We start from the raw sequence: 113,807 nt of genomic DNA, 5'->3' as shown, positions 1-113,807 counted from the left end.
TGCAGGTACGTTGAGTGATCCATAGACCTGTGTACGGCCAGGTTTGCCCGAGGGCTGCGTCACGTCAAGCTCGTTGCCCGTTCCGTGACCGGATGCGCATACCGTCTCCGCGAGTGCCGTCACGGCGAGACTACGGGGCGTCTCCCGCCCCAGCGCACAGGCCCCGTGCGGCCCTTGTTGCCGGGTCCGTGTACATGTCGTCGCTGTCTGCGAACTTGCGGCCCGGAGCCCCTAGCTTGTTGGATGGGCCCCTTCCGTCCCCATCCATGTACCCCCCGTCTGCCTGTAGCCTCCTTGGGGTGTACGCACCGCGTGAAATCCCGCGGATTCGATTCGACGGCGAGGACTGATGGCACAGACGCAAGCCGCCGGGGGCCCTCCGGACCCCGACGCGACAGGCGGCGGCTCCATGCCCGATTCGCCAGAGATGTGGGGCAACAACGGCCTCATCGGCGACGGGCGCTACCGCCTGACCCGTCGCCTCGGCCGCGGTGGTATGGCCGAGGTCTTCGGCGCCGAGGACCTGCGCCTCGGACGTACGGTCGCGGTCAAGCTGCTCCGCTCCGACCTCGCAGAGGACCCGGTTTCCAAGGCCCGCTTCACGCGTGAGGCGCAGTCCGTCGCGGGCCTCAACCACCACTCCGTCGTCGCGGTCTACGACTCGGGCGAAGAGATCATCGGCGGCAGTGTCACGCCGTACATCGTGATGGAGCTGGTCGAGGGCAGCACCATTCGCGAGCTGCTCATGACGGCCGAAGCACCGCCGGCCGACCAGGCGTTGATCATCGTCTCGGGTGTGCTGGAGGCGCTTGCCTACAGCCACCAGCACGGCATCGTGCACCGCGACATCAAGCCGGCGAACGTCAGCATCACCCACGGCGGTGCCGTCAAGGTGATGGACTTCGGCATCGCCCGCGCACTGCACGGCGCCTCCAACACCATGACCCAGACCGGCATGGTCATGGGCACGCCGCAGTACCTCTCGCCCGAGCAGGCGCTCGGCAAGACGGTCGACACCCGCTCCGACCTCTACGCCACCGGTTGCCTTCTCTACGAACTGCTGACGCTGCGCCCGCCGTTCACCGGCGAGACCCCGCTGTCGGTGGTCTACCAGCACGTCCAGGACGACCCGGTGCTGCCCTCGGAGATCTCCGAGGTGGTACCGCCCGAGCTGGACGGGCTCGTGATGCGGGCCCTGGCCAAGGACCCGGACGACCGGTTCCAGACGGCCGAGGAGATGCGCGGGCTCACGCAGTACGCCCTCCAGATGCTGCACGAGCAGGGTGGGCACACCGGCGGTGTGTGGAACACGGGGCCCGTGGCGCACGCCGGCGGCTCCACCCCGGCCATGGGCGTACCGGGCGCCGACGCGCGCCAGCACCCCGTGCACGGCGAGACCTCCCAGATGGGCGCCCCCATGCTGGCGTCCAACAGGGAGGACGACGGCGGCTTCGAAGGCGGTCCCCGCCGGGGCGGCAAGAGCGGCAAGGGTGGCAACGGCGTCAAGTACGCGCTGGTGGCCTTCCTCGCGGTGATCGCCATCGCGGGCGGCATCTTCTACGCGGCCTCCTTCGGCGACAACCACGACAACAAGCCCAAGAAGCCCGAGAAGTCGTCCTCGGAGCCCTCGGAGAAGAAGACCTCCAAGAAGCCTTCGCCCACGCCGACGGAGACCGAGGAGGAGCAGCCCGGCGCCACCACGGGTGACACCGGCGACTGGTCCCCGACCCAGGCCCCCACGCAGTCGGTGCCGCGCGACACGGGCCCCACCCCGACCCAGTCCCAGCCCAGCGACACCCCGACGGGCACCGGCCCCGGCGGCAGTGGCGGCGGCAACGAGGGCGGCCAGAACGGCGGCAACGACTCCCCGAAGCCCCCGACCGACCCGCCGGACGACGGCGATGACGGAGGGGCCAACACCGGCAACGAGGCCGGCGAGCCCGGCGGCAACGCCGGTGCCCCCGGCGGCAACGGCTGACGGTTCCCGAAGGCGCCCACGACCACCTGGTCGTGGGCGCCTTCGCCGTGTGGTCGACGGGGCGTGGGCACACTCTCCGTGTCCTCTACGATGCGCCTCGTGCAGCCCTCATCGCCCGCCCTCACCGAGGGCACGCTCCACTCCCTGCTGCGGTGGTACGGCGTGGGGGAGCCGCTGTCCTGCGAACCGGTCTCCCAGGGGCTGCTCAATCGCGGCTACCGGCTGGCGACCACACGGGGCCGCTACTTCCTCAAGCACCACCTCGACGGCGACCCCTCCGACCCCGCGGGGCTCGCCCGTATCGAGCGTCAGCACAGCGCCACGGCCCGGCTGGGCGCGCTCGGGCTTCCCGTGGTGCCCACCGTGCCGGACCCCGAGGGCCGTACGGTCGTGGTCGTCGGCGAGCGCTGCTACGCGCTGCACCCGTGGATCGAGGGCAGGCACCAGCACGGCTGCGAGCTGTCGGCGGCCCAGTCGCGCCGCCTGGGAGCGCTGCTGGGACAGGTGCATACGCGCCTCACCCAGGTGCTCCCCGAGCCGTCCCGCGAGGTCCACGAGAGCGCGGACCCGGCGGCGACGTACGAGGTGATCGGCGAACTCCTCATGTGCGTACGGGCGCAGCAGCGCAGGGACAGCTTCGACGAGCTGGCAGAGCACAGGTTGACGGAGCGGCGCGAGCTGCTGCGCCGGTACGCCGAGGCGCGTCCGCCCGCCGTTCCCCGCCCCCTCACCGGCTGGGTGCACGGGGACTTCCACCCCCTGAACCTGCTCTACGCGGCCACGGGGAGTGAGCCCCGGCCCCTGGCGATTCTCGACTGGGACAGGCTCGGCGTGCACCCACGCGCCGAGGAGGCGGTACGCGGTGCGGCGATCTTCTTCGTACGGCCCGACGGAACGCTCGACCTGCCGAAGGTACGTGCCTACGCGCGCGCGTACCGGCGCAGCGCGGGCGCCTCGCGGGGCGAGCTGGCCGCGGCCGTGCACCGGGTGTGGTGGGAACGGCTGAACGACTTCTGGATGCTGCGCTGGCGCTACCAGCTGCGCGATGTGCGCGCCGACCCCCAGTTCCCGGCCGCCGCCGCGCTGGTGGTGTGGTGGTGCGCGCGCTACGAGTCGGTGCGCTCCGCCTTCTGCGACTGACCGCCCTTCTGCGATGCCCTTCTGCGATGCCCTTCTGCGACTGACCGCCGATGGACGGGAGGCGGCCGGGCGGTCAGGTGTCAGGGGGCCTTGGGGACACCGCTGAGCCGGTGGATGTTCACGAACTCGGGGTCGATCCGCAGGTACACCGGTTCGAAGGTCTCGCCGTCGGCCAACTCCGTGCGGGGGCCGAAGCGTTCGAGCTGCGCTGCCGTCGGCTCGACCAGCCGGGCCTTGCCCACGAACTGCACGGACCACACCTCGGAGGCGCCCGACTCGATGTTGTCCGCCTCGTACGCCGCGACGTTGCCGTCCAGCGCCGAGTGGTAGCCGAAGCCGCGGTGGATGCGGATGAGGACGCTGCCGTCGTCCACGACATGGCGTGCGACGGTCACGAAAGGCAGGGCGTTCTTGCTCATCGCCACCCGTCCGTAGCGGATGGCTGGCAGCAGGGCCAGCGCCTCGTCGCGTTCCGACAACTCCTGGGGCATGGTCTTCACCCTGCCCGAGCCCCGCGGTTCCAGGCTAGTGCGATCAGACCCTCTCCCGAGGACCAACGACCCCTTGCGTCCCACGTGGTAGGGCGTTACCGCAGTACCGCAGTACCGCAGTACCGCAGTACCGCGTCCCCGTCACAGTCACCGGCGTACGCGCGCCGGTGCCGCCTCACTTCTCGTGTTCCGCCTGGAGGCGCGCGACGTAGGCGGCGGCCTGGGAGCGGCGTTCCATGCCGAGCTTCGAGAGGAGGCTGGAGACGTAGTTCTTGATGGTCTTCTCGGCCAGATGGAGCTGGGCACCGATGGCGCGGTTGGTGAGCCCTTCGCCGATCAGGTCCAGGATCTTCCGCTCCTGCTCGGTGAGCCCGGCGAGCCTGTCGTCCTGTCTGGGGGTGCCGCCGTCCCGCAGCCGTTCGAGCACGCGCTGGGTCGCGATCGGGTCCAGCAGGGACTTGCCGGCCGCCACATCCCGTACGGCGGTGAGGAGTTCGGTGCCGCGGATCGCCTTGAGCACGTAGCCGGAGGCGCCGGCCATGATCGAGTCGAAGAGCGCCTCGTCGTCGGAGTACGAGGTCAGCATCAGGCAGCGGATGTCCTCGTCGCGCGAGCGGACCTCCCGGCACACCTCGACGCCGCTGCCGTCGGGAAGGCGCACGTCCAGGACCGCCACGTCGGGACGGGTCGCCGTGATTCTGGCCGTCGCCTCGGCCGCTGTGCCCGCTTCTCCGACGACCTCGATGTCGGGCTCAACGGAGAGCATGTCGTGCACGCCCCTGCGGACGACCTCGTGATCATCGACCAGGAATACGCGGATTCTTCCGTTTTCAGGCACCTTCTCAGTCTCACATACTGATCCTCTCTCTACTCTTCCCGGGCTCCCGGACGCCGGGTTAACGTGCGAGTGTCCGCGGTCAGCGAGGCCGTGACCAGTGATGTCCCTGTTCCTCTGCTTACTGCTTGGACTTCCAGGTTCTTACTTGGATATCCGAACAAAGTTGCAGGTCAGGGGCGCCTCGTGCGTCTATGGAGATACTGGGCCATGGCTGGGGCGTCCCCGGCCGGAGGTCTGGGTGCGCGGGCCGCGACCGGGACAAGCAGTCACCACCCGGTTCCGACCGCGACGCTCCCACCCCGTGCGCCGCACGGGACCGGGCGAGCCTCCCCCCGCCATCGGGCGGGGGAGCCCCAGGTCACCGGCAACCCCGGGGGCCGGACAGACGGAGGAGCACACGTGACCGTGGAAAGCACTGCCGCGCGGAAAACCGCGCGCCGCAGCGGCACCGGAGGAAAGCGCGCCACCAAGCAGGCGGACGCGCCCGCCGAGGGCCAAGGAACCGCCGGTCCGGCGGCCGGGCGGCCCGAGGACGGGTCCGGACAGCCCGAGGCCGAGGCCGCGGGGAAGCAGGCGGCGAAGACCGCCAAGCCCGCGGCGAAGACCCCCGGAGCGAAGACCGCAGCCCAGGCAGCGCCCAAGAAGGCCGCGGCCAAGAAGGCGGCGCCCAAGGGCTCGGGCACGTCCAGGAACGCGGGCACGACCAGGGACGCGGGGACCAAGAACGCGTCGTCCAAGAAGACGGCGGCGAAGAAGACGGCGGCCAGGAAGCCGGCCGCCCCGGCCACGGCATCCCCGGCCGGCGCCGAGCCCGTTCAGCACGAGCTGATCCAGCTGCTGACCCCGGCGGGCGAGCGCGTCACCCATCCGGACTACGACGTCGACCTGTCGGCCGAAGAGCTGCGCGGTCTCTACCGCGACATGGTGCTCACCCGGCGCTTCGACGCCGAGGCCACCTCGCTCCAGCGCCAGGGCGAGCTGGGCCTGTGGGCCTCGCTGCTCGGCCAGGAGGCGGCCCAGATCGGCTCGGCGCGCGCTCTGCGGGACGACGACTACGTCTTCCCGACCTATCGCGAGCACGGTGTGGCCTGGTGCCGTGACGTGGACCCGACGATGCTGCTCGGCATGTTCCGGGGCGTCAACCACGGCGGCTGGGACCCGAACACCAACAACTTCCACCTGTACACGATCGTGATCGGCTCCCAGGTGCTGCACGCGACCGGTTACGCGATGGGCGTGGCCAAGGACGGCGCCGACTCCGCCGTGATCGGCTACTTCGGCGACGGCGCCTCCAGCCAGGGCGACGTGTCGGAGGCGTTCACGTTCGCCTCCGTCTACAACGCGCCGGTCGTCTTCTTCTGCCAGAACAACCAGTGGGCGATCTCCGAGCCGGCGGAGCGCCAGTCCCGCGTGCCGATCTACCAGCGTGCCCAGGGATTCGGCTTCCCCGGCGTCCGCGTGGACGGCAACGACGTACTGGCCTGCCTCGCCGTGACAAAGGCGGCACTGGAGCGGGCACGGTCGGGCCAGGGCCCGATGCTCATCGAGGCGTTCACCTACCGCATGGGCGCCCACACCACGGCCGACGACCCCACGCGCTACCGCGCCGACGAAGAGCGCGAGGCGTGGGAGGCCAAGGACCCGATCGAGCGGCTGCGCGTCTACCTGGAGAAGGAAGGGCTCGCCGACGACACGTTCTTCGCCTCGCTGGAGGCGGAGAACGAGGCGGTGGGCAAGCGCGTGCGCGAGGCCATCCGCACCATGCCCGACCCCGACACCATGGCGATCTTCGAGAACGTCTACGCCGACGGGCACGCGCTCGTCGACGAGGAGCGGGCGCAGTTCGCCGACTACCTCGCGTCGTTCGCCGACTCGGCCGAGGAGGGCCGCTGATGTCCAAGCTCCCCATCGCCAAGGCGATCAACGAGTCGCTGCGCCGCGCCATGGACAACGACCCCAAGGTCCTGATCATGGGTGAGGACGTCGGCAAGCTCGGCGGCGTCTTCCGCGTCACCGACGGCCTGCAGAAGGACTTCGGCGAGGACCGCGTCATCGATACGCCGCTCGCCGAGTCCGGCATCGTCGGCACCGCCATCGGCCTCGCGCTGCGCGGCTACCGTCCGGTGGTGGAGATCCAGTTCGACGGGTTCGTCTTCCCCGCCTACGACCAGATCGTCACGCAGCTCGCCAAGATGCACGCGCGGGCCCTGGGCAAGATCAAGCTGCCCGTCGTCATCCGTATCCCGTACGCGGGTGGCATCGGCGCCGTCGAGCACCACAGCGAGTCGCCGGAGACGCTGTTCGCACACGTGGCGGGGCTCAAGTGCGTCTCGCCCTCGAACGCTTCCGACGCCTACTGGATGATGCAGCAGGCCATCGAGGGTGACGACCCGGTCATCTTCTTCGAACCCAAGCGGCGCTACTGGGAGAAGGGCGAGGTCGACACCGGGTCCATCCCCGCGCCGCTGCACATCGCGCACATCGCGCGGCAGGGCACGGACCTGACGCTGGCGGCATACGGGCCCATGGTGAAGGTCTGTCTTGAGGCAGCGGCGGCGGCGGAGGAAGAGGGCAACTCGCTGGAGGTCGTTGACCTGCGCTCGATGTCCCCGATCGACTTCGACACCCTTCAGCGCTCCGTGGAGAAGACCCGCAGGCTCGTCGTCGTGCACGAGGCGCCGGTCTTCCTCGGCACCGGTGCCGAGATCGCCGCACGCATCACGGAAAGGTGCTTCTACCATCTGGAGGCACCGGTCCTGCGCGTCGGCGGATTCCACGCGCCGTATCCTCCTGCCCGGCTGGAGGACGAGTACCTGCCGAACCTGGACCGGGTGCTCGATTCCGTCGACCGCGCGCTGGCGTACTGAGGAGAGCCGTGACGATGACTGAAAGCGTCAGCAGCGCCAACAGCGCCGCTCGGATCCGTGAGTTCAAGATGCCCGACGTCGGCGAAGGGCTGACGGAGGCGGAGATCCTCAAGTGGTACGTCCAGCCCGGTGACACGGTCACCGACGGTCAGGTCGTCTGCGAGGTGGAAACGGCCAAGGCCGCGGTCGAACTGCCGATCCCGTTCAACGGGGCTGTGCACGAACTGCGCTTCGAGGAGGGCTCGACGGTCGACGTCGGCACGCCGATCATCACCGTCGACACCGCCCCGTCCTCGGACGAGCCCGCCGCCCCGGCCCCAGCTGCCGCCGATGCGGCATCCGGGGCCGCCTCAGCCGAGGCCGCCTCAGCCGGGAGTGAGGAGGCCGGGGAACCGGAACCGGAGGGCCGCCAGTCGGTGCTGGTCGGTTACGGCGTGGGCACAGCCTCGACCAAGCGCCGGCCCCGCAAGCGTCCCGAAGAGGAGGCCTCGGCCGCCGGGACCGCGTCGGAGACCGTGCAAGAGCAGCCCATGCAGGCGGAACCGGAACCGGAAGCCGCGCCCGGCCCCGCACCGGCCCCAGCGGTCAACGGGCACGGCGCCACCGCGCCCACAGGCGGCGAACGCCCGCTCGCCAAGCCGCCCGTACGCAAGCTCGCCAAGGACCTCGGCGTCGACCTGAACAGCGTCGCGCCCACCGGACCTGACGGCGTCGTCACCCGCGAGGACGTGCACGCCGCTGCCACCGCGACCACGGAGGCCGAGGCGCCGGCCGAGGCGCCCGCGGCAACCGGTGTACCGGTGCGGCCGACGGCGCCCGAGCCTGTGGCGTCCACGGCGCGCGAGACCCGTATCCCCATCAAGGGCGTACGCAAGGCCACGGCCCAGGCCATGATCACCAGCGCCTTCACGGCGCCGCACGTCACGGAGTTCGTGACCGTCGACGTCACCCGCACGATGAAGCTCGTACGGGAGTTGAAGCAGGACCCGGACATGGAAGGCGTCCGCGTCAACCCGCTGCTGCTCGTGGCCAAGGCGTTCCTGCTCGCGATCCGCCGCCACCCGGAGGTCAACTCCGCGTGGGACGAGGAGCGTCAGGAGATCGTCCGCAAGCACTACGTGAACCTCGGCATCGCGGCTGCGACACCGCGCGGCCTGGTCGTCCCGAACATCAAGGACGCCCAGGACATGACGCTGACCGAACTGGCATCCGGGCTCAGCGAATTGGTGAGCACGGCCCGCGAGGGGCGTACCAGCCCGGCCGCGATGAGCGGTGGCACGGTGACGATCACCAACGTCGGCGTCTTCGGCGTCGACACCGGTACGCCGATCCTCAACCCGGGCGAGTCCGCGATCCTGGCCTTCGGCCAGGTCAAGGAGCAGCCCTGGGTCCACAAGGGCAAGGTCAAGCCGCGCCACGTCACCACCCTCGCGCTCTCCTTCGACCACCGCCTGGTCGACGGCGAACTCGGTTCCCGCGTGCTCGCGGATGTCGCCGCGGTCCTGGAACACCCCAAGCGGTTGGTTACTTGGGGTTAGCGAGCGTTTTTGTTCGGGCCCTCGCGGGTGCGGCCGGGCCCTCGCCGTCGTGGTCGCTCACCGTTGCGGCGGCAAGGGTTTCGGGGGCTTCGCTCCCGAAACCCCGAGCACCCGAAACCCCGAGCGCCCGGTCCGCCGATCTACTGGTCCGCCGGTCCACCGCGCTGCCACGCGAACACGCGGGCCGGTGGCCGCCCTCCCGCCCCAGCGGCGAAACCACGCGCGGGGCCCGGGCCCCTGACCCCCCTCGCGGTGACGGCGCGGGGGGCCTCAGGGGCAAGGTCCCGAGGTCCCTGAACGTTCCTTGGGCCTCGGGGTGAAGCCCCCAGCCCTTCTCCCCGCGACCGCTGGCGGCCACGACGGCGGGGTCCCGGCGGACAACAGGCGGTCCCGGCAACGTCGTTCGCATGCCCCCGCGACAGCGGGGTCCGCATGGTGGACGCGGGGTTCGTCTGGATCTTTGTTGTATCTATGGTGTGCACATGCCCCCCACCGCCCCCGTCAGACAGCCCCCGGCCGCCGAACGCGTCTACACCCACGTCAAGCAAGCCGTGCTGGAAAGACGTTACGAGGGCGGCATGCTGCTCACGGAGGGTGAGCTGGCGGAGGCTGTCGGAGTGTCCCGTACGCCCGTGCGCGAGGGGCTGCTGCGGCTGGAGGTCGAGGGCCTCATCCGGCTCTACCCGAAGAAGGGCGCTCTCGTGCTGCCGGTCTCGGCGCAGGAGATCGAGGACGTGGTCGAGACCCGTCTGCTGGTCGAGGCGCATGCGGTTCGGCGGGCGGTTCCGGTGTCGGCCTCGCTGGTGGCGCGGCTGGAGGAGTTGCTGGAAGAGCAGCGTGAGCACACCGCTTCCGGCGATCTGGCGGCCGTTTCGGCGGCCGACCGCTCCTTCCACGCCGCGATCGTCAAAGCGACGGGCAACCAGATCCTCACCCGCCTCTACGACCAACTCCGCGACCGCCAGCTCCGGATGGGCGTCGCGCTCATGCACGCGCACCCCGACCGGATCGCCAAGAACATCGCCGAGCACGCCGGCATCCTCCGCGCCCTGCGCGAGGGAGACGTGGAGGCCGCGGCGCACGCGGTGCACCAGCACGTCACCCGCGTACGCCATCTCGTACGCGGTGACGACGTGCGCGGTGACGACGTGCGCGGTGACGACGTGCGCGACGAGCGAGGCCACGCTGCCGACGCCGCGGGTGATGCCCGGTGAGTTCCGCGTCCTCGTCCTCCTCGTCGTCCTCTTCCTCGTCGTCGTCCTCAGGGATACGTCTGCCCGGTGATCCGCCGGGCGGCGCACGCGCGATGTGGATCTGGGGCATCGGTGTCGCGGTCTACTTCGTCGCCGTCACCTACCGCACCAGCCTGGGCGTCGCCGGCATCGACGCGGCCGACAGGTTCGGCATCAACGCCTCGGCGCTCTCCAGCTTCTCCATCCTGCAACTGCTGGTCTACGCGGGCATGCAGATCCCCGTCGGTCTGCTCGTCGACCGCTGGGGCACCAAGCGCATCCTGCTGCTGGGCGTCGTGCTGTTCACGGCCGGCCAGTTCGGCTTCGCCTTCTCCGACTCGTACGCCATGGCGCTGGCCTCCCGTGCGCTGCTGGGCTGCGGCGACGCGATGACCTTCATCGCCGTACTGCGCCTGGGCGCACGCTGGTTCCCGGCCCGCAGGGGGCCCGTGATCGCGCAGATCGCCGCGCTGATGGGGATGGCGGGCAACCTCGTCACCACGCTCGTTCTCGCCCGCGTCCTCGACGTGTTCGGCTGGACGCCCACCTTCGCGGGGAGCGCGGCGGGCGGCATCGCCATCCTGCTGCTGGTGATCTTCTTCCTCAAGGATCACCCCGAGGGGCACGAGATGCCCCCGCACTCCCACAACACCGAGGGGGGCGGCCCGAATTCGGGGTACATACGGCGCCAGATCACGGAAGCCTGGCGCGAGCCCGGCACCCGTGTGGGGATGTGGGTGCACTTCACCTGCCAGTTCCCCGGCATGGTGTTCCTGCTGCTGTGGGGCATGCCGTATCTCGTCGAGGCACAGGGCCTCGGCCGCGACACGGCGGGTGAACTCCTCACCCTTGTCGTTGTCTCCAACATGACCTGCGGCCTGGTCTACGGCCAGGTCATCGCGCGCCATCACACGGCACGTACGCCGCTGGTCCTCGGCACGGTGGTGGCGACGGCCCTCGCGTGGGCCTCGGTCCTCGCCTGGCCGGGGCACTCCCCGATGTGGCTGCTGGTCGTCCTGTGCGTGGTGCTCGGTGCCTGCGGCCCCGGCTCGATGATCGGCTTCGACTTCTCCCGCCCGGCGAACCCGCCGGAGCGGCAGGGCACCGCCTCCGGCATCGTCAACATGGGAGGCTTCACCGCCTCCATGACCACCCTGCTCGCTGTCGGCGTCCTGCTGGACATGACAGGCGACAACTTCCGTATCGCCTTCGCCAGCGTGTTCGTCCTCCAGGCACTCGGCCTGACCCAGATAGCCCGGCTGCGGGGACGCGCCGTCCGCCGCGAGCGCGAACGGATCGTGGCCAGCCGCGTGGAGGCCGTCCACGTGCCCGTATGACGGCTCCTGGGCTCGGGGTCCCAGGGGCTCCAGGACTCCAGGGCTTCAGGGCTGGGGGTTCGGCTCTCCGGCGCCTTCGGCGCTCTCGCGGAACGCTGGGGCCCTCAGGGTGTGACGGCGAAGGCGTCCAGAATCGCGGCGGCGAGATCGGTGTCGCCCTCGGTCTTGATGCGGTCGGCGACCGCGTCAGCGCGTACGCGGCCACACGCGAGCCGGGAGTACGTTTCCCAGTCCAGCGCCAGCGCCGCCGTGGGGCCCAGCGAGGGGCTGCCGTCGACGGTGCCCCTGCCGTCCTTGTCCACCCGTACGGTCCGCATGAACTCCACGGGGCCGCCGATGTCGAAGACCACGGCGGAATTCGGCGGAGCCCCCGCCTTCTTGGCGACCACCTTCGGCAGCCCGGAGGACAGCACGTCCCGCGCGACGTGCGCGCCGGCCGAGTCGAGGTTGCCCGGCTTGCCCAGGGCCCGGCGCACGTCCTGTTCATGCACCCATACGTCGAACGCGCGGAGCATCAACTGGCGCTCCAGAGGAACCGTCTTCGGCTCCCACGGCACCACGCTCGCCACCTCGTCCTCCGGCCCCCGCTTCTCGTTCCTGAGCTGCCGGGAGCGGCGGATGAGCGTGTACTCGAACTCGCTGGTCATCTCAGGACCGGTGTGGTGCCGCCTGACGTCCACCTGGACTTCCATGTGGCGGCTCTGCTCGTCCCGTACGTGGTAGATGTCGCGCGGCAACGAGTGGATCGGGCGCGGGTCACCGAGCAACTCGCACTCAAGCCCGATGATGTGGGACACCACGTCACGGACCGACCAGCCCGGGCACTCGGTCGCGCGGTTCCACTCCCCCTCGGCGAGCGGGGTGATCAGCTCGGATATCGCTTCCATGGACTGGGTCCAGGCGTCAACGTAGGGCTGAAGGCTTGGATGGTCGATCACGGGACCCCTCGGCGTTACGGATCGTTCGCGGGCTGGGTGCTCTCAAGTTACGCTGCGCAAGGGCACCCCGGCAGTGCTTTTGGGACGATGCTAGGCCCAATCGCCCCCCTCGATCGCATGGACGGTGGTACGGTGCGCGCTTCTCTGCTTCAGATCCAGGTGGACCCGGATGAGTCGGTCAATTCGCGCCGTGAGCGGGTCGCTTCGCTCGTACGCGAACAGTCCGGAGCCGACCTCGTCGTTCTTCCCGAACTGTGGCCCGTAGGCGCCTTCGCCTTCGAGCGCTTCGCCGCCGAGGCGGAGTACGCCGATCCCGCCTCCGGTGCCACCGCGCTGGCCATGTCGGCCGCCGCCCGGGATGCGGGAGTGTGGTTGCACGCTGGTTCCATTGTCGAGAAGAGTCCCACGGGCGGCGACCTCTACAACACCTCGCTGGTCTTCTCCCCTGAGGGCCAACTCGTGCGTACCTACCGCAAAATCCACCGTTTCGGCTTCGACCGCGGCGAGGCCACGCTGATGTCCGCCGGTACGGAACCGGTCACCGTTCCCCATCCGCTGGCCACTCTCGGCCTTGCCACCTGCTACGACCTGCGCTTCCCCGAGCTTTTCCGCGCACTGATCGACGCCGAGCCCCAGGGAGCGCGCGTGCTTGTGGTCCCGGCCGGGTGGCCCGCCAAGCGCGCCGAGCACTGGACGCTGTTCGCGCGTACCCGCGCCGTCGAGAACCAGGTGTTCGTCCTCGCCTGCGGCACGGCCGGTACCCACGCCGGCGTCCCCCAGGCCGGACGCAGCGCGATCATCGACCCGTGGGGCGACGTACTGGCCGAGACCACCGGCACGGAGGAGACGGTGATCACAGCGGACCTGGACCTGTCCCAGGTGGACAAGGTGCGTGACTCCTTCCCCGTGCTGAAGGACCGGGTGGTCTGACCCGCTTCTCCGTGCCGAAGGCCCGGGTGCTTCTGACCAGCGCCTTCGGCTGACCGCAGGCTCCGGCCGACCGGTCGTTCCGGCCGGCAGGTCGGCCCGCCCGGCCAGCGGTCTCCGGCCGGCCGGCCACTTCGGTGCCTCTTTGCGGGCCGCTTCGTCGACCGTTTCGCCGACCGCTTCGTCGGCCTTCTCATGACCTCTCCTGACCGGCGTGCTGACCTGCCTCTCTGTCCGCGTTCCGGAGTGGCAACCTTGAAGGATGAACCGTTCCGCTGCCTCCAGCCGCCGTGCCCGCGTCCGCGCCCCCGAGCTGACCGGCGCGGGTGGCTGGCTGAACACGGGGGGTGAATCCCTCGACCTCGCCGCGCTGCGAGGAAAGTGCGTGATCGTCGATTTCTGGACGTTCTGCTGCGTCAACTGCCTTCACGTGCTCGATGAACTGCGCGAGCTGGAGGAACAGCACCAGGACACGACCGTTGTTGTCGGGGTGCACTCGCCCAAGTTCGTCCATGAGGCCGAGCACAGCGCGGTCGTGGACGCGGTGGAGCGCTACGGGGTCGCACACCCCGTACTGGACGATCCCGACCTGGCGACCTGGAAGCAGTACGCCGTACGCGCGTGGCCCACGCTCGTCGTGATCGACCCCGAGGGATATGTCGTCGCACAGCACGCGGGCGAGGGGCACGTCCACGCCATCGAGAAGCTGATCACGGAGCTGGAAGCCGAGCATGAGGCCAAGGGGACGCTGCGGCGCGGAGGGAGCCTGGGAGCCTCCCCGGCAGCGGGCGGAACCCAGCCCGAACCGGCCGCGACCGACCTCCGCTTCCCCGGCAAGGCGCTCGCCCTGCCGGGCGGCGGCTACCTCGTCTCCGACACCACCCGCCACCAGCTCGTGGAACTGGCGGCCGACGGCGAGACGGCCGTACGGCGCATCGGCACCGGAGAGCGCGGGCTGACGGACGGTACGCCTGAGGAAGCCGCGTTCAACGAACCGCAGGGCCTCACCTTCCTCCCCGACGGCGACATCCTGATCGCCGACACGGTCAACCACGCGCTGCGGCGCCTGGACCCCGACAGCGGCACCGTCGTCACCGTCGCGGGAACCGGCGCACAGTGGTGGCAGGGGGCGCCGACGGAGGGGCCCGCACGCGAGGTCTCGCTGTCCTCGCCCTGGGACGTGGCCTGGTTCGCGGGGCGCGTGTGGATCGCGATGGCCGGCGTGCACCAGCTGTGGACGTACGACCCGGAGGACGGCACCGTACGCGTGGCCGCGGGAACCACCAACGAGGGCCTGGCCGACGGCCCCGCCGCAGAGGCATGGTTCGCCCAGCCGTCCGGCCTCGCCACCACCCCCGACGGGACCCGCCTGTGGGTCGCCGACTCCGAGACGAGCGCGCTGCGATACGTGGAACCCGCGGGGGCGTCCGGGGACGGGGCCTCAGCGGAACCCAGGGGAGCGCAGGCCACGCCGGAGACGGGACGTGGCCTCACCGGTCCGGAGAGTGAGGGTCTGGAGGGCCAGGTCACAGACCCGGAGGACGAGGCCACACACGTGAAGGGCGAGGTCAGAGACCCGGAGGGCGGCTTCACCGTCCGTACCGCCGTAGGCACCGGCCTCTTCGACTTCGGCCACCGGGACGGCCCGGCCGAACAGGCGCTCTTCCAGCACCCGTTGGGCGTCACGGCGCTTCCCGACGGCTCGGTCGCCGTCTCCGACACGTACAACCACGCGCTGCGCCGCTACGACCCCGCCACCGGCGAGGTCACCACGCTCGCGACGGACCTGCGTGAACCGTCGGGAGCCGTCCTGGCCCCGGACGGCACGGGCGAGATCGTGGTCGTCGAGTCAGCCCGACACCGGCTGACCCGGCTGCGGCTGCCCGAGGACGCCGTACGGGTCGAGGCGGTCGCCCACCGTACGCAGCGCGCGGCCACCGAGGTCGCCGCCGGGGCTCTCCGTCTGGACGTGGTCTTCCAGGCCCCGCCAGGACAGAAGCTGGACACCCGCTATGGGCCCTCGACACGGCTGATCGTCAGCTCCACCCCGCCCGGGCTCCTTGCCGAAGGCGAGGGGCAGGGAACGGAGTTGAGCCGCGAACTGCTGCTCACCGGCGACGAGGGAACCGAAGGGGTCCTGCACGTCTCCGCAATGGCCGCCTCCTGTGACGAGGAGGGCGAGTACCCCGCCTGCCATATGCACCAGCAGGACTGGGGCGTTCCCGTCCGCCTCACGGCAACCGGTGCCGACCGGCTGCCGCTGGTGCTGGCGGGGATGGACGAGGGGTGAAGGTGAGCGGCGTACGCACTCCGGTGTGAGGGCGCCGGCGGTCCGGAGCGCCGACGCCGACCGCCGGATGGCGGACGCCGGACACGGGTCGTTCCCGAGTCCCTTCCGCAGGGGCCGGGTTCACTCCCACTGGTGCTTGTTGATCTCCTCGACCACTGGAGCGCCGGGGGACGGCGGCTGAACGCGCCGCCGTTTGAGGATGCTGACGTAGGCGCACAGACCGATGGTGCCGACGAGCAGCAGGATGAGTCCCATCACATCGAGGTTGAGCCCGCTGATGTCCCAGTCGACGGCCAGGGTCAGTATCGCGCCCACGGCCATCATGCCGATGCAGACGACGATGCCCATGAAGGGTGCCTCCAAGCTGGGTTGAGCCGGGCCGGCCGGATGAGCGCCGGTCCGCTTGCCGCACGCGGGTACCCGCGTGCGGCAACCCGCAATCAGCTGAAGCCCCCCTCCACGCTGCGCCCGGCTCCCCAACTCCGCCCACACGCCGATCCCTTGCCGGACCACACACGCCCATCGCCTGCCGGACAGGGGCGCCAACTCCGACTGCGGGCCCCGGCCCTGGCCCGGCCTTGGCTCTGACTCCGGGCATGGCCCCGGCCCCGGGCCGGCCCCGGGCACCGACCGCCGGTATACGTGCTAATCCACCGGCACCCCGAACCATCGCAGTGCGACGGGTCGCGACCCGGGTGACGCCTCCTCGGGGCCGCGCGCGAACCGTCTCAGCAGCTGTAGATACGCGTCATGGAACTCCTCCAATTCCTCCTTGGTCAGATGGCTGAGGCTCCGTGAGCCCTGCATCCATCCCTCCGAGTCCGGCTCCTCCACCGTGAAGCGCCGGGCCAGGCCCATGTCCTCCTCCATGCGCAGCCGGTCCAGCTCCCCCACGACGGCGCGCTCTGCCGTCGTCAACTCCTGCTGGGGCGGCCGTCGTACGTCGATGCCCCGCACGGCCCGCCACCACCGCTCGCGCCCGCCCGTCTGCGCATGGTCGGGGTCGTCCTCAAGGAAGCCGCCGCGCTCCAGCTGGCGCAGGTGGTAGCTGAGCGTCCCGGTGTTCTCGCCGAGGGCAGCGGCGAGGGTCGTCGAGGTCGCGGGGCCCGAAACCCCCAGCTGGCGCAGGATCTTGAGGCGCAGGGGATGAGCGAGCGCCTTGAGGGATCCGGGGTCGGAGATGGTGCGCTGCGGCTCGTTGTGGCGCCCGTCCTGGCGCCCGTCGAGGTGCTCGTTCGGCGGCCGATCATGCGGCTCGTCCTGCTCGGTCATGAGACCAGACTAGCGCAGAATTTTCTCTGCAGACCTTCCTCTGCAGAGAAAATTCTGTAATCCTGGACAGGCACGAGCGAGAGGCACTCGCTCAACTGCCCTGGGGGAGAACCATGTTCACGTCCCGCACATCCCGTATGCCCCGATCACTCCGCGCACCCGGCTCGTTCCGCGCACCCCGTCGCGCCACCGTCGCTCTGCTGGGCGCGCTGGGCCTGGCGATGGCCGCGACAGCGGCGACGGCCGGCCCAGCGGCGGCAGCGGCAACCTCCCCCGCCATCTCACAGCCGACATCACAGCCGACGTCACAGTTGACATCCCTGGCGGCCTCGCGCTCGGCGCCCGCCTCCGGGGGCGGCACCTTCGCCTCGTGCCCCACCCGGGCCCAACTGCCCGAGGGAGCTGACCCGTCGGCATGGCGCTGCGAGGTGATGACCGCGACGGGCCGTCTCACGGTGGGAGCGCTCAGCGTGCCGCTGGAGAAGCCGATCACGGTGACCCACGCGGAGGGCAGGATCGACGGCGTGTTCCACCAGGTCTTCGGTGGGCTGAAGTCCGAGCCCGTACGGATTCCGGGCAGCCCGCTGCGCCTCACGATGCGCTATGGAGGCTCCTTCGACTTCCACAGCAACGACGAGCGGCTCGGCGAGCTGTCCGTAAGGTTCCTCCTCGCGGACCGGGGCGGCCTGTTGCCCCGGAACTGCGCGATAGGCAGCACGGCGAAGCCGGTTCAGCTCACGCTCAAGGTTGTGGGGGAGCCGCAGCCTGGCCAGATGCCGGACGCGCAGGACAAGACGTTCACCGCACCGCGCACCTCGGGCTGCGGCCCTCTCGGCCGCCTGCTGGACCGAGGGCTGGACCTCCCCGCGCCGGCGGGGCAGAACGAGATATTCCTCGACGGCGACCGCGCCATACGCGCCTACACCGACCTGCCCTGACCGCCTCGTCCTGCCCGGCCAACTGGCTTTGCCCGGTCAACTGGCCCTGTCTCACCAAAGGCCCTGCCCGCCCTGACTGACTGGTCCGCCTGCTCAGTCCATGAGGAAGGCGGTGAGGGAGTTGGCCAGCAGGTGGGGGTCCTCTGCGCCGCACAGCTCGCGTGCGGAGTGCATCGAGAGGATCGCGACGCCGATGTCGACGGTCGTGATGCCGTGGCGTGCCGCCGTAATGGGGCCGATGGTGGTCCCGCACGGCATGTCGTTGTTGGACACGAAGTGCTGCCAGGGCACGTCCGCCGCCTCGCAGACCTTGGTGAACAGTGCGCGCCCGGTGCCGTCGGTGGAGTAGCGCTGGTTGACGTTGACCTTGAGGATCGGGCCCCCGTTGGGCATCGGGTGGTGGCCGGGTTCGTGCCGCTCGGCGTAGTTGGGGTGCACGGCATGGCCGGTGTCCGAGGAGAGGCAGACGGTGCCCGCGTAGGCCCTGGCCCGGTCTTCGTATGAGCCGCCGCGTGCGAAGACCGAGCGCTCCAGCACGGTGCCGAGCAGCGGGCCCTGAGCCCCGGTGTCCGACTGGCTCCCGTTCTCCTCGTGGTCGAACGCCGCGAGCACGGGGATCACCGAGGGCTCGCTCCCGCTCTCGGCGACGGCGGCGAGTGCGGCGGCGCCCGCGTGCACCGACAGCAGATTGTCCATCCGCGGACCGGCGACGAGTTCGTGGTCACGCCCGAGGTAGGAGGGAGGCTCCACACTGTGCGCCATCAGGTCCCACCCGGTGATGTCGTCCGCTGCGATGCCGGCCTCGCCGGCCAGGAACCGCAGCAGATCGCCCTCGCGCGGCTCGCCCAGCCCCCAGACAGGGGTCATATGACGCTGCCTGTCCAGCTTGAGCCCATCGTTGGCCTGCCGGTCCAGGTGGATGGCGAGCTGCGGTACCCGCAGGAGCGCGCGGTCCACGTTCACGAGGTGGGCCGTACCGTCCCGCAGCGTGAGTCTGCCGCTCATGCCCAGGTCGCGGTCGAGCCACGTGTTGAGCAGGGTGCCGCCATAGATCTCCACGGCGACCTGCCGCCACCCCTGCGTCCCGGTGTCGGGAACGGGCTTCACGCGCAGGTTCGGGGAGTCGGTGTGCGCACCGATGATCCGGAACGGCGTGGCCGCCGTCGCCCCCTCGGGCACATACCAGGCGATCAGCGCACCCCCGCGCAGCACGTACTTGCCACCCGCTCCGGCGTTCCACGCCTCGGTCTCCCACACGCGCTGGAAGCCCGCCTTCTCCAGTCGCGCCGCGGTGTTCGCCACCGCGTGGTACGGCGACGGGCTGGCGGCGAGAAAGGACATCAAGTCATCGGTGTGACCACGGTCGAAGCGTGTGGGTGTGCTCATGCACCTACGATACGAGGAGGTCACGTGCCGCGATGAGGCCGGAGCCCAGCAGCGTGAGTACGGCCGAGCGTGCCCTCTCCGAGGGGACCCCGACGCGCTCTCCCCGCGGCTCCCCGCAGACCCCCGCATACGCCACCGGCCGGGGCGGCGTATGCCACTCCCGGCCGGTCAACGCGGCGCTTCCAGGTGGCCCCGTGCCCTCGGTGGTCCCACTGCGAGGACCGACCGGCGGAGACCCGGGACCGCCGGGGCCCGGGACCGCCGGGGCCCGTGAACCCGTCCCGTCAGAACGCGTTCTCGTCCAGCTCCATGATGGAGAGGTCGACGGCGTCGGCCAGCTCGCGCTGGGAGGTGATGCCGGGCAGCACGTTCGCGGCGAAGAACTTCGCTGCCGCGATCTTGCCCTGGTAGAACGGCACGTCCTTCGGGGAGGCGGTGGCCAGCTTCTCCGTGGCGACGGCGGCGCCGCGCAGCAGCAGGTAGCCGACGACGACGTCACCGGAGGACATCAGGAAGCGGGTCGTGTTGAGGCCGACCTTGTAGATGGACTTGATGTCCTTCTCGGTGGCGGCCAGGTCCGTCAGCATGGTGCCGACGATCGCCTCCAGCTCGACCGCCGCCTTGGCGAGGTGGTCGCGCGAGGTCGCCAGTTCCTCGCCGCCGCGTGCCTCGGCCAGGAACTTCTTGATCTCCTCGGAGAGCGAGGTGAGGGCCTGGCCCTGGTCGCGGACGACCTTGCGGAAGAAGAAGTCCTGGCCCTGGATCGCGGTGGTGCCCTCGTAAAGGGTGTCGATCTTGCTGTCCCGGATGTACTGCTCGATCGGGTACTCCTGGAGGTAGCCGGAGCCGCCCAGGGTCTGCAGGGACTGCGCGAGCTGTTCGTAGGACTTCTCGGAGCCGTAGCCCTTCACGATCGGCAGCAGCAGATCGTTGAGGCGGCGTGCGGCGTCGGCGTCCTCGCCGTTGTACTCCTTGACGAGGATCTCGTCCTGGACGGCCGCGGTGTAGAGCACGAGGGCGCGCATGCCCTCGGCGTACGCCTTCTGCGTCAGCAGCGAGCGGCGGACGTCGGGGTGGTGCGTGATGGTGACGCGAGGCGCTGTCTTGTCGGTGAACTGCGCCAGGTCGGCGCCCTGGACGCGCTCCTTGGCGTACTCAAGGGCGTTGAGGTAGCCGGTCGAGAGCGTCGCGATGGCCTTCGTGCCGACCATCATCCGCGCGAACTCGATGATCTTGAACATCTGGCGGATGCCGTCGTGCTTCTCGCCGAGGAGCCAGCCCTTGGCGGGCCGGTTGGCGCCGAAGGTCATCTCGCAGGTGTTGGAGACCTTCAGGCCCATCTTGTGCTCGACGTTGGTGGCGTAGGCGCCGTTGCGCTCGCCCAGCTCGCCGGTCTCCCAGTCGAAGTCGTACTTCGGTACGACGAAGAGCGAGAGCCCCTTGGTACCGGGACCGTGGCCCTCGGGGCGGGCGAGGACGAAGTGCACGATGTTCTCGGACATGTCGTGCTCACCGGAGGTGATGAAGCGCTTCACGCCCTCGATGTGCCAGGAGCCGTCCTCCTGCTTGGTCGCCTTGGTGCGGCCGGCGCCGACGTCCGAACCGGCGTCCGGCTCGGTGAGGACCATCGTGGAGCCCCACTGCTTCTCGGCCATCAGCTCAGCGATCTTGTGCTGCTCCTCGGTGCCTTCCTCGTGCAGCACACCGGCGAACGCCGGGCCGGAGGCGTACATCCACACGGCCGGGTTCGAGCCCAGGATCGTTTCGGCGAAGCCCCACAGCAGCGAGCGCGGCGCGGTGGTGCCGCCGATCTCCTCCGGGATGCCCAGCCGCCACCACTCGGCGTCCATGTACGCCTGGTAGCTCTTCTTGAAAGAAGCCGGCACCGGAGCGGTGTTGGTCTCGGGGTCGAAGACCGGCGGAGTGCGGTCGCTCTCCTCGTAGGACTCGGCCAGCTCGTTCTCGGCCAGCCGCGCGATCTCGCTCAGGACGCTCTTGGCGGTCTCGACATCCATCTCCGCGAACGGTCCGGTGCCGTACACCGTGTCGCGTTCGAGCACCTCGAAGAGGTTGAACTCGATGTCGCGGAGATTCGACTTGTAATGCCCCATGGCGACGGCTCCGTATTGGCTCGCTCGTACTTGTCAGTAGTCTTGGTGATGATGCTACCCGCCGGTAATAAGAAGCAACCCCTCGCCGCCCATCTGTGACTGGTTACTCTCTCCGTATGTACGGCTACGACCAGACCGGTGCCTCAGCAGGTCAGGGCTACCCGCATGCCGGGCCCCACGGCCAGCCCGGCCAGCACGGGCAACAGGGCCATCATCAGCAGGCTCCGCCGCCGCCCTATGGTGCCCAGCAGACGCCGTACGGTCAGCCCGGGGCGCAGCAACCGCTCTATCCCGAGCCGTCGCCGCCCTCGCTCCAGGAGGCGGTGCGGGCCTTCACCACCGGGTCGATGTCGGCCGAGGACTTCCAGGGGGTCTTCTCCACGTCCAAGGTGTACTGCCCGCGCGGTGACAACCCCGGCTTCCTCGCGCTGCACAACACGCAGCAGCCGGTGATCCCGATGTTCACCACGCTCAAGGAGCTGCGCGTCTACGCGGGCAAGGAGTCGAAGTACTTCGTCATCACGGGCGCCGAGGTCCTCGACCTGCTGCCCTCCGGGTACGGGTTCGTGCTCGACATGGAGGGTGAGCACCGGGTCGTCTTCGACGCGAAGGCGGTCGAGGAAATGGTCGACTTCGCCATGAGGCGCATGTACGGCTGACGCCGCCACGCCCGCCTGACCCCGACTGTCTGGCCCCGCCCGCCGGACCCTGTGGCCTGCCTCGCCCGGCGGCCCGCCTGTCCCCGTGGCGCGCCTGTCCCGTCTGGCCTGCCTGATTCTCCCGGCCTGCCTTCCCGGCCCGTCCGGTCCTCGTCCGTCCACCCTCCCAGGAGGAATGGGCTCGACTCGCGGGACGTTCATCCTTCAACTAAGTTGAACGGTGAACTACCTGGAGGACCCCATGCCCGCGATCACCGTCGAGAACCCCCTCACGCTCCCCCGCGTGACCGCCCCCGCACCGCTGAGCACCGCACCGCTGAGCACCGCACCGGAGGGAACCCAGCCGGAAGGTGCCGCAGAGGCAGGTGTCGTGCCGCGTCCGGTGCTCGCCGTGGCCACGGCGCCGAGTGGTTTCGAGGGCGAGGGCTTCCCCGTGCGCAGGGCGTTCGCGGGGATCGACTACAGGCACCTGGACCCGTTCATCATGATGGATCAGATGGGCGAGGTGGAGTACGCGCCTGGCGAGCCCAAGGGGACGCCCTGGCATCCCCACCGCGGGTTCGAGACCGTCACATATCTGCTCGACGGCAGCTTCGTGCACCAGGACTCCGAGGGCGGTGGCGGTGTCCTCAACGACGGTGACACCCAGTGGATGACAGCGGGTTCGGGGCTGCTGCACATCGAGGCCCCGCCGGAGGCTCTGGTGATGAGCGGCGGGCTCTTCCACGGGCTCCAGCTGTGGGTCAACCTCCCGGCCGCCGACAAGATGAGGGCGCCGCGCTACCAGGACATCGGTGGCGGCAACGTCAAGCTGCTGACCACGCCCGACGGTGGCGCACTGCTGCGGCTCATCGCGGGGGAGATCGACGGGTACGAGGGGCCCGGCATCACGCACACCCCCATCAGGATGATCCACGCCACCGTCTCCCCCGGCGCCGAGGTCACCCTGCCCTGGCGCGACGACTTCAACGCGTTGGCGTACGTGCTGGCGGGCCGGGGCTCAGCGGGCACGGACCGGCGTCCCGTGGGGATGGGACAGACGGTGGTCTTCGGGCCCGGCGCCGGTGCCGGGGCCGGTGTCGGAGCCGGGAGCACCGCGCTTCCGGGTGGGGCCGGGCGCGAAGCGGGTTCGCTGACGCTGCGGGCCGACGTGGCGCAGGACTCGCACACCCCCGACATGGAGGTCGTACTGCTGGGCGGCCGTCCGATCCGGGAGCCGATGGCGCACTACGGGCCGTTCGTGATGAACAGCCACGTCGAACTGGCCCAGGCGTTCGACGACTTCAAGGCGGGCCGCCTCGGCCGCGTCCCCGCCACACCCCGCGCGCCCAAGGCGTGAGCCCGAGCGCCCGGCACGCGGCGCACCACCGATGACGCGCTGGCCGGCCCCACCGGCCGGGCCAGTGATCAGGCGGGTCAGTCCTTCTCGGACGGGCCCGCCTCCTGCATCTCGAACCAGATGCACTTGCCCTCGCCCTTCGGGTCCACGCCCCAGCGGTCGGCGAGCATGCCCAGCAGCATCAGGCCGCGGCCCGAGGACGCCAGCTCGCCCGGGTCGCGGCGGTGTGGCAGTTCGTCGCTGGGGTCCGAGACATGGACGCGCAGGGTACGGCCCTCGTCGCCCTCGTGCGGGCCTGTGATCTGCGCGACGAGCAGCGCGTCGCCGTCCGTGTGGACGAGGACGTTCGTCAGCATCTCGGACAGCATCAGCACCGCGCCGTCCACCTGGTCCTCGTCGGCCCAGTCGTGCAGCAGGTCCTTCAACTGGTGGCGGGCCTCGGCGATGCGGTCGGGTTCGGCCTGCGCGATGGTCAGGACCGTGCGCCGCGAGGAGACCGAGGTGCCGTCCCGCGCCTCGGCGCTGCCGGGGTCCCCGAGCGCGAGCAGCAGCAGCGCGATGTCGTCCTCGTGCCGGTCGGCCAGCGGCCCCGGGTGGCGGCGCCTGGGCGGCCCGACCGGGCCGTGCACGGCCCGGAGGAGCGCCTCGGCGAGCTGGTCCAGGTCCGTGTTGGGCCCGGCGTGGTCCTCGACCACCTCGCGGATACGGGCCCAGCCGGTCTCCAGGTCGTGCCCGCCGGTCTCGATGAGCCCGTCGGTGCACATGAGCAGCCGCTGGCCCGGCTCCAGCACGAGCCGGGTCGTGGGGTAGTCGGAGTCGGGGTCGATGCCCAGCGGGAGGCCGCCCGCCGTGGGGCGTACGAGCATCGGTCCGTCGGGCATCTGCACGGCCGGGTCGGGGTGTCCGGCGCGGGCGATGTCGAGCGTGCCGGTCGCGGGGTCGACCTCGATGTAGAGGCAGGTGGCGAAGCGGGGGTCGGTGGGCTCAAGCCCCTCGTCGCCCGGCTCGTAGGGGTCGGGCTCGGCAGCGGGTACGGCAGGCGGAACGGTGGCCGGCACGGCCGAGGCCCCCGCGGAACCGTCGACCGGCTCGGAGGGCAGGGCCGAGGCGTCGCCACCGCTCATTCCGTACAGGAACCGGGAGGCGCGGGCGAGTACGGCGTCGGGGTGGTGGCCCTCGGACGCGTAAGCGCGTAGCGCGACGCGGAGTTGACCCATGATCCCCGCGGCGCGTACGTCGTGGCCCTGCACGTCGCCGATCACCAGGGCCGTACGGCCTGAGGGCAGCGGGATCACGTCGTACCAGTCGCCGCCGATCTGGAGGCCGCCGCCGGTCGGTACGTAGCGCGCGGCCAGTTCCATGCCGGGGATGGCGGGCTTGCGCGCGGGGCGCATCGTGTTCTGGAGGCGGGTGGAGAGCTCGCGCTCCGACTCGTTGAGCATCGCCCGCGAGAGCGACTGCGCGAGCATGCGCGCGACGGTGGTGAGGACCGCGCGCTCGTCGGGGGTGAAGGTGACCTGCCGTTTGAAGGCGGCCATCCACGCGCCGATGGTGCGCCCCGCGACGGTCAGCGGCAGAAAGGCCCACGCGTTCCTGCCCGGCTGGGTCTCGACGGGCCGCGCGGTGGGGAAGCGTGTCTCGTACTCCTCGGCGCTCAGCAGATACAGGGCGCGTCCCGTGCGCACCGCCTCGGCAGCGGGATCGTCGGCGGCCAGCCGCAGCCGGGCCCCGCCCGTGCCGACCCCCGAGGCGTGCCCGAGACCGGCTGCGGCGGCGTCCTGTGCGGCGCCGTAGACGGTGAGCTGGTCGCCGTAGAGGCAGAAGACGGCGAGCGCGTCGGGGGAGAAGCCGGGCATGGCCAGGGAGGAGGCGACGCGCAGCACATCGGCCGTGGTGTACGCCTCGGCCAGCGCGCGCCCCGTATCGAGGAGGAACGCCTCGCGGTTGCGCCGCCAGTCCCACTGCTGGGCCTCGTCGGCGCTCTCGTCGTACTCGGCGTCGCGCGGGTGCCGCTCGGTGCGCTGGCGCGCGCGTTCGGCCTCGGCTTCCGGTACCTCGTAGGCCATGCCGACGATCCGCGCCGCCGGCTCGGCGGCCTCCGGGTCCTCGGGAGGGCAGGGGCAGACGAGGTTCCGCACGGTTCTGATGACGGAACCCGCCTCATCCACCACCCGCAAGAGTGCCTCGGCAGAGGTCTGCTCGGCCAGAGCGAGGGTGATGATCCCCTGGAAGCCGACATAGTCGACAGCGTGAAGATGTGAACGGACAGCGTTACCCGGCAGAGTGAGGGGCGTTGGGGATGATGCGGTGAACGCATCTTCCTCCAGGCCGAGAAGACGCGCTGCCCCCGCGTCGAGAGTGACGAGACCTGTGGCGTTTTCCCAGGTCCAGAGCCCAGCGCCAAGGGCAGACAGGACGTCTTCGGTGCGCATTGCACCACTTTATGCAGAGTTAAGGGACGAGTGGAAACGCGGGCGAGAGGGATCGGTCCAGGACGGTAGTCTGAGAAGTACCTCTCTCTGACTCCTGAGCCGAACGACTTGGATGAATGATGCATCGGTACCGGTCCCACACCTGCGGCGAGCTTCGCGCCTCGGACGTCGGCGCTGACGTCCGCCTGAGCGGCTGGCTGCACAATCGCCGGAACCTGGGCGGCATCCTTTTCCTTGATCTTCGCGACCACTACGGCATCGTCCAGCTGGTCGTGCGCGACGAGTCCAGCGAGATCAATGAGAAGCTCAGCTCACTGTCCAAAGAATCCGTCGTACGAGTGGACGGCAAGGTGACGGCGCGCGGCGAGGAGAACGTCAACGCCGACCTGCCGACCGGTGAGATCGAGGTCGAGGTCGGCGCCGTCGAGGTGCTGGGCGCCGCCGACCAGATCCCGTTCACCATCAATGCGGAGGACGGGGTGAACGAGGAGCGGAGGCTGGAGTACCGCTTCCTCGACCTGCGCCGTGAGCGCATGCACAGGAACGTCATGCTGCGCTCGAAGGTCATCGCCTCCATCCGCGAGAAGATGGTCGCGCAGGGCTTCAACGAGATGGCGACGCCGATCCTCTCGGCCACCTCCCCCGAGGGCGCACGCGACTTCCTCGTGCCCTCCCGCCTGCACGCCGGGAAGTTCTACGCGCTGCCGCAGGCCCCGCAGCAGTTCAAGCAGCTGCTGATGATCGCGGGCTTCGACCGCTACTTCCAGATCGCGCCCTGCTTCCGCGACGAGGACGCGCGCGCCGACCGCTCGCCCGGCGAGTTCTACCAGCTCGACATGGAGATGAGCTTCGTCGAGCAGGAGGACGTCTTCGAGGTCATCGAGACGCTGATGACCGAGCTGTTCCGGGAGCTGGGCGACGGCCGTGAGGTCACCTCGCCGTTCCCGCGTATCCCGTTCCGCGAGGCCATGGTCAAGTACGGCTCGGACAAGCCCGACCTGCGCGCGCAGCTCGAACTCACGGACGTCTCCGACCTGTTCAAGGGCTCCGGCTTCAAGGCGTTCGCCGACAAGCACGTACGCGCGCTGCCCGTGCCTGACACCGCGGCGCAGCCGCGCAAGTTCTTCGACCAGCTCGGCGACTTCGCCGTCGAGCAGGGCGCCAAGGGCCTCGCCTGGGTGCGCGTCGGCGACGACGGCGCGCTCAGTGGCCCCATCGCCAAGTTCCTCACCGAGGACGACGTCCGCTCCCTCACCGAGGCGCTCGGGCTGAAGCCGGGGCACGCGGTGTTCTTCGGCGCCGGCGAGTTCGACGAGGTCTCCAGGATCATGGGCGCCGTCCGGGTCGAGGTGGCCAAGCGCGCCGGGCACTTCGAGGAGAACGTCTTCCGGTTCTGCTGGATCGTCGACTTCCCGATGTTCGAGAAGGACGAGGAGACCGGGAAGATCGAGTTCTCGCACAACCCGTTCTCCATGCCGCAGGGCGGACTTGAGGCGCTGCGCACCAAGGACCCGCTGGACATCCTCGCGTTCCAGTACGACATCGTCTGCAACGGCACCGAGCTGTCCTCCGGCGCGATCAGGAACCATGAACCCGAGGTCATGTTCGAGGCGTTCGGCCTCGCCGGGTACTCGGAGGACGACGTGCGCCGTGACTTCGGCGGCATGCTCCGCGCGTTCGAGTACGGTGCGCCGCCGCACGGCGGCATCGCGCCCGGCATCGACCGCATCGTGATGCTGCTTGCCGACGAGCCCAACATCCGCGAGACCATCGCGTTCCCGCTCAACGGCAACGCGCAGGACCTGCTCATGGGTGCCCCGAGCGAGGTGGACGACACCCGTCTGCGCGAGCTGCACCTGTCACTGCGTAAGCCGCAGCAGCAGGTGAAGCCCTCCAAGTAAGGCTCAGCTCGGCCCTGCTGGGGCCATGAAGCACACGACGATCCCGTCGCAACGCCAGGTTGCGGCGGGATTGTCGTTCTTGGGGTTCGAACACGTATCAGCTCGTGCCGGAACTGGGATCGGGTCGTCACATGCGTCTCTTTACACTCCCCTTACCCACGCGTTACCGGAGTTGGGGGATCTCTCCTGCCGGGCCAGGCCGCGTGGGAACTTCACGGATTGGTGCTCACGTATGTCCCATGGCAGGAAGGCGCTCATCCGCGCCGTTGCCCCCGCTGCTGTTCTCGCACTCGCCCTCACCGGGTGCGGATCCGACGACTCGTCGGACAGCAAGGCGGAGGGGAAGACGGACGGGAAGAAGTCCTCGTCCGAGAAGACAGAACAGGGCGGTGCGGAGGAGGAAGCACCCGCGGGCCCCCTGAAGTTGGGCCAGACGGCGCCGGGTCAGCACAAGTACGACATGTCCGACGGCAAGGCCAAGCTGGAGATCACCGCCAAGACGGTGAAGACCGGCGCGAACAAGGACCTCCTCGCCGCCGGTCTCAAGGGCGAGGACGTCAAGGGCATGCAGCCGGTCTTCGTCACGTTCCAGTACACGGTGAAGGAGGGGTCGAAGCTCGACGACCCCGGCTTCAACCGCAAGGTCCGCGTACTCGGCGAGGACAAGAAGCCCGGCAAGAGCCTCATCGCCATCGGTGCCGACCCCATCCCCGGCGGCTGCCCCGACGTGGACGAGGTCAAGTGGAAGGCCGGCGACACCAAGACCCTCTGCTCCACCTTCCTCCTCCCCGAGGGCACAGCAGCCGAACAGGTCGCCTGGGCCGGCGACCTCCGCGACCCCCTCATCTGGAACGTGAAGTAGCCCTCTCAGCGGTACGCACCACACGCACAGCCGGGCCCGGCCCGTCCCACAGGACGGGCCGGGCCCTCGGCGACAGCGGGACCGCCGAGGACCCGGCCGGTAACGTGGGGACCGTGCGAAGTCCTGCCTGGCCGCCGAGTGGGGGCGAACGGTCGTGACCGTGCCTGCCGCTGTACGGGGACGCGAAGAGCCCCGCCCACCGCGAGGAACGGTAGACGGGGCTCTCAACGCGCCTGTTACCAAGGGCTACTTGGGCTCTTTCAGCCTCGGGCTGTGTTTTCTGGGGGGCGACCCCCAAGCCCCCGGCCGGAGAGGCGGTCGGTCCGGCTGTACCGGCTACTTCGGCTCTTCCAGCCGCGGGCTGTGTTTTCTGGGGGGCGACCCCCAGACCCCCAGCCCGAAAGGCGGTCGGTCCGGCCGTATCCGCTACTTCGGCTCTTCCAGCCGCGGGAACAGATTGGCGCCCTTGGTGACGGTTGCGCCCGGGGGGAGTTGGGCCCAGCGGGCGGTGTCGGGGATGTGTTGGTCGGTGAGGGGGCCGAGGGCCGGTTCGGCGCCGAGGGAGTCCCAGAGCTTCTGGGAGGTCTGCGGCATCACGGGGTTGAGCAGGACCGCGCAGGCGCGCAGGGACTCGGCCGCCGTGTAGAGGATGGTGGCCAGGCGGGCCTGGGCCTCCGGCGACTCGTCCTTGGCGACCTTCCACGGGGCCTGCTCCGTGAGATAGCCGTTGACCTGCTTGATGAAGTCGAAGACAGCCGCGATGCCGCCGGCGAAGTCGAGCTCCTCGCCGATCTTCTTGTCGGCCTCGGCCGTCGCCTTCGTCAGCCCGTCGGCGATGGCACGCTCGGCCGCACCGTGGGCGGGGGCCTCGGGCAGCGCGCCGTCGAAGTACTTGTTGACCATGGCGGTGACGCGGGAGGCGAGGTTGCCGTAGTCGTTGGCCAGTTCGCTGGTGTAGCGCGCGGAGAAGTCCTCCCAGGAGAAGGAGCCGTCCTGGCCGAAGGCGATGGCGCGCAGGAAGTACCAGCGGTAGGCGTCCACGCCGAAGTGCTGGGTGAGCTGCTGGGGCGAGATGCCCGTCAGGTTCGACTTGGACATCTTCTCGCCGCCGACCATCAGCCATCCGTTGGCGACGACCCGCTTGGGCAGGGGCAGTCCGTTGGCCATCAGCATCGCGGGCCAGATCACCGCGTGGAAGCGCAGGATGTCCTTGCCGACGAGGTGCACATCGGCGGGGAAGGTGCCGTCGAACTTCTTCTGGTCGGCGCCGTAGCCCACGGCCGTCGCGTAGTTGAGGAGCGCGTCGACCCACACGTAGATGACGTGCTTGTCGTCCCACGGGATCTTGACGCCCCAGTCGAACGTCGAGCGGGAGATGGAGAGGTCCTCCAGGCCCTGGCGCACGAACTGCATGACCTCGTTGCGCGCCGACTCGGGCTGGATGAACTCCGGGTGTGCCTCGTAGTGCTCCAGGAGCTTCGGGCCGTACGCGGAGAGCTTGAAGAAGTAGTTCTCCTCCTGGAGCATCTCCACGGGCTTCTTGTGGATGGGACAGAGCCGCAGGCCCGCGAACTCTCCCTCGCCTTCGAGGAGTTCGGCGTACGTCTTGTACTCCTCGCACGCGACGCAGTACGGGCCCTCGTATCCGCCCTGGTAGATCTCGCCCTTGTCGTACAGGTCCTGCACGAACTCCTGGACGCGGTCCATGTGCCGCTTCTCCGTCGTGCGGATGAAATCGTCGTTCGCGATGTCCAGGTGCTCCCAGAGGGGCTTCCACGCCTCCTCGACGAGCTTGTCGCACCACTCCTGAGGAGAGACCCCGTTCGCCTCAGCGGTGCGCATGATCTTCTGACCGTGCTCGTCCGTGCCGGTGAGGTACCACACCTTCTCGCCGCGCTGACGGTGCCAGCGCGTGAGCACGTCGCCTGCGACGGTCGTATAGGCGTGGCCCAGGTGGGGAGCGTCGTTCACGTAGTAAATGGGGGTCGAGACGTAGTACGCCGTCGGCCCCGCCTGCTCTGATCCAGTGGCCGCCATACACGAATCCTAACGGCCAGCGGTTGGCGGCCTCGCCGGGTTTTCGACCGGCCCCGGCACCCTCACGGCACCCCCTGGCCGTTGGCCGGCGGTGACCCTGGCCGCCGCTCCGTGCACGCGCTACTTCGGCGGGAGCAGCGCAGGTGACTCTCGCGGTGGGACGTGGCCGCCGCGCTCCGAGCGGAGCATCGGTGTCATGCGGATCACACAGAATCAAGCGGTCATGGTGCTCGCGGTCTCCTTACTGGTGGCGGCCGGAGGGGTGTTCGTCCAGGTGTGGGCGGGAGCCGAGGACTACCCGCTCGTGCCGCCGGGCGGCCTGCTGCTGCTCGCCGCGGGCGCCCTCGTGGCCTGGCGGCCCCGGTTGTGGGCCGTCGCCATCGGTACGGTCCTGAACCTCGGGCTCTCGGTCGGCGCCGTCCTCACCCCGAACGTCGGCGACCACTTCGCGCACGGCAACGCCGGGATCGTCGGCGGCACCGTCGTCCAACTCGCCGCCATGGCTTGCGCACTGGGCGCGGGAACGTTCGCGCTGACCCGGTCGCGTCCTGGTCGTTCCGGTGGTTCCGGTCGCCCCGGTGGTTCCGGTCGGTCGGGTCGGTCGGGGCGTTCCGGCCCACGGGCCCGTCCCGGTACGACGGCCACCGGGTCGCGGCCCTGACGGTGGCGGGCGCCACCGGGCCCCTGAACCCGCCGGTCCGCCCCTATGCACCGGCCGGCGCCGCACCCTCGCGGGCGGGGCGCAGGGTGAGGGTCGCGGTGAGGGCGCCCAGGAGGGCGCAGGCCGCGGCGGCCAGGAAGGTGGCGGACTGGGCGTGGGTGAAGGCCGTGTGCGCCGCGTCCTTCAGGGCCGGGGTCCGGGCGAGGGTCTCGCCGAGCGAGCCGGAGCCCGCCTCGGGGAGCGCGCCGCGGTAGGTGGCCGAGAGGAGCGCGCCCAGGCCAGCGACACCGAGGGCGATACCGAGCTGCTGGTGGGTGTCGTTGAGTGCCGAGCCCATGCCCGCTCGGGCGCGGGGGACGGCGCCGAGAACGGTGCTGGTCGTCGAGGGCCCGGCGAAGCCCGTACCGAGCCCTGAGAGCAGGAGACCCGTAGCCGTCACCCCGTAGGAACTGGTCGGGCCGAGCGCGGCGAGGACACAGAACCCGGCCGCCGTCACGGTGAAGCCGAGCGCGATCGCATGGCGTGCGCCCAGGCGCGCGTGTGCGCGCCCGCCCGCCGCCGAGCCGAGGACGACACCGGCGGCGAGCGGCACCAGCGCGAGCCCGGCCTCCGGCGCCGAGTACCCCCGCACGAGCTGGAGGTACTGCGCGAGCACGAACAGGGAGCTGCCGGTGCCCACCGTCAGCAGTGTCGCGGCGGCGCTGGCACCCGCGAACCGCCGGTCGCGGTAGAGCGAGAGGTCCACGAGGGGCGCGGCGACGCGGCGCTGCCGCCGCGCGAAGGCGGCGAGCGCTCCCGCGGCGACGGCGGCGGCGACCGGGACGACGGGCGTGCCGAAGCCGTGTTCGCCCGCCTTGATGACCGCGGTCGTCAGCGCGACCATCCCGAGCGTGACCAGCCCGGCCCCCGCCCCGTCGACGGGCCGCGCCGCGGGGTCGCGGGACTCGGGTACGAGCCGCCCGACGGCGAGGGCCGCGAACCCGACCACCGGCACGTTGAGCAGGAAGACCCCGGCCCAGCTCCACTGCGCGACCAGCGCCCCGCCCAGTACGGGCCCCGCCGCCATCGCGCCGGAAGCCACGGCGGCCCAGACGGCGAACGCACGGGGCCGCTCCCGCTCGGGGAACACCTGCACGAGTATCGCGAGGGTCGCGGGCATCACCAGCGCGGCGCCCACCCCCATGAGCGCGCGCATCGCGATCAGCCACCACACGGACCAGGCGGCGGCAGCGGCAGCCGAGGAGACGGCCAGCACGGCCATGCCTGCGAGCATCGCGCGGCGCCGCCCGTAGCGGTCGGAGGCGGCACCGGCGGGGAGCAGCAGCCCAGCGAACACGACGACGTACGCGTCCAGTACGGCCTGCTGCTCCGCGGTGGAGGCGGCGAAGTCGGCGGCGAGGGAGGGCAGCGCGACGTTGAGGACGGTGTTGTCCAGAACGATCACCAGGAGCGCCGCGCAGACCGCGGCGAGGATCGTCCACCGGCGGGGGTGGCCTTCGTCTTCCGTACCCATGCGCGCTCCTCGGCTCTCCTGCCCGGCCGGTACGCCGGTTCGGGCTGGTCCTGTGGCAGGCCCTGCTGGCCCTGCTGGCCCTACAGTGTGGGACTTCATCCAACACTGTAGGGCAAGGCGGGAACAGGCCCGTGGGTAGGGTTGAGCGCCATGAGCCCCAAACGCGCGTACAGCGGCGAAGCCGCGCCCGCGACGCCGGGAGCGGTGTGGCTACGCGCCGGCGACCGGCGACCGGCCTCCCGCGCCCCGGCTCTCACCCGCGAGCGGATCGTCACGGCGACCGTCGCGCTCCTGGACGGACAGGGCGCGCAGGGCGTCCAGGGGCTCAGCATGCGCAAGCTCGCCGAGTCCCTCGACGTGCACGCGACGAGCCTCTACTGGCACGTCTCCCACCGCGACGACCTCCTCGACCTCGCCCTCGACGCGGTCTTCGCCGAGGTCACGCTCCCCGAGCCGAACCCGGACACCCGGGATGCGGACAACTCCCGTACGGCCGGCGCATGGCGCGAGGACGTCGGCCTGTTCATGGACGAGCTGCGTACGGCGCTGCTGCGGCACCCCTGGTCGGCGCCGCTCGCCAGCAGCCGGCCGCTGCTGGGCCCGCAGGCGCTCGCGCGCTCCGAGTTCGTCTACGCGGCGCTCGTCGCGGGCGGCTTCGAGGGCGACGACCTGACGGCGGCGGCTGCCGCCGTCTCCAACTACGTGATCGGCACCGTGTCGGCCGAGACCGCCTGGCAGTACGAGAACCCCGGCGAAGAGGCGGCCGGGCGCAGGGCGCTCGTGGCGCACCTGCGCGCCGCCGGGGAGGAGCACCCCACCCTGGCAGCGCACCCGCCCTCCCTCAGCACCGACTGGGAGGGCCACTTCGCGCGCGGGCGCGACTTCCTGCTGGACGGCCTCGCGCACGCGGTGGCTCCCTCCGGCTGAACCCCACGCGCCGGGGGTGGTGCTGCGTACACCCCCGGACGCCGCATAGGGCCATAGGAGCGGCGCCGGACCTTCTCTAGCGTCAGGTACGTCACCAAACGCCGTGACGGAGCGGCGCCGAGGGAGAGCTGGGAGCGAGTCCGATGGGCAGGCGCACGGAACGCAGGACCCGGAGACGGGCCGGACGCGCGGAGCGTTCGACACCACGGGGCCCGTACGACGCGATGGGCTTCCCCCTCGACGCGGGCGAGCCCGCGACGGTGCGCCTGGAGGGCGTACGCAAGGTCTACGGGGAGGGCGACGCCGCTGTCACCGCGCTCGACGGGGTCACGGCGCACTTCGCCCCGGGCACCTTCACCGCCGTCATGGGCCTCTCCGGCTCCGGGAAGTCGACCTTCCTGCGGTGCGCGGCCGGGCTCGACCGCGCGAGCGCGGGCACCGTCAGCCTGGAGGGCCGCGATCTGGGTGCCATGAACGAGACGGCGCTCACCAAGCTCCGCCGCGACCGCGTCGGCTTCCTCTCCGAGCGCTTCACCCTCCCGCCCGCGCTCACCGTCGAGCGGATCACAGAGCGGATCACAGAGCGGACCACCGCCCAGGATCCTGACCGGAACGCCGAGCGGGGCGCCGACCGGAACGTCGAGCGGGCAGGGCTCACCGCTCGCGTCTGGCATCTCCCCGTACAGCTGTTGGGTGGCCGGCAGCCGACGGGGGCAAGCGCTGCCGGTGGTGGCGGCGCTGGTGCGGATCTCGCCCGTGCGCTCGCCGCACGGCCCGCCGTCCTCTTCGCGGACGAGCCCACCGGCACGCTGGACACGCGGGCGGGGGCCGAGCTGCTCGCACTGCTGCGGCAGGCCGTCGACGAGGAGGGGCAGACCGTGATCATCGCGACGCGTGAGCCGGACGCTGCCTCCTGCGCCGACCGCGTCCTCTTCCTCGTCGACGGCAGGATCGCCGACGAGATGAAGGCCCCCACGAGCGAGAAGATCGCCGACCGCATGACCCGCCCGTGGCACCCGGCTCCACACGCCGGTCCCCGGCGCGGAGGGAGCGGCCGTAAGGGGCAGGCCGGCCAGGGCGGCGAGGGCGTACAGGATGCCGCCGGCCGGGCGGTGGCCTGACGGACCGCGGGAGCGCCGTCCTCTCCGGCGTGCGCCGGGCGGCCGGGTGGGTGCGTGTAGTGCGGAGTGCCACGGGGGTGCGCTCCGCACTGCCCGCACCGAGGCACGCGCCTTGCCATCTCGGTTAAGAGGAAGCCCCTATTCCCTCCAGGTGGGGACGCCGTACCAGAAGGAAGCAACAAAATATGTGGTGTGAGCGGAACAGAAATGGGCGGAGGGGTGGGGAAGATATATCGGGTCACCCAGTGCACCCAAAGAAGCCCTGATCACATGCCCTGTTCACCGGGCGCCCCCCGTGCTACCGTTGTTTTCAGTTGCAGTTGTGGTTCCCAAAGACTTCAAGGGCCTCATAAGAGCTTCGGTTCTCGTGGGTAACCCGGCGCATTTCGATACTCCGGCGTATTTCGGTATTTCGGACGGGGTAATCATCGCGGCAACTCCGGGGCTTGCACAGTGCAGGCTTCGGGTACCGCCTTGAAGGAGATTATTTTGGCTACTGGCACCGTGAAGTGGTTCAACGCGGAAAAGGGCTTCGGCTTCATCGAGCAGGACGGCGGCGGCGCAGACGTCTTCGCCCACTACTCGAACATCAACGCCACCGGCTTCCGTGAGCTGCTCGAAGGCCAGAAGGTGAACTTCGACGTCACCCAGGGCCAGAAGGGCCCGCAGGCGGAGAACATCACTCCCGCCTGACGCTGACGCGTACTAGTGAGCTGTGGCCCGCACCGAAAGGTGCGGGCCACAGCTCTTTTTTCTGTCCTTTGTGCGTTCCTGTGCGCCGACGGCGCCGGTTGCTGCCTGATCGGCGGCTGCCCTGCGACTCTCGATCGGCGGTAAGGGCAATGGCAGAGGGAGGACGGGGATGCGGCTGCCCGTCCCTGCTGGGCCCGACCGGTCCAGGAGCGCTGCTGCGGCGGGCGCCCCTCAGCTCTGCTGTCCGGCCCGCATTTCCGCGTTGATACGCAGCGCGTCTTCCAGCTGGTCTTCGAGAATGATGATGCGGCACGCGGCGTCCAGCGGTGTGCCGGCGTCGATGAGTTCCCGTACGCGGGCGGCGACCCGCAACTGGTAGCGCGAGTAGCGGCGGTGGCCGCCTGCTGAGCGCAGCGGTGTGATCAGCCGCGCCTTGTCCAGGCTGCGCAGGAAGCCGGGGGTGACGCCCAGCATCTCGGCCGCGCGGCCCATGGTGTACGCGGGGTAGTCCTCATCGTCGAACTTGTTGTCGATGGATTGTGATTCTGGGGCCATTGCACCTTCCGCGGATCGAGGGCCCCGGTGCACAAGCACCGGGGCCCTGGGTTTTGGGTTTCAACACCATCTGCCGGCAGAAGCGCCGGCTCCTTGTGTCCGCATGGCCTCTATGAGAAGAGGGACATGCGGGGATCGCGGATACGTGACCGAAGACCACCTCTTTCATCGTGGGACTGCGGCACCCGCCGAGTGCGTCGCTGCGCTCCCGTGGCGGGCGATCCGATGGCGTCTGGCCCTTCCCTTCTCTCGGTAACTCGTCCTGCCTTGCGTGCGCGGCCACCACCGGGCCGGACCCTTGCAACCACCTGGGCCCCGCTCGCCTGACAACCGCTCGCCTCGCGTCGGGCCGCACCGTGTCCGGTCCGACGTATGGCGTTGTGTACTGCACTTTTCCCGGCAGTTCGTCATCTGCCGGGCCACTGAGATGTCCTCTCAACTGGCTATGGCAGAGACCCTAAACGAGGCATCCAGAGATGTCTACCGCAGCCACGACAGGTTTTCTCCGGCGGAGGTGACAGGGCGGACGGGTGCGTGCGTGGGCTCGGGCGGCCGGGCCGTCAGCCCTCGTTGGAGGAGGGCGGGCAGTTGTACCGCTCCCGCAGCGTCGTATGGATCAGGTCCCGGCTCTCCTCGGCAGGCAGGGACTTGACGAGCAGGTGGTCGTAGCACACGTCGTAGTGGGCGACGGCGGGAGCGTCATGCAGGAGGGTGCCGGTGCCGGGGCCGCCGAGGAAGGCGGCCGGTGGCTCCTCGGGGAAGGTGAGCAGCGAGCACGAGCCGTCCATGAGGCCGTGGGAGCCGGACTCCAGGGGCAGCACCTGAAGCTCGACATGGGGGCGGCCCGACATGACCAGGAGATGGCCCAGCTGGTCCCGCATGATCGCGGGGTCGTCGCCGAAGGGGCGCATGAGGAGGGTCTCGTCGAGGATCACCCACAGGTGTGGCGGCGAGGACCCTTCCAGCACCCCGCGCCTGCTCATCCGCGCGTCCACACGCCGCCGCAGCGTCTCCTCCGTCGCCGCCGGGTCGGCGTACCGCAGCAGCGTGTACGCGTAGTCGGGGGTCTGGAGGATGCCGGGCACGAGCTGCGCCGCGTACTTGCGTACGCGCGTCGCGCGGCGTTCCAGGTCGAGGTAGGGGAGGGCCCAGGCGGGGTGGTTGTGGCGGTTCATGCGCAGCCACGCCGTCTCGACCTCGCCGTCAGCTTCGAGCGTCCGGTCGAGGTCCTGGGCCAGTGCCTCATTGGGGGGATCGGTCGCCAGCTCGATCTGGATGATCCGGGTGGTCGATACGTACAGCCGGTCCGCGAGTTCTTCGCGGGTCCAGTCCCGCAGTTCCCTGAGGCTGCGGACCGTGGCGCCCAGAGCCGCTGCGAGGGATGCGTGGGGATCGAGCTGTGGGGGACGGGCCATGCGGTGCCCTCCGTTTCGCCGCTGCGTCAATCCTGGAGAAGGTCGGGATTACTCCTAGTGAGCGTATCGACACATAAGCAGCCTCGGAGGGGACAGACCTCAACTGGCCACGAAGGAGGGCGAGATGAACGAGCCCGGGAAGTGGATTGTCAGGAACGATCAGCACGGTGCGTGAGGTGTGCACGAACCGGCGTGGGCGCGGCCATGGGCGGGAAACGGAGCCCCTGGCCAGGGAGGCTGCCGGGCGTCGGGACGCTCCGGTGCTGAGCCGCGTGTCGTGTCCAATGTGGCCGTACGGAACGACAGCGAACGCTAAGGAGGCGGCGGCGTGGACCCCGGAGGACCGAACCCCGGAATGTGTTGCCGCTGCGATCTGTGGGTCACACACCGGGCGTTGATCGCGATCATCGAGACGGGCTCGGGACCTGGCGGCTCCGCGTACGCCTGTCTGCCATGTGCGCGCGACTACGCGAAGACCCCGCTCGCCCCCGCCTGGTTGCCCGAGGCCATCGCCCACGCTGAATCGGTTCGGGCCGCCTGGCGGGTGCGTGGGGGCGATGAGGGGGAAGGCGGCGGGGCGGGGGCCGGAAGCGGGGTTACATCGTGTTGACGATGAGGCCGATGTGCGTGAAGTAGTTGAGCGCGCCGAACACCAGGAAGCAGAGCCCCGCGATGCCCCAGGTGACGCCGACGAGACCGAGCAGCGGCTTGCTCGTGGGCTTGCGCAGGACGAGGGGCAGCAGCACGGCGCCGATCCCGACCAGCACGTACAGGCCGGACATGAAGCTGGCCTCCAGCATCGGGTGGTCGGCGAACTCGCCCGAGATCGGCTCCTCCGGAGGGGCGGCGAACAGCGTGTACTTCCAGCCGGCGGCAGCGATGCCGAAGCAGGCCAGGCCCATGCCGAGGATGAAGACCGAGAGCGGCCCCGCCAGTTGGCCCACGCGTGCGAGCCGGTCGGGTGCCGCTGCGGCCAGTTCGCCGCCGCGCTTCCACAGGTAGAGCGCGGCGCTGGAGAGGAAGACGCCGAAGGCGAGGGCGGGTTCGCCGAAGATGACGTTGTCGAACGGGAAGCCCTGGCCCGCGAGCGGCCAGGTGAGCGTCATGTGCAGGCCGGTCAGCGTCAGCGTGAAGCCGAGCGCGCCGAAGGCGAGCGCCCAGCTCTCCGGCACGATTCTGCGGTCGGGGCTCAGGAGCTGCCCGGCCAGCGCCAGCACGAGCAGGAGGCCGGCTCCGGCGGCGACCGACATGATCGTGTTGTAGGTCGGCATCTTCGTCCAGTCGATCTTGAGACCGGACGCGGCGAGAGCTGTGAGAGCGAGGGGCATACGGAAGGCGGCCTTCCTGGAAGGGGGCTGATAGCGGCGTCAGCCGGAGGCTGACAAGGGCGGATTACCGGATACGCCGCCAGCCGCCTGGGCATGCCGGACCGACACGCGGGGGGATTCACCCGCAGTTCACCCCGGGGATGCCCTGCGGCGTATCCATGCCCATAGCGTCACGGCGGCGTACGAACGGACATCCGGAGGGACCACCCATGCGCAAACCGCTGCCGCTGCTCAGCTCTCACCCCGGTGGAAGATCAGCGATGACGTGCCGTTATCGGTGCGGGGACGCCTGCTTCCACGAGGTGCCGAACACCAGCGACAACGAGTACGTGGGCGAGGTCGTCGCGCGAGCGCTGTCCCGCCGTTCCGTGCTGCGCGCGGGTGCGGTCGTCGGTGCGGCCACCGCCGTGAGCGCCGGGCTCGGTGGCGCCGGCGCCGCTCCCGCAGCCGCGGCGCCCTCGGATGCTGAGCAGTCGGCGCGGCACCGGGGCAAGCCCGCCAAGGGGCTCCGCTTCACGCCCGTGGAGCCCAACACGGACGACAAGGTGACCGTGCCCGAGGGGTACGGACAGAACGTCGTGATCCGCTGGGGCGAGCCCATCCTGCGCGGGGCGCCGGACTTCGACCCGGTCCGGCAGAGCGCGAAGGCGCAGGCGGGGCAGTTCGGCTACAACAACGACTTCCTCACGCTGCTGCCGCTGCGCTCCGAGCGCGGCCGTCAGCTGCTCGTGGCCAACCACGAGTACACGAACGAGAACCTGATGTTCGCGGGCTACGACCCCAAGAAGCCGACCCGCGAACAGGTCGAGATCGCCTGGGCCGCGCACGGTCTGTCCGTCGTCGCCGTCGCCGAGGACGCGGGCAGGCACGGCAGGCAGGGCACCGGTGCGCTGCGGCCCGTACCGCGCCACCACCTCAACCGCCGTATCACCGCGACCACGCCGTTCCAGGTCACGGGCCCCGCGGCGGGCAGCGCGCTGCTGCGGACCAGCGCGGATCCGGACGGGCGCCGGGTGCTCGGCACGCTCAACAACTGTGCGGGCGGTACCACTCCGTGGGGCACCGTGCTGTCGGGCGAGGAGAACTTCAACCAGTACTTCGCCCACGCCGATCAGGTCACCGACCCCGAGCGCGCCAGGACGCTGAAGCGGTACGGGATGTCGGGCGGGGCCAGTGAGCGGCAGTGGGAGCGCTTCGATCCGCGCTTCGACCTCACCAAGGAGCCCAACGAGGTGCACCGGTTCGGGTGGGTCGTCGAGATCGACCCGTACGACCCGCACTCCACCCCGCGCAAGCACACCGCGCTCGGCCGCTTCAAGCACGAGGCGGCGCAGCCGAGGCTGACGCGGGACGGGCGTGCCGTCGTCTACATGGGCGACGACGAACGCTTCGACTACTTCTACAAGTTCGTCTCCGCCAAGCGGATGCGGCGCGGCAACAGCGCCGACGCGCGCCGGCACAACCTCTCCCTCCTGGACGAGGGCACCCTGTACGTCGCCAGGCTCAGCGGTGACAGCCCGGACGACGAGTTCGACGGCTCGGGCAAGCTGCCCGACGACGGTGAGTTCGACGGGACGGGGCGCTGGATTCCGCTGGTCAGCGGTGACCGCTCCCATGTGCCTGGCATGACGGCCGAAGAGGTCTATGTCTTCACGCGGCTGGCGGCCGACAAGGTGGGTGCCACCAAGATGGACAGGCCCGAGGACGTCGAGCCGAGCCCCCGCACGGGCCGGGTGTACGTGGCGCTGACCAACAACGGCGACCGGGGCAAGGCGGGCAAGGGCGCGGCCGACGAGGCGAATCCGCGCAACGCCAACAAGCACGGACAGGTGCTGGAGTTCGCCGAGCGCGGCGACGGCGCTCCCCCGGCCTCCGGCCGGGGGGTGCCCCCGTCCCCGCACTTCTCGTGGCGCCTCTTCCTGGTGTGCGGTGACCCGGACGACCCCGCGACGTACTACGGGGGCTTCCCGAAGGACCAGGTCAGCGCCATCTCCTGCCCCGACAACATCACCTTTGACGACTACGGCAACCTCTGGCTGTCCACCGACGGCAACGCGCTCGGCACCCACGACGGCCTCTTCGGCGTCGCCACGGCGGGCCAGCGCCGGGGGCAGGTCCGCCAGTTCCTCACGGTTCCCAAGGGCGCGGAGACCTGCGGTCCGGTTGTCCAGGACAGGCGTGTCCTGGTCGCGGTCCAGCACCCGGGGGAGCTGGACGGCGCTACCGCCGAGAAGCCGGCTTCCGCCTGGCCCGACGGCCCCGGCCAGTACGTACGGCCTGCCGTCGTCGCCGCCTGGCCGAGGAACGGGTCCCGCGTCGGTATGTGAGCTCCGCCGGGCGGGCTGAGGGGGCCCGCCCGGCGGGAATGTGTGACTTTGTGGCTTATGCCTAGAGTGGTGGCATGGTCACCCAGCGTCCCGCCCGTCGCCGGTCGCACCGGCGCGCGCGGTGCTGGAGCGTGTGGTGCCGGAGCAGCGCGCGGTGCCGGAGCGTGCGGTGAAGGGGGCGGGGCTCCGGCGCCGGGTCCGGGAGACGGGGACGCTCGCGAAGCAGGCCGCGGGCCTCGCCAAGGAGGCGGGGCCCGCGCGCCGGCGCCGGGGGCACGCGCTGACCTTCCGCGTCCCCTGGACCCGGCGCGGCAGGCAGCGTGGCACCATCACCGTTCCTCCGGCGGACGAGGACGAGCAGCGCCAGTGGACCCGTGAACTGGCCGCCGTACTGTGCGCCGTCGGCGGCGAGATGCTCCGCGCGGGGCGGCGCACCACCGAGGTCGAGGACAACCTCCGTGACATCGCCACCCGTTACGGGGTGCGTGCCCGCTGCTTCATCGTCCCCACCGGACTGTTCGTGCGCGCGGGTGGCGGCGCCGACGGCATCGGGGGCGAGCTGGACTTCGCGCCGGTCGGCGGGCCCGACATGCGGCTCGACCAGGTGCAGGCCGTGGACGCGCTGGTGGCCAGGATGCGCGCGACGGCACTCCCGTTCGACGAGGTGCGGGGCGCGCTGGAGGGCGAGCGCGCGCTGCCCGTGCGGTTCAGCCCGTACGCCACCGTGTTCGGCTATGTCCTGCTCACCGTGGGCCTCGGCGCGCTGCAGCACGCGACGCTGGCGGCGCTGGCGGGGTACGCGGTGCTCGGGCTCGTCGTGGGTGTGCTCCGGCTGCTGGCCAAGCGCTTCCCCGTGCTTCAGACCGCGCTGCCCGTGGTCGCCGCCGCGCTGGTCACCGTGCTCGCGCTGCGCTGGTCGGGGCCGCTCCTGCATGAACCGGCAGCGCGGCTGTTCGTGCCACCGCTGATCGCGTTCCTGCCGGGGTCCGCGCTCACCATGGGCTCCGTCGAGGTCGCCACCGGGGCCGTGCTCTCCGGTGTGTCGCGGCTGGCCGGAGGGCTCAACGTGCTGCTCCTGCTCGCCTTCGGCATCCTCATCGGTACGGATGTCGTCCCCGAACGCCCGCTCGGCGGCCCGGTTCCCGAGGCGCTGGGCGCATGGGCGCCCTGGTGCGGCGTCCTGCTGCTCGGCTGCGGCTTCATGCTGCACCACTCGGCCCCGCGCGGGGCACTCCTGTGGCTGCTGGGCGCACTGCTCGTGGAGCGTGCCGTGCAGGTGGCGGGCTCCGTGGCGCTCAGCAACGCGCTCGGGGTCTTCGCCGCCGGGGCGATGCTGCCGCTGATCGCCTCCTGGATCGGCCGCCGTTCCGGCACTCCCGACCAGGTCATCTTCCTGCCCTGCTTCTGGCTGCTCGTCCCCGGCTCCACCGGCCTGCGTGGCTTCTCCGAGCTGCTGGTCAGTCACGATCCCAGCAGCCTGACGATCCTCGTCAACACGGTCATCACCGTCATCGCCATCGCGCTCGGCGTACTGGTCGGCGCCGGTTTCCTGCACCGTACGAGGCTGGAACTGGCCGCGCCCTCCCCCGGGGCCGGAGGCGCCTCCGGGGCCGCGAGCACCTCCGGCGAGACCGCGTCGGACACGGGCGAGGCGGGCAAGGCAGGCGAGGCGGGTGAGGCGCAGAGGGGCGTGGCCGGGACGGGGGCCGCTGAGGGGGAGGCGGGAGAGGCCGCGAACGGTGAGGCGCTGGGCGAGGCATCGGGGCAGGGGGCCGCGGGGGAGGCGTCGGCCGGTCCGGCGGCCGACGCGGGACGTGAAGCCGGGCGTGAACCGGGACGTGGGTGACCGGTGGCGACGCTCTCTGCCCCATGCGAGGCTTTTTGTGCGACAGGTCGGATAGGTCAGCTCTGTGATGTCTACCGGTGCGGGTGCAGCCATGGAACGTACGAAGATCCTGATCATCGGCGGCGGCTTCGCCGGAGTCGAGTGCGCACGGGGCCTGGAACGGGGGCTGCGGAACGGAGAGGCCGAGATCGGCCTGGTCACGCCCGCCAGCTACCAGCTGTACCTGCCGCTGCTCCCCCAGGTCGCCTCCGGCGTTCTGACCCCGCAGTCCGTCGCGCCGCCGCTGCGGCGCATGCTGCACAGGACCGCGATCATCCCCGGGATGGTCGTCGGCATCGACCCCAAGGACCGCGTCTGCGTCGTACGGCTGATCAGCGGTGAGCTGGTCAACCGGCGCTACGACCACCTCGTACTGACTCCGGGCAGCGTCACCCGCAGCCTCGACATCCCCGGTCTGAACGAGCAGGCGCGCGGCATGAAGACGCTCGCCGAGGCCGCGTACGTACGTGACCACGTCATCGCGCAGCTGGACCTGGCCGCCGCCAGCTCGGACGAGGACGAGCGGGCCGAACGGCTCCAGTTCGTCGTGGTCGGCGGCGGCTACGCGGGCACCGAGACGGTCGCGGGCCTCCAGCGGCTCACCAACGCCGCAGCCAAGCGCTACCCCCGGCTCGACCCCGGGCTCATCAGGTGGCATCTGCTCGATGTGGCACCGAAGTTGATGCCCGAACTGGGCGACAGGCTCGGTCGGCGTGCCCAGCAGATCCTGCGGGCCCGCGGTACCGAGGTCTCCCTCGGGGTCTCCGTCGCCAAGGCGGAGGAGCGCCGCATCACGCTCACGGACAACCGCGTGCTGCCGTCCCGCACCCTCATCTGGACGGCGGGCGTCGCGGCCAGCCCGCTCATCGGCACCCTGGAGGCCGAGACCGTCAAGGGGCGTCTGATCGTCAACGCCGATATGACGGTGCCGGGGCACGACGGCGTCTACGCGCTCGGCGACGCAGCCGCCGTACCCGATCTGACCAAGGTCGACGCGACCTGCCCGCCCACGGCGCAGCACGCGACGCGGCAGGGCCAGCACATGGCGCGCAATCTGCTGGCGAAGTTGCGCGGCGAGGCGATGACGCCGTACCGGCACAAGGACCTCGGGCTCGTCGTCGACCTCGGCGGTACCGACGCCGTCGCCAGGCCGCTCGGCTACGAACTCTCCGGGCTCACCGCGCAGGCCGTCACCCGCGGGTACCACCTGATGGCGCTCAGGACATCGACGGCGAAGGCCCGCACGGTCGCCAACTGGGTGCTCAATGCGACCACGGGCGACGACTTCGTGCGTACGGGGTTCCTCTCGCGGCGGCCCGCCACGCTCCAGGACATGGAGGCGACCGACGCCTATCTCACCCCGGAGAGGGCTCGGGAACTGGCGCGTTGAGCCTCCGGCGGGCGCGCTCGCCGGGAGGGGGCGCCCCGGTACCGGGTACGTGGATCACAGCCAGCCGTTGCGGCGGAACGCGCGGTGCATCAGCAGGCAGACCACGACGATCACGATCAGGACGAGCGGATAGGCGAACTCCGCGTGCAGTTCGGGCATGTGCGTGAAGTTCATGCCGTAGATGCCGCACACCATCGTCGGCACCGCGACGATGGCCACCCAGGCGCTGATCTTCCGCATGCCGTCGTTCTGGGCCGCGGAGACCTGCGCGAGGTGGGCCTGGAGGATCGAGTCGAGCAGCGCCTCGAACGCGCCGATCTGCTCGGTGACTCGTTCCAGATGGTCCGCGACGTCCCGGAAGTACTTGCGTATTTCGGCGTCGATCAGCTTGTTGGGCTGTGACGACAGCAGGCCCAGCGGGCGTGCCAGGGGGCCCGTCGCGCGCTTCAGCTCCAGCAGTTCTCGCTTGAGCTGGTAGATCCTGCCGGTTCCCTCGGCGCCCGAGCCGCGCTCCTGGCGGGGGGCGAAGACCTCACCCTCCAGCGTGTCGATGTCGTTCTGCACCTCGTCTGCGACGGCGAGATAGTCGTCGACCACCTGGTCGGCGATGGCGTGCAGCACGGCGGCCGGGCCCTGCGCGAGCCGCTCGGGCTCCGCCTCCAGGCTCTCGCGCAACGGGCCCAGCGAGCCGTGCGCGCCGTGCCGCACGGTGATCACGAAGTCGGTGCCCGTGAACACGGTGATCTCGCCCGTGTCGACGACCTCGCTGTTCGTGGCCAGCTCTTCGTGCGGGACGTAGCTCACCGTCTTGAAGACGGCGAACATCATCTCGTCGCCGAACCACTCCGCCTTGGGGCGCTGCTGCGCTGTCACCGCGTTCTCCACGGCCAGCGGGTGCAGCCCGAACAGCTCCGTGATGTCCGCGAACTCCTCCTCGGCCGGCCTGTGCAGCCCGATCCAGACGAAGCCGCCGCCCTCGTGCTTGCGCACCGACTCCAGCGCGTCACGGGGCGGGCAGCTGCCCACGAGCCTGTGCCCTTCGGCGTCGTACGCCACGCACCCCACGACGGAGGTCCCCAGCGGCGACCGTACGGGGTGCGCGAGGTCCACCCCTTTGGGCGCCCGCCGCGGGCGCACCACCCGCCGCAACCCCCGCACCACCGGCACCGCCTGCATTCGCGTGCCCCTCCGTGTCATCGACCTCCCCCTACTGTGCCCTGTTTCTCCTGCGGAATGCGGCTACTCCTGGCGGTGTACGGACGGGAGCCGTGCGGTGCGCTCGGGGGAGTAACGCGGCTTCGTCCTCCCGCCCGACGCGCGGGCGCCGCGCAGGCCGCACGCTGGGGGCGCTGACCCACTCCCCACAAGAGCTGACCAACTCCCCCTGAGAGGTGGCGAGATGGACGAGTACAGCGGTGCCGGTGAACTGGTCGCGTTCGGCGGCGTATGGGCGGGAGCCGAGCTGCGCTGTGACACGGAGGCGCTGGAAGGACTGCTCACGGACGACTTCCACGCGGTGGGTCCCCGCGGCTTTCCGCTCGACAAGAAGCAGTGGCTGGAGCGCTACGACTCCGGCGCCCTCGTACACGACTCGTTCGACTGGGACGACGTGGAGATCCGCCGTTACGGGGACGGCGCCGTGGCACTGGGCATCCAGAGCCAGCAGTCCGTCTACGAGGGCCGGGACATGGACGGCATCTTCCGCGTCACCCAGTACCTCACCTCGGTCCCCGACGGCACCTGGCGCCTCGCGGCACTCCACCTGAGCCCCATAGCGGAACGGCCGACGGGCTGACCCGCTCCGCGGGGTGAGCCGCACCCCGCGTCAAGGTTCCGGGGGCATGTCCCCAGCGGCCTGCCCCCGAGGCGCACCGGCGCAGGACCCCGCGGTGAGTGCCTGTACGAGCAGGCCGAGTCCCGCGCCGATCTGGGCCTCGGTCATGCCCAGTTCCCTGGTCTGGTGGCGCACGAGGGGTGCGGCGAGCGGTGCCAGGAGCGCGTCGGCGAGCCAGCCGGGGTCGTCGCCTTCCGGCCGCAACTCGGCGAGCAGCGTGGCCAGGTGGGCTCGGTGCGTGCTGTAGGCGCCGGTGTGCCGCCCGTTGGGTGCCGCCGTCTCGGCCGCGAGCATCAGGTCCAGTTCGCCGAGGAGGCGGTGGAGGTAGGCGTGCAGGAACGCGAGGATCCGCTCGGCCGGCGGGGCGCCGGGCCCGAGCGGCGGGCCGCCCCGCAGGAAGGACTCCTGGAGCGCCCGTTCGCTCTCGTCCAGCAGCGCGTACGCCAGCCCTGAACGGTCGCCGAAGCGCCGGTAGACCGTACCCACACCGACCCCGGCGGCCTCGGCCACCTCGTCCAGCGAGATGCGTTCCAGGGGGCGCCGCGCGATCAGACCGCGCGTCGCGGCGAGGATCTTCCGGCGGTTGCGCGCGGCGTCGGCGCGCTCGGCCGGTTCGGCGTCCAGCAGGGGGAGGGGGCCGGGGCGGCCCCGTCGCGTGCGCGGCATGCGTACTCCCTGGCTCCCTGTTCCGCTCGTCCCGCTGTCCCGTTCCGTGCGGTTCCGTTCCGTGCGGTTCCGTCCCGTCCCGTGCGCTGTTCCGGTCCGTACGCGTCGGTATGCGTCCCGTGCGCGTCGGTATGTGCCGACTTGTTGTCGGCGTCCGTTCGTCCGTCGGCGGAGTCTACCGACGTTCATGTAGGTGGCCGCTGCATTGGTGCTTGTGAAGCGGAGAGTTCTCCGTTTACGTTGGGCCGGCCCCTCGGCGCTGCTGAGGCGGAGGGCCAACTCTCCCAGGGAAAGGGCTTGTTGACATGCCGGAGTTCCCGAACGGCGGCCAGGAGGCGACGCTCCTCGGCGTCCGTTCCGCCTTGACGGCTGCCATGAACCAGAGTGACGCGCCCGCACGGACGGAGGCCGCAGCGTGAACATGGCCGACCTCATCCCCTGGGCCCGCGAACTCTCGCGGGAGACGGCCGGCTCCGTCCTCACCCATGGCGACCCGGAGTTCGATGCCGCGCTCCGTCTCTGCACGGCGTGCCTGCCAGGCCACCCGGCCGCCGTGCTGCGTGCCCTCTCCGTCACCGACATATCCACAGCCGTGCTCGCCGCCTCGCACGCCGGGGTGCCCCTCTCCGTGCGCGGGGGCGGGCACAGCGGTGCCGGGCACTCCGTGGCGCCGGGCGGACTGATGCTCGACCTCAGCGCGCTGCGTGCCGTACGTGTCGATCCCGCGCGTGCCACCGCGACCGCCGAACCCGGCGCCACCTGGGGCGACTACGACGCGGCCACCCAGCGACACGGGCTCGCGAGTACCGGCGGCATCGTCTCCACCACCGGAGTCGCCGGGCTCACCCTGGGCGGCGGCATCGGCGCACTGCGCGGTCTCCACGGCCTCGCGGCCGACCAATTGACCGCGGCCGACGTCGTACTCGCCGACGGCTCCGTCGTACGGGCCGACGCCACCCGTGAGAGCGAACTCTTCTGGGCGCTGCGGGGCGGAGGCGGCAACTTCGGCGTCGTCTTCAACTTCCACTTCGCGCTCCACCCCGTCACCCGCATGGTCACCGGCGCCCTCACCTGGCCCCTCGACCGCGCGCAGCCGCTGGCCGCCGCCTACCGTTCGCTCGCGGGCGCGCTCGCCGGCCACACCGTGGCCGAGTTCGTCTTCGGGCACGCGCCGGAAGACGGTACCCCTACGGTCACCGTCACTCCCCGTGTCATCGGCGGGCCCGACGAGGCCGCGCCCGTGCTCACCGCGCTGCGGAACGGCGGCGGCGCCCCGCTCGCCGACACCGTTCGGGAACGTTCGTACGTCGACGGGCAGCGCTTCATGGACGCCCTGGCCGGATGGGGCGACCGGCACTACTGGACCACCTGCACCCTGCGGCACTTCGACGACGAGGTGGTGGAGGTACTCGCGGCGCACGCGGCCCGCGCGCCCTCCCGGCGCAGCGCCGTCATCGTCGAGCACCTCCACGGTGCCGTCTCGCGCGTTCCCCAGGCCGATACGGCCGTCGGCTTCCGGCACGCCCCGTACAACGTGTTCGTCGAGGCCAAGTGGGACCCCGCGGCCGACCTCGCCGAGGCCACGGCCAACCGGGCGTGGGCGCGTGAACTGATCGCCGCGTTACGCCCGTTCAGCGCGGGCGGTGCCTACGTCAACTACCTTCCACGGGACGCGACACCCGACGATGTACGGGCCGCCTACGGAGTGGCCAGGTTCGGCCGCCTGCGCCGGGCCAAGTCCGGCTACGACCCCGCGAACCTGTTCCGTGCCAACCAGAACATTCCACCGGCCACCGAGTGAACGCCCCGGCGGCGTAAGGCCGGGGGTTACGCCAGAGCCTTACGGGCTCGTTCGCCGGGCCGTCACGGCGTCGATGCCGATGCCGATGCCGACGCTGAGGCGGAAGCGGGGGCCGAGGTCGAGGCGGGCGCAGCGGTGTCGTCGGCGAGCCACTCGTGGGCCAGCACGGACCACACCTCGGTGTCCTGGCGCGCTCCGCGGTAGGACGTGTGGGAGCGCAGAACACCGTCGCGGCTCATGCCGAGGCGCTTGGCGACGTTGATGCTCGGGGCGTTGGCCGACGAGACCTGCCACTCCACGCGGTGCATCCCCCGCTCCCGGAACGCCCAGTCGATGATGATCCGGGAGGCGCGTGTGACCAGCCCCCGCCCGGCGGCGGCCGGTTCGAGCCAGCAGCCGGCCTCGCACGTGCCCTTCTCCGTGTCGAAGACCCGGAACAGGACGCCGCCGACGAGTACGCCGTCCAGCCAGATGCCGTAGAGCCGACCGGCGTCCGCCGCTGTCTTCTCCGCGTACGAACGCAACCAGCCGCGTGCGGACTCCAGATCGGCCGCGGCGTCCGCCAGCCCGATGTGCTGTCCGATGAACTCGCGGCCCCGGTCCATGTGGGCGAGGAATTCCTCTGCCTGCCACGGCTCCAGCGGGCGCAGTTCCGCGTTGTCGGCCCCCAGCGGTATCGCGAACATCTTTGTCCTCCCAGTGCGCTTCCTTCCTGGGATCCTCGCACGCCACTCCCGTACGCCCCACCCCGCACATTGGCATGCGCCGACCGGGAAACGAACGGGGAAACGGAGGGATGGGGAGGGGCAGGGAGGAGGGCAGGGGCGAACGGGCGGGGAGGCACTTGTGGAGGGTTCGCGCGGACCGCACGGGCCCCACGAACGCGCCGCTACCGGTTCTTCCGGGTGCGTTCGGCGCTGTCGCGTCCGGCGCTGGTGCGCTCTGTGGTGCGTCCGGTGCTGGTGCGCTCGGCGGCGGCGTGCTCGGTGGCGCGTTCGGCGGCCTGCTGCGCGGCGCGTTCGGCGGCGTGCTCCGCGATGTGCTCGGCCGTGGGAAGGCCGGTCACCTGGAGCTCCGGCAGCACCATCGCCGGGTCACGGCGCGCGGCGGCCGGGTCAGGCGGCAGGGTGCCGGCGAAGGGGGCGACCGGCTCCGCCGCGCCGGTGCGGGACTCCCCGGCCATGGGCCGGAACGTAGGGGCGATCTCCTCCTCCGTCCCGGACCGCGCGTCCCGTCCGCTCCTGCTCGGCTCCCTGCTCGGCTCCTTGCCCGGCTGCTTCTTCGCCGCGGTGGCCGCGCGTCCACTCGCGGCCATGGAGGCTGCCGGTGAGGGGGAGCCGGTGTCCTCGTCCTCGGTCGGCTCGGCGCGTTCCAGGAAGCGCAGAAGCTCGACGGGGAAAGGAAGTACGAGTGTGGAGTTCTTCTCGGCCGCGACGGCGGTGATGGTCTGGAGCAGCCGGAGTTGCAGGGCCGCCGGCTGCACGGACATCTGCTCGGCCGCTTCCGCCAGCCGCTTGGACGCCTGGAGTTCGGCGTCCGCGTTGATGACGCGTGCCCGGCGTTCACGGTGGGCCTCGGCCTGGCGGGCCATGGACCGTTTCATGGTGTCCGGCAGCGACACGTCCTTGATCTCCACCCGGTCGATCTGCACGCCCCAGTCGACGGCGGGACTGTCGATCATCAACTCCAGGCCCTGGTTGAGCTTTTCCCGGTTGGAGAGCAGATCGTCCAGGTCGCTCTTTCCGATGATCGACCGCAGCGAGGTCTGTGCCATCTGGGCCACGGCGAACTCGTAGTCCTCGACCCGGATGACCGCGTCGGTCGGCTTCACCACCTTGAAGTAGACGACCGCGTCCACGCGCACTGTCACGTTGTCCCGCGTGATGCCTTCCTGCGCCGGGACGGGCATGGTGATGATCTGCATGTTCACTTTACGTAGTCGATCGGCCACGGGGACGATCAGTGTCAGCCCCGGTCGCCGTACGTCCCGGTGCAGGCGGCCGAGCCGCAGCACGACGCCCCGTTCGTACTGCTTGATGACGCGGACCGCTGACAGGAGGCCCACGGCCGCCAGTGCGGCCAGGACGACGATGACAGTTATCAGTGCTTCCGGCATATCGGAACCTACCGTTCGATATCTACCGTCCTAAGCGGTTGATATCAGGGTAAATCCGGCCGGTAGGTGCGGTCGAGCGGCGCCGTCTTCCCCCCCCCTCGCCTCCCCTCGTATCTGGGCTCACCAGGTGGGACGTATGCCGGGGGCGGCCCGGTGGCGCGCTGTCGGCGGCTACGGAGAGATGCGGAAAGGGTGGATGCGGACGGGTCGGTGCGGGCGGGTCGGTGTGGGCGGGTCGGTGTGGGCGGAGGGGGACGCGTCGGTGCGGGCGGGCCGGGTGGGTGCCCGGGGGTCAGCGTGTGCTCGTGCGGACTGCTGTGCGCGCACGGAGTGCTGCCCTGGCGCTTCGGCGTGCTGCCCTGGCGCGGTGTGCCGCGGAGGCGGCGGCGCGGCGGAGGGCGCGGAGCGCGGGGTGCGGGGGGAGGGCGGCCAGGAGGCGGGCATAGTGCGCGACGATGCGGCCGGGATCGTAGCGGCGTGCGCTCACCTGTGCCGCGTCGGCCATGAGGCGGCGGCGCGGCTCGTTCCCGATGAGGCCGAGCATGGCGTCGGTGAGGGCGCGCGGGTCGCCCTTGGGCACGAGGCAGCCGTCGATGCCGTCATGGATGATCTCGGCGGGGCCGAGCGGGCAGTCGGTGCTGATGACGGGTACCCGGCAGCGCATCGCCTCGACGAGGGTCATACCGAAGGACTCGGCGTCCGAGGAGCTGACGACGAGCGCGGCGCGCGCGAACTCCTCCTCGATGGGGGAGCGGGTCCCCATGAGGCGTACGCGGCCGACCAGTTCGAGGTCCTGGATCAACTGGCGCAGGCGTGCCTTCTCAGGCCCTCCGCCGTAGATCCGCAGCGTCCACGCGGGGTGCTTGGCCGCGACGGGTGCGAAGGCGCCGATGAGGAGGTCGAACCGCTTGCCGGGTACGAGGCGTCCGGCGGCGGCGATGACGGGTTCCGGCTGGTCGGGGGCCGCGAGTCCCCGGCAAGGAACGATGTTGGGGACGGCGGCGATCCGTACACCGGGCAGCCGCATACGCGCCCGGTACGCCGCCGCGTCGGCCTCCGTGGTGGTGATGACGGCGTCGAGGCCCCGGTAGTGGCGGGCCAGCACGGCGCGCAGCTTCGCCGAGTGCGCCTCCAGCCGAAGGTGTTCCTGTGCGAGGCGCAGGGCACCACGGCGGCCGAAGAGCGCGACATACACGTTCAGTCCCGGGCGGGTACCGATGACGACATCGGAACGGGACGCGATGAGGTGCTCCCGTACCCGCAGATCGTGCAGCCGCGTGTACTGCGCGTGGCGGCGGTCGGCAGCGGGGAAGTCCCGTGCGGGCTCAGCGAATTGAGGGCTCCCCCTGTCGGCGGCACCGTCCCGCAGGTCCACCAGCGGCACGAGGCGCACCCGTGGGTCGGTCGCGAACCGGGGTGTTTCCCGGTGCCTGTTGAGCGAGGCGATCTCGACGCTGTGGCCGGCGTCGGCGAGCGCGCTGGCCAGGTTGAGCGTGGTGCGTACGGTGCCGCCCACGGCGTAGGCGTTGTGCAGCAGGAACGTGAACTTCTTACGTCGCATACGGTGGTTCCCCCATACGGTCCTCCCCCGTCCTCCTCTTTCCGGATCGTTCTCGGTGCGGCGGTGCGGCGGTGCGGCGGTGCGGCGGTGCGGCGGTGCGGCGGTGCGGCGGTTCTCCCGGTTGGTCGGCCGGTTGGTCTGGCGGGTGTCTCGGGCCGGTGGATCGGGCCGGCTGGTCGGGCCGGTTGATCGTCGCGGTGTGCCCGATGTTGGGCGAGTTGGCGGGTCGGGCGTTGGCGGGTCGGGCGTTGGCGGGTCGGGTCGGTGTCCTTGGGGCATCGGTGGGTGCCGGGGCCGATCGCGGACTCTGTCCCCTCTCACTTCCCACCGTTACGGGCCCGATTCGTGCGGGGCGCCACGGATACTTCTTCCGCTTCCGGACGCGCCGGGCGGCTCCGGCATACGCGGGGGTTCGGAAAACCGAACCTCCGATCAGGGTGGCAGCACGATCGCGCCGGTGACCTGCGCTTTCGTACCGTTGTTGGCATGCGGAACGGAACGGGGAACGAGATGGGGCTACGCAGGCCGTACGAGGACGAGGGCGCGTACGGGCCCGTGGATGTGCGCGAGCCCGTGGACGGACTCGAACTGCGGGGTGGACGGGCGAAACGGGGGCACTCGGCAGGGAGAGGGGGAAGGTGGTCCCGGCGCCCGGGGACACGGCGGGACCACCTTCCGGGACGGCGGTGCGGACCTTGGCACTCCGCCCGTGTCCCGGCTCTCCACTCACGCGCCACCCCAGGGAACCCATGAACAAAAGAACCCTCGACCTCATGGGCATCCCCGTGTCACGCGCGGAGCGCGGTGCCTTCGGATACGCGCTGGCTGCCGTTGTTCCGGCGCTTCTGGGCGTGCCGGCGCTGGCTCTGCTCGCGCTGGGCGGAGCCCTGAGCGTGACCCGGGTCGGCATCCCGTTCCTCTCGCTCGTCCTCACCGCGACGAGGGGACTGGCGGCGCTGGAGCGCACGCTCGTACGACGGTTGCTGGGCGAGCACATCGAGCCGCCCCACCCGGCACGGGGCGGCATCAGGCGGGCCGCGTACGACACCGCGTCCTGGCGCTGTGCGGCGTTCGCGGTGATCAACGCGCCGCTCGGCCTCGTGCTGCTGTGCTTCCAGCTCGCGATACGGGTGTACGCGCTGGCCGCGCTGACGTACCCGCTATGGTTCGGCGCCGTGCGCCAGGACGGCCACACCGGCATCGCGCTGCCCGACGGCACCCCGCTCGACACGCTGCCGCGCGCGCTGGCCCTCGCCGCGTGCGGTCTCGCGCTGCTGGCGCTGACAGGCTGGGTGAGCCGCCAACTGGCCCAGCTCGTAAGGGTGTTGGCCCGCGCACTGCTCGGCCCGGGCCGCCTCACCGACCGTATCCACGATCTGGAGGAGACCCGCGCGCTGGCCGTACGGGACTCGGCGGCGACGCTGCGCCGTATCGAACGCGACCTGCACGACGGTGCGCAGGCCCGTCTCATCGCCGTCGCCATGTCGCTGACCCGCGCCCGTGCCGCGCTCGCCCCCGAACGCGCGCTCTCGGACAGGGGCACGGCCACAGGCACGGACACGGATGGGGACACGGACACGGACACGGGCACGGCCACACGCACGGACACGGACACGGACAAGGCGCGGGCTCTCGTCGACCAGTCGCTGACCCATGCCCGTACGGCCCTCACGGAGCTGCGCGACCTCGTACGCGGTATCCATCCGCCCGTGCTCGACAGCGGCCTCGGGCCCGCCCTGGCCTCCCTGTGTTCGGACATCGAGTCCCCCGCCACGCGCGTACGGTTGCACGCCGAGGGCCTGGCCGGCAGCCCGCGCCCGCCCGAAGCGGTCGAGACCATCGCCTACTTCTGCGCGGCCGAACTCCTCGCGAACGCGGCACGGCACGCGCGGGCCGCTGCCATCGATGTGACCGCCGCTGTACGCGATGGCGCCCTCGAACTCACCGTCGAGGACGACGGCCAGGGCGGCGCGCTGCCCTCGCCCGCCTCCTCAGGACTGCGGGGCCTGCGCGAACGTGTCCGCACCGTCGATGGAGCCCTCACCCTCACCAGCCCTCCGGGCGGGCCCACCCGCGCGGTGGTCCACCTGCCCCTGACGGGAGAATCCTCCGCATGCGCATCGTGATCGCCGAGGACGCCGTCGTCGTACGCGAAGGGCTCGCGGGGCTGTTGACGGACCGCGGCCTGGAGGTGGTCGCCGCCGTGGGCGACGGGGACGCGCTGCTCGCCGCCGTCGAGGAGACCCGTCCCGACGCCGTCGTCGCCGACATCCGTATGCCGCCCACCCATCGCGACGAGGGCCTGCGCGCCGCCGCCCAACTCCGCAGCCGCCACCCCGAGCTGGGCATCCTCCTGTTCTCCCAGTACATCGAGACGTCCTACGCGCACACCCTCCTCACCAACGGTCCAGCGGGCATCGGCTACCTCCTCAAGGACCGTGTGCTGGACGTCGACGAGTTCGTGGACGCGCTCCACCGCGTCGTGGCGGGCGGCACGGCGCTCGACCCCGAGGTCATCACCCGTCTCCTGCGTGCCCGCCCCACCCTCGGCACTCTCACACCGCGCGAACGCGAAACGCTGCACCTCATGGCCACGGGCCTTACCAACGCCGCCATCGCCACCCGCCTGGGCATCTCCCAACGGGCCGTCGAGAAGCACACGGCCACGCTCTTCGACAAGCTCGACATCCCCCGCACCACCGCCACCCACCGCCGGGTCCAGGCGGTACTGCGGTACCTGGAGGGCTGACCGGGCCGACGCCGACCGCAGGGACTGTTCCGGACACCTGGAGGGGCCGACCGTAACGGGCTGTCCCACGGGAGCCTGCCGTGTGGCCGAGCCCACGTGGCCGAGCCCACGTGGCAGACCCCCTCTCGCCGTGGCGGGCGCGTGGCAGGATGGCGCGCGGCCGGGCACGCCAACGCCATCCGAGAGGCGGAGTCGGTCAGATGCGTTCCGTGACGATCACAGGCAGCCGTACGACGGAGCACCACGCGCCGGACCACTACGCCGCTCTGTTCGCGGCGTACCTCATGCCGTTCGCGCACGACGGGCACTTCTATCTCGGCGGCGCACGCGGTATCGACAGCCTCGCGCTGGAGTGGCTGGCGCGCTGGACGCCCGCCGCGCTCACGGTCGTCGTACCGGGCACGCTCGACCAGCAGCCCCAGGAGGCCAGGCAGGCCGTGGCCCGCGCCTGGGACCGCGTCACCCACCTCGTCGAACTGCGCGCCGACGCGCTGGACGCGGAAGCCTACGAGGCCCGCAACCGCTGGATGGTCGACCGTACGACCCTCACCATCGGCTTCCCTGTCGGCACCAGCCGCGGCTCCGGCACCCGCCGGACCCTCGACTACACGGCGGAGCAGGGCAAGGCCCACCTCATCGTCCCGGTGTGAACCCGAATCGTTCCGGTGTGAGCCCGGTTTCCACCGTCACCGTCACCGTCACCGTCACCGTCACCGCCACCACGCCCCTGCTTCCCGTCCGCCCCTGACGCGCCGTCAGGGGCGTACGCGCGTAGTGACGCGGTGGTGCGGGTGGTCGAGCCAGATGTGGGTGTGCCCTGCTCCGGTGGTGACCCCGTAGCGGGTGCGGGCGGGGCAACCGGCGTCGAGCCACCACGTGTGGGCGGCGGTGACCTCGTCCCACAGGGCGCGTGGGCCGTGCTGCTGGAGGTCGAACGCGTGGGCCCCGGGCACGTAGTCGACCGAGGCCCAGGACCTGGTCGCCGCGTCGGCCAGCCACAGGGTGAACTCCCCGCGGGAGCCGTGTCCGACGCTGTAACGGGCCCCGGGGACGAGGACACCGGCGGTGAAGGCCATGTCGTTGTCACCGAGCACGGCACGCGGGTCCAGTTCCGTACGGGAGGCGACAGCGCCGGCCTCGTCATGAACGGCGGCCATGACATCCCGTTCGGGCATCTGCGCCCGGTCCCACATGAAGGCGGTGTCGTCGACCACGTGCCCCGTGGCCACCGGGCCATGGGGTCCTTCGTGGACGGTGAGCCGTAGCAGGACCCCGTTGTACAGGCCGGTGCCCCAGGGCAGAACGACGACTCCGCCCGGCCGGGTCTGACGCACCCACGCATAGGGAATGTCGTGCACCGCGTACGTCGCGACGACCCGGTCGTACGGAGCGCCCGCCGTGTACCCGCGGTCCGCGTCACCGGTCACCACCACCGGCACGAACCCCGCCGACTTGAGCGCGGCGCGCGCGGCCTCGGCCAGCTGCGGATCGGACTCCACGCTGGTCACGCACGTGTCCCCGAGGCGGTGCGAGAGCAGCGCCGCGTTGTAGCCGGTCCCTGTGCCGGCCTCCAGCACCTGGTCGCCGGGGCGGACATCGAGCGCGCGCAGCATGCGGGCCACGACGCGCGGCATGCTGGCCGAACTCGTCGGTACGAGCGCGGGTTCGCACCCGCCCCCTCCCACCCGGACGCGGCCCGAGCCCTCCACACCGCCCGAGCCCTCCACCCTGCCCGCACCGTGTGCGCTGCCCGCACCCGCCGCACCGTCCGTGCTGCCCGCACGGTCCGTGTGCCCCGCGTCCCCTGGGTTCTTCGCGCGCATGTCACCGACCTGCGTGACGACGGCGGTGTCGGAGTACACGGCCGCGCGCCATGCGGCGGGTCGCTCCTCGCGGGTGTGCGGCCAGTACCCTCCGGGGCCCCGCAACCAGACGCGTTCCGGCACGAAGGCGCCCCGGTCCACCCCCGTGAACGCGGTCACCCACCCCTCGTCGAGATGCCCGCCCTCCCACAGCCCTGTGACGAGCCCCTCGGTCCCGTACACCCGTTATCCCTTCGGCCCGGGCCGCGGATTCGGATCCGGCTGCGGCCCCGGCGGCGGAATCGGCTTCTCCGGCTTGTGCCCATCGCTCTCCGCCGGATCCGGCTCCCCCTCTTGCCTCCCCATACGGGCCTCCCTCCCTTACCTCCCGAATGTACGACCGAGCGGGGGACCCGGGGAGGGCGCATACCGGGGGCACAGAAGGCCCCGCTTCATATGTGGGCGCGCGGCGGAAGCGGGGAACGGCGCAGGCGGGCCGGTCGCTGGACGGGACGGTACGGCGCGGTGTCCACGAGCCCGTACAGGAGCCCGTAGAAGTGGCTCGTACAAGGGACTTGTACGCGTGGCCCGTACAGAGGGCTTGTCCGAGCGCTCCGTACTGGGGCTTTGGGCCGGCGGCTCGTACAGGGGGCTTGTACGCGTGGCCCGTACTGGGGCTTTGGGCCGGCGGCCTGCACAGCGGACCCGTACGAGCGGCCAGTACGAGCGGCCCGTACAGGAAGGGGCGTCGGCCCGGTCAGTCGAGCCCGGTGCGCCGCCGCTTGAGCGAGGTGGCCATGGCCCGGCGTATCGGAGCGGGCAGTTCCTCGCCCTCCGGCGTCGCGACCAGATCGGCGGCGACTTCCCTGAGCTTGACGTTGGTGGACTGGGAGACCTCCACCAGCACCTCCCATGCCTCGTCGGCTGTGCAGGGGCCGAGGGCCATCACCATGCCGCGTGCCTGGTCTATGACGGGGTGTGTCTCCATCGCGCGGCGCAGGTCGGTGACCTCGGCCCGGAGGCGGTCCACCTCCGCAGGCTGCCCGGAACCACCGCTGCCGTGCTCCGCCGCTGTGCCCGGCTGCGGCTGCTCGCCTTCGGCGGCGGGGGAAGGTTCGGGGGAACCCACGGGTGTGCCTCCTTGCGCGGGCCGGCTGGTGGTCAGTCGGGCCCGAGGGCCTCCCTTGAGTCCGGGTCCGCAGAACGGACTCGAACAGATATTGCCTCGTCATTCCAGTTCGCGACAAGTCGACCCCACCACACACGCCACCCGCGCGAGCGGCACCGGAGGCTGTGGTGTCCAACTCTCCGGTGCCTACGGGCGCGGCGCCGCGCACTCGCGCACAGGAGAGTTACCGCCGCCCGCATAACGAAACGTATGTGACAGTGACAGATTCGCTCTCCTCACCCTGCGCCCTCACCCGGCGACCTCACGCAGCCCCTTCCGCAGCCCCTTCCGCAGCGCTTTCCGCACCTCCAGCAGCGCGGCGACGGTGGGCCGTTGGTGCGCCGTCGTACGGGTCACGGCGGCCCGGCCCCGACCCCGACCCGGGCCCCGGGCCTCGGCCCCGGTGGCGAGGATGCGTTCGGCGCGCGCGGTCGGCGTGCTGCCCTCGTCGGTGAGTTCGAAGCGGCGTCCCGCGCCGCGCGGCAGTTTGCCGCCGGTGGCATGTTCATGGACGTCGAAGGCCCGCGCGTTGGACCATGGCGACGGATCGCCGATCAGCACCGAGCACCGAGCACCGAGCACGGAGAACCCAGTGCCGAGCACCGGCACCGAGAACCCCGGAACCGAGCACCGAGCACCCGGCACCGAGCACCCACTGCACCGCACGGCGGCATACCGCACGCGTGGTTCACGGAAGGGATCGGCCATGTCCTCAGCGCAAGCCTCGTACTCAGAGCCCCCCGCCTCCACCTCCGCCCCCTCGCCTTCTCCCGCGGCCTCTCCCTCCCCTTACACCGACTCCCCCTCTCCCACCGACAACCTCACCACCGCCGATGTCGTCGTCATCGGTGGCGGGATCATGGGAGCCAGCATCGCCTTCCACCTCGCGGAGGCGGGAGTCTCCGACGTCCTGGTGCTGGAGCGCGACACCCTCGCGAGCGGCAGCTCGGGCAAGCCGATCGGGGGCGTGCGGGCGCAGTTCTCCGACCCGCTCAACATCGAGATGGGCGCGCGCGGCCTGCGCGCCTACGCCGACTTCGCGCGCCGCCCGGGCGCCGGCATTCGCCTGGAAACCGTCGGCTACCTCTTCCTGCTCACCACCGGGGACGACGCGGCGGAGTTCACCCGGGCCGTCCGTACGCAGAACGAACTCGGCGTGCCCAGCCGCATGATCGAGCCCGGCGAGGCACGGCGGCTGTGCCCGTACGTGGTCACCGATGGGCTCGTCGCCGGCGCCTATTCGCCCGAGGACGGGCACGCACGTCCTGTGCGGGCCGTCGAGGGGTACGCGCGTGCGGCGCGCGCCGCCGGTGTCACATTCGCCACGGGTACGACCGTCACCGGCATCGAGTCGACGGCGGGGCGCGTGACCGCCGTCCGCACGGACCGGGGCCGCGTCGTCTGCCGCCGTACGGCGGTGTGCGCCGCGGGCGCGTGGTCGGCCGGGATCGGTGAGCTGGCGGGCGTACGGCTGCCGGTGCGCCCGGTGCGGCGGCAGCTCGCGTTCACGGCGCCGCTGCGGCCCCCGGCGCCGCGCATCCCGTTCACGATCGACTTCGCCTCGTCCGCGTACTTCCACAACAGCGACGACGGGCTGCTCCTCGGCTTCGCCGATCCCGGGCAGCCGGACGGCTTCGACCGTACGTGGACGCCCGACTGGCTTCCCCTCTTCCGCGAGGCCGCACGGCGCAGGGCGCCCGCCGTGGCGGAGCTGGCGACACGGAACGGCTGGGCGGGCCTGTACGAGGTGACGCCTGACCACAACGCGCTGATCGGCCGGGCGGCCGAGGTGCCCAACTTCCTGTACGCGACCGGCTTCTCAGGCCACGGCTTCCTCCAGGCGCCGGCCGTGGGAGAGATCGTGCGGGACCTGCATCTGGAGCGGGAACCGTTCGCCGACATCGCGCCGCTCAGCGCCGACCGTTTCGCGACGGAGGCGGGGCGCGAGGCCCGCCCCGAGGCACACGTCGTCTGAGAACACGTGTCCGCCCTTGCCCCCACCCCACCCCACCCACCGACAAGGGAGCCCCGCATGATCACCCCGACCGAGACCCTTCGCGAACGCGCCCTCGCCGCCCTCGCCCGCGTGGGTGCGGCGCCGCCCGAGGGCACTGACCACCCCGCGCGCACCCCGCTCACCGGCGACAACCTGTTCGGCCTCGCCGCGGCCTCGCCCGCCGAAGCCGAGCAGGCGATCGGACGGGCGAGCGAGGCGTTCCCCGCGTGGCGCGCGACCCCGGCGCCCCGGCGCGGCGAACTCGTACGCCGCCTCGGCGATCTGCTGCGCGCACACCAGGGCGATCTGGCGGACCTGGTGACCCTTGAGGCGGGCAAGATCCGTTCGGAGGCGCTGGGCGAGGTGCGCGAGATGATCGACATCTGCGACTTCGCCGTCGGCCTCTCGCGCCAGCTCCACGGCCGTACGATCGCCTCCGAACGGCCGGGCCACCGGCTCGCCGAGACCTGGCACCCGCTGGGTGTCGTCGGCGTGATCTCCGCTTTCAACTTCCCCTGCGCCGTGTGGTCCTGGAACACCGCCGTCGCGCTGGCCTGTGGCGACACCGTGGTCTGGAAGCCCTCGGAGCTGACCCCGCTGATCTCCGTCGCCTGCCACACGCTGCTCGTACGCGCGGCACGCGACGTGGGAGCGCCTGAGCAGGTGCACCAGCTCCTCCTGGGCGACAGGGCCGTGGGCGAACTGCTCGTCGACGACCCCCGCGTGGCCCTGCTGAGCGCCACGGGCTCGACCCGTATGGGGCGCGAGGTGGGGCCACGGGTCGCGGCACGCTTCGGGCGCGGCCTCCTCGAACTCGGCGGCAACAACGCCGCGATCGTCGCGCCCTCGGCCGACCTGGATCTGGCGGTGCAGGGCATCGTGTTCGCCGCGGCCGGTACGGCGGGCCAGCGGTGCACCTCGCTGCGCCGCCTCCTGGTGCACCGCGACGTCGCCGATACGCTCACCGACCGCCTCACGGCCGCGTACCGCAAGCTGCCGATCGGCGACCCGTTCGATACGAACACGCTGGTCGGGCCGCTCATCCACACAGCGGCGCTCGACCGGATGCGGACCGCGCTGGACCGGGCGGGCGCGGAGGGCGGCGCGGTGCTCGCGGGCGGCGGGCGGGTGCTGACGGAGGAGGCACCAGGAGCCGCTTACGTGGAGCCGACGCTGGTCCGCATGCCGGGCCAGACCGGTGTCGTACGGGAGGAGACCTTCGCGCCCGTCCTCTTCGTACTGACCTACGACACGCTGGAGGAGGCGCTGGCGCTCCACAACGGCGTACCGCAGGGCCTCTCCTCCAGCATCTTCACCCGCGACCAGCGCGAGGCCGAGGTCTTCCTCTCCTCCGAGGGCTCCGACTGCGGCATCGCCAACGTCAACATCGGCACGTCAGGGGCCGAGATCGGCGGAGCGTTCGGCGGTGAGAAGGAGACCGGCGGTGGCCGCGAATCGGGCTCCGACGCATGGCGCGCTTACATGCGGCGGGCCACCAACACCGTCAACTACTCGAACGAGCTGGCGCTGGCCCAGAACGTCAGCTTTCTCTGAGCCGGGTACTCGGAACCGTCCGGGTTTCTCTGAGCCTCCGGAACCGTCCGTGCCGAGCGGAACTGTCCGTGCCGAGCGGAACTGTCCGTGCCGAGCGGAACTGTCCGAGTCACGCGGGACCGTCCGGGCCAAGCGGAACCGTTCTGCCGATTGCCGCGCATGGGGCGGGGGAGCGGGGGCACTCGGGCGCCGGAGGTTGATACCCATGGTTCCCCTGCTACTCGTTCTTCTTCTCGCCGTAGTGCTTTTCGGCGCGGGGTTCGCGCTCAAGGCGCTGTGGTGGATCGCCCTCATCGTGCTGGCGGTGTGGCTGCTCGGATTCCTCATGCGGTCGACCCCGGCGGGCGGTGGCCGCCGCAGCCGCTGGTACCGCTGGTAGCCCGCCGTCACGAACGGAACGGTCCACGTGAACGGAACAGTCCGCACGAACAGGGCACCCCACACGAACGGGGCACCCCGCATGAACCGCATGAACAGGCCCCCCGCGCGAAACAGAAGAGCCACCGTGCGGAGAGCAGAACAGCTGACGTGGCCGGAACAGAACGGCCTACGTGAACGGAACAGAACAGCCGACGCGAACTGAACGGAACGGCTGACGAGAAGAGACCGGAACAGTCAGCTCAAACAAGGCAAATGGGGCCGCGCCTTCATGGCGCGGCCCCTTCGTCCGGCGAAGTCCGGCGCCGTAGGGTCGACAGTCGGTTTCGCCACAAAAGGGACCGGCAACCAGGAGGCATTGTCACCGTGGACGACCACCACACGCGGCCCGCGACCAGCTCGACCGTCACCCTCCATGTCAACGGCACGCCCCACACCCAGACCACCGACCACCGCACCACCGTCCTCGATCTGCTCCGTGAGCACCTCGGCCTCACCGGCACCAAGAAGGGGTGCGATCACGGCCAGTGCGGCGCCTGCACCGTGCTGGTGGAGGGGCGGCGCGCGAACAGCTGTCTGCTCTTCGCCGTGGCACACGACGGCGCGCACGTCACCACCGTCGAGGGACTCGGAGAAGGGGAGCGGCGCCATCCGCTCCAGGACGCCTTCGTGGAGCGCGACGCGTTCCAGTGCGGGTACTGCACACCCGGCCAGCTCTGCTCAGCGGTCGGCGTACTCGCCGAGGCCGCGGCCGGCCACCCCTCCCATGTCACCCCGCCCCCCGGCGCGGGCGAACCGCGGCCCGAAGGCGCACCGGTTCCGCTGACCCGCGCCGAGATCCGCGAGCGCATGAGCGGCAACATCTGCCGCTGCGGCGCCTATCCGCACATCGTCGAGGCCATCGAGGAGATGGGCGACGTGGCCGGAGGCATGGACGGCGGGGCCAGGAACACGGACGGCGCGCGCGGTGTGCCGGGCAACCCGAGCGGCGTCCCCGAGGAGGCGACCCGGTGAAGACCTTCACGTTCGAACGAGCGGCGACACCGGACCAGGCGGTCGACGCGTTCACCGCACACGAGCGCGCCCGCTACCTCGGCGGCGGCACCAACCTCGTCGACCTCATGAAGCTCGGAGTCGAGTCCCCCGAGCACCTCATCGACGTCAGCGGGCTCCCCCTGGACGAGGTCGAGCGCACACCCGAGGGCGGGTGGCGCGTCGGTGCGGCCGTACGCAACAGCGACCTCGCGGCGCACCCCGGCGTACGCCACGACCACCCCGTACTGTCCCAGGCCCTGCTCGCCGGAGCCTCAGGGCAGCTCCGCAATGTCGCCACCACGGGCGGCAACCTGCTCCAGCGCACCCGCTGCCCCTACTTCCAGGACACCTCCACGCCGTGCAACAAGCGCGAGCCCGGCACCGGCTGTTCGGCGCGCGGGGGCGCGCACCGTGACATGGCGGTACTGGGTCACTCGCCGCACTGCGTCGCCACACACCCCTCCGACATGGCCGTCGCGCTCGCCGCGCTCGATGCCCAGGTCGAGGTGCTCGGGCCCGAGGGACGGCGTACGGTACCGGCCGCCGACTTCCACCGGCTGCCCGGCGACACCCCGCAGCAGGACACCGTGCTGCGGCCCGGCGAACTCGTGCTCGCGGTCTCTGTCCCTCCCCCTCACGAGGGAGCGCGCTCGGCCTACCGCAAGGCACGCGACCGCGCCTCGTACGCCTTCGCGCTCGCCTCCGTCGCCGCCGTGCTCGCCGTACGAGAGGGCACTGTCACGCACGCGGCGCTCGCCTTCGGCGGCCTCGCGCACCGGCCCTGGCGCGCACGCGCTGCCGAGGAGGTGCTGGTGGGCTCCGCCGCCAACGCGCATACTTTCGCACGCGCGGCCGACGCCGAACTCGGCGCTGCCAGGCCCCTGGGCGACAACGAGTTCAAGGTGCCGCTGGCCCGCAGCCTCGCCGTGAACCTGCTGACCACGCTCGCCGACCGCTCCGAGCAGGGGGCCTGAAGAGGATGGCCGTGCACGACACACCCGACAACTCCCGCACCACGGACACCGGAAGCGCCATGAGCGCCGACAGCGTCGCGGGCACCAGCAGCACAGGCGCCGCGGAAAGCGCCACTACAGGGAACGCCACAGGGAAAAGCGCGACTACAGGGAACACCACAAGGAAGAGCACCACTACAGGGAGCACGGTTATGGCGAGCACCACGGGGAGCGACTCCGGTGCCGACGGCTCCCTCGGTGCTCCGGTGTCCCGCCGCGAGGGCGCGGCCAAGACGGCGGGCGAGGCCCGTTACGCGGCGGAGTACACCCCTGAGGGCTGCGTGTACGCGTGGCCCGTACCCGCGACCGTGCCGCGCGGGCGTGTCACCTCCATGGACGCGTCGGACGCGCTGGCGCTCCCCGGCGCCCTCGCCGTCCTCACCCATGAGAACGCGCCCCGGCTGACCGAGCCCGACGACGGCATCCTCTACGTGCTCCAGAACGACCGTGTCCCGCACCGCGGCTGGTACGTGGCGCTCGCCGTCGCGGAGACCCAGGAGACGGCGCGCGCCGTGGCCGAAGCCGTACGGATCTCCTACGAGGAGGAGCCGCACGACGTCCGCCTCATGACCGACCATCCCGAGATGTACCACCCCGAGAAGGCCAACGGCGGCGTTCCCGGCGACCGTGAACGCGGCGATTTCGACCGGGAGTTCGCGGCTGCACCGCACCGGGTGGACGCCACGTACACGCTCACCCCGCTGCACAACCACCCCATGGAGCCGCACGCGGCCACCGCGTTCTGGCGGGACGGGCATCTGACGGCCTACGACTCCAGCCAGGGCGCCACCACCGTCCGCGAGGCGCTCGCCACTCTCTTCGCGATGGGCGAGGAGCAGATCACCGTCGTCTCCGAGCACGTCGGCGGCGGCTTCGGCTCCAAGGGCACCCCGCGTCCCCAGGTCGTCCTCGCCGCCATGGCGGCCCGGCACGTCGAACGGCCGGTGAAGCTCGTCCTTCCGCGCCGGGAGCTGCCCGCCGTCGTCGGCCACCGCGCGCCGACCATCCAGCGCATGCGGCTGGGCGCACGCGCTGACGGCGTCCTGACGGCCGTTGGACACGACGTCGTGACGTACACCTCCACGGTCAAGGAGTTCGTCGAACAGGCCGCGTCTCCATCCCGCGTCATGTACGGCTCCGACGCCTCCCGTACGGGACACCGCGTCGTCGCGCTCGACGTCCCCACACCCTCCTGGATGCGGGCACCGGGTGAGGCCCCCGGCATGTACGCGCTGGAGTCGGCCATGGACGAACTGGCCGTCGAACTGGACCTGGACCCGGTCGAACTGCGCCTGCGCAACGACACACAGACGGAGCCTGACACCGGCAGGCCGTTCAGCAGCCGCCACCTCGCCGACTGTCTGCGCGAGGGAGCACGCAGGTTCGGGTGGTACGAGCGCGACCCGCGCCCCCGTATGCGCCGCGAGGGCGACCTGCTGACCGGTACCGGAGTTGCCTCCTCCGCCTACCCGGTCCTCGTGGCACCCTCCACCGCCTCGGTCGAGGCGCTGTCCGACGGCACCTTCCATGTGCGGGTCAACGCGACCGACATCGGTACGGGAGCCCGTACCGTCCTCGCCCAGGTCGCGGCCGACACGCTCGGCGCCCCGCTCGCCTCGGTACGCATCGACATCGGCGACAGCGACCTGCCCCGAGCTCCCCTCGCGGGCGGCTCATCGGGCACGGCGTCCTGGGGCTGGGCCGTCCATAAGGCGTGCAGCGAACTCCTCGCGTCCGGTGGTACGAAGGCCACGGCCGACACCACCGAGGACGTTCAGGGCCAGCAGGACTACGCACGGCACGCGTTCGGCGCCCACTTCGCCGAGGTCCAGGCCGACACCGTCACGGGCGAGGTCCGCGTCAGCCGCCTCCTGAGCGTGTTCGCCGCAGGCCGCATCCTCAACGCCCGCACCGCACGCTCCCAGTTCATCGGCGGCATGGTGATGGGTCTGGGCATGGCACTGACGGAGCACAGCGTCATCGACCCCGCCACCGGCGGCTTCGTCGAGCGCGACCTCGCCTCCTACCATGTGCCCGCGTGCGCGGATGTGCCCGACATCGACGCACACTGGATCGAGGAGGACGACCCGCACCTCAACCCCGTCGGCGGCAAGGGCATCGGAGAGATCGGCATCGTCGGCACCGCTGCCGCCATCGCCAACGCCCTGTACCACGCCACCGGCGTCCGCCACCGCGACCTTCCTCTGACCCCGGACAGGGTGGGCGTACTCAGCTGAGGCGCCCCCGCCTGCCCTCCCGGCCAACACCGCGCCAACCCGCCCCACCCACCGACCGGCCACCTACCGCCCCCTTCTGCGGGGGCTGGTGGGTGGTCGGTGGCGTGGGTACACCTGTGCGTCAACCGAACGGTGGAGGGGAAGTTCAATCGCGCGCTCGACGCGCGGAGATGGGGGCTGCGGCGATGCTCGGAGCATGAGAGAACTCGCCGTGCGGATCGTCGTGGGAGACCACACCCTGATGCGGGCCGGTGTGCCGGCCCCGGACCGAGGCCTCCTCCCCCGCGGCCCCATCCCCTCCGACCGTAAGCCACCGACCCGACGAACCCTCACCCGCGAGCCAGACCCGCCCTCACCCCCGGGGCCCGCTCTCGCTGAGTCCGAAGCGGGCGTGCAGGCGTCGCAGGGGAGCCGGCGCCCACCAGCAAGCCCGCCCCAACAGCCGCATGAAGGCAGGCAGCAGGATGCCCCGGATCAACGTGGCGTCGAGCAGGATCGCCAGCGGTACGCCGAGCCCCAGCGCCTTCATGTACGAGATCCCGGAGGTGAGCATCACGATGAAGGTGAGCGAGAGCACGATGGCCGCATACGTGATGACGCGCCCCACGCGTTCGAGCCCGACGGCGACGGACCCCCGCGCGTCCCCGGTCCGCGTGTACTCCTCACGGACCCGGGAGAGGATGAACACCGCGTAGTCCATGGACAGCCCGAAGGCGAGTACGGCGATCATCACGGGCACGGTCCAGTTGAGTGCCCCGGTATTGACGAAGTCCCCTACCAGCCACTGGAGATGGCCGTCCTGGAAGACGAACACGAGCGCCCCGAACGTCGCACTGAGGCTCAGCACACTCAGCAGCATCGCCGCCAGCGGCAGCAGCACGCTGCCGGTGAGCAGGAACAGCAGGACGTACGTACCGAGGGCCAGGATGCCCACGACGAGGGGCAGCCGGTCCCCGGCCGAGGCGAAGGTGTCGGCCGACACGGCCGGCGGCCCCCCGACGAGGACGGGATACGGACTCTCGGCCTCCCGCACGCGGGTGACGACATCGGCGCCCGCGTCGGACAGCCCGTCGACGGACGGTACGACCGACCAGTACACGCCCTTGTCCGTGGCGAACCGTTCCGCACCGGCCCCGGCCGGGGCCACACGTTGCCCGTCCACATAGCTGCCGGTGAGCGCGTCCACCCGCCGCACACCGTCGAGCGAGGACAGCCGCTTCGCGTAGGCGGCGACGGCGGCCTCACGCTTCGGGGAGTCCCGCGCCTCGCGGGCCACGACACCGAGGGTCTCGGTCTCGCGCCCGTCGAAGTCGTCCTGCAGTAGCTGAGCCGCACGTGCCGACTGCGCCGACTTGGGCAGCACCTGCTCGTCGGGCAGCCGCAGATTGAGGTCGAGCGCGGGCGCAGCGAGCACCGCCATCAGTGCCAGCACCCCGAGCACCATGGACACAGGACGGCGCATCACGAGGAGAGCAAGCCGATGCCAACCCCCTTCTCCCACCCGCGCGTTGACGGCCGCGCCCGGACGCCGACGCGCGCGTATCCGGAGCCGGTCGATCCGGAACCGGCCGACACCCAGCCGCCCGATCCTGAGCCGGTCGATGCGGGGCCCGGCCCAGGCCAGCAGCGCGGGCACAATGATCAGCGTCGCCAGCGCGGCGGCCAGCGCGGTCACCGCGCCACCGATCGCGATGGACCGGAACATGCCGAAGGGCATCACCACGAGCGACATGCAGGCGAGGGCCAGCGTCACGGCCGAGAAGATCACCGTCCGCCCGACGGTCCGCATCGCGGCGAGAATCGCCCCCCGCACCTCGCTGGTCCCGACCTCGAAAGGCCCCGCGTCGCGCCCACCGGCACCCAGCGCACCGGCCCCGCGTCCACGGGCGCCCAGCGCACTCGCCCCGTCCTCGCTCGCCCTGCCTTCATTCGTTCCGCCCTCAGCCGTGTGGGGCCCACCCCCGTGGGGTCCGTTCAGGCTGTGGCGGCCGGAGGCCAGTTCTTCCCTGTACCGCGTCACGAACAGCAGGCTGTAGTCGATCGCCAGCCCGAGCCCGAGGAACGTACAGGTGTTGACCAGCAGGTTGTTGGCGTCGAAGACGAACGTCAGCCCCCACATCAGCCCGAAGACGACGAGCATCGTGGCGAGCGCGACCGCGAGCGGCAGCATCGCGGCGACCAGCGAACCGAAGATCAGCACGAGCACCACCAGCACCAGCGGGAACACCAAGGTCTCCGCTGTCGCCGCGTCCTCCGCTGCCTGTTCGGTGTTCTCCAGGTTCATCAGCGCGCTGCCGCCCAGGGTCACCCGCACCCCGTGCACCGACCCTGTGTAGTCGTCCCGCAGCTTCTCCACCCGGTCGTTGACCTGGTCGAAGTCCCCCGCAATGTGCCCGGTGACCAGCGCCCTTTCCCTGGAGGAGCCGCGCAGCGAGGCCGCCTTGCCCGCCGTCCAGTAGGAGGCGACACCGCTGACGTGGTCCTTCGCCAGGTTCCCCGCGAGGCGCCGCCCCGCCGCGGCGACGGCGGGATCGTCCACGCCGCGCCGGTCCTCGACGACCAGCACCAGGTTGGTGCGCCCGCGCCCGAACTCCCCCTCCAGCGCCTTTTCCGCGTGCGCCGCCTCCGTGCCGGGGTTCTCGTACCCACCCATCGTCAGCCGGTCGGTCAGCCCCATGGACAGCCCGCCGACGGCCAGCACGACGACCAGCACCCCCAGCAGTATCCGCCGCGGTCGCCGCACCAACCGTCCGGCAAGTCGCTCCAACATGCCTGCCCTCTCCCTCGCCCTACGCGCTGGATCTCCAGCGCATACCGAGACGACAGCCGGCCCGCTGACCGTGACATGGAGCGAATGTGACGTGCCCAACCCCCTGCCGCACGCAGCCACAAGGACCCGGGGCCCAGCCCCGCAACCCCGGGGCCCAGCCCCGCAACCCCAGGCCGGGACACGGACATGGACATGGACCCAGGCCCGGACCGGGACCCGGTCCCGGACCCGGACCCGGACCCCGGCACCGAATGGCGCCCCCTCGCGCTCACCGCTCAGCCCGCCACGCGGGTCAGCTTCTCCGGGTTGGTCAGGACATGCACGGCGGCGACCTGCCCGCTGGCAGCGTCCAGTTCGACGTGTACGACGGCGTACGAGTCCTCGCCGACGAACAGCAGCGCCGCGGGGTCACCGTTGACGGACCGGTAGTCGACGCGCAGGCCCTGCGGGTGCTTCTCGGCGACGGCGGCGATGAGCCGGGCCACCTTGTCGCGCCCGTGTACGAGCCGCCGCGCGGCCGGTACGACCCCGCCGCCGTCGCTCCACAGCGTGACCTCGGGTGCGAGCACATCCATGAGCTTGCCGACGTCACCGCCGAGCGCCGCGTCGAGGAACCGCTCGGTCGCCTCGCGCCTGGCCCGTGGATCGGGCAGGAACCTGCCGCGGCGTGCCTGTACGTGCGAGCGCGCGCGGTGCGCCAACTGCCGTACGGCGGTGGGTTTCTTGTCGAGGATCTCAGCGATCTCCACCAGGTTGTACGCGAAGATCTCGTGCAGGACGAAGACGACCCGTTCCAGCGGCGAGAGCGTCTCCAGCACGACCATCAGCGCGATGGAGACCTCCTCCCCGCGCTCGACCCGCTCGGCGCCGTCCTCGGGTTCGTCCCCCTCCACCACGGGTTCGGGCAGCCAGGGCCCGACGTACACCTCGCGGTTCCGGTTGATCCTGCGGCGCCGTGTGACCGCCTGGTTCACGGCGACACGTACGAGGTAGGCGCGCGCGTTGACGACGTGCGCCTGATCGACGCCCGACCAGGCTATCCACGTCTCCTGCAACACGTCCTCGGTGTCCGCGATCGACCCCAGCTGCGAGTACACCACCGAGAACAGCAGTTCCCTGTGCCGTACGAACACCTCGGTCGCCCGGTCATCGGCCTCCACCACACCGCCACCTCCACGCTCGGGGAACAGACACCCCAAGGACGTTCCGGGAGGCGGCGGCGTGACATCACGGGCGGCCGGCCGTGCGGCCCGCGCGCCCGGCGGCGCTCAGGCGAAGCGCTGGTTGGCGGTGCCGGCGCACGTGCTCAGTCGGGCCTGTGCGTCGGCGGAGGGGAGGGTGACGCAGAGGTCGGAGGCGCCGGTGGGACGGAAGGTGGCGCCGTTCTTGGCGAACTGCTGGGCAGCGGCGCCCGAGCAGTTGCCCAGCACGAGCGCGGCCCCGTTCTTGACGCCGCCCTCGCTCTGGACGCACCGGTCATGGGTCTGTCCCGCGTAGAGCGCCTTGCCTTCGGAGTCGTACCACCAGACCTGGTTGCGCTGGGACTTGCACTCCCAGCCCCGCACGTCTGTCCCTACGGCACTGGCAGCGCCGTCGGCGTCGAGGCAGGTTCCGGTGCCCTCGTTACGCAGTGGCGTGAACACGTCGTCCCACGCCTGCTTGTACAGCTTCGGCTGCCCCTTGCCGTCCGGGTCGGCGCAGGAAGCCTCCCGCACGCCGGCCTGTCCGGCCTCGTACATCTTGGTGAAGCAGGTGGCGAAGGCGCCGTGACCCCGCTCGTTGGGGTGGAAGGACTGGCGCACGGAGTTGGCGTCCGGCGGGAACGGGTTGGACACGTCGATGTACAGGCCGCGCGCCCAGGTCTCCTCCATGCACACCTCATGGCCGTGGAACAGGCGCGAGGCGTCGAGATAGCTGGCCCCGGAGGCGGCAGCGGCCTTGCGCACGCCCTTCTCGAAGGCGGGGACCGCGGTGTTCCTGCCCCATGCAGCGTCGCTGGTGTAGCCGGCGCAGCCACCGATGAGCTTGCCCGGGAACTTGGGGTTGTCCTTGATGTCGGGACCGATGGGGCTCGGGTAGCCCATCACGACGAGCTGGTAGTCGCCGTCCGCGTAACCCGCGTCGCGCATCACGGACTTGAGGTCGGCCACGGTGCGTTCGACCTTGGGCTGAAGACCGTTGACCCTGTCCTGCCACCCCGGTGCGTACTTGGGCTCGCACGCGCCCTGGAAGGTGAGGAAGCGGGTCACACAGTCGGTCATCACGGGCCCGAACTGGAGGTCGTCATTGGCGCCGACGACCAGCATGATCTGCTTCAGCCGCGTGTTGCGCGCCTTGATGGCGAGGCTGTCGCTCTGCACGAGCTCGTCCGCGTACTGCTTGCTGCCGCCGATACGGATGTTCTGCGTACTGGCCCCCGAGCAGGAGACGTTGTACGTCACGTCCGCCTGTATCCCGGTCCTGTGGACGGCGGAGTCGGGCGACCTGTGGCACCAGTTGTCGGGCCCGTTCGTGCCCGGCTCGTAGGTTCCCACGCCCTCGCCCGAAATCTCGCTGTCCCCCAGGGAGATGAGCGAGGACTTGCGCTCCCCGACCGGCCGTTCGCCGGTGTTCCCGTAGAGCTTCTGGGCCTCAGCGGCCCTGATCTTCTCCAGCTCAGGTGGCAGCGGCGTACTCGCCTTCACCGCCTGCCGCGCATCGGGTGCCGACGCACCGGGAGCGGCTGCCGCCACACCCACTCCGCCGAACGCCATCACCAGCGCCGCCGCTATCGCTGTCGCGGGTCTCGCACGAGCCATGAGGTCTCCCTTATAGCTGGCAACTGTTGTTACCAGCGGTACTTACCCGTAAGTAGGTAAGAAGGGAACCCTTCCGGCGTCAGTTCGCCCGCTCACTTCACGCCATTCCCGCGCCCTCCGACCTCCGCTCCGACCTCCAGAAACGCGGTCAACAGCCCCTCCAGCACCGCGGGCTCGGCCCGCGCGGGCGCCCCCGTCTCCGGCAGCGCGACACACACAGGCCGCAGGGGTCCGCGCCCGCTGAACTCCCGTACGACGACCCCCGGATGACGCGCCTCCAGCCCGGTACGCGGCAGCAGCGCCACCCCCAGCCCGGCGGCCACGAAGCCCTGCGCCGTCGCGTAGTCCTCGCTGTCGACCGCGAAGGCGGGATCGAACCCGGCTTCCAGACAGGCGTCCCGCACGATGCGCGCGCACGCACCGTCCGCCGGATCACCCCGCACCCACGGCTCCCTGGCCAACTCCCCGAGCGCGACGGCGGACTGCGCGGCGAGCGCATGCCCGGCGGGAAGCACGACCCGATACGGGTCATCAAGCAGATGCACGAACCGCACCCCGACCACGCTCTCCCCAGCCACGCCCTGTCCGGCCACGTCCCGGCCCGCTGCCCCCGCACCCCGCGCAGTCCCACCCCGGTTCGCCACCGCACCAGGCCCGTCCTCACGCGGCCCCGCACCTCCAGATGCGGCCTCACCAGCCGCCGCACCTCCAGGCCCCGCAGCTCCAGCGGCCACATCGCCAGGCGCCACACCTCCAGGCGCCGCACCTCCAGGCCCCGCAACTCCAGCCGCCGCATCACCAGCCGCCGCACCTCCAGGCCCCGCAACTCCAGCCGCCGCATCACCAGCCGCAGCCCCACGCCGGTTCGCCGCCTCAGCCCGGTTCGCCGCCCTACCCCGAACCACGTGGCCTTGATCCGCCGCCGGGCCCCGGACCGCCTCGGCCCCCTGCCTGACCACGAGCGCCAGGTCGGCCGACCCCGCGGCCACGCTCAGGATCGAGTCCGCCGGATCGGCCAACCGCAGGTTGACCCGCACGTCGGGGTGCCGGCCGCGGAACCGGGTCACGGCAGGCGCCACCAGCGAGGCCCCCGCCGTGGCGAAGTACCGCACATCCAGCCGCCCCGTACGCCCGGCGCGCAGATCCGCCAGGGCGGCCTCCGCCTCGGCGACGCTCTGACCGATCACGGAAGCGTGCTCGGTCAGCAACCGCCCCGCAGCCGTCGCGCGCACTCCCCGGCCCACGCGCTCCAGCAGCCGCGTGCCCGCCTCCTTCTCCAGCGCGGCCACCTGCTGACTCACGGCGGAAGGCGTGTACCCGAGGGTCCGCGCCGCCGCCGTCACCGAACCACTGTTCACCACGGCCCGCAGGACCTGCATCCTCCGTACGTCAAGCATGTAGCTCACCTTAAAGGTTTATGCACAACCTTTCGCTTGTCCTCACGTACCCCCTCCGGCACCGTGGGCTCCACACCGCCCACCCGGCCGCGGGCGCTGCCCGGACAGCCGGCACACCGCCCCGAAGGAGCCGAACGACCATGACGGACGACCTCACGCACGGAATGGCCCCCATCGAGCCCGGCCTGCGACTCCACTACGTCACCGCGGGGGAGGGGCCCCGCACGGCGCTCCTGCTGCACGGTTTTCCGCAGACCTGGCGCGAGTGGCGGCACGTCATACCCCCACTGGTCGCGGCGGGCTTCCGCGTGATCGCGCCCGACTACCGGGGCGCGGGCAACTCCTGGCGTCCCGCCGACGGCTACGACAAGCGGACGATGGCCCGTGACCTCCACGTTCTGCTGCGCACCCACCTGAACGTCGAGGGCCCCGTCGTCCTCATGGGCCACGACATCGGCCTGATGGTCGCCTACGCCTACGCGCAGGCGTACCGCGACGAGGTCTCGCACCTGGTCACAGTCGACGCACCCCTGCCGGGCACCGAGGTCTTCGACCGCATCCGTACCGACCCCCGCGTGTGGCACTTCGCCTTCCACGGCGTCCGCGACGTCCCCGAAATGCTGGTCGCCGGCCGCGAACGCCCGTATCTGCAGGCGTTCTTCGACGCCCGTTCCGCCGATCCCTCAGCCGTGGCACCGGAGGACTTCGACGCCTACGTCGACGCCTACTCGGCCCCCGGCGCCCTGCGCGCCGGCTTCGAGACCTACCGCGCCTTCGACCAGGACATCGAGGACAACCGCGCGGCGCTCGCCCGGAACGGCAAGCTCGACATCCCAGTCCTGGCCGTAGGCGGTGCCACCAGCACCGCGGGAGACGTCATCGAGCAGATGATGCGCGAGGTCGCCACCGACGTCACCGGCCTACGCATCCCGAACACAGGCCACTGGGTCCCTGATGAGGCCCCCCACACGCTGGCCCAGGCCCTGATCGACCGCACGAAGGCGTAATCGCCGAACGAGCGGCGTAGCGCCAGGAAGCCGAAAGCCGAAAGAAGCGGCGTAAGGCCAGGAGGCCGAAAGCCGGAAGCCAAGAGACGACCGACGACAGACCACCGACGACCGACGACAGGTCACCGACGACCGACGACAGGCCACCGACGACAGACCACCGACGACCGACGACCGACGACCGGCGAGGGGAACTCCCTCAGCGCCCCGACCGCTCCCGCGTCCGGCACACCTCACCCTCGGCCGCCGACTTGGCATCGAACGAGGCGTCCGACCTGGGGTCCGATCTGGCCTCCGACCGGGGGCCCGACCTGGCCTCCGCCATGGCGTCCATGGCGACGAGCGTGCCGGCAGTGGAGAGCAGATCGGGATCGCTGGCGGCGGCCATCAGCCGTGCGGCTTTCGCCGCGCTCGCCTCCGGCGGCACGACCAGCAGATTGTGCCGCCCCACAGGGAACGACAGCAGCACCAGCTTGTGCGGATCCTGCTCGGCCCTGAACCACGCGACGCTGACGGCGTGCCCCGCGACCGGCACCTTGCGCGGAACGACCGGCCAGAGTGCGGGATCAACCGTGATTCTCGTGGTGCGTCCCCACAGCGGTTCCAACAGGGCGGTGAGCGCGGGCAGTTCACGCAACAGGTCACGCGAGTACGGCCACCACGCACCGTCCAGCAGTCCTGCGACGGAGCCCTCGGGCCTCAGAGAGAGACGGACCGGCGGCGGCCGGAACGGCTCGTGGATCTTCAGCGTGCGGTCTGTCGTGACCGTCGTCATGACGCGTACTCTCCTGGACCACCCGAGGGGCGGCCCCGTGTCCGTACCGACGAGAACGGCGCCTACGTGAGAGCGACGCGCGAGTAGCTCCCGTCCACTTCAGCGTACTCCGCCGTAACCCGGTCTGTTCCCCTGCGGAGTACCCTGGACAAAAGGGGCAAAAGCCTTGGATGACAGTGTGCGCGACCCGCCCGCACACCCATCCTCACCGAAGGGGTGGTGAGCCCTCATGAACCCCCACATTCCCCCTCGTAGTCTCACGCTGGAACCGGGCACCGTAGCCATCAAGCCCGAGGTGACAGCCTCACGCGAGGGCGTCCTCGACGGCGCCTGGTGGCCGCGCACCCGCGACGTACGCGGCGAACTGCCCGCGCTGCTCTCCACACTGACCGCCCACTTCGGCCGGATCACCCGGGTCGGGCTGGACGCGGAAGCCTGGGAGGGCGTACAGAAACCCCTCTTCGTCGACGGCCACCTCGTCCACATCGACTGGTCGCCGCTCGGCGACGACACCGTCATCGTCACCCGCGGCGACTACGACCACTTCTGCCTGCTGGCCGTCCCGCCCGAGGCCACCTACGAGGAGGCACAGGCAGCCCTGGGCATGGCCGTACGCACCGACAACGAGGCAACCGGAACCCAGATCCTCGCCACAAGCGGCATCCCCCACCATGGCTGACAACCACGGCCGCCACACAGAGACCGGACGTCCCACACAGAAACCGGACGCCCGCACAGGCCCTGAACAGTCAGCCACCCGCCGACTCCACCTGCACCGACTCCACCTGCTCGAACTCCGCTTACGCCGCTCCGCGCCCGTGCCCTCAGGCGTCGAGAACCTGGCCCTCACGCCGTACGACCGGAGGTTCGACCGACCACGGGAAGTTGATCCACTGGTCGGTCCGCTTCCACACGTAGTCGCACTTCACCAGCGACTGCGACTTCTCGTAGATCACCGCACTGCGGGCCTCGGCCACATGCTCGGCGCAGAAGTCCTGTACGAGCTTGAGCGTCTTGCCGGTGTCCGCCACGTCGTCCGCGATGAGCACCTTCTTACGGCTCAGGTCCACGACATTCGGCACGGGCGGCAGCATGACCGGAAGATCGAGCGTCTCGCCCACACCGGTATAGAACTCGACATTCATGACGTGCAGATTCTTGACGTCGAGCGCGTAACCGAGCCCACCTGCCACGAACAGGCCACCGCGCGCGATCGAGAGGATGATGTCCGGCTCGTACCCGTCGTCGGCGACTTTCTGCGCCAGCTCGCGGATGGCCTCGCCGAAGAGGGAGTAAGTCAGGTTCTCGCGCTCTTCACTCACAGTTGTGCTGCCTTCGGTCTTCGGTCTCAAACTTGGGTGCGATAGAAGTTCAGATACGAGCGCGACGGCGTCGGACCGCGCTGCCCCTGGTACCGGGAGCCGTAACGCTCCGATCCGTAGGGGAACTCGGACGGCGAGGTGAGCCGGAACATGCACAGCTGCCCGATCTTCATCCCGGGCCAGAGCTTCATGGGGAGCGTCGCCACGTTCGACAGCTCCAGCGTCACATGCCCGGAGAACCCCGGATCGATGAATCCGGCCGTCGAGTGCGTCAGCAGCCCCAGCCGCCCCAGCGAACTCTTCCCCTCCAGCCGCGAGGCGACGTCCTCGGGCAGCGAGATCACCTCGTACGTCGAGGCCAGCACGAACTCCCCGGGGTGCAGGATGAACGGCTCGTCACCCTCGGTCTCGATCAGCCGCGTCAGATCGGGCTGTTCGACGGCGGGGTCGATGTGCGGGTAACGGTGGTTCTCGAACACCCGGAAATGACGGTCCAGGCGGACGTCGATGCTGGACGGCTGCACCATCGCCGGATCGTAGGGGTCGATCCGCACCCGGCCCACGTCGATCTCGGCTCGGATGTCCTTGTCTGAGAGAAGCACGGGCCGAGACTACGCGCACGACACGGGGCCGGCCCAATCGGACCGGCCCCGCACACGTCTGTCCCTGCTTACGCTCCGCTTTCCCCTCTTACGTTCCGCTCAGCGCTGCTGCCCCGCCACGGGAACCGCCTGCCGCAGCCTCCCGCACTGAGGACACCGGAGCAGCCGCCCCGGACCGATCCTGGAGCTTCCAAGGTTCTGCATCGGGAACGTCGAGGTGCTGAACACATGCCCCTCCGCACACCGGACGACGGTGGACTCCATCGTTTCCCTCTCCCCTGTCACATGGCTGCCTGCACGACAAAAGCCACGTTAGGGGATGTACCCGACGCCCCACCGCCCGGCACTCCGCCCCTTCACCGTACGCCCCAACTCCCGCCCCCCACCCCCCTGGACAGCGAAAAGATCCCAAGCCGCATGCGACCGGGGTCCCCAATGAGGTACAGTTTCCCGCGACGAGCCACACTCCTGGCTCCGCGCGGGCGTAGTTTAATGGTAGAACATGAGCTTCCCAAGCTCAGAGCGCGGGTTCGATTCCCGTCGCCCGCTCAGAGAAGAACCCCCAGGTCAACGGCCCGGGGGTCTTTTGCTGTACGGAAGTCCTATTCGCCGCGTGCCCGTTGCGTGCCCGATCTGCCGTCGTGCCCGTCGTCGTCTTGGTCGCGCTTCTCACGAGCAGCAGCTTCGCGGTCGGCCCGGACCCGCGCGTCGATACCGTCGGCTACTTCACGCTGACGCTCCCGCGTCGAGTGCTGGTAGATCAGCGCGGCCTTCTCGGAGGACTGGCCGGCCCGAACCATGGTGTCCTTCAGCGTCGCCCCGCTCTGCGTGGACAGCGTGTGCCCGGTGTGGCGAAGATCGTAGAAGCGGAAGCCGTCCGGCATGCCGACGTGCGCACAGGCCCGGCGCCACTTCCGCCCGAAGCTGCTCCGCCGGAATGGCGCGCCCTTCTCGCCGACGAACAACAAGCCGTCCGGAGCCTCCTCTGCGAACCAGCCAAGGTGCCAGACCAGTTCCTTGCGCAAGAAGCGCGGCAGCGCGAGAAACCTCTTCCCCGCTGCGGACTTGGTGTCCCCCAGCACACGCCGCCCAGTGGTCAGTTCCGGGGCGGCCCGGCGGACCCACACGCCAACCGCGTCGAGGTCCACATCACTGCGCCGGAGCTCAGCTTGCTCCTCCGGGCGCGCGGGTCCGTACGCGGCGAGGTAGACCATAAGCCGCCAGCGCGGCCCGATGGCCTCGGCGAGCGCATCAACCTGCCCGACGGTGGCGACCGGACGTTCCTCCGCCGATTCCTTGCCCGCACCCCGGATGCGGCACGGGTTCCGACGGATCAGCTCGTCATCCGTGGCCGTCTCCATGACCGCCTTCAACAGCCTGTAGGACTTCGCGACGGTGGTGGCCCCGGTCATCTTCAGCCGCTCCGTCCGCCACGTGCGGACGCGGGGCGGGGTGATCTCGTCCAGGTCGAGGCCGCCGAAGGTCGGGAGGAGGTGCAGGCGCAACAGCCGGCGGTAAAGCTCCTCGGTCGTGGCGGACAAGCCGCGCTCATCGACCCATTGCAGCGCGTACTTCTCGAAGCCCACGGCCCCGGCGTCCGGGTCGTGCCAGTCGCCCCGGCGCAGCTCGGTCTGTCGCTCTGCCAGCCAGTCATCAGCGTCACGCGAGGTATCGAACGTGAACGGGGCAGGGCGGTCCACCCCGTCCGCCCCGAGATAGCGCGCCTGATAGCGGCCGGAGCGCAACTTGCGGATACGGCCGAAGCCTCGCTTCTTCTTCGCCATTACGCGGCACTCCCAAACCGTCGGGTACGGGCACGGAGCGGGCGGAGCGGCTGGACCGTTTGCGCCTCGATGTACGCGGCGAGCGCGCTTTCAGGGATGCGGACGTGCCGCCCGACCTTGATGAAGGTGATGCGACGCTCGGCTATGAGGCGGCGCGGGAAGCGGGGCGTGGTGCCAAGGAGTTCGGCGACCTGATCGACGTTGAGATAGCGGTCGGTCATCGGGCGTTGCCTCCTTCCGTGGCGGGGGCGCCGCTGGTGTCTGCGAGGGAGGCGGATAGCCACTGTTCGGTGGGGGTGAGGCCGGTTCCGGAGTAGGTCCAGTGGGCGAGGACGAGCGTTGTCTCGTCGTTGCTGTCGTCGGGGCGTGGTTCTTCGCCGCGTTGGATGGCGGTTTGGAGGCGGCGCCATTCGGCGCGGGCGGTGCGGAGGGTGCCGAGGGTGGTGGAGTAGCGGCGGGTTTTGGTGGAGAAGTGGCCCCGGAAGCCGAGCATGTGAGCCCAGGCGCGCAGGCGGAGGTGTTCGAGGTCCTTGCGGGCGCCGAGGGCCCAGGCGGTGCGGATGAGGCGTTCGGCGTGGGCGGGGAGGTTCATCGTTGCCAGCTCGGCGACGAAGCGTAGGCGGCGGTCCAGGGTGCCTGTCGCGGTTTCGGCGCCCTTGGTGGCGTACTTGGCGATGTAGGCGGCTACCGCGCGGTCGGTGAGCGTCTGGCCGTCGTTGAAGTCGGGGGCGTGGATGGTGCGGGTGTCGAGTTGGGGGCCGAAGGCGAAGGTGTGGGTGTGGCCGTCGAGGATCGGGCCCGTTACGACTGCCCGCGTTGCTGCTGCGCGGATGGCGTCGGTCAGCAGCTCGGCGGATGCCCAGTGTGGGGGTGCGGTTTCGCCGCCTGCGGGGCCGTCGAGGCGGATGACGGCGTGGAAGTGGACTGCGCCGCGCTTTTGGTATTCGGCGACCTTGGCGAAGGAGACGCGGGCGCGTTCGGGCAGTTCGCGTTGGGTCAGGCCCGCGCGCTTGGCGATCTCGCGGCCGAGGTGGATGGTGAAGCGGCGCCAGAGCATGCCTGCGTGTGCGTTCCAGAGCACCGCGGCTTCGTAGTCGTATCGGTCCGGGTTCAGCGGGGTACCGAGGGCGGAGTCATCCGGTATGTGGTGCCGGCCGCAGCGGCAGGGGCGGGTACCGGGGCGGTTGTGGACTGGGCCGAAGCTCGGGGCGGTGAACGTGGCGAAGACGCGGGGGTGAGTGGTGACCGTTTCCGGGGTGCCCTTGCCGCCACGCAGACCGGCCGTGATCAGGTGGAAGGTGTCGCGGCGGTAGGTCTCGGCGCAGGCGGGGCAGCGGGTGGTGCGGCGGTTGCCGCAGCGGACCAGGAGGTCACCGGCGGGAAGGTCGTTGGAGTCGAGGCGGCGGAGGGTGGGGCCGATCTCGCCCGTGGCGGTGTCGAGGCGGTGTTCGGTGCGGTGCCCGGCCAGGCGTACGGGGTTGGTGCAGCCGCCCAGGCCGGAGAGTTGGCGGAGGATACCGGGCAGGGTGCCGGATGCGGCGAGGTTTCCCAGCTCTGCGGGCGGGGCGGGGTTGGTGCGCGGGATGATGGTGCTTCTCCTTCTCTGGCTTGCGTCGGGAAGGGGTGGGCCGCCGGGGCGGTGGATGCTTGGCGGTATCGAGACCGCCCCGGGGGCCGTTCAGCGGCGGTGGTGCCGTTTTGTGAAGCCGCCGGAGCCGGAGCCCGGGCGCATGAGTGAGCGCAGGACGACGGCGGCCACGGCGACCGATATGGCGGAGACGGCGACGGCGGTCAGCAGGGCCGTGAGGACGACGCCGCCCACCAGGGCCACGGCCACCGCGCCGGTGCTGATCTGGGGCAGCGAGCCGCGTGCAGGAGCCGGGGCGGGGGTCACGGCTGGGGCTGCGGCGCGTGCTGGCAGGTGCAGGCCGGTTCGTGGGCGTGAGTCGGCGTCGTCGGGGCCTGGGGAGCGTGGGGGAGTTGCGGTCGGAGCGGCATGGTTGGTTCTCCCTTCTCGGTTCTCAGTCGTTCGTGCCGTTGACGGTCTCGACGCCGGTGCGGGTGCCGTTGTCGATGGCGGGGGCGAGGAAGGTGTCGGCGAGGTAGAAGCCGAAGAGCGCGATCACGACGACGAGCCAGACGCGGACGCCGAGGAACTTCACGGCGCCCCAGACGAGCAGGCCCAGGACGACGACCAGGGGCAGGTTCACGGACACGCGTGCGATCTCCTTCGCAGGTCAGCGGATGGGGCAGCGGTGGGTGCGGGCGGCCAGTTCGGCGGCGGCGCGTGAGTCGTAGTCGGCGGAGAAGCCGCAGCGCGGGGCCGTACAGGCGGCGGTGTGCTTCTCGCGGCCACGGCCGTCGTTGGCGGTGCCGATCTGTACGGGGCCGATACGGGTCACGTCGCGGAAGCGGCGGTTCAGAGGCATCAGCAGTCCTTGAGCCGGAGGGAGCCACCGGGGAACTCGCCCAGGATGCGAGCGGCTTCGGCGGGGTCGGCGGTGAGTTCGGCGGCTTCCTCGGCCAGCAGCCGGGCCAGGGTGGGGCGGCCCGCATCGGCCATTTCGTGGGCCGCGTCGAGGAAGTCGAAGCTGTCGGGCGTACGTCCGGGCATGGCGGATCTCCTTGTGTGTCAGATGAGTTGGGTGGCGATCTGCTCGGCGAGGGGTGCAGGGATGCCCAGGCGGGCGCGGAGGGTCGGGGTGTCGATGGGGGCGCCGGTTCGGGAGTGATGCGCGTCGGCGATCTTCCGGGCGTGCTCGACCAGGGCAGCCGGTACGGGGGCGGCGTCCGAGTGCGGCAGCTCCGGGGCCGAGGGAGGCGAGGGCGGTTCCGGCGCGGGCTCCGGTTCCCGCTCCGGCGCCGAGTGCTCGACGGCAGGCGCGGGTTCTGGGATGTGGGGGACAGCCGGTGACGAGGGGTTCCGCCCGTGCGCGAGGAGCGTTCCGCCGAGGAAGGCGAGGGCGGGCCACCCGGCTACGAGGATGCGGAGCCAGTCGGGCACGTCGTCCAGGTCGAGGAGTCCGGCGGTCGCGACGTTGGCACCGAGCGAGGCGACCAAGGCGACGAGGAACCAGCACCAGGCCGCCGCCTTGTCCTGTCCGCTCCGCAGCCGACGCCAGGCGGCGACCATCAGCAGGTCGACGGAGACGGGATAGGCCCACGCCTTCCAGCCGTCCTGTCCGGCGGCCGAGGCCAGGTCATGCAGGTGCGCGAAGGACAGCGCGGCGGCGATGAGCGCTTGGACGAGTACCGCGTCGACACGGGCGAGGTAGGCGCGCACGGGCTGTCTCCTTCCGGGTTTTGGCATGGGAGGGGTAGGGAGTCGGCGCGTGGCGGATGCGCCGGCCGGATCGGGGAACGGGGCTCAGTCGGTCACGGGCCGGGGCTTGAGCAGTGAAGTCGGGTGTTCGACGGGCCGGGCCGGAACGGTGGGCCGGAAGGGCCTGAGCGCGGGCAGCTCGGGCACCAGGCGCGCGGACTGGGCACACCGCCCGGCGGCGTCGGACAGCGACAGGTACGGGGTACGGATGCGGGACCAGCCGCCGGAGGTGTCGCCGACGACGGCGAGGCCGGGCATCTCCGGGGCGATGGTGCAGGCGGCGCCGACTGCTTCGGGGGCGATGTCGCCGAGCGCCATCTTGGCCGAGGGTTCGTCGTTGACGCGGTGGCAGACGCGGCCGGAGAGCTGGGCCCGGAGCATGGTCGCGCCCTTGCCCAGTTCGGCGCCGAAGCGTTGCCCGCAGACCTCCAGGTAGATCCCGGCAGCCCGGCCGAGCTGGGCGAGGCGGATGAGCTGGGTGACCATCTCGTCGCGCCTCTCCTCATCCTTCTTGGAGGCGACGAGGAAGAGTTCGGCCACCTCGTCCACGACCAGGACCACCGGAACCGGCTGTTCGCTCTCAGGCAGGCCCCACACGTCCGAAGTGATCTCCTCATCCGGTGTCGAAGGAGCGATGCCCTGCCGGGCGCGGATCAGGTCGTAACGCTCCTCCATCAGCCCGACCAGCGCGGGCAGCAACTCAGCAGCCTGCCCCGGGTCGGTAGCCAGGGCGGACAGCCGGGGCGCGAACGGGGCCAGTTCCACGCCCCGCTTGCAGTCGATACCGGCGAGCGCGACCGGCTGTTCGGCGAGTCCGGTGATCAGGTGCCGCAGGTACATCGACTTGCCGGACAGCGTGGCGCCGAGCACCAGTTCGTGCGGTACGGCCCGGAAGTCCCGTACGAACGCGGTCGCGTCCTCCCGCAGCGCCACCGGCACCCGCAGCAGCCCGCCACCGGCCTTACGCGGCATGCGCACCCGGCGCAGCACATCGAAGCCGACGAGCCGCAGTTCGACCACGCCGGGCTTGACCGGTTCGACGTAGACGGCGTGAACGCCCCAGGCGTGCCGCAGACGTTCGGCGGAAGCGGCTATGTCGGCGGGTTCCTGTCCGGGCGCGAGCCGCAGCCGCAGGCGCATCCCGGTCGAGGTCGGCCGCAGCAGGCCACGACGGGGAGGTACGGGCCGTACTTCGCGCTGCGTGGTGGCCCGTACGGCCAGGGCCCGCAGTCGGGACGGTGCCACGGTCAGGCCGCACGACTCCATTACCGAGCCGTACGAGCCGAGCAGTCGCCCGGCGGAGAGGGGGAGGCCCACGGTCGACCACCAGGCGGCGGGGTGCCGGGCCCGGAGGTAGGCGGCCCCGCCACCGAGCGCGGCAACCGGACCACCCACCCCCAGCACCGTCAGCAGCTCGGACACGGTCAGGCCCCCACACCGGCCGGAACGGCGCCGGGGGCGAGAGCGGCGGCGCGGTAGGCGATGCCGTGCCGCTGCTGCCCGTTGAACACCGACTCCCACGGCCGGGCCACCAGACCGGGCAGCGAGACCGGAGCCCCGAGCGTCAGCCCGTCGGTGACTCCGCTCTCCGGCACGGTCACGTGGATGAGCGAGGACTCGCCCTCGTCGATGTAGACGACGCCGACCTTCATCAACGTCTCGCCGCTGGTGACGTCCTTGGCTATCTCCCCGGTCTGCCGGTCCCGCACCTTCGGTTCGGGCGCTTCGGTCAGCAGGACGGTTGCGGAGGAAGTCTCAACTCGGATGGTGCGCACAGTCGTTCTCCTTGTTCCGCACACCCGGACCATCACAACTACTCGTCTATACAAGAAGTGTTGTGAATGGCCCCGGCGTACTTCTTTGGGGATGCGGATACTGTGCCACACCTCTTAGCTACTCGTCTATACGAGTATGAGGGTTGGTGTGTACGAGTCCGTGAGGAACGGCCCGGCACACTGGTATGAGCCGCATCGGGGCTCAGTTGGCGGGGAGTTGGTAGGCCAGCACGTAGGCGTCAGCGGCCATGACGGTGTCGCAGACCTCCACGGCGCGGCCTTCGGTGTCGTAAGCGGTGCGGATGAGGCTGATGACCGGCACGCCGGAGGAGAGCCGCAGCGTCTTGACTTCGGAGGGGGAGGGCATCCGGGCGCGTACTTCCTCATCGAAGTGGTCGAGGCGGTGGCCGAGTTCTTCGAGCCGGGCGTAGATGCCGCCAGGCCCCGGGTTGGGTTCGGCGATCTGCGTACCGCGCGCCAGGTCCAGAGGTAGGTAGGAGACGGCGGACTCGACCGGCCGCCCGTCCAGCAGATACCGGCGACGGCGGGCGAGGACTTTCCTTGGCGAGCCGAGCCGTGCGGAGATGTCGGGAGCGGGCTTCTCCTCGCGCACTTCCAGGCTGTCCACCTCGGGTTTGCTTCCCGCGGCTTCCGCCTCGACCGTGAAGGCCGACTTCCCCTGATCACGGTGACGCCGCGCGAACCGGTCGGAGGCCAGCCGTCGCACCGGGGGCCGTGGCCGGACGAAGACGCCCCGGCCGTGTTCGGAGGAGGCCAGCCCTTCACTCTGGAGGATCGACAGGGCGTTGCGGACGGTCATCCGGGATACCCCGAAGTGCTCGACCAGCTCAGACTCGGAAGGCAGCTTGGCGCCCTCCTTGAAGCGGCCCCGGTCGATGGCCTCACGGATCTGGTCGGCGATCTGGCGGAAGACCGCGCGGTCACTGGTCGGGTCGAGGGCACCGAGGATGCCGGACGGGAGTGCTGCCATAGCGTGTACTCCTTTGGATATCTAGACGAGATGCTGAGTGCCGTTGCTACGGTGGAGAAGCCTAGCCATCTGAGGGGACCCAGGAACGTGAGAACCGTAGAGCGCCCCCACTCCGTCAGCGTCGCAGGCGTCATCGTCAACGACGCGGGCCGCGCGCTGCTCATCCAGCGACGCGACAACGGCCAGTGGGAACCGCCCGGCGGCGTCGTCGAGCCCGGCGAGACCCTGCCGGACGCGCTCCAGCGCGAGGTCCTCGAAGAGACCGGCATCAAGATCTCCCTGCCCGCGACGCTCACCGGCGTCTACAAGAACATGACCGGCCTCATCGTCTCCATGGTCTTCCGCTGCGAAGCGGCCGACGGCTCCCCCACGACCGGGGAGGAGACCTACGCGCTCCGCTGGGTCACCCGCGACGAGGTCACCCAGCTCGCCGACGAGGCATACGCGGTCCGCGTCCTGGACGCGCTCGACGGGACATCCCCGCCGGCCGTGCGTGCCCACGACGGCGTACGACTCGTCTAGCACACACCCACTACCCATAGCGGCCACCAGCACGAAGGAACTTGTATGCACGAGTATATGAGTACAGAGCGGATCTGGGAACTCACCTGTCCGGGTCTTCCGGAGGAGGTTGGCCGCGTACGTCGCTGGACCCGCGATGTTCTGAGCGGTACGCCGTACGCGGACGACGCGGCCCTCATCGTGAGCGAACTGGGTTCCAACGCCCTGCTGCATTCCGCCAGCGGCAGCCCGAACGGCAGCTTCCACGTCTCCCTGCACCGCTCATCCGGCGCGCTCGTCCTGGCCGTCACGGACACGGGTGGAGGGGAGACGAAGCCGCACGTCGAGACCCCGGACGAGGACGACACCAACGGCCGCGGCCTCGGTCTTGTGATCGCGCTGGCGAGCCGAGTGGAGGTGAGCGGCGACGACTACGGCCGAACGGTCACGGTCGAGATGGCAGGAGAGACCGACGAGCACAGGGCAAGGGACGCGGGAAGGCCGACGCGATGACCACTCAGCAGCACGCGGCCCAGCTCTACTACTGCGAGTGCTACGTCAACGAACACAGACTCGGCACCTACGACGCCCACAGCCCCCGCGAAGCCCTGCGCTGGGTCCGCATCAGCCTCATGATGATCGCGATCACCCTGGACGAGAAGCCCTACAGGCAAGCCCGAACCTGGCTCGACCAGGGCCAGCCGACAGCGGCCCACGACCTCGAAGAGGGCAAGCCCCACACCCTCACCCTCAAGCAGCGCACCACGGCAGCTACTTGGACGATCAACCCCATCGCATGACCACGGGCCCACGAGGCACGTGCGTAACAACTTTCTCTACGACTTCAAGGCGGCCCGCTCACGCGGGCCGCGCGCGGCCCGGCGGGACCGCGCCGCCGCTCCTGTCTCCGCCCCGCTCCGGCACGCCCCCACCGCCCCGCGCGACCGCAGGTAGCGGGGACTTGAGGTCAGAGAAGGGGTGCGTCGTGGCTGGGGCGGTCGGCTCCACGGCTTTAGGCAGCCACTTTGGCGCGAGCCTCGAAGATCAGGGGGCCGATCGGGCACTACGCGGGCAGGCAGAGGCTGCCCGATCCGCTGGCGAGCGTAAGGCCCCCTGATCTCTCACGCCAAAGCAGCTCCAGCCCAAATCCGCTCCACCGACCTCTCGGATTCCTACGGGAGGCTTGCGGCGCGGGGCGGTACAGCTCAAAATGAACACTGATTGCACTGAATGTAATTAAAGGGACGGGAGTTCGGATGAATGACAGCAGCCGATCTCTAGTTGCAAATTGCCCTGGCTGCGACCTGCCGGTGATTGCCGATGAAGCCGTGCATGTAGTTTTCTCGGAAGGCCCACAGGGGCCCGACTGGCGCTTTTCTCTGCTCACTTGCCGCGAGTGCACGCATCCGATGGTGATCTACTCCGAAAATTCGGATGACCTTACGGAAGGATTCATTGATCCGCACTGGCTGTACCCACTTGGCGAAGATGAATATCAAGTGGATTCTATTCCGGGAGAACTTCGCCGTGAAATAAATGAAGGAAAGCGTTGCTTCGTCCACGGTCTCTACACGGCTTCCGTTGTCATGGCAGGAAGAACCCTGGAGGGGCTCGCCCTCCTGCATGGAGTGCGAGAGAAAACTCTCGTAAAGAGTCTTGAGCGGCTTCGCGAGAGCGGGATCCTGGATGGGCGATTGGTTGACTGGGCAGCCCAATTGCGAGTAATGCGCAATGAGGCGGCGCACTTCCAGGGAACTCACGTTTCGAGGCAAGACGCCGCAGATGTCCTAGCGCTCACCGAGGCAATCCTCGACTACGTGTATGTATTCACGAAACGGTTCGAAGAATTCACGAGGCGCAGGCAGACTGATAAAAAGTCACAGCGCTCCGAGGGGGCGAAAAATGAGCAATGACTACCCGTACAGCGCCAAGCAGAAGACGGAAGCACTGGTCGAGACACTTGAGAGGCTAACCGAAAGAGACCCCGAGCAAGAAGTGCAGGGAATTGCATTGCCGGTGCTGGATGCTGTAATTGAGTCCGTTCGTGTCGCACTGTCAGACGATGAAGTGGTGGACGCGGTTCGCGGAATAATCTCGGCCGATCAGATTGCGTTAGCTGAACCTATACGGGCAGCAGATGCCCTTTTAGTCGCAAAGCAACTCGACGCGGCAATCGGCCCGCGTCCTCCCCTGGTCGGCTGGGCCTAGGCAGCGAAGTTTCGTGGTCAACATCCAGCCCCCAAGAACCGGCCGTCGCCGGAAACCAGCGCATTGAACATGAACATATCCTCACACACCGACGTTGCTTGCGCTGTAAACCTGGCAACCATGGCTGAACTCAGTGACCAGTACCGCGAGCCACACGCGCGCCTGGTCATTCGGCCTCCCCGCCATTGTGGCGGGCTGTCTCTGGGGGAAGCCGAACAGGGAGGCCCGTTGCAGTACAGCAGCGAAGTACAGCAACCCCCACCAACCGGCGTCGTCCGGCGCAGCCTCTCCCGCACCCCGCAGGAGCCGATACAACCCCCACCGCCCCACCCACCTACAGCCTGTAAACAGAAGGTGCGCCCGTCTGCGAGTCCTGCACCACACCGCACCAGATCCGCACCAGAACCCCCGGTGATCACCGGTCAACAGCGGTCACCAAGGCCACCAGCGGCCACCCACCGAACCCGGCATCCGTCCAGCTCACGAGTCGAGCCGCCCCCACCAACCCCCTGATTCCCAAGCTCAGAGCGCGGGTTCGATTCCCGTCGCCCGCTCAGACATCAACCCCCAGGCCAGCGGCCTGGGGGTTCTTTGCTGCGCTGCGTGGCCACCCGTCGTGCCGGTGGCGTCGTTCACCAGCCCTCCGGGTGGCCGGAATCTGGTTTGCGCCCCCTTCTGCCCACTTGTTTGCGCTCGGTCGGCCTCGCCTACCGTCCGTCCCGTTCATGCCACGTGAGGTGTCCGAGGGGGAGCCCGGTGAACGATGACGCGTCGAAGTACACCGCTGAGATCCTGAAGGAGCTGAGCATCACCTCCCACGTCCAGGTTCGCTCGTCCCTTGAGCTTGTCGACCAGGTCTCCAAGGCGGCAACTGCCGAGGACGACAAGCGCGAGGACAGTGGGCGTGGCCCACTGCGCCGGCGTACCGACTACGGGCCCGTCCGAAGCGCTCCTCGAACGGTGACGCTCACTCCATGGCAGGTCATCCATGCCATCGGCCTGGGAGCCGCTTCCACCCGTCAGGGCGCGGGCCGCGGGCTCGCAGAGCACTGGGGCAGCCTGCGCCACAGCCAGGCGCTGGAGGCGAACCGAGGCAGGTACTTGCAACCGTCCAAGATTCTGCTCGTCTCTTCGAAAGGCACTCACAGCGCCATCCAACAGGTGTACAAGCAGCTCGCCATGGCGAGCGCCCATGTGGAATCGGTGCCCATCGGACCGTACGGCACGGTCCCGTACCTGCTCGTCGGCACGGAGATCCCGGCTAAGGAAACCTCGCCGTGCACATGCTGGGGGCGCAGGGAACGACCGTCCTGCGTCCGCCCGAAGGCGAGCCGCGAGTCGACCTGGACCTTGTCTTGGAGAACGAGAACAGAATGGCCGAGGTCGTGCGATCAGTGGAACGAAACGGGGTGGAGACCGTCCCCGGGTTCCAGGTGCTGCCCGGCTCGTTCGCATGGTTCAGCATCGTCCTGGCCCGAACGGAGGCAGCCATGCTGGCGGCCTTCACCGGCGGCGGTAAGCCCACTGCCCAATACCTGACCAACGAACAGGGGCGCCGCCATGTCCAGAGGGCCGTCCCAGCCAAGACGGGGAAGCTGCGAGACACAGAGCATCCCATCCACGGTCTCGAATTCATGGGCACCGACCACATTTTCCGTCTCAATGGCGTTCGCGTCGAAACATTCTCCGGTCTTGAGAAAAGCCTCTAGATGCATCTCCATCATGGACGGGTAAATGAGTACCGCCGTGAGGTTCACGAACGGCGTGACCAGTGGCCCGAAAGCAGCCGGACGGCGAAGTGGGACTCGGTTTCCATTCGCGCCGATGGCTCAGTGATGGCTATCGGTCTTCGAGGCGAGTGACTCGATTCCGTTACCCGGCACCGGACATTGGGACGAGGGGAGGAACGCGAGTCCCTGGTTCTTCCTCCGGGCATGGGCCCGGGCCGAGCGACACAGTTCGCCATCTTCCATCGAGGTCAGGAATGCCTTGTGGGCCTTTGAACGACCGTCAGTCAGACGAGAGCGCTTCGAGGTGTCGGCCACTTCCTTCGCGCAGGCCGCGCAGGCCGCGCAGGCCGCGCAGTCGGTGTAGGCGTTGAGTTAGCGTCGTCCCAGCCGGCGGCCGTCGCACGTCGGTGCTGGGCCCGTTCGGCCACGGTCACGGAGAGGTGCGACGTGAGGGCGCCGACCAGGACCCGCCACCGTCACGATCTGAGCGAGCATGGCCATGACCGTAGTTCGGCGAGAACGATTCGTCGGGCTTCGGGTTTGCCGAGCCGACGGACATCCCCGGTGGCGAGCGGTGAGACGGAGACCCGGTGGTTGTTGCCAGCGGGGTCCGTCGGGGTTTTCCGATAGTGGTGTCGGATGCGGAGCGGATGCCGAAGAATGCACGCATGGCTGAGGGTCAGAAATTCCCGGACGGGGTCGCGTCGCGCATCGAGAACTTTGACCGGGAGGCGGCCCGGAAGGCGGCTGACCGGGCCGAGGCGGAGCGGCAGCAGGTGCTGGAGCTGTTTCCGCAGGAGGGGTGGTCCGGCCTGCCGTTGAGGAAGTACGCGCTGGACATGGTGGGACGGCGGGACGGAGACTCCTTCTGTCGGCTGCTGGAGTACGGCACCGACAACTTGGGCAGCATCCGCGGCGGCAGCGCGGCGAAGCACATCCTGTACCAGCACCGGACCGGCGAATGGCGCATCGTGCCCAGCGCCCTGCGCGGGCTCGGGGAACAGAGGGCATGGGAGCAGATCCGTGCCGAATTCGTGGACGCCTTCGCGGCCGTGGAGAAGGGGGCGTACGAGCGCCTGGACGAGTTGGAGTCACTGTCGTACGGCCAGGCACTGACCACCAAGGCCCTGGCGATCTACTTCCCCGAGAAGTTCTTGCCGGTGTTCTCCGCCGCGCATATCCGCCACTTCACCGCTCTGTTGGACGGTCGCCCACGAACGCACTCCTCCGGTGTACGCACCTGGCAGGCCAACCAGGAGCTGCTTGGCCTGCTGAGGGAACAGCCGGAATTCGAAGGCTGGCGTACGCACGAAATCATGACCTACCTGTACGACTTCCACGATCCACGCCCGAGGGAGCGCGTGATCTGGAAGATCGCACCGGGGCAACAGGCGAGTCTGTGGGGCGACTGTCTCAAGAATCAGCGCATCAGGATTGCCTGGGACGAGGCGGGTGCTCTCGGCCAGTATGAGAGCGATCAGGAGCTCAAGGCAGCACTGGATCTTCACTGGCCTCACAGCACCGGGGGGAATCTTCGGCTGGCACGGCAACTCCTGGCCTTCCGGGACCTCGAACGCGGCGACCTGATCGTCGCGAACCGGGGGAAGTCAGAGGTGCTCGCCGTGGGCACCGTCGCCGAGGGCTACTCCTACGAGCCGGAGTTGGACTCGCACCAGCACACCGTGCAGGTGGACTGGGACATTTCCTATGCCCAGCGCTTTGGTTCGCCGCGGCACGCCTGGCAGATGACCCTTGTCAAGGTGCCCGCCGACCTGATGACGGAGATCCGGCGCGGGCGCGCACAGGTACCCCAAGCGGGGGCCGGCCCTGTCGAGGACGTCGAAGAGAAAAAGCTCCCCGACGCGGTGCGAAAAGTGAAGGATCTGCTGGAGCACAAGGGGCAGGTCATACTCCAAGGGCCACCCGGTACCGGTAAGACGCGACTGGCACTCAGCGTCGCGCTCGCCTTGGCGGGGCAGACGGATCGGATCGGAGCTCCTCCGGACGAGCGGGCCGCGGCGCTCGCCGAACTGTCCCGCGCTCCCGAGAACGCCTTGGCGGAGGCCAGAGCGGCTCAGCTCACCATGGTGACCTTCCACCCGTCATACGGGTACGAGGACTTCGTCGAGGGCTTCAAGCCGGTGACGGTGAAAGGCAGTGCCGGGCTCCACCTGGAAATGACCGACGGCCTTTTCCTCCGGGTGTGCGCCGCGGCCAGGAAGGCGCCTGACGAGACCTTCCTGATCGTCGTGGACGAGATCAACCGCGGTGACCTGCCACGCATTCTGGGTGAATTGATCACCTTGTTGGAGCTCGACAAACGAGACTCCGTCTTCGTTACTCTTCCTACCAGCGGTCGCGCGCAGACCGTGCCGCCCAACGTACGCATCATCGGCACCATGAACTCTGCCGACCGGAGCGTGGGGCACATCGATTCCGCTATTCGGCGCCGATTCGCTTTCCTGGACGTGCCACCGGATCTGGACGTCCTGGACGGCGAGGTCGAAGGGCTCGGCCTGGCTGATTTCCTGGAGGGCCTGAACGAACGACTCGACCAGCACTTCGGCCCTGACTACCTTCTGGGGCAGGCGTACCTACTCGCCGACGACCAGCCCCTCGCCACCGTCGAACAGCTCTCACACAGCTTCTACCACGAGATCGTGCCGCTCCTGTCGGACTACTGCATGGGGCGGCCCGGACTGATGGGGAACCTGCTGAGCAAGCTGGTCGATGGAAACACCGGGCGAGTCGTTCAGACCAACCCGCGAGATCTTCCCCGCATGTTGGCGGACGCATTCGTGGCCACCAGTGCCCTGGGTGGAGACGGAGAGGAAGCAAAGAACTGGGACGAGGAGTAGAAGAGTGCAACAGCAGGTCGCTGGTCGCGTAAAGACGCTTTGTGAGTACAAAACCGTCACCGTCCCGGAATCTCTGCTGAGCGTTTCCGACCTTGAGAGGCTTCGCGATCTGAAGGCCGTCCAGATCACCAGGACCGGCAGCAGCTACGTACTCAAGGCGCGAACGACCACCGGCGTGATCGAGCTCAGCCAGATCCGGCTGGTCATTCGGCCCAAGTTCCCGATCCCGGGCGACCGGCTGATCGACTGGCTCTGCTACTCCAACGAGCAGGGAAAGCCTGATGAGGGCCTGCGCGACTGGCCGTTGGGCGAGGATGGGTTCGCGGGCCTGGTGCCCGCCGCCTTGCTCCATGAATGCCGCCTCTTGCTGCGCCGCGGGCTGCGCAGGGATTACGTACGCCGCGACCGGGTGGGTACGTCGCTGCGGGGGCGCCTGAACGTAGAAGCGCAGGCCACCCGGTGCTACGGAGCGGTCGATCAGCTGCACGTCCAGACGTTCGAGTACGAGGACGGAGGCTGGGAGAACCTGGTGTGCGGGGCCGCCCTGGCCGTAGCGGCGGAACGGACCGCGGACCCGCACCTCAGCAGGGAACTGGCGGCCGTCGCTGCGGATTTCCCGGCCCCGGCCCGGCCACAGGACGTACTGGCCCTGCTCGCCCGGGCACAGTACACAAGACTCAACGACCACTACAGGCCCGCCCACGCGTGGGCACGCAGGATGATCGGTGGCGGCGGCGTCAGTGACCTGCTGGACCCGCACGGTTTCGCGGCGAAGACCCTGCTGCTCAAACTCGACGACCTGTGGGAGAGCGTGGTCCGGCGGATGGCGGTCGAAGCGGCCGTAAAACTGGGTGGCAGAGGCACCAAGGCACAAGACGACTACATCCGGACGACTGGGCGGCTTGGGAACGATTCACCACCCTTCATTCCTGACGTCCTGTTGGTCTTTGACCCACCGCCCGGCGTGTCCGGCCCTGCGCGCTTTCTCGTTGTGGACGCGAAGTACAAGGACTACGCGAGGAAGGAAGTCTCCCGCGACGACCGGCACCAGCTGCTCACCTACATTGCCGGATACACCACCCCGGAGCAGCCCCTCGCGCTGGTGGTCCACCCAGCCCCGAACGGTCCTACCAGGCACGTGTTGCAATGCACCGGGCCCCGCGGTCTGGTCGGCCAGATAGAGGTGCTGGGTCTCGATACCCGCACCGACCCGGAGAGTGCGGCTGAGCCGCTGGAGAAGGCGATTTCCCGGTTCGCCGCATATGAGTAGCCCCGTGCGGCCTTCAACATGGGCTCCATGACCGCGCCAAGTTGGGTGGCACGGGGGCACAGCACCGTGAGGGCCGCGGGTACACCCGCCGTGCGGGAATGAGCAGCGTCGCCGACACCGCGAGGAGGACCGCCGTCACCGGGTGGGCCGGTGGAACGAGCGGGAACGGCGACAGCGCGCACACCAGTACCAGGCCGGCGTGTACGGACTCGGTGACGACCGTCCGCCGGGGCGCGGCGTGCACCGCTTCCCGTAGCGCGGCGCGCACCGCTCCCGTAGCGCGGCGGCCTCGCGGCGCGTCCGCCTCGTGGTGCTTCCGCCTCCGCGTCCGCGCTGCCGCGCTGCCGCGCTCATGGTTTCCTCGGGGTGGGTACCGTGCTCAACGGCCTCTCTCGTCAAGCGCGTTGGCGAACCGCTGCGGTCTCAGGCAGCCGGTCCCGTTCCTCCTGGGACCCGGAGCTCCGGCTCCGCTCGCAGCCCGGCGACGTCCACCCCGCTCGCGGCCAGCACACGCTCGACCTCCGCTGCGGACTCCGCGTCCGTCCCGGTCTCGTCCAGCAGGGCGGCCAGCAGGTGGGTCGTGCCGACCGTGGGTGAGCCCTGGGTGGAGGCGGTGAGTTGGGTGACGTGCAGGAGCCGCCGTCCGAAGTCGGCGGTGTCGGCGACCTCCGGGGGTTCCTCCTCGGCTGTGCCGGTGGAGGGAAGCAGTACGCGGGCGAGAGCGTCCTGCCGTGCACCGTATCGGCGCAGGAGTTCCGCCCCCTGATTCGCTGCCGTCAGCTTCTGGGGCAGCTCACGCCCCGCGACGGCCAACGATCGGTCAAGCGCCAGGATTCCCAGCAGCATGTCGGCGGGTTCCATGTGCGCAGCGCCGCGCCGCACCGCCCCCCGCTGTGACTCCCCGCGCACCACGCCGATGACTGCGGAGCCGAACCCCGCGCCGCCCCCGAGGACCCAGGTGGTGAACTTCCGGCTCAGCGGATTTCCGCTCTTCCCGAACGTTCCCGCCTTGCGCAGCAGCAATACCGCGCCGGGCTCCGGTGCCTCGTCGCTTCCCCGCAGCGCGTCGAGGGCGGCCGAGGCAGCCGGTACGTCCAGCTTCTCCACCACCATGGCCTCCCGGGCACGCGTGTCGGGCAGCTTGAACAGCGCACTCGCCACATGGCGTACGCGCACCGAAATGGTGCCCTCCTCCCGTGCGGCCTCCAGCGCCTTGCGCAGGCAGGCACGCAACGCACCGGCCATCGGCGGGAGTTGGATGCGCCCCTGCTCCTGCCCCTCCCCCTGTTCTTCCTGCTGTTCCTTCTTTTTCTTCCGGTTCTTCCAGCGCTGCCTCTTGGCCTCCTCCTGCCGGATCTCCCGCCAGAGGGCGTCGATCTCGCGTTCGTCGTCCGGGGCTCCCGTTGCGCCGTCACCCGCGTCGTCGCTGACCCACACGGATGTCCCCCGGCAACCGATCGAACCGCTGAGCGAGCCGGAAGCTCTCATTCCGGGGGCTATAGCGGAACCGGCCGCCGAGTCACCCGACACGAGCGCGCTCAACACGCTTTCCGTGCCGACGTCCGCACGTTCCTGCTTGACCGCCTTGCTCATCGCCTCCAACAGGAGCCGGAAGACGTCCTTCTCGAACTCGGTGGTCGCGCCGGTGTTGCGGTCGGACGTTCGCTGATCCATCGGGCCTTCCTCTCCGCTGTGTCACCTGCTGAGAAGGACGCCAGCCAGCGTTCTCCGGCTCCACCTCGGCCGACCGCCACGCTTCCGAGCCGGTCGGTCACGCTTCGGATCCGGTGGGTCCACGCTTCCGAGCCGACCGGCCACGCCCCCGACCCGATCTGCCGGGTTCTTCCGTCCAGGCAGACGAGGGCCTTGTGAGCCCGACGGTGCACCCGCGCCCCGACCAAGACCCGGGCCGTTGACCCGGGCCCCGGTCGTTGTTGGGGTGGCTTGTGGGGCGGGGGTGGTGGGGGTGGCCGTTATCGTGTCAAGGCCACGACACAGGAGGCATGCCCGTGCATGGGGGGCAGGGTGAGGAGCGCGGAATGTGGGACGGCGCGGGGGGCGACGAGCCCGGCCGGTTGATAGCGGGGCGTTACCGGCTGCTGGAGCGGATCGGGCGCGGCGGTATGGGTACCGTCTGGCAGGCGGAGGACGAGGTTCTCGGCCGGCACGTCGCGATCAAGAAGTTGCATCTGCCGCCGCGGCTGGAGGACGCCGACCGTGCCACTCTCTTCGAGCGGACCCGGCGCGAGGCACGTAGCGCCGCGCGTATCGCTCATCCCAACGTTGTGGTGGTGCACGACGTGGTGGATGACGAGGGGCTGCCCTGCATCATCATGGAGCACGTGCGCGCACCCGCGCTCGACGAGGTGCTGAAGAAGGACGGCCCGCTGCCGGTCGGCGAGGCAGCCAGGATCGGTGCCGGCATGGTCGCGGCGCTGCGTGCCGCGCATGCCGCCGGGGTTCTTCATCGTGATGTGAAGCCTGGCAACGTGCTGTTGGGCCCCGATGGGCGCGTGGTACTGACGGACTTCGGTATCGCGGTCGTCGCCGACACCTCCACTCTCACGCGTACCGGGGAACTGGTCGGTTCGCTGGATTTCTGCGCCCCCGAACGCCTCAGGGGCGGTGACCCCGGTCCCGCCTCGGACCTGTGGGCGTTGGGCGCGACCCTCTACCAGGCCGTGTGCGGGCAGCCGCCGTTCCGCCGGAACGCTCTGTTCGAGACCGCGTACGCGATCGCCTTCGATCCGCTCGAACCACCCGTCGAGGCAAAGGCGTTGACCCCGCTGATCGAGGAGTTGCTCGCGAAGGAACCGGCTGACCGCCCCTCCGCTCCCGAGGTGGAACGGCGACTTCGGCAGGTCGCGGTCGCGGACGCCACGCTCGTCGAGGAAGTGCGCCTTGTCAGTCCGGAGCGTAGGGGCGGGACGTCGGCGGTTTCCCCGCCGGTGGTTCCGGCGGTTTCCTCGGCGGTGGGTCCAGCGGTGGATCCGGCGATGGATCCCGTGGTGTCTGCGGCGGACGGTGCCGATGTTCCAGGTGCCGGTGCCGGTGCCGACACCCGTGCTGCTGCCGGTGTCGGTCCTGGTCCCGGCCCCACTCCTGGTCCCGCCCCTGGTCCTGCTCCCGGTGGCGATCTCGGTCGTGGTCGCGGTCCGGGTCGTGGGCGGCGTATCGGGGTGTGGGTGGCCGTCGCGGTCGTGGTGGTGGCGCTCGCGCTCGGCGGTGTGTACTTCGGGCTGCGCGTCAAGGGCGAGGACTCGCCCGCGGCTCCTCCCGCCTCCCCTCAGGGCGACAAGCCGTCCGCGGGCGGGAAGCGTTCCCCCAAGCCGGGCCCGCGCGCCGTGCCGGACGGGTATCGCCTCGTGCACGAAAAGAAGTTCGGTGTCTCCTTTCCCGTGCCCGACGGCTGGACCCGTAAGGAGTTGGACGAGGAGAGCGAGGGTGTCGCCTACATCGACCCGACCGGAAAGGTCAGTCTGCGTGTCTCCGCGCTCGACTTCGCGAGCAATGACCCTCTGCAACGCTGGAAGGACGACGAGGCGGCGTCCATCCGGGAGGGGAAACTGCCCGGTTACCGTCAGATACGCATGCAGAACACGACCTACCGGGGCATGCCCGCCGCGATCTGGGAGTTCACCTGGCAGGGCAGGGCCCGCCAGTTCCGTGCTCAGGATCTCGGGTTCGGAAAGCCCGGCGAGAAGGAGTACGCGATGTACCTCTCGGCACCGAGCACGGACTGGGAGCGCCACAAGGACGTGTTCGTCCGCGTACGGGAAGGGTTCCGGCTCGGCTCGGACGCACAGTAGGGGCGGGCAGCTCTCGCTTTCCGTACGCGGCGCGGGCACCTTGTCCTGGCCTTTCGCGGTCCGCAGCGGTCCGCGGCGGGCCACTGCGGACCCGCGCTGTCCCGGGCGCAGCGTGCGCCTCACTATGGAGGGCATGGGTCAAGACCTTGCGCGGTGGTCCTGGAAAACGGGAGCCGGCGTGAACTTTTCCGCCGGGTCGGTCATCGGACTGTGTACGGCACGAGAGAGTCGAGCGAGGGCGTCGGCTTCGGCTCTTTCGCTTCCGGCGTACGTTGGCGCAGGAATGGATCAGGGAGTGACGGTAGTGAGGGAACAACAGCGGTACGCGGCGCCGGGAACCGGACGTTCCGACGAGCCCGTGCACACCAGGCGGCGCGTCGGCAGCGGCACACGCCTCGCGGCGGTCGTCGCGGTGGGGCTGGCCGCTGCCATGCTGTCCGGGTGCGGCAAGGAGGGCGCCGAGGATCCCTCAGCGCCCAAGAAGGTGGCCGGAGAAGCGGCGCCCGCGCCCGGTGACTCCCCCGGGGACAAGGCGAAGAAGGGGAGCGACTCGCCCTCGTCGTCCTCGCGTGAACGTGACGGTAAGGCCAAGGACGACAAGGCGCCGCCCGCTTCGTCGGGAGACAAGGAGCAGGGCTCCTCCGGCGGCTCGTCCGGCGCTTCCGGCTCCTCAGGGGGTGCGGGGGGCTCCGATCCCGGAACACCCAACTCCGGTTCGTGTAAGACCTCTGAGCTGGGGTTCAGCACCTCGAACGGTATGGCCGAGGGCAGCCTTCTGGTGAACCTCAAGAACACCGGCTCCGCCACCTGCACACTCAAGGGCTACCCCGGGGCCGACCTCAGGGGCGAGGGCGGCTCCCTCAACGCCGAGCGCCGCAGTGACACGACTCCGCTGGTCAGCCTCACGCCCGGCGAGTCGACCCGCTTCACCCTCAACTACCCGCCGAACGACTCCGGCGGCAGCGGTGTGACCATGACCAGCCTCGTGGTCACACCGCCCAACGAGACCCAGTCGCAGACCCTGCCGGTCAGCGTCAACCTGCCCGTCTCCGACAGCACCACCTCCGGGATCACGGTCGGCCCCGTCGGCACCGGCAAGTGAGCCCGGTGCGTGCGGCTCCGGGGCAACCGGCTCCCGGTCAGGCGACTCCGGGGCGAGTGAGCCCCGTGCGGGGGAGCCGGGGTGAGTGAGCCGGGGCGAGTCCCCCCGGCGGGCGAGCACATCGGGGGGCGGGCAGTCAGGCTGCCGCCGCCAGGTGGAGGAGTACCGGCCCTGCGGGAATCATCCAGGGGCCCGGGTCGTCACAGCTGTGGTCGTCGGAGCTGGGGCCGATCCGAGAAGGTGCCCTTTCTCCGCTCCCCGCCTCCTCGTTGTTCTTCTTCAAGAAGGTGAGGAGTTGGGTAGTGGCGGCGGCAAGAGCGCCGAGGCCACCGAAGAAAGTGCCGAGGGCTTGAAGAAGTTCGAGAAACATCGCGCTCGCCTCCCCGCGCACGGGCCGGGCGCGCATTCTGTGATTCACAGTGTCAGGAGAACGGTCTCCCGGGCGGAGAAACTGAAGGATCCGGCCCTTCCAGCAGCTTCCCGCCGCTTGCAGCTTGCGTCACCCCGTACGGGGCTCGCGATGATCCAGCCAGTGGTGGAAAAGAGCACGGTTTCCTCCTCTCCTTTTCTCCGCAGAAGATATGAGAGCGTCCTACTTTAGCGGCAGCGCACCCGCCCGGTACAGAACCCGATCCGTTTCGGCGTCGTAATCCGGTCACATGGGCCGACCTCCTCTGCTCAAGAGGCAGAAACGCGCTGCGCGTTGCCCAACTGCCGTGCCGTGCCGAGGAGTTGGTGGCTGAGCCAGTCGGTGATCTGCGTCAGCAGGTCGGGGTCGACAGGTTCGCGTAGCAGTCGGCGGTACGAGCGCATCGAGTGCTGCCCGGGGTCGCGGCGCAGCAGGTGGGTGAGGTGGGGAATGCGGTGCACCTCGGCCTCGCCGGGCACCAGGCGGCGGATCTCCGCGAGGTCGCCGGGGTCGACCTGAATGTCCTTGTCCCCGGTGAGCGCCAGTACGGGTACCCGTACGGCCGCCAGGTCCTTGCGGGTGTCATGGCGGAACATCTCCCGTGTCCACCGGGCGTTCATCGCTATCCCGGCGACGCGGGCGACGTCCGTTGTGGTGCTCTTGATGCGGGCGATCTGCCGGTTGCCCAGCGCGCGCAGGGCAGGGAGCAGCAGCCGCAAGGGGGCGGGGAGGCCGCGTGCGAGCGAACGGGCCTGCCAGCGGAGGGCTTCCTCGCCGCCCCGCGCGTACCCGGCCAGCAGCACCAGCGCCGTGACGTCCGGCAGCGCGCCGAGGGACATGGCGTGAAGTGCGCCCTCGCTGTGGCCGATGACGCCGATGGCGTCAGCGCGTACGCAGGGTTGCGCGGCGAGGGCCCGTACCGCGGCGGCGGCATCGTTACGGTTGTCGGTGAAGCCGGTTGCCCGCCAGTCGCCCGGGGTCCCGCCCGTGCCACGCCGGTCGTACCGCAGCACGGCGATCCCCGCCGCGGCCAGGGCCGTGGCCAGCGGCTCAGCCAGGTTCATGCGGACCTTGGCGGTGTTGCCCTCGCGGTCCAGCGGTCCGGAACCGTGCAGCAGCAGGACGGCCGGATGCGGGCCGGGGCCGGCGGGCAGCGTCAGCGTTCCGGTCAGGGCTACCGCGTCGTCCGCGATGACCGCCATGTCGATGTCCCGCACTTTTCCACCCCTCAAGATTCCCCACCAGTCAAGGCTCTCCGCTGGTCAAGGCTCTCCGCCCGGCAGGGTTTTCCACCCGCCGGGACCTTCCGCCCACCAGGGTTCTCCGCCCACCAGGGTTCTCCGCCCACCAGAGTTTTCCACCCACGGGTTCTCAACTCCGAGAACGTTATCAGGTGTGAGATCGTAGGGTTATGACGACCGTGAATCTTCTGCTGCACCCCGTACGGCTGCGGATCCTCCAGACGCTGGTCGGCTCCGAGCCACTGACCACCACACAGCTGCGCGAGCGCCTCCCCGACATCGCGCCGGCGACGATGTACCGGCACATCGCCACGCTCGCCAAGGCGGATGTACTGGAGGTGGTGAGCGAGCGACGGGTGCGGGGCACGGTGGAGCGCAGCTACCAGGTGCGCCAGGGCGAGGCGCTGGTCGGCGAGGACGAGCGGGCGGCGATGACGCTTGAGGATCACCGGCAGGCGTTCACCGCGTTCTCCGGGGCGCTGATGGGCGACTTCGACCGCTACCTCGCCCGCGACGATGCCGCGCCCGCTACGGAAGGTGTGGTCTACCGGCAGGGCGCCGTGTGGCTGACCCGTGAGGAATTCGACGCGCTGGTCGAGGAGTTCCAGACGGCGGTCACCGCACGTGCCCACACCACCCCTGGGGACGGTCGCTCTCGCCACATGGTCAGCTTCGTGGTGGTGCCGGATGAGTTGGGAGGGGTTCAGGAGGGCGAGGAGCCCGATGCTGACGGACAGGGGGACGGAGGCGGGGACGGGGATGGGGGTGGTGACGGGGGCGCGGTTGCCGGTGCCGAGGCGGGTGCCGATGCCTGGGCGGGCGCGGATGATGGTGTGGGCGGCCGTACTGGAGAGGGGGGCGGCCGGGCTGCGGGCTGAGCCGCTCGCCCACTCTCGTGCACTCTCGCGCGGCTCGTCGCGGGAACCGGTGAACAGGCCGATGAGTTCCGGCCGGGAACGTGGTCTGTACGTATGCATCGGGTCGTATGTAGCCGGATGCGCGCATCGAGACATACGCAACCGGATGTACGCATCAAGACGTATGCAGTCAGATGTGCGCATCGAGAGGTATGCAAAGGGATGCACGCACATCGGGATGTACGCGTCGGGACGTAGGACATCGGGCTGTGACCACACTTCGGAGGATGGCCATGAGGAAGATCACCGCAGGACTGTTCATCTCGCTCGACGGGGTCGTGGAGGCGCCCGACCAGTGGCACTTCCCGTACTTCAACGAGGAGATGGGCGCCGCCGTCGCCCAGAGCCTGGGGGCAGCCGACACCCTGCTCATCGGGCGCAAGACCTACGACAGCTTCGCCGGGGCATGGCCCGAGCGGGAGGGTGAGGGCGGCGAGGACGCGGGGTTCGCCAAGGCGCTCGGGGACGCGCGCAAGATCGTGGTGACCCGCCAGAAGCTGGAGTTCACATGGCGGAACTCCGAACTGCTGGACGGTGACCTCGTCGACGCCGTCACCGCGCTGAAGAACGAGCCGGGCGGCGACATCGCGATAAGTGGCTCGGTCTCCGTCGTACGCCAGCTGCTGGCGGCGGGCCTGCTGGACGAGTTGGGGCTCCTCGTGCACCCCATCGCCGTCCGCAAGGGCATGCGGCTGTTCGAGGAGGGGGAGTCCTCGATTCCGCTGACGCTGGTCTCGTCCGAGACGTTCAGGACCGGCGTGCTGAACCTCGTCTACGCTCCGGCAGCCGAGTCGTCCGACGGCGCGGGGGACGACGACGCCGGTCAGGCCGCTGGTGAGGACGAGGCGAGGGTTCACCTGTCCGATTCGTAGGGGCAACGGGGCAACGGGGCAACGGGGCAACGGGGCGGGGGCAGCGAGGGCACCAGGGGCAGGGTCAGCCGGGCCGGTGTGTGCCCCGGCGCCAGACGCCGACGAGGGCGCGTGTGGCGTGGATGTGCCGGGTCGGGTCGCCCTCGACGAGGAGCAGGTCGGCCCGGAGTCCCGGGGCGATGCGGCCTCTGTCGTCGAGGGCGAAGTGCCGGGCGGGCAGGCTGGTGGCGGCGGTCAGCGCCTCGGCCGGGGTGAGCCCGGCGAGGACGAGCAGTTCCAGCTCGCGGTGCAGGCCCTCGCCGTGCTGCGGGGTGAACGGGGTCGCGTCCGTACCGGCGAGCAGCGGCACACCTGCGCGGTGCAGCGCTCCCGCAACGTACAGGGCATGCGCGAGCCGTTCAGGGCGATCGCCGCTGACGGCCTCGACGTACGCGAGCGTGCTGACCACGAAGGTGCCCTGCAACGCGATCCGGGTGACGAGCGCTTCGGTGTACGGGTCGCCGGGTGCCGTGTCGCTCCAGACGTGGGCGATCCCGTCGGCGCCCGCGTCGAGTGCGGCCACGGTGTCCCGTGCGGTGGCCACGTGCGCGAGGGTGCGCAGCCCGGCGGTACGGGCGGCGTTCACCAGTGCCGCCGCCGTGTCAGGATCGAGCACGGGTACGGGGGCCCCGGTCATGGCCCCGTCGTCCACCACGAACTTCAGATAGTCGCTGCCCTCGGCCACCCGCGCCGCCACGAACTCCTCGGCCTCCTCCGGGCCGGAGATCGTCGCGAAGGGCCCAGCGGCGTCCTCGGGGTTGGCGAGCATCGGGGCCACGGCGGCCATGACACCGGACGGATGACCGCCGGGAGGCGTGGCGAGCACGCCGGCACTACGGAGATCGGCCACGTCGTCACGCTCCGCCGCGAGCGCCCGTTGCCTGGCGAGATTGGACGGCAGGCAGAACATGTCGAGCTCAGTGGTCACACCGAAGCGGAGAGCTTGCGCGAGGCTCCCGTCGAACACGTGGGTGTGCGCGTCGATCAGCCCGGGGAGCAACGTCCGTCCTGTGCCGTCGACTTCGACTTCGACTTCGATGTCGGATCCGGATCCGGCTCCGGCTCCGGGATCGGCTCCGGCTCCGGCTCCGAGTTCGGGACCGGGTCCGGGTCCGTCGAATCCGGGCCCGGACCCGGATTCGACGGACCCGGGATCGGCGATGTGGGCGCCGTCGATCAGGACATCGGCACACGGGATCGTCCGTAATCCGTCGAACACGCGGACGCCGCGAATGAGAGTGCGCATGGTTCCCCCAGTGCTTCGCTCGGGTTAGTACGCCGGGAGATAGTACTCCGGCTTACTATCTCCCGGCGAATAGAATCCGGCCATGGGTGAGAGCGAACGCAGCGCGACCGAACGTACGACGGGTGAGGCGGCCGAAGGGGGGTCGGCGGACGCGGTGTTCGCCGACTGGCAGCGCGAGCGGCCTGACCTGGACGTCACCGCGCTCGCGACGATCGGGCGGCTGGCTTTCGTCGCCGAGAACATCGTCGCTCCCGCCGGTGAGCGCGCGGTCGGTCGGCAAGGTATCGGCAAGGGCGACTTCGACGTACTGGCCACCCTGCGGCGCACCGGCGAGCCGTACAGTCTCAGCCCCTCGGCTCTGTCCGCCGCGCTGATGATGTCGCGCGCCGGCATGACCAAGAGGCTCGACCGCCTGGAGAGAACCGGTCTGGTGCGGCGCGCTCTCGACACCGCCGACCGGCGCAGCTTCCGCATCACGCTGACCGAGGAAGGGCTGCGCGTCGCGGATGCCGCGGTCGGCGAACTCGCCACCGTACTCATGGAGTTGGTCGCCCCGCTCACCCGCGAGGAACGCGAGGGCCTCGACCGGGGGCTACGCGCCCTGCTGCGCGCGAACGGCGGTGGCGACGCGGGGCAGGGCGGCCCGAGCTGACCTCGGCACGGACCGTGGGGGCACGCGCACACATGTACTGCCGCGTGCCCGACCATCCCCGCACAACCGCCCCGCCCCACCGCTTCCGGAGGGGGTATACGCCTCAACCCGCCCGGCCCGCACGCGTGTTGGAGGCGCTGGAACGGTGAGTCGGTAGGGCAGGGAGGTGTTCCACGGCTGATCCCGGCGGCGGGCGTGGGTTCGGCGCCCGCTTCTTACGGATGCTGCTCCGTACGCTCGCCGTACTTGCCGCCTTCGCCGGCATGGTCCTGTTCGCCGCGGTGCTCTCCCGGCTGACGCTGGAGCCGGCGACGGCCGCCGAGTCCCTCACCCACACCAACCTGCGCCCCGGCGACTCCGTCCGCGCCTACCTGGAGCACTCCGACCGGGGCCAGGCGCTGCGGCAACTCGGCGGCAACATCGCGTTGGGCGTGCCCTTCGGCATCCTGCTGCCCGTGATGTTCCCGCCTGTACGGGGCGCACTGCGAGTGACGCTGTGCGTGGTGTTCGTGATGCTGGCCGTCGAACTCGTCCAGGGCACACTGGTGACCGGACGCGCCTTCGACATCGATGATGTACTCCTCAACGCCATCGGCGCGCTCGCCGGTCACCTGCTGCTCGGCCGCCGACTCGGCCGGACGGTTCACCCCAAGCCGGCCTGACTGTCAAGGAGTTGGAGGGCAACCATGACAACGCCCGCAGCGCACGTGCCGCACGAACCCCTCGCTTCCACGCCGCAGCCTTCACAGTCGCCCTCGCAGGCACAGGAGGGGCAGCCACCTTCCAGGGAGCGGGCGGCGGCCCGACGGAGTGCGGTTCCCGCCGAGCGGGGGCGACTTGCCATCGCGGACGGGGTCGTGGAGAAGATCGCGGGCCTGGCCGCCCGCGAGGTCCCCGGCGTGTATGCGCTCGGCGGGCAGTTCGCGCGCACCCTCGGAGCCGTACGCGAACGCGTGCCCGGCAGGCGGCAACCCGATGTCACCCAAGGCGTAAAGGTCGAGGTCGGGGAGCGCCAGGCCGCGGCCGACCTGAACGTGGTCGTCGAGTACGGCCTCCCCATCGCCGACATCGCCGCCCGCACCCGCGCGAACGTCATCGAAGCGGTCGAGCGCATGACCGGACTCGAAGTTGTCGAGGTGAACATCGCCGTCACCGATGTCCACCTGCCGGACGAGGACCCGGACCAGGACCCCGATCCGGAGAACCCTTCCGGGGCTCGTGTCCGCTAGGCGGATGCGGTGCGCGTGCCGCGTGCTGTGTGCCGCGCGCGGCTGTGTCCGGTGTCCCGTATCCGGTGTGCGGTATACCGTCGCCCGGCTCCAGTCGCCCGGCTTCAATCGTTCGTAGCCCGTAGCCCGTAGCCCGTAGCCCGTAGCCCGTAGCCCGTAGCCCGTAGCCCGTAGTCGGCACCCAACGACTGCCAACGCCCGGCCCGGGCACGCACATTGGCTCCGACAGACCGTATACAGTCGCCGGTCGCCGGTCGCCGGTCGCCCCCAGCCGTCAGCTCGCTCCCCAGCCCCCAGCCCTTAACCCGAAGCACGAAGCTCGAAGCGCCCTCGCTCCATAAAAAGGGAGAAGCGCCCTCACTCCATAGGAAGGGAGGTGACGGGTGGGTCGCGGAGTTCGATGTTGTCCGGGTTGATGCGGGCCTCGCGGGCGAGCGCTTCCAGGGCCTGGGCGCGCTGCTCGGGTGGGGTGCTGGTGTCGATGTGGGCGCCGAGCCATGCGCCGGTGTCGCGGCGGTAGGCGAGTTGGTGGGCTGTGCTGACTTCCAAGGTGCCGGTCTCTTCGACAGCGAAGCTCGTTCCCAGGACCGACTCGGCGGTCAGCGCGGTGCAGGCGTCCATGAACGCCGGGCTGGGGCGGCCCGCTTCGCCGCTGTAGAAGAGCACCTGGATCGCGTCGGGCGCGTGTGGCGAAGGTTCCGCGCAGAGCCGCGCCTCGCGCAGCGTTGCCAGCGTCGACGGCAGCTTCTCGGCGGGGCCGCGCAATACCACGGCTACTGCTCCTCTTGCGTCCATGAAGGGGAGGTTAGCCGCGCGATCAGCGGTTCCCCGGAGGGCTCTCGCGCACCACTGGGATGGAGGAACAGGCCCCTCGTGAGGCGGGGAGGGCTCTTGTCCGCGCCTCCGCTCCAGTCGCGAGGTTCGGGACCCCGGGCCTACGAGGTCAACCGCTCACGTGCGCGGTGACCAGGGTGGGCCGGTCGGCGGCCACGTTCTCGGGCCGGCTGGTCTCGGCCCACACCGCGTCGAGGGAGAGGCCGAGGACATCGGCGATCGCCGCGATGGTCGGGAAGGCGGGGGTGGCCACCCGGCCCGACTCGATCTTCCGGAGGGTCTCCGGTGAGACACGTGCGGCGAGCGCGACATCGAGCATCGAGCGCTCTCCTCTGGCCCGGCGCAGAAGGGCGCCGAGGCGCTGTCCACGTTCGAGCTCTGCGGGAGTGAGCGGCAACCTGACCATGGCCGCGATTCTAGTACCGGTATAGTAATGCCGGTATAGTTATTGGTTGCTGAGAAGGACGCCGCGTGATCGAGATTCTGAACCACCCCACCCTGCAGGCCCGGGCCAAGGACACCGGCGCCCTGGTCGCCGACATCCTGCAGACGCTGAAGAACCGCAGCACGGTCGGCACGAACCTGCTGGACATCGACCGGTGGGCCAAGTCCATGATCGTCGAGGCCGGAGCGCAGTCCTGTTACGTCGACTACGAGCCCTCGTTCGGACGCGGCCCGTTCGGCCACTACATCTGCACGGCCGTCAACGACGCCGTGCTCCACGGGCGCCCTTACGACTACGCGCTCGCCGACGGCGATCTGCTGACACTCGACCTCGCCGTCTCCCGAGCCGGGGTCGCCGCGGACGCTGCCCTCAGCTTCCTCGTGGGTGAAGCGCGTGACCCGGAGAGCGTCGCGATGATCAGTACAACCGAACGCGCGCTGGCCGCAGGGATCGCCGCCGCCAGGCCCGGGGCCCGCATCGGTGACATCTCCCATGCCATCGGCACCGTCCTCAGCGCGGCGGGGTATCCGATCAACACCCAGTTCGGAGGTCATGGCATCGGATCAACGATGCACCAGGACCCGCACGTTGCGAACACCGGACGCCCCGGCCGTGGCTACAAGCTGCGCCCCGGGCTGCTGCTGGCACTGGAGCCGTGGGTCATGGCGGACACCGCCGAACTCGTCACGGATCCCGACGGATGGACGCTCCGCAGCGCGACAGGCTGCCGGACGGCACACAGCGAGCACACGATCGCCATCACCGACGACGGAGCCGAAATCCTCACCCTGCCGAAGGCATCCTGACGCGCCGAAGAGGCACTGAACGTGCCGGAGGGGCACTGACTCCCGGCCCCGGACACCGTCCCGACGCCGGCCCAGGACACTGACTCCGGACACGGCCCCGGCCCGGCCCCGGACACCGTCCCGGCATCGCTCGGCCTTCCCTCGCCGTCGACGAGGGAAGGCCGGTCGGTCAGGCGTGGCGTCGAACGGCGATGACCGTGTCGGTGGCGGTGGCCGTCTGTCCGCCCGGGCCGACCGCCTCGCGCTGGGGCCGCTCCAGGCGTTCGGGCGTCCAGCCTGCGGGGTCCAGGCCGAGGCTCTCGTAGATGTCCTGGGGACTGGGGAAGTGGGTGTCGGGGTCACGGTTCCAGGACCAGGGGAGCACCGAGCCGTGGTCCACGATGAGCAGGAGCCCGCCCCGCGTGAGGGCGTGCGCTGCCTGGCGCAGAACACGGGCGCGGGGCAGGGCGTAGGGAGTGTGGAAGTACTGCGCGGAGACGAGATCGAACTCCCCGGCGGGGAAGCTGACACCCAGGTCGTGCCGCTCGGTGGTGACGCGGTGCGCGACACCGGCTTCGGCGGCTTGCCGTGCGGTGCGCGCCAGCGCGTTCGCCGCGATGTCGGTCGCCGTGACCCGCCAGCCCTTGCCGGCCAGGTACACGGTGTCGCCCCCTGCGCCGCAGCCGAGGTCCAGCGCGGTGCCCGGCGTCAGCGAGGCGGCGGTGTCGGCGAGCAGCGGGTTGGGCCTGCCCTTGCCCGGACCTGCCTGGTCGCTGTAGCGCTTCTCCCAGAACCGTGCGGCTTCCTCGGCGGTATGCGGCTCGGCGCCGTGCGCAGCCGCGTCGTGCGCAGTGGCGTGGGGCTCAGTGGCGTGAGGCTCGGTTGCCTGGTCGGCGGCGACGTGGTCGTTCATGGCGTGGGCTCCGTTCAAAGAGTGCGCTGTCCCTGATGCCGGGAGAGTGGAGCCGGAGCCACGCGGGTTGCAAGGAATCATGCCGATTCAGCAAGATGGGCGCATGGGCGAACTCGACGACGTACTGGCATCGGTAGGCCCCCGGCTGCGGGAGCTGCGCCGCACGCGCGGCAGCACGCTGGCCGACCTGGCCGAGGCCACGGGCATCTCGGAGAGCACGCTCTCCCGGCTGGAGGGCGGCGGGCGCAAGCCCAACCTGGAGCTGCTGCTCCCGCTCGCGCAGTTCTACGGTGTTCCGCTGGACGAACTGGTCGGTGCACCGCAGACCGGTGATCCCCGCGTGCATCTGCGGCCGGTCAGCCGCGACGGCATGACGTTCGTGCCGCTCACGCGCCGCCCCGGTGGCCTGCACGCCCACAAACTCGTCATCGGCCCCCGCGCGGGCGAGCCCGAGTTGAAGACGCACGAGGGGTACGAGTGGCTCTACGTTCTCAACGGCCGCCTGCGTCTTCTGCTGGGCGAACGCGACCTGCTGCTGGTCCCCGGTGAGGTGGCGGAGTTCGACACCCACGTACCGCACTGGCTCGGTCCTGAGGGCGACCGGCCGGTGGAACTCCTGATCATCTTCGGAAAGCAGGGCGAACGCGCCCACCTGCGCGCCCACCCCGACTGACCTGTGGGCCCGCCGGCCCGTCGCCTACCGCCCGTGCCCCGGAGCAACGCCTGTCGCGCCGAGCAGTGCCCATCGAGGAGCAACGCCCCACGGGCGGAGCAACGCCCGCCGCTCACAGCGCCCGTCGCTCAGAGCGTGCCGAGCTTCATCAGGAACAGCAGGGCGAGCAGCTGGATAGCGGAGGCGCCGAGCGCCTTGGGCCAGGGCAGGTCGTGTGAACGGCTGACCATGGACGTGAACAGGACACCGGCGACGAGCCATGTGGCCCAGCCGAGGATCTGGACCAGCGGAGCGTTCCCGCCGAGGAAGAGGGCGAAGAGCAGCCGGGGCGCGTCCGTGAGCGACATGATCAGCATCGCGAGGCCCACGGTGGGCTGCCACGCACCGTTGCCGCCGAACTGGCGGGCGAGGGTGTGGGTGACGGCGCCGAGGATGAGACCCGCGATGACGACGGCGACACCTGTGGTGAGCACGTACGGGATGGCCTGCGAGATCGTCGTGTTGATGACGTCCTCACGGGCCTTGTCGAGGCCGAAGACCGCGAGCAGACCGTAGAGGAACGTGACGATCAGCGCGGGGCCCCACATCGGGTAGTCGCGCATCTGGAAGAACGTGGGGTTGGGCCGCAGAACGATCCCGCTCAGCAGTTCCTTCCACGGGAGCCGCGGCCCCGAGGGCGGCGGCGGGGCGTCGCCCGCCCCGTAGGTCCCGCCGCCGTTGTACCCGCCGGCGTCCTGACCGTACGGGTCCTGCACGCTGAACGACTGGGTGTTCCCAGGGTTGTTGGCGTACGGGTCGTGCGGAGGCGCCCCGTACGGCGGAGGTGCGCCGTACGGCTGCGGGGGCGGATCGCCGAAGTATTCGGGTTCGCCCGGCCCGCCCTGTCCACCCGGTCCGCCAGGCCCGCCGCCCTGCCAGGGCCCGCGGCCCTGCGGTGGGGGCTGCTGTGGGTAGGGAGAGCCCTGGGGGTGCTGCGGGAATTGCCCATGCTGCTGCGCGCCCCGGGAGTCCCGGCCGCGTCCGCTCCTGAAACCAGCCACGTAATCGAACGTACCGCGTTCGGCTGACCTCGGTGCCACAGCAAGGTGAGATGGCCGGACATCGCTGCTGACCTGTGACATCCCCTAGGGGAACCCGGTGGTACGAACCCCCTTACGGGGTGGTGCCCGCACCACCCTAGCGGCCCGGCGCGGCTCAGCCGCGGGCGAGGGTGGGCCTCTGCCGCGTGCGGGGGACCTCTGCCGTGGGCGAGGGCGGACCTCAGCCGTGGGGAAGGCGGACGGCGAAGGTGACGACGGAGCCGTTGCCGCTGCCACTGCCGTTGTCGCCGGCGCGTACGACCGAGAGCCTGTCGGTGACCAGCTTGGCCAGCCACAGGCCGCGCCCTGTGGGTGCGCCGTCGAGGCCGGGGAGCAGTTCGGGGATGACGTCCTCGGAGAAGCCGGGCCCCTCGTCGGCGACCTGGCACTCCAACTCGTCCCCGATGTGCCGCAGAAGGAGCTGCCCGCTGCCGCCCGCGTGCTCGACGGCGTTGGTGGCCACGGCGTCCACGGCGACCACGAATTCACCCCTTCGTGGCTCGCAGAGCCCTGCCCAGGCGGCGCACGTCTCGACCTCGATCCGTACCCGGGGCAGGTCTCTGAGCGTGAAGCGGAGACGGCAGAGGAGTTCGGGAGTCAGCATCCGGTTCCCTCCTCGACGACGAGGGCGAGCGAGCGGACGGAACCGGCGCCGAGCCGGTGCAGGACGCGTGCCTGTACGGACGTACATCGCACGGTGGTGGGAGAGGAGACGGACGCGCTCAGCCGCAGCAGGTCGGCTGCGCAGCCGGCGCCGAGGAAGTGCAGCGAGGCGAGGTCGATGTTCAGCGGCTGTCCCGGGGTGGTGCGGCCGAGCGTGGTCTGCAGGGCCCGCAGGAATTCGTCCTGGGTGGCGATGTCGGCCTCACCGGTCAACCGGACGCCCGCGCCGTTCCCGCCATGGTGGTGCACGGCGCGCAGGGCGCCGACGGCGGCGAGAAGGTTGACGGGATGCGTGCGGTGCATCTCGGTGAGGACCTCGTCCGTGAAGGAGCGGTCGTCGTAGGCGCACAGCTCGCTGTAGGTCCGCCCCGTGAACAGGTGCTGGGCCGAACGCTCGCGCTGCATCACGTCGTTGAGGTTGGTACCGAGGTCATCGACCCACGCCATGTCGATGTAGGCGCGCATCGCGGTGTAGCCCTCGCGGACGGCGAGGGCGGACTCCTCGGCCAGCCGGTCCCACTGCCTGGCCGCCGTGAAGCCATGGTGGGGAGCGATGAGGGCTCGCATGCTGCTCAGCCCTAACTGTCCGCGCCGCCACGCCGCCTCCAGCGCGGGTGTGTGGCCGTCGATCCGGTCGAGCAACTCCTCCTCCGTCACGCTGGGATGGAGGATGACCAGCACCTTCTCGCTGAGCGCGAGGCCCTGCCTGACGAACGCGCTCACCACGTCCCACTGGCCGCAGTCGCTGCCGTACGCGGCGAACCCGTGCTGGCCGGGGCGGAAGCGCTGCACGGGGATCGTCCGGATGTCGGCCGTCGCCCAGCGTTCCGCGCCGCTGGTACTCATCGCGTGGCCTCCTCGGGGTCCCCGCATCGCTGCGCTCAGTTCACCTACCGGCTGTCCACCGGTTGCGTGCTGCTGTCCGCAGCCGCGTAGCTTCTGCTGCCGCATATCTTCCGCTTCGCGCTTAGGAGGCTAGGACGGGTGTGGGGCGATGGGTATACCGCGACGGTGGATTGACTCGTGTGGTGCATCAAGTGATCGCATTTGACCACGAGTTGCGGGAAAACACGCAATGGCCGGTCCCACATGATGTGGGACCGGCCATTAGGCGGTTTGCGGCAGTCGGTTTACGGCTACTTCGCGGGTTCCGGTTCGGGTTCCTTCGCGGCTTCGCCGTCGTCCGCGGGGTCGGCCGGGACCTTCACGGAGTCAAGCAGCAGCTGGGCCACGTCCACGACCTGGAGGTTCTCCTTCGCCTTGCCGTCGTTCTTCTTGCCGTTGACGGAGTCGGTGAGCATGACGAGGCAGAAGGGGCAGGCGGTGGAGACGATGTCGGGGTTGAGCGAGAGTGCCTCGTCCACGCGCTCGTTGTTGACGCGCTTGCCGATGCGCTCCTCCATCCACATCCGGGCACCGCCGGCGCCGCAGCAGAAGCCGCGTTCCTTGTGCCGGTGCATCTCCTCGCTCCGCAGCCCCGGGACGCGCCCGATGATCTCGCGCGGGGGCGTGTAGACCTTGTTGTGCCGTCCCAGGTAGCACGGGTCGTGGTACGTGATCAGACCCTCGACCGGCGTGACGGGCACCAGCCTGCCCTCGTCGATCAGGTGCTGGAGCAGCTGGGTGTGGTGGATGACCTCGAACTCCCCGCCGAGCTGCGGATATTCGTTGGCGAGGGTGTTGAAGCAGTGCGGACAGGTCGCCACGATCTTCTTCGAAGCCTTCGGCTTCTTCGTGGCCGGGTCCACCGCGCCGTCCTCGCCGAGGGACTCACCGAAAGCGGCGTTCAGCGTGGTGACGTTCTCCTCGCCGAGCTGCTGGAAGAGGAACTCGTTCCCCAGCCGCCTGGCCGAGTCGCCGGTGCACTTCTCGTCCCCGCCCATGATCGCGAACTTGACGCCCGCGATGTGCAGCAGTTCGGCGAATGCCTTGGTGGTCTTCTTCGCGCGGTCCTCCAGGGCTCCCGCACAGCCGACCCAGTACAGGTACTCGACCTCGGTCAGGTCCTCGACGGTCTTGCCGACGATCGGCACCTCGAAGTCGACCTCCTTGGTCCACTCCAGCCGCTGCTTCTTGGCCAGGCCCCAGGGGTTGCCCTTCTTCTCCAGGTTCTTGAGCATCGTCCCCGCCTCGCTGGGGAACGCGCTCTCGATCATCACCTGGTAGCGGCGCATGTCCACGATGTGGTCGACGTGCTCGATGTCGACCGGGCACTGCTCCACGCACGCGCCGCAGGTGGTGCACGACCACAGCACGTCAGGATCGATCACACCACCCTCCTCCGCCGTCCCGATCAACGGCCGCTCCGCCTCGTCAAGCGCCGACTGCGGTACGTCCTTGAGCTGCTCGGCTGTGGCCTTCTCCTCGCCCTCCATCGTCTTGCCGCCCCCGGCCAGCAGATACGGGGCCTTGGCATGCGCGTGATCGCGCAACGACATGATCAGAAGCTTCGGGGACAGCGGCTTGCCCGTGTTCCACGCGGGACACTGCGACTGGCAGCGCCCGCACTCCGTACAGGTGGAGAAGTCGAGGATGCCCTTCCAGGAGAAGTCCTCGACCTGCGAGACCCCGAACCTGACCTCTTCCGCGTTCTCGTCGTCGTCCAGCGCCGTCTCGAAGTCGATCTCCTTGCCGCCCGAGACCATCGGCTTCAGCTCACCCAGGGCCGTACCGCCCCGGGCATCGCGCTTGAACCAGATGTTCGGAAAGGCCAGGAACCGGTGCCAGGCGACACCCATGTTGGTGTTCAGCGAGACCGTGATGACCCAGATCAGGGTCGTGCCCAGCTTCACCATCGCGGCGAGGTAGGTGAGCGTCTGCAGCGTGCCCAGGTCCAGCCCGTTGAAGGCCGCGACCAGCGGATACGACACGAAGTACGCCGGCTCGTAACTGCCCACATGGTGCAGCGCGCCCTCCAGGCCGCGCAGCATCAGGATGGCCAGCCCGATCACGAAGATCACGTACTCGACGAAGTACGCCTGCCACGCCTTGGACCCCGCGAAGCGTGACTTACGCCCCGCGCGCGAGGGCAGGCTCAGCAGCCGGATCACCATCAGCACGGCGATGCCCAGCACGGTCGCCGCACCGATGAACTCGATGTACATCTCGTACGGCAGCCAGCCGCCGATGACAGGCAGCGTCCAGTCCGCCTTGAAGAGCTGGCCGTACGCGGTGAGGATCGTGGGCGGCAACGTCAGAAAGCCCACCGCGACGAACCAGTGGGCGACGCCGACGACGGCCCACCTGTTCATCCTCGTATGGCCGAGGAACTCCTTGATCAGCGTCGCGGTGCGCTGTTTCGGGCTGTCCGTACGCGTGCCCGCGGGAATCGGCTGACCAAGCTTCACGAAGCGATAGATCTGCGCGACGGCGCGGGCGATGAGCGCGGCGCCGATCACGGTGAGCACCAGCGTGACGACGATCGCGGCGAGTTGCATATCGGCTCCTCGGAGTGGGGGTACCACCCGGCCGGAGGCTGGGGGAGGCGGGTTTACTAAGCAGTAACTTAACCAGTCTGTATGAGACTACCCACTCCCCCCACACCCCTGTAC

Annotated in this window: 100 protein-coding genes, 1 tRNA gene and 2 pseudogenes; 52 read left to right on the top strand and 51 right to left on the bottom strand. The window is 70.1% G+C overall.

What is annotated here, in order from left to right; translation table 11 throughout:
- Window positions 1–349: 349 nt before the first annotated feature.
- Together NMN56_RS06350 and NMN56_RS06345 are read left to right on the top strand one after the other, a co-directional pair.
- Window positions 350–1,978, top strand: a complete 1,629-nt coding sequence (locus NMN56_RS06350) for a protein kinase domain-containing protein (RefSeq protein WP_274042759.1) — start codon at window positions 350–352, stop codon at window positions 1,976–1,978.
- Window positions 1,979–2,068: 90 nt separating this feature from the next.
- A complete protein-coding gene (locus NMN56_RS06345; RefSeq protein ID WP_274043104.1) occupies window positions 2,069–3,118 on the top strand; it encodes a phosphotransferase in 1,050 nt (349 codons plus the stop codon).
- A gap of 80 nt (window positions 3,119–3,198) precedes the next feature.
- Here NMN56_RS06345 and NMN56_RS06340 read toward each other — a convergent pair whose 3' ends face one another.
- The gene (locus tag NMN56_RS06340) at window positions 3,199–3,609 is read right to left on the bottom strand and encodes a pyridoxamine 5'-phosphate oxidase family protein (RefSeq protein WP_274042758.1); all 411 of its coding nucleotides are present in this window, start codon (window positions 3,607–3,609) and stop codon (window positions 3,199–3,201) included.
- Between the two features lie 175 nt (window positions 3,610–3,784).
- The gene (locus tag NMN56_RS06335; protein WP_274042757.1) at window positions 3,785–4,447 is read right to left on the bottom strand and encodes a response regulator; all 663 of its coding nucleotides are present in this window, start codon (window positions 4,445–4,447) and stop codon (window positions 3,785–3,787) included.
- Between the two features lie 399 nt (window positions 4,448–4,846).
- Between NMN56_RS06335 and pdhA the strand changes: the two genes are divergently transcribed.
- From pdhA to NMN56_RS06310, 5 genes are all read left to right on the top strand, one after another.
- Window positions 4,847–6,340: a pyruvate dehydrogenase (acetyl-transferring) E1 component subunit alpha gene (gene pdhA, locus NMN56_RS06330; RefSeq protein WP_274042756.1), complete on the top strand. Its 1,494-nt coding sequence runs from the start codon at window positions 4,847–4,849 to the stop codon at window positions 6,338–6,340.
- Window positions 6,340–7,314 carry an alpha-ketoacid dehydrogenase subunit beta gene (locus NMN56_RS06325; protein WP_274042755.1) on the top strand — a complete coding sequence of 325 codons (975 nt, stop codon included), beginning with the start codon at window positions 6,340–6,342 and terminating at the stop codon, window positions 7,312–7,314. Before pdhA ends, NMN56_RS06325 begins: the two co-directional genes overlap by 1 nt.
- 14 nt (window positions 7,315–7,328) lie before the next feature.
- A complete protein-coding gene (locus tag NMN56_RS06320) occupies window positions 7,329–8,852 on the top strand; it encodes a dihydrolipoamide acetyltransferase family protein (protein ID WP_274043103.1) in 1,524 nt (507 codons plus the stop codon).
- Window positions 8,853–9,334: 482 nt separating this feature from the next.
- Window positions 9,335–10,066, top strand: a complete 732-nt coding sequence (locus NMN56_RS06315; RefSeq protein WP_274042754.1) for a GntR family transcriptional regulator — start codon at window positions 9,335–9,337, stop codon at window positions 10,064–10,066.
- 92 nt (window positions 10,067–10,158) lie between these two features.
- A complete protein-coding gene (locus NMN56_RS06310) occupies window positions 10,159–11,421 on the top strand; it encodes an MFS transporter (RefSeq protein WP_274043102.1) in 1,263 nt (420 codons plus the stop codon).
- Window positions 11,422–11,525: 104 nt separating this feature from the next.
- Here the strand turns inward: NMN56_RS06310 and NMN56_RS06305 are convergent, their stop codons facing one another.
- Entirely contained in the window at window positions 11,526–12,359 is an 834-nt protein-coding gene (locus NMN56_RS06305; protein ID WP_274042753.1) for a maleylpyruvate isomerase family mycothiol-dependent enzyme, read from the bottom strand.
- Window positions 12,360–12,491: 132 nt separating this feature from the next.
- Here NMN56_RS06305 and NMN56_RS06300 point away from each other — a divergent pair, with 132 nt between their 5' ends.
- Window positions 12,492–13,289 carry a carbon-nitrogen family hydrolase gene (locus tag NMN56_RS06300; protein ID WP_274042752.1) on the top strand — a complete coding sequence of 266 codons (798 nt, stop codon included), beginning with the start codon at window positions 12,492–12,494 and terminating at the stop codon, window positions 13,287–13,289.
- Between the two features lie 259 nt (window positions 13,290–13,548).
- Window positions 13,549–15,576 carry an NHL domain-containing thioredoxin family protein gene (locus NMN56_RS06295; RefSeq protein ID WP_274042751.1) on the top strand — a complete coding sequence of 676 codons (2,028 nt, stop codon included), beginning with the start codon at window positions 13,549–13,551 and terminating at the stop codon, window positions 15,574–15,576.
- Window positions 15,577–15,696: 120 nt separating this feature from the next.
- On the opposite strand, the gene NMN56_RS06290 is transcribed toward NMN56_RS06295, so the two are convergent.
- Window positions 15,697–15,924, bottom strand: coding sequence for a hypothetical protein (locus NMN56_RS06290; protein WP_274043101.1), 228 nt, complete (start codon window positions 15,922–15,924; stop codon window positions 15,697–15,699).
- Between the two features lie 297 nt (window positions 15,925–16,221).
- Window positions 16,222–16,848 (bottom strand): ArsR/SmtB family transcription factor, encoded by a 627-nt coding sequence (locus NMN56_RS06285; RefSeq protein ID WP_274042750.1) that lies wholly within the window; start codon window positions 16,846–16,848, stop codon window positions 16,222–16,224.
- A gap of 137 nt (window positions 16,849–16,985) precedes the next feature.
- On the opposite strand from NMN56_RS06285, the gene NMN56_RS06280 reads away from it, so the two are divergent.
- The gene (locus NMN56_RS06280) at window positions 16,986–17,786 is read left to right on the top strand and encodes a hypothetical protein (RefSeq protein ID WP_274042749.1); all 801 of its coding nucleotides are present in this window, start codon (window positions 16,986–16,988) and stop codon (window positions 17,784–17,786) included.
- Between the two features lie 93 nt (window positions 17,787–17,879).
- Here NMN56_RS06280 and NMN56_RS06275 read toward each other — a convergent pair whose 3' ends face one another.
- The gene (locus tag NMN56_RS06275) at window positions 17,880–19,172 is read right to left on the bottom strand and encodes a M18 family aminopeptidase (RefSeq protein ID WP_274042748.1); all 1,293 of its coding nucleotides are present in this window, start codon (window positions 19,170–19,172) and stop codon (window positions 17,880–17,882) included.
- A gap of 284 nt (window positions 19,173–19,456) precedes the next feature.
- Window positions 19,457–21,283, bottom strand: a complete 1,827-nt coding sequence (locus tag NMN56_RS06270) for an acyl-CoA dehydrogenase (RefSeq protein ID WP_274042747.1) — start codon at window positions 21,281–21,283, stop codon at window positions 19,457–19,459.
- Window positions 21,284–21,399: 116 nt separating this feature from the next.
- Here NMN56_RS06270 and NMN56_RS06265 point away from each other — a divergent pair, with 116 nt between their 5' ends.
- Together NMN56_RS06265 and NMN56_RS06260 are read left to right on the top strand one after the other, a co-directional pair.
- Entirely contained in the window at window positions 21,400–21,942 is a 543-nt protein-coding gene (locus tag NMN56_RS06265; RefSeq protein WP_274042746.1) for an SseB family protein, read from the top strand.
- A gap of 241 nt (window positions 21,943–22,183) precedes the next feature.
- The gene (locus NMN56_RS06260; RefSeq protein ID WP_274042744.1) at window positions 22,184–23,281 is read left to right on the top strand and encodes a pirin family protein; all 1,098 of its coding nucleotides are present in this window, start codon (window positions 22,184–22,186) and stop codon (window positions 23,279–23,281) included.
- Window positions 23,282–23,358: 77 nt separating this feature from the next.
- Here NMN56_RS06260 and NMN56_RS06255 read toward each other — a convergent pair whose 3' ends face one another.
- Window positions 23,359–25,713 (bottom strand): ATP-binding SpoIIE family protein phosphatase, encoded by a 2,355-nt coding sequence (locus tag NMN56_RS06255; RefSeq protein WP_274042743.1) that lies wholly within the window; start codon window positions 25,711–25,713, stop codon window positions 23,359–23,361.
- Between the two features lie 119 nt (window positions 25,714–25,832).
- On the opposite strand from NMN56_RS06255, the gene aspS reads away from it, so the two are divergent.
- On the top strand, window positions 25,833–27,614 hold the full coding sequence (aspS, locus tag NMN56_RS06250) for an aspartate--tRNA ligase (protein ID WP_274043100.1): 1,782 nt from the start codon (window positions 25,833–25,835) through the stop codon (window positions 27,612–27,614).
- 232 nt (window positions 27,615–27,846) lie between these two features.
- Window positions 27,847–28,476: a hypothetical protein gene (locus NMN56_RS06245; RefSeq protein WP_274042742.1), complete on the top strand. Its 630-nt coding sequence runs from the start codon at window positions 27,847–27,849 to the stop codon at window positions 28,474–28,476.
- A gap of 426 nt (window positions 28,477–28,902) precedes the next feature.
- Here the strand turns inward: NMN56_RS06245 and metG are convergent, their stop codons facing one another.
- Window positions 28,903–30,513 (bottom strand): methionine--tRNA ligase, encoded by a 1,611-nt coding sequence (gene metG, locus NMN56_RS06240; RefSeq protein WP_274042741.1) that lies wholly within the window; start codon window positions 30,511–30,513, stop codon window positions 28,903–28,905.
- 196 nt (window positions 30,514–30,709) lie between these two features.
- On the opposite strand from metG, the gene NMN56_RS06235 reads away from it, so the two are divergent.
- The gene (locus NMN56_RS06235; protein WP_274042740.1) at window positions 30,710–31,174 is read left to right on the top strand and encodes a hypothetical protein; all 465 of its coding nucleotides are present in this window, start codon (window positions 30,710–30,712) and stop codon (window positions 31,172–31,174) included.
- Window positions 31,175–31,217: 43 nt separating this feature from the next.
- Here the strand turns inward: NMN56_RS06235 and NMN56_RS06230 are convergent, their stop codons facing one another.
- Window positions 31,218–32,687 carry an MFS transporter gene (locus NMN56_RS06230; RefSeq protein WP_274042739.1) on the bottom strand — a complete coding sequence of 490 codons (1,470 nt, stop codon included), beginning with the start codon at window positions 32,685–32,687 and terminating at the stop codon, window positions 31,218–31,220.
- 150 nt (window positions 32,688–32,837) lie between these two features.
- On the opposite strand from NMN56_RS06230, the gene NMN56_RS06225 reads away from it, so the two are divergent.
- The 3 genes from NMN56_RS06225 (at window position 32,838) to NMN56_RS06215 (ending at window position 35,428) form a co-directional block, all read left to right on the top strand.
- Window positions 32,838–33,614 (top strand): TetR/AcrR family transcriptional regulator, encoded by a 777-nt coding sequence (locus tag NMN56_RS06225; RefSeq protein WP_274042738.1) that lies wholly within the window; start codon window positions 32,838–32,840, stop codon window positions 33,612–33,614.
- A 143-nt stretch (window positions 33,615–33,757) separates the two neighbouring features.
- On the top strand, window positions 33,758–34,735 hold the full coding sequence (locus NMN56_RS06220) for an ABC transporter ATP-binding protein (RefSeq protein ID WP_274042737.1): 978 nt from the start codon (window positions 33,758–33,760) through the stop codon (window positions 34,733–34,735).
- A gap of 489 nt (window positions 34,736–35,224) precedes the next feature.
- Window positions 35,225–35,428 carry a cold-shock protein gene (locus tag NMN56_RS06215; RefSeq protein WP_274042735.1) on the top strand — a complete coding sequence of 68 codons (204 nt, stop codon included), beginning with the start codon at window positions 35,225–35,227 and terminating at the stop codon, window positions 35,426–35,428.
- 231 nt (window positions 35,429–35,659) lie between these two features.
- Here the strand turns inward: NMN56_RS06215 and NMN56_RS06210 are convergent, their stop codons facing one another.
- The 3 genes from NMN56_RS06210 to NMN56_RS06200 all read right to left on the bottom strand — a co-directional run bounded on the left by NMN56_RS06210 (window position 35,660) and on the right by NMN56_RS06200 (window position 38,726).
- Window positions 35,660–35,983, bottom strand: coding sequence for a MerR family transcriptional regulator (locus NMN56_RS06210; RefSeq protein ID WP_274042734.1), 324 nt, complete (start codon window positions 35,981–35,983; stop codon window positions 35,660–35,662).
- A 560-nt stretch (window positions 35,984–36,543) separates the two neighbouring features.
- Complete coding sequence (locus tag NMN56_RS06205; protein WP_274042733.1) at window positions 36,544–37,398, bottom strand: helix-turn-helix domain-containing protein; 855 nt, start codon at window positions 37,396–37,398, stop codon at window positions 36,544–36,546.
- Between the two features lie 596 nt (window positions 37,399–37,994).
- Window positions 37,995–38,726, bottom strand: a complete 732-nt coding sequence (locus tag NMN56_RS06200; RefSeq protein ID WP_274042732.1) for a DUF981 family protein — start codon at window positions 38,724–38,726, stop codon at window positions 37,995–37,997.
- 209 nt (window positions 38,727–38,935) lie between these two features.
- On the opposite strand from NMN56_RS06200, the gene NMN56_RS06195 reads away from it, so the two are divergent.
- The 3 genes from NMN56_RS06195 (at window position 38,936) to NMN56_RS06185 (ending at window position 44,328) form a co-directional block, all read left to right on the top strand.
- Window positions 38,936–41,053 carry a PhoX family protein gene (locus tag NMN56_RS06195; RefSeq protein WP_274042731.1) on the top strand — a complete coding sequence of 706 codons (2,118 nt, stop codon included), beginning with the start codon at window positions 38,936–38,938 and terminating at the stop codon, window positions 41,051–41,053.
- A 136-nt stretch (window positions 41,054–41,189) separates the two neighbouring features.
- Window positions 41,190–42,899, top strand: a complete 1,710-nt coding sequence (locus NMN56_RS06190; protein WP_274042730.1) for a threonine/serine exporter family protein — start codon at window positions 41,190–41,192, stop codon at window positions 42,897–42,899.
- Between the two features lie 91 nt (window positions 42,900–42,990).
- Window positions 42,991–44,328, top strand: a complete 1,338-nt coding sequence (locus NMN56_RS06185; RefSeq protein ID WP_274042728.1) for an NAD(P)/FAD-dependent oxidoreductase — start codon at window positions 42,991–42,993, stop codon at window positions 44,326–44,328.
- A 54-nt stretch (window positions 44,329–44,382) separates the two neighbouring features.
- Here NMN56_RS06185 and NMN56_RS06180 read toward each other — a convergent pair whose 3' ends face one another.
- Window positions 44,383–45,504, bottom strand: a complete 1,122-nt coding sequence (locus NMN56_RS06180; RefSeq protein WP_274042727.1) for a magnesium and cobalt transport protein CorA — start codon at window positions 45,502–45,504, stop codon at window positions 44,383–44,385.
- Window positions 45,505–45,727: 223 nt separating this feature from the next.
- On the opposite strand from NMN56_RS06180, the gene NMN56_RS06175 reads away from it, so the two are divergent.
- On the top strand, window positions 45,728–46,123 hold the full coding sequence (locus tag NMN56_RS06175) for a nuclear transport factor 2 family protein (protein ID WP_274042726.1): 396 nt from the start codon (window positions 45,728–45,730) through the stop codon (window positions 46,121–46,123).
- Window positions 46,124–46,153: 30 nt separating this feature from the next.
- Here NMN56_RS06175 and NMN56_RS06170 read toward each other — a convergent pair whose 3' ends face one another.
- Window positions 46,154–46,828 carry a TetR/AcrR family transcriptional regulator gene (locus NMN56_RS06170; protein ID WP_274042725.1) on the bottom strand — a complete coding sequence of 225 codons (675 nt, stop codon included), beginning with the start codon at window positions 46,826–46,828 and terminating at the stop codon, window positions 46,154–46,156.
- Window positions 46,829–47,249: 421 nt separating this feature from the next.
- Here NMN56_RS06170 and NMN56_RS06165 point away from each other — a divergent pair, with 421 nt between their 5' ends.
- Window positions 47,250–48,629, top strand: coding sequence for an FAD-binding oxidoreductase (locus NMN56_RS06165; protein WP_274043099.1), 1,380 nt, complete (start codon window positions 47,250–47,252; stop codon window positions 48,627–48,629).
- Window positions 48,630–48,691: 62 nt separating this feature from the next.
- Here the strand turns inward: NMN56_RS06165 and NMN56_RS06160 are convergent, their stop codons facing one another.
- The 3 genes from NMN56_RS06160 to NMN56_RS06150 all read right to left on the bottom strand — a co-directional run bounded on the left by NMN56_RS06160 (window position 48,692) and on the right by NMN56_RS06150 (window position 52,306).
- Window positions 48,692–49,315, bottom strand: coding sequence for a GNAT family N-acetyltransferase (locus tag NMN56_RS06160; RefSeq protein WP_274042724.1), 624 nt, complete (start codon window positions 49,313–49,315; stop codon window positions 48,692–48,694).
- Window positions 49,316–49,518: 203 nt separating this feature from the next.
- A complete protein-coding gene (locus NMN56_RS06155; RefSeq protein ID WP_274042723.1) occupies window positions 49,519–50,745 on the bottom strand; it encodes a slipin family protein in 1,227 nt (408 codons plus the stop codon).
- Between the two features lie 292 nt (window positions 50,746–51,037).
- Complete coding sequence (locus NMN56_RS06150; RefSeq protein WP_274042722.1) at window positions 51,038–52,306, bottom strand: glycosyltransferase family 4 protein; 1,269 nt, start codon at window positions 52,304–52,306, stop codon at window positions 51,038–51,040.
- A gap of 749 nt (window positions 52,307–53,055) precedes the next feature.
- Here NMN56_RS06150 and NMN56_RS06145 point away from each other — a divergent pair.
- The 3 genes from NMN56_RS06145 to NMN56_RS06135 all read left to right on the top strand — a co-directional run bounded on the left by NMN56_RS06145 (window position 53,056) and on the right by NMN56_RS06135 (window position 55,705).
- Entirely contained in the window at window positions 53,056–54,432 is a 1,377-nt protein-coding gene (locus NMN56_RS06145) for a sensor histidine kinase (protein ID WP_274042721.1), read from the top strand.
- Entirely contained in the window at window positions 54,420–55,055 is a 636-nt protein-coding gene (locus NMN56_RS06140; RefSeq protein ID WP_274042720.1) for a response regulator transcription factor, read from the top strand. The genes NMN56_RS06145 and NMN56_RS06140 overlap by 13 nt, the downstream gene beginning before the upstream one ends.
- Window positions 55,056–55,255: 200 nt before the next feature.
- Window positions 55,256–55,705 (top strand): hypothetical protein, encoded by a 450-nt coding sequence (locus NMN56_RS06135; RefSeq protein ID WP_274042719.1) that lies wholly within the window; start codon window positions 55,256–55,258, stop codon window positions 55,703–55,705.
- 105 nt (window positions 55,706–55,810) lie between these two features.
- Here the strand turns inward: NMN56_RS06135 and NMN56_RS06130 are convergent, their stop codons facing one another.
- The 3 genes from NMN56_RS06130 to NMN56_RS06120 all read right to left on the bottom strand — a co-directional run bounded on the left by NMN56_RS06130 (window position 55,811) and on the right by NMN56_RS06120 (window position 58,628).
- Window positions 55,811–57,100: a methyltransferase domain-containing protein gene (locus tag NMN56_RS06130; RefSeq protein WP_274042717.1), complete on the bottom strand. Its 1,290-nt coding sequence runs from the start codon at window positions 57,098–57,100 to the stop codon at window positions 55,811–55,813.
- Window positions 57,101–57,614: 514 nt separating this feature from the next.
- Entirely contained in the window at window positions 57,615–57,986 is a 372-nt protein-coding gene (locus tag NMN56_RS06125; RefSeq protein WP_274042716.1) for an ANTAR domain-containing protein, read from the bottom strand.
- 288 nt (window positions 57,987–58,274) lie between these two features.
- Window positions 58,275–58,628, bottom strand: a complete 354-nt coding sequence (locus NMN56_RS06120; RefSeq protein ID WP_274042715.1) for a hypothetical protein — start codon at window positions 58,626–58,628, stop codon at window positions 58,275–58,277.
- Window positions 58,629–58,731: 103 nt separating this feature from the next.
- Here NMN56_RS06120 and NMN56_RS06115 point away from each other — a divergent pair, with 103 nt between their 5' ends.
- From NMN56_RS06115 to NMN56_RS06090, 6 genes are all read left to right on the top strand, one after another.
- Window positions 58,732–60,000: an NAD(P)/FAD-dependent oxidoreductase gene (locus NMN56_RS06115; RefSeq protein ID WP_274042714.1), complete on the top strand. Its 1,269-nt coding sequence runs from the start codon at window positions 58,732–58,734 to the stop codon at window positions 59,998–60,000.
- Between the two features lie 57 nt (window positions 60,001–60,057).
- On the top strand, window positions 60,058–61,575 hold the full coding sequence (gene amaB, locus NMN56_RS06110; RefSeq protein ID WP_274042713.1) for an L-piperidine-6-carboxylate dehydrogenase: 1,518 nt from the start codon (window positions 60,058–60,060) through the stop codon (window positions 61,573–61,575).
- A gap of 205 nt (window positions 61,576–61,780) precedes the next feature.
- A complete protein-coding gene (locus tag NMN56_RS06105; RefSeq protein WP_274042712.1) occupies window positions 61,781–61,954 on the top strand; it encodes a hydrophobic protein in 174 nt (57 codons plus the stop codon).
- Between the two features lie 356 nt (window positions 61,955–62,310).
- Complete coding sequence (locus NMN56_RS06100; protein ID WP_274043098.1) at window positions 62,311–62,967, top strand: 2Fe-2S iron-sulfur cluster-binding protein; 657 nt, start codon at window positions 62,311–62,313, stop codon at window positions 62,965–62,967.
- Window positions 62,964–63,962, top strand: coding sequence for an FAD binding domain-containing protein (locus NMN56_RS06095; protein ID WP_274042711.1), 999 nt, complete (start codon window positions 62,964–62,966; stop codon window positions 63,960–63,962). Before NMN56_RS06100 ends, NMN56_RS06095 begins: the two co-directional genes overlap by 4 nt.
- Window positions 63,963–64,153: 191 nt before the next feature.
- Window positions 64,154–66,238 (top strand): xanthine dehydrogenase family protein molybdopterin-binding subunit, encoded by a 2,085-nt coding sequence (locus NMN56_RS06090; RefSeq protein WP_274042710.1) that lies wholly within the window; start codon window positions 64,154–64,156, stop codon window positions 66,236–66,238.
- Between the two features lie 352 nt (window positions 66,239–66,590).
- Here NMN56_RS06090 and NMN56_RS06085 read toward each other — a convergent pair whose 3' ends face one another.
- The 5 genes and pseudogenes from NMN56_RS06085 to NMN56_RS06065 form a co-directional block, all read right to left on the bottom strand.
- Window positions 66,591–69,008, bottom strand: coding sequence for an MMPL family transporter (locus NMN56_RS06085; RefSeq protein WP_274042709.1), 2,418 nt, complete (start codon window positions 69,006–69,008; stop codon window positions 66,591–66,593).
- 275 nt (window positions 69,009–69,283) lie between these two features.
- Window positions 69,284–70,171, bottom strand: a complete 888-nt coding sequence (gene sigJ, locus NMN56_RS06080) for an RNA polymerase sigma factor SigJ (RefSeq protein WP_274042708.1) — start codon at window positions 70,169–70,171, stop codon at window positions 69,284–69,286.
- A gap of 105 nt (window positions 70,172–70,276) precedes the next feature.
- On the bottom strand, window positions 70,277–71,806 hold the full coding sequence (locus NMN56_RS06075) for a ricin-type beta-trefoil lectin domain protein (RefSeq protein ID WP_274042707.1): 1,530 nt from the start codon (window positions 71,804–71,806) through the stop codon (window positions 70,277–70,279).
- A gap of 92 nt (window positions 71,807–71,898) precedes the next feature.
- Window positions 71,899–72,351 (bottom strand): annotated as a pseudogene (locus tag NMN56_RS06070) (LysR substrate-binding domain-containing protein); the annotation flags it as partial.
- Window positions 72,352–72,747: 396 nt separating this feature from the next.
- A pseudogene (locus NMN56_RS06065) lies at window positions 72,748–73,185 on the bottom strand (LysR family transcriptional regulator); the annotation flags it as partial.
- A gap of 158 nt (window positions 73,186–73,343) precedes the next feature.
- Between NMN56_RS06065 and NMN56_RS06060 the strand changes: the two are divergent.
- Window positions 73,344–74,210 (top strand): alpha/beta fold hydrolase, encoded by an 867-nt coding sequence (locus tag NMN56_RS06060; protein ID WP_274042706.1) that lies wholly within the window; start codon window positions 73,344–73,346, stop codon window positions 74,208–74,210.
- Window positions 74,211–74,409: 199 nt separating this feature from the next.
- Here NMN56_RS06060 and NMN56_RS06055 read toward each other — a convergent pair whose 3' ends face one another.
- Entirely contained in the window at window positions 74,410–74,985 is a 576-nt protein-coding gene (locus tag NMN56_RS06055) for a DUF5994 family protein (protein WP_274042705.1), read from the bottom strand.
- A 229-nt stretch (window positions 74,986–75,214) separates the two neighbouring features.
- Between NMN56_RS06055 and NMN56_RS06050 the strand changes: the two genes are divergently transcribed.
- Window positions 75,215–75,664: a DUF5994 family protein gene (locus NMN56_RS06050; protein WP_274042704.1), complete on the top strand. Its 450-nt coding sequence runs from the start codon at window positions 75,215–75,217 to the stop codon at window positions 75,662–75,664.
- 145 nt (window positions 75,665–75,809) lie between these two features.
- On the opposite strand, the gene NMN56_RS06045 is transcribed toward NMN56_RS06050, so the two are convergent.
- Both NMN56_RS06045 and dcd read right to left on the bottom strand, forming a co-directional pair.
- Window positions 75,810–76,307 carry a phosphoribosyltransferase gene (locus NMN56_RS06045; RefSeq protein WP_274042703.1) on the bottom strand — a complete coding sequence of 166 codons (498 nt, stop codon included), beginning with the start codon at window positions 76,305–76,307 and terminating at the stop codon, window positions 75,810–75,812.
- A gap of 26 nt (window positions 76,308–76,333) precedes the next feature.
- Window positions 76,334–76,909 (bottom strand): dCTP deaminase, encoded by a 576-nt coding sequence (dcd, locus tag NMN56_RS06040; protein ID WP_274042702.1) that lies wholly within the window; start codon window positions 76,907–76,909, stop codon window positions 76,334–76,336.
- A 478-nt stretch (window positions 76,910–77,387) separates the two neighbouring features.
- On the opposite strand from dcd, the gene NMN56_RS06035 reads away from it, so the two are divergent.
- Window positions 77,388–77,458 (top strand) — tRNA-Gly (locus tag NMN56_RS06035).
- Between the two features lie 53 nt (window positions 77,459–77,511).
- On the opposite strand, the gene NMN56_RS06030 is transcribed toward NMN56_RS06035, so the two are convergent.
- The 11 genes from NMN56_RS06030 to NMN56_RS05980 form a co-directional block, all read right to left on the bottom strand.
- On the bottom strand, window positions 77,512–78,693 hold the full coding sequence (locus tag NMN56_RS06030) for a tyrosine-type recombinase/integrase (RefSeq protein WP_274042701.1): 1,182 nt from the start codon (window positions 78,691–78,693) through the stop codon (window positions 77,512–77,514).
- Window positions 78,693–78,914 carry a helix-turn-helix domain-containing protein gene (locus NMN56_RS06025; RefSeq protein ID WP_274042700.1) on the bottom strand — a complete coding sequence of 74 codons (222 nt, stop codon included), beginning with the start codon at window positions 78,912–78,914 and terminating at the stop codon, window positions 78,693–78,695. The genes NMN56_RS06030 and NMN56_RS06025 overlap by 1 nt, the downstream gene beginning before the upstream one ends.
- A complete protein-coding gene (locus NMN56_RS06020; RefSeq protein WP_430542493.1) occupies window positions 78,911–80,218 on the bottom strand; it encodes a replication initiator in 1,308 nt (435 codons plus the stop codon). Before NMN56_RS06020 ends, NMN56_RS06025 begins: the two co-directional genes overlap by 4 nt.
- A gap of 153 nt (window positions 80,219–80,371) precedes the next feature.
- Window positions 80,372–80,620, bottom strand: coding sequence for a SpdD protein (locus NMN56_RS06015; protein ID WP_430542492.1), 249 nt, complete (start codon window positions 80,618–80,620; stop codon window positions 80,372–80,374).
- Between the two features lie 94 nt (window positions 80,621–80,714).
- Entirely contained in the window at window positions 80,715–80,909 is a 195-nt protein-coding gene (locus NMN56_RS06010; protein WP_274042698.1) for a hypothetical protein, read from the bottom strand.
- Window positions 80,910–80,930: 21 nt separating this feature from the next.
- Window positions 80,931–81,122 (bottom strand): mobile element transfer protein, encoded by a 192-nt coding sequence (locus tag NMN56_RS06005; protein ID WP_274042697.1) that lies wholly within the window; start codon window positions 81,120–81,122, stop codon window positions 80,931–80,933.
- Window positions 81,122–81,307: a hypothetical protein gene (locus NMN56_RS06000; RefSeq protein ID WP_274042696.1), complete on the bottom strand. Its 186-nt coding sequence runs from the start codon at window positions 81,305–81,307 to the stop codon at window positions 81,122–81,124. Before NMN56_RS06000 ends, NMN56_RS06005 begins: the two co-directional genes overlap by 1 nt.
- Window positions 81,308–81,325: 18 nt before the next feature.
- Complete coding sequence (locus NMN56_RS05995) at window positions 81,326–81,976, bottom strand: DUF2637 domain-containing protein (protein ID WP_274042695.1); 651 nt, start codon at window positions 81,974–81,976, stop codon at window positions 81,326–81,328.
- An 84-nt stretch (window positions 81,977–82,060) separates the two neighbouring features.
- Complete coding sequence (locus NMN56_RS05990) at window positions 82,061–83,437, bottom strand: FtsK/SpoIIIE domain-containing protein (RefSeq protein WP_274042694.1); 1,377 nt, start codon at window positions 83,435–83,437, stop codon at window positions 82,061–82,063.
- 2 nt (window positions 83,438–83,439) lie between these two features.
- The gene (locus tag NMN56_RS05985) at window positions 83,440–83,790 is read right to left on the bottom strand and encodes an SCO3933 family regulatory protein (protein ID WP_274042693.1); all 351 of its coding nucleotides are present in this window, start codon (window positions 83,788–83,790) and stop codon (window positions 83,440–83,442) included.
- A gap of 202 nt (window positions 83,791–83,992) precedes the next feature.
- Entirely contained in the window at window positions 83,993–84,781 is a 789-nt protein-coding gene (locus NMN56_RS05980; RefSeq protein ID WP_274042692.1) for a GntR family transcriptional regulator, read from the bottom strand.
- Between the two features lie 87 nt (window positions 84,782–84,868).
- Between NMN56_RS05980 and NMN56_RS05975 the strand changes: the two genes are divergently transcribed.
- The 8 genes from NMN56_RS05975 (at window position 84,869) to NMN56_RS05940 (ending at window position 93,348) form a co-directional block, all read left to right on the top strand.
- Window positions 84,869–85,303 carry an NUDIX hydrolase gene (locus NMN56_RS05975; RefSeq protein WP_274042690.1) on the top strand — a complete coding sequence of 145 codons (435 nt, stop codon included), beginning with the start codon at window positions 84,869–84,871 and terminating at the stop codon, window positions 85,301–85,303.
- 45 nt (window positions 85,304–85,348) lie between these two features.
- Window positions 85,349–85,795 (top strand): ATP-binding protein, encoded by a 447-nt coding sequence (locus tag NMN56_RS05970; protein ID WP_274042689.1) that lies wholly within the window; start codon window positions 85,349–85,351, stop codon window positions 85,793–85,795.
- The gene (locus NMN56_RS05965; protein ID WP_274042688.1) at window positions 85,792–86,082 is read left to right on the top strand and encodes a hypothetical protein; all 291 of its coding nucleotides are present in this window, start codon (window positions 85,792–85,794) and stop codon (window positions 86,080–86,082) included. The genes NMN56_RS05970 and NMN56_RS05965 overlap by 4 nt, the downstream gene beginning before the upstream one ends.
- A gap of 456 nt (window positions 86,083–86,538) precedes the next feature.
- Window positions 86,539–87,195 carry a DUF4145 domain-containing protein gene (locus NMN56_RS05960; RefSeq protein ID WP_274042687.1) on the top strand — a complete coding sequence of 219 codons (657 nt, stop codon included), beginning with the start codon at window positions 86,539–86,541 and terminating at the stop codon, window positions 87,193–87,195.
- On the top strand, window positions 87,185–87,490 hold the full coding sequence (locus tag NMN56_RS05955; RefSeq protein ID WP_274042686.1) for a hypothetical protein: 306 nt from the start codon (window positions 87,185–87,187) through the stop codon (window positions 87,488–87,490). The genes NMN56_RS05960 and NMN56_RS05955 overlap by 11 nt, the downstream gene beginning before the upstream one ends.
- A 1,277-nt stretch (window positions 87,491–88,767) precedes the next feature.
- Window positions 88,768–89,199 (top strand): hypothetical protein, encoded by a 432-nt coding sequence (locus tag NMN56_RS05950; protein ID WP_274042685.1) that lies wholly within the window; start codon window positions 88,768–88,770, stop codon window positions 89,197–89,199.
- Between the two features lie 689 nt (window positions 89,200–89,888).
- Window positions 89,889–92,078, top strand: coding sequence for an AAA family ATPase (locus tag NMN56_RS05945; protein ID WP_274042684.1), 2,190 nt, complete (start codon window positions 89,889–89,891; stop codon window positions 92,076–92,078).
- Between the two features lie 4 nt (window positions 92,079–92,082).
- A complete protein-coding gene (locus tag NMN56_RS05940; RefSeq protein ID WP_274042683.1) occupies window positions 92,083–93,348 on the top strand; it encodes a 5-methylcytosine restriction system specificity protein McrC in 1,266 nt (421 codons plus the stop codon).
- Between the two features lie 423 nt (window positions 93,349–93,771).
- Here the strand turns inward: NMN56_RS05940 and NMN56_RS05935 are convergent, their stop codons facing one another.
- Entirely contained in the window at window positions 93,772–95,022 is a 1,251-nt protein-coding gene (locus NMN56_RS05935; RefSeq protein ID WP_274042682.1) for a Clp protease N-terminal domain-containing protein, read from the bottom strand.
- A gap of 329 nt (window positions 95,023–95,351) precedes the next feature.
- Here NMN56_RS05935 and NMN56_RS05930 point away from each other — a divergent pair, with 329 nt between their 5' ends.
- Together NMN56_RS05930 and NMN56_RS05925 are read left to right on the top strand one after the other, a co-directional pair.
- Entirely contained in the window at window positions 95,352–97,157 is a 1,806-nt protein-coding gene (locus NMN56_RS05930; protein WP_274042681.1) for a protein kinase domain-containing protein, read from the top strand.
- Window positions 97,158–97,461: 304 nt separating this feature from the next.
- Window positions 97,462–98,259 (top strand): DUF4232 domain-containing protein, encoded by a 798-nt coding sequence (locus tag NMN56_RS05925; RefSeq protein ID WP_274042680.1) that lies wholly within the window; start codon window positions 97,462–97,464, stop codon window positions 98,257–98,259.
- Window positions 98,260–98,395: 136 nt separating this feature from the next.
- Here the strand turns inward: NMN56_RS05925 and NMN56_RS05920 are convergent, their stop codons facing one another.
- The gene (locus tag NMN56_RS05920) at window positions 98,396–98,677 is read right to left on the bottom strand and encodes a hypothetical protein (protein WP_274042679.1); all 282 of its coding nucleotides are present in this window, start codon (window positions 98,675–98,677) and stop codon (window positions 98,396–98,398) included.
- Between the two features lie 260 nt (window positions 98,678–98,937).
- A complete protein-coding gene (locus tag NMN56_RS05915) occupies window positions 98,938–99,870 on the bottom strand; it encodes an alpha/beta hydrolase family protein (RefSeq protein ID WP_430542491.1) in 933 nt (310 codons plus the stop codon).
- A 209-nt stretch (window positions 99,871–100,079) separates the two neighbouring features.
- Between NMN56_RS05915 and NMN56_RS05910 the strand changes: the two genes are divergently transcribed.
- Together NMN56_RS05910 and NMN56_RS05905 are read left to right on the top strand one after the other, a co-directional pair.
- A complete protein-coding gene (locus tag NMN56_RS05910; RefSeq protein WP_347178577.1) occupies window positions 100,080–100,787 on the top strand; it encodes a helix-turn-helix domain-containing protein in 708 nt (235 codons plus the stop codon).
- A 272-nt stretch (window positions 100,788–101,059) separates the two neighbouring features.
- Entirely contained in the window at window positions 101,060–101,698 is a 639-nt protein-coding gene (locus NMN56_RS05905) for a dihydrofolate reductase family protein (RefSeq protein WP_274042677.1), read from the top strand.
- A 64-nt stretch (window positions 101,699–101,762) separates the two neighbouring features.
- Here NMN56_RS05905 and NMN56_RS05900 read toward each other — a convergent pair whose 3' ends face one another.
- Window positions 101,763–102,983, bottom strand: coding sequence for an amidohydrolase family protein (locus tag NMN56_RS05900; protein WP_274042676.1), 1,221 nt, complete (start codon window positions 102,981–102,983; stop codon window positions 101,763–101,765).
- 82 nt (window positions 102,984–103,065) lie between these two features.
- Between NMN56_RS05900 and NMN56_RS05895 the strand changes: the two genes are divergently transcribed.
- The 3 genes from NMN56_RS05895 to NMN56_RS05885 all read left to right on the top strand — a co-directional run bounded on the left by NMN56_RS05895 (window position 103,066) and on the right by NMN56_RS05885 (window position 104,864).
- Window positions 103,066–103,635, top strand: a complete 570-nt coding sequence (locus NMN56_RS05895) for a MarR family winged helix-turn-helix transcriptional regulator (RefSeq protein ID WP_274042675.1) — start codon at window positions 103,066–103,068, stop codon at window positions 103,633–103,635.
- A 221-nt stretch (window positions 103,636–103,856) separates the two neighbouring features.
- Window positions 103,857–104,297: a VanZ family protein gene (locus NMN56_RS05890; protein WP_274042674.1), complete on the top strand. Its 441-nt coding sequence runs from the start codon at window positions 103,857–103,859 to the stop codon at window positions 104,295–104,297.
- Between the two features lie 24 nt (window positions 104,298–104,321).
- Complete coding sequence (locus tag NMN56_RS05885; protein ID WP_274042673.1) at window positions 104,322–104,864, top strand: Asp23/Gls24 family envelope stress response protein; 543 nt, start codon at window positions 104,322–104,324, stop codon at window positions 104,862–104,864.
- A gap of 357 nt (window positions 104,865–105,221) precedes the next feature.
- On the opposite strand, the gene NMN56_RS05880 is transcribed toward NMN56_RS05885, so the two are convergent.
- Both NMN56_RS05880 and NMN56_RS05875 read right to left on the bottom strand, forming a co-directional pair.
- Window positions 105,222–105,659, bottom strand: a complete 438-nt coding sequence (locus NMN56_RS05880; RefSeq protein WP_274042672.1) for a hypothetical protein — start codon at window positions 105,657–105,659, stop codon at window positions 105,222–105,224.
- Window positions 105,660–105,807: 148 nt separating this feature from the next.
- Window positions 105,808–106,104, bottom strand: a complete 297-nt coding sequence (locus NMN56_RS05875; RefSeq protein WP_274042671.1) for a helix-turn-helix transcriptional regulator — start codon at window positions 106,102–106,104, stop codon at window positions 105,808–105,810.
- Between the two features lie 65 nt (window positions 106,105–106,169).
- On the opposite strand from NMN56_RS05875, the gene map reads away from it, so the two are divergent.
- Window positions 106,170–106,949: a type I methionyl aminopeptidase gene (map, locus tag NMN56_RS05870; protein WP_274042670.1), complete on the top strand. Its 780-nt coding sequence runs from the start codon at window positions 106,170–106,172 to the stop codon at window positions 106,947–106,949.
- Window positions 106,950–107,118: 169 nt separating this feature from the next.
- On the opposite strand, the gene NMN56_RS05865 is transcribed toward map, so the two are convergent.
- Window positions 107,119–107,841 (bottom strand): SAM-dependent methyltransferase, encoded by a 723-nt coding sequence (locus NMN56_RS05865; RefSeq protein WP_274042669.1) that lies wholly within the window; start codon window positions 107,839–107,841, stop codon window positions 107,119–107,121.
- A 79-nt stretch (window positions 107,842–107,920) separates the two neighbouring features.
- Between NMN56_RS05865 and NMN56_RS05860 the strand changes: the two genes are divergently transcribed.
- The gene (locus NMN56_RS05860; RefSeq protein ID WP_274042668.1) at window positions 107,921–108,514 is read left to right on the top strand and encodes a helix-turn-helix domain-containing protein; all 594 of its coding nucleotides are present in this window, start codon (window positions 107,921–107,923) and stop codon (window positions 108,512–108,514) included.
- A 128-nt stretch (window positions 108,515–108,642) separates the two neighbouring features.
- Here the strand turns inward: NMN56_RS05860 and NMN56_RS05855 are convergent, their stop codons facing one another.
- The 4 genes from NMN56_RS05855 to NMN56_RS05840 form a co-directional block, all read right to left on the bottom strand.
- Entirely contained in the window at window positions 108,643–109,554 is a 912-nt protein-coding gene (locus tag NMN56_RS05855; RefSeq protein ID WP_274042667.1) for a Yip1 family protein, read from the bottom strand.
- Between the two features lie 220 nt (window positions 109,555–109,774).
- Window positions 109,775–110,197 carry an ATP-binding protein gene (locus tag NMN56_RS05850; RefSeq protein ID WP_274042666.1) on the bottom strand — a complete coding sequence of 141 codons (423 nt, stop codon included), beginning with the start codon at window positions 110,195–110,197 and terminating at the stop codon, window positions 109,775–109,777.
- A complete protein-coding gene (locus NMN56_RS05845; protein ID WP_274042665.1) occupies window positions 110,191–111,102 on the bottom strand; it encodes an MEDS domain-containing protein in 912 nt (303 codons plus the stop codon). The genes NMN56_RS05850 and NMN56_RS05845 overlap by 7 nt, the downstream gene beginning before the upstream one ends.
- 290 nt (window positions 111,103–111,392) lie before the next feature.
- On the bottom strand, window positions 111,393–113,693 hold the full coding sequence (locus tag NMN56_RS05840; protein WP_274042663.1) for a (Fe-S)-binding protein: 2,301 nt from the start codon (window positions 113,691–113,693) through the stop codon (window positions 111,393–111,395).
- Window positions 113,694–113,807: the final 114 nt, after the last annotated feature.

This window comes from Streptomyces iconiensis (genome assembly GCF_028657195.3).
Classification (GTDB): domain Bacteria; phylum Actinomycetota; class Actinomycetes; order Streptomycetales; family Streptomycetaceae; genus Streptomyces; species Streptomyces iconiensis.
This window is presented reverse-complemented; position numbering and strand designations above follow the sequence as displayed.

Bases quoted from the DNA above. Each gene is read 5' to 3' on its own strand.
- NMN56_RS06320 (WP_274043103.1), top strand. From the start codon at position 7,329: ATGACTGAAAGCGTCAGCAGCGCCAACAGCGCCGCTCGGATCCGTGAG.
- metG (WP_274042741.1), bottom strand. From the start codon at position 30,513: ATGGCGGCCACTGGATCAGAGCAGGCGGGGCCGACGGCGTACTACGTC.
- NMN56_RS06345 (WP_274043104.1), top strand. From the start codon at position 2,069: ATGCGCCTCGTGCAGCCCTCATCGCCCGCCCTCACCGAGGGCACGCTC.
- aspS (WP_274043100.1), top strand. From the start codon at position 25,833: ATGCATCGGTACCGGTCCCACACCTGCGGCGAGCTTCGCGCCTCGGAC.
- NMN56_RS06025 (WP_274042700.1), bottom strand. From the start codon at position 78,914: ATGACCGACCGCTATCTCAACGTCGATCAGGTCGCCGAACTCCTTGGC.
- NMN56_RS06155 (WP_274042723.1), bottom strand. From the start codon at position 50,745: ATGCCGGAAGCACTGATAACTGTCATCGTCGTCCTGGCCGCACTGGCG.
- NMN56_RS05865 (WP_274042669.1), bottom strand. From the start codon at position 107,841: ATGAACGACCACGTCGCCGCCGACCAGGCAACCGAGCCTCACGCCACT.
- NMN56_RS06270 (WP_274042747.1), bottom strand. From the start codon at position 21,283: ATGGGGCATTACAAGTCGAATCTCCGCGACATCGAGTTCAACCTCTTC.
- NMN56_RS06285 (WP_274042750.1), bottom strand. From the start codon at position 16,848: ATGACCGAGCAGGACGAGCCGCATGATCGGCCGCCGAACGAGCACCTC.
- NMN56_RS06085 (WP_274042709.1), bottom strand. From the start codon at position 69,008: ATGTTGGAGCGACTTGCCGGACGGTTGGTGCGGCGACCGCGGCGGATA.
- NMN56_RS06310 (WP_274043102.1), top strand. From the start codon at position 10,159: ATGTGGATCTGGGGCATCGGTGTCGCGGTCTACTTCGTCGCCGTCACC.
- NMN56_RS05915 (WP_430542491.1), bottom strand. From the start codon at position 99,870: ATGGCGGTCATCGCGGACGACGCGGTAGCCCTGACCGGAACGCTGACG.
- NMN56_RS05955 (WP_274042686.1), top strand. From the start codon at position 87,185: ATGAGCAATGACTACCCGTACAGCGCCAAGCAGAAGACGGAAGCACTG.
- NMN56_RS06315 (WP_274042754.1), top strand. From the start codon at position 9,335: ATGCCCCCCACCGCCCCCGTCAGACAGCCCCCGGCCGCCGAACGCGTC.
- NMN56_RS05890 (WP_274042674.1), top strand. From the start codon at position 103,857: ATGCTGCTCCGTACGCTCGCCGTACTTGCCGCCTTCGCCGGCATGGTC.
- NMN56_RS06275 (WP_274042748.1), bottom strand. From the start codon at position 19,172: ATGAGCACACCCACACGCTTCGACCGTGGTCACACCGATGACTTGATG.
- NMN56_RS06180 (WP_274042727.1), bottom strand. From the start codon at position 45,504: ATGCAGGCGGTGCCGGTGGTGCGGGGGTTGCGGCGGGTGGTGCGCCCG.
- NMN56_RS06230 (WP_274042739.1), bottom strand. From the start codon at position 32,687: ATGGGTACGGAAGACGAAGGCCACCCCCGCCGGTGGACGATCCTCGCC.
- NMN56_RS05875 (WP_274042671.1), bottom strand. From the start codon at position 106,104: ATGGTCAGGTTGCCGCTCACTCCCGCAGAGCTCGAACGTGGACAGCGC.
- NMN56_RS05930 (WP_274042681.1), top strand. From the start codon at position 95,352: ATGCCCGTGCATGGGGGGCAGGGTGAGGAGCGCGGAATGTGGGACGGC.
- NMN56_RS06340 (WP_274042758.1), bottom strand. From the start codon at position 3,609: ATGCCCCAGGAGTTGTCGGAACGCGACGAGGCGCTGGCCCTGCTGCCA.
- NMN56_RS05945 (WP_274042684.1), top strand. From the start codon at position 89,889: ATGGCTGAGGGTCAGAAATTCCCGGACGGGGTCGCGTCGCGCATCGAG.
- NMN56_RS05935 (WP_274042682.1), bottom strand. From the start codon at position 95,022: ATGGATCAGCGAACGTCCGACCGCAACACCGGCGCGACCACCGAGTTC.
- NMN56_RS05880 (WP_274042672.1), bottom strand. From the start codon at position 105,659: ATGGACGCAAGAGGAGCAGTAGCCGTGGTATTGCGCGGCCCCGCCGAG.
- NMN56_RS05965 (WP_274042688.1), top strand. From the start codon at position 85,792: ATGACCACTCAGCAGCACGCGGCCCAGCTCTACTACTGCGAGTGCTAC.
- amaB (WP_274042713.1), top strand. From the start codon at position 60,058: ATGATCACCCCGACCGAGACCCTTCGCGAACGCGCCCTCGCCGCCCTC.
- NMN56_RS06030 (WP_274042701.1), bottom strand. From the start codon at position 78,693: ATGGCGAAGAAGAAGCGAGGCTTCGGCCGTATCCGCAAGTTGCGCTCC.
- NMN56_RS05895 (WP_274042675.1), top strand. From the start codon at position 103,066: ATGGGTGAGAGCGAACGCAGCGCGACCGAACGTACGACGGGTGAGGCG.
- NMN56_RS06255 (WP_274042743.1), bottom strand. From the start codon at position 25,713: ATGCGCACCGAAGACGTCCTGTCTGCCCTTGGCGCTGGGCTCTGGACC.
- NMN56_RS06145 (WP_274042721.1), top strand. From the start codon at position 53,056: ATGAACAAAAGAACCCTCGACCTCATGGGCATCCCCGTGTCACGCGCG.
- NMN56_RS06235 (WP_274042740.1), top strand. From the start codon at position 30,710: ATGCGGATCACACAGAATCAAGCGGTCATGGTGCTCGCGGTCTCCTTA.
- NMN56_RS06325 (WP_274042755.1), top strand. From the start codon at position 6,340: ATGTCCAAGCTCCCCATCGCCAAGGCGATCAACGAGTCGCTGCGCCGC.
- NMN56_RS06150 (WP_274042722.1), bottom strand. From the start codon at position 52,306: ATGCGACGTAAGAAGTTCACGTTCCTGCTGCACAACGCCTACGCCGTG.
- NMN56_RS05970 (WP_274042689.1), top strand. From the start codon at position 85,349: ATGCACGAGTATATGAGTACAGAGCGGATCTGGGAACTCACCTGTCCG.
- NMN56_RS06060 (WP_274042706.1), top strand. From the start codon at position 73,344: ATGACGGACGACCTCACGCACGGAATGGCCCCCATCGAGCCCGGCCTG.
- NMN56_RS06175 (WP_274042726.1), top strand. From the start codon at position 45,728: ATGGACGAGTACAGCGGTGCCGGTGAACTGGTCGCGTTCGGCGGCGTA.
- NMN56_RS06140 (WP_274042720.1), top strand. From the start codon at position 54,420: ATGCGCATCGTGATCGCCGAGGACGCCGTCGTCGTACGCGAAGGGCTC.
- NMN56_RS05840 (WP_274042663.1), bottom strand. From the start codon at position 113,693: ATGCAACTCGCCGCGATCGTCGTCACGCTGGTGCTCACCGTGATCGGC.
- NMN56_RS06245 (WP_274042742.1), top strand. From the start codon at position 27,847: ATGTCCCATGGCAGGAAGGCGCTCATCCGCGCCGTTGCCCCCGCTGCT.
- NMN56_RS05860 (WP_274042668.1), top strand. From the start codon at position 107,921: ATGCCGATTCAGCAAGATGGGCGCATGGGCGAACTCGACGACGTACTG.
- NMN56_RS06165 (WP_274043099.1), top strand. From the start codon at position 47,250: ATGGCCGACCTCATCCCCTGGGCCCGCGAACTCTCGCGGGAGACGGCC.
- NMN56_RS05900 (WP_274042676.1), bottom strand. From the start codon at position 102,983: ATGCGCACTCTCATTCGCGGCGTCCGCGTGTTCGACGGATTACGGACG.
- NMN56_RS06220 (WP_274042737.1), top strand. From the start codon at position 33,758: ATGGGCAGGCGCACGGAACGCAGGACCCGGAGACGGGCCGGACGCGCG.
- NMN56_RS06290 (WP_274043101.1), bottom strand. From the start codon at position 15,924: ATGGGCATCGTCGTCTGCATCGGCATGATGGCCGTGGGCGCGATACTG.
- NMN56_RS06050 (WP_274042704.1), top strand. From the start codon at position 75,215: ATGAACCCCCACATTCCCCCTCGTAGTCTCACGCTGGAACCGGGCACC.
- NMN56_RS06280 (WP_274042749.1), top strand. From the start codon at position 16,986: ATGCCCCGATCACTCCGCGCACCCGGCTCGTTCCGCGCACCCCGTCGC.
- NMN56_RS06135 (WP_274042719.1), top strand. From the start codon at position 55,256: ATGCGTTCCGTGACGATCACAGGCAGCCGTACGACGGAGCACCACGCG.
- NMN56_RS05960 (WP_274042687.1), top strand. From the start codon at position 86,539: ATGAATGACAGCAGCCGATCTCTAGTTGCAAATTGCCCTGGCTGCGAC.
- NMN56_RS06160 (WP_274042724.1), bottom strand. From the start codon at position 49,315: ATGTTCGCGATACCGCTGGGGGCCGACAACGCGGAACTGCGCCCGCTG.
- NMN56_RS05905 (WP_274042677.1), top strand. From the start codon at position 101,060: ATGAGGAAGATCACCGCAGGACTGTTCATCTCGCTCGACGGGGTCGTG.
- NMN56_RS06090 (WP_274042710.1), top strand. From the start codon at position 64,154: ATGGCGAGCACCACGGGGAGCGACTCCGGTGCCGACGGCTCCCTCGGT.
- NMN56_RS05845 (WP_274042665.1), bottom strand. From the start codon at position 111,102: ATGAGTACCAGCGGCGCGGAACGCTGGGCGACGGCCGACATCCGGACG.
- NMN56_RS06350 (WP_274042759.1), top strand. From the start codon at position 350: ATGGCACAGACGCAAGCCGCCGGGGGCCCTCCGGACCCCGACGCGACA.
- NMN56_RS06185 (WP_274042728.1), top strand. From the start codon at position 42,991: ATGGAACGTACGAAGATCCTGATCATCGGCGGCGGCTTCGCCGGAGTC.
- NMN56_RS06200 (WP_274042732.1), bottom strand. From the start codon at position 38,726: ATGCCCCTCGCTCTCACAGCTCTCGCCGCGTCCGGTCTCAAGATCGAC.
- NMN56_RS06170 (WP_274042725.1), bottom strand. From the start codon at position 46,828: ATGCCGCGCACGCGACGGGGCCGCCCCGGCCCCCTCCCCCTGCTGGAC.
- NMN56_RS06210 (WP_274042734.1), bottom strand. From the start codon at position 35,983: ATGGCCCCAGAATCACAATCCATCGACAACAAGTTCGACGATGAGGAC.
- NMN56_RS05980 (WP_274042692.1), bottom strand. From the start codon at position 84,781: ATGGCAGCACTCCCGTCCGGCATCCTCGGTGCCCTCGACCCGACCAGT.
- NMN56_RS06195 (WP_274042731.1), top strand. From the start codon at position 38,936: ATGCGCAAACCGCTGCCGCTGCTCAGCTCTCACCCCGGTGGAAGATCA.
- NMN56_RS05885 (WP_274042673.1), top strand. From the start codon at position 104,322: ATGACAACGCCCGCAGCGCACGTGCCGCACGAACCCCTCGCTTCCACG.
- NMN56_RS06075 (WP_274042707.1), bottom strand. From the start codon at position 71,806: ATGGCTCGTGCGAGACCCGCGACAGCGATAGCGGCGGCGCTGGTGATG.
- NMN56_RS06260 (WP_274042744.1), top strand. From the start codon at position 22,184: ATGCCCGCGATCACCGTCGAGAACCCCCTCACGCTCCCCCGCGTGACC.
- NMN56_RS06000 (WP_274042696.1), bottom strand. From the start codon at position 81,307: ATGCCCGGACGTACGCCCGACAGCTTCGACTTCCTCGACGCGGCCCAC.
- NMN56_RS06205 (WP_274042733.1), bottom strand. From the start codon at position 37,398: ATGGCCCGTCCCCCACAGCTCGATCCCCACGCATCCCTCGCAGCGGCT.
- NMN56_RS06225 (WP_274042738.1), top strand. From the start codon at position 32,838: ATGAGCCCCAAACGCGCGTACAGCGGCGAAGCCGCGCCCGCGACGCCG.
- NMN56_RS06115 (WP_274042714.1), top strand. From the start codon at position 58,732: ATGTCCTCAGCGCAAGCCTCGTACTCAGAGCCCCCCGCCTCCACCTCC.
- NMN56_RS05850 (WP_274042666.1), bottom strand. From the start codon at position 110,197: ATGCTGACTCCCGAACTCCTCTGCCGTCTCCGCTTCACGCTCAGAGAC.
- NMN56_RS06105 (WP_274042712.1), top strand. From the start codon at position 61,781: ATGGTTCCCCTGCTACTCGTTCTTCTTCTCGCCGTAGTGCTTTTCGGC.
- NMN56_RS06005 (WP_274042697.1), bottom strand. From the start codon at position 81,122: ATGCCTCTGAACCGCCGCTTCCGCGACGTGACCCGTATCGGCCCCGTA.
- NMN56_RS06265 (WP_274042746.1), top strand. From the start codon at position 21,400: ATGTACGGCTACGACCAGACCGGTGCCTCAGCAGGTCAGGGCTACCCG.
- NMN56_RS05910 (WP_347178577.1), top strand. From the start codon at position 100,080: ATGACGACCGTGAATCTTCTGCTGCACCCCGTACGGCTGCGGATCCTC.
- NMN56_RS06055 (WP_274042705.1), bottom strand. From the start codon at position 74,985: ATGACGACGGTCACGACAGACCGCACGCTGAAGATCCACGAGCCGTTC.
- NMN56_RS06295 (WP_274042751.1), top strand. From the start codon at position 13,549: ATGAACCGTTCCGCTGCCTCCAGCCGCCGTGCCCGCGTCCGCGCCCCC.